Source organism: Natrialba sp. SSL1 (genome assembly GCF_001861355.1).
Taxonomy (GTDB): Archaea; Halobacteriota; Halobacteria; order Halobacteriales; family Natrialbaceae; genus Natrialba.
The window spans coordinates 1-110,819 of record NZ_MASN01000011.1 but is presented as its reverse complement, the minus strand read 5'-3'; the positions used below and the strand labels follow the sequence as shown (position 1 = coordinate 110,819).

Annotated in this window: 91 protein-coding genes, 2 tRNA genes and 11 pseudogenes; 49 read left to right on the top strand and 55 right to left on the bottom strand. The window is 58.3% G+C overall.

What is annotated here, in order from left to right; translation table 11 throughout:
* Window positions 1–75: 75 nt before the first annotated feature.
* Together BBD46_RS02985 and BBD46_RS02980 are read right to left on the bottom strand one after the other, a co-directional pair.
* Window positions 76–1,197 (bottom strand): NAD(P)/FAD-dependent oxidoreductase, encoded by a 1,122-nt coding sequence (locus BBD46_RS02985; protein ID WP_071400275.1) that lies wholly within the window; start codon window positions 1,195–1,197, stop codon window positions 76–78.
* Window positions 1,198–1,578: 381 nt separating this feature from the next.
* The gene (locus BBD46_RS02980; RefSeq protein WP_071400274.1) at window positions 1,579–2,397 is read right to left on the bottom strand and encodes a manganese catalase family protein; all 819 of its coding nucleotides are present in this window, start codon (window positions 2,395–2,397) and stop codon (window positions 1,579–1,581) included.
* Between the two features lie 400 nt (window positions 2,398–2,797).
* Between BBD46_RS02980 and BBD46_RS02975 the strand changes: the two genes are divergently transcribed.
* On the top strand, window positions 2,798–3,088 hold the full coding sequence (locus BBD46_RS02975; protein ID WP_139173477.1) for a hypothetical protein: 291 nt from the start codon (window positions 2,798–2,800) through the stop codon (window positions 3,086–3,088).
* A gap of 90 nt (window positions 3,089–3,178) precedes the next feature.
* Here the strand turns inward: BBD46_RS02975 and BBD46_RS02970 are convergent, their stop codons facing one another.
* Entirely contained in the window at window positions 3,179–4,570 is a 1,392-nt protein-coding gene (locus tag BBD46_RS02970; RefSeq protein ID WP_071400272.1) for an NAD(P)/FAD-dependent oxidoreductase, read from the bottom strand.
* Window positions 4,571–4,733: 163 nt separating this feature from the next.
* On the opposite strand from BBD46_RS02970, the gene BBD46_RS02965 reads away from it, so the two are divergent.
* Window positions 4,734–5,759: a D-2-hydroxyacid dehydrogenase gene (locus BBD46_RS02965; RefSeq protein WP_071400271.1), complete on the top strand. Its 1,026-nt coding sequence runs from the start codon at window positions 4,734–4,736 to the stop codon at window positions 5,757–5,759.
* Window positions 5,760–5,981: 222 nt separating this feature from the next.
* Complete coding sequence (locus tag BBD46_RS02960) at window positions 5,982–6,416, top strand: universal stress protein (protein ID WP_071400281.1); 435 nt, start codon at window positions 5,982–5,984, stop codon at window positions 6,414–6,416.
* A gap of 101 nt (window positions 6,417–6,517) precedes the next feature.
* On the opposite strand, the gene BBD46_RS02955 is transcribed toward BBD46_RS02960, so the two are convergent.
* Together BBD46_RS02955 and asd are read right to left on the bottom strand one after the other, a co-directional pair.
* Complete coding sequence (locus tag BBD46_RS02955; RefSeq protein WP_071400270.1) at window positions 6,518–6,982, bottom strand: DUF7344 domain-containing protein; 465 nt, start codon at window positions 6,980–6,982, stop codon at window positions 6,518–6,520.
* Window positions 6,983–7,084: 102 nt separating this feature from the next.
* Window positions 7,085–8,119, bottom strand: coding sequence for an aspartate-semialdehyde dehydrogenase (gene asd / locus BBD46_RS02950; protein ID WP_071400269.1), 1,035 nt, complete (start codon window positions 8,117–8,119; stop codon window positions 7,085–7,087).
* A 252-nt stretch (window positions 8,120–8,371) separates the two neighbouring features.
* Here asd and BBD46_RS02945 point away from each other — a divergent pair, with 252 nt between their 5' ends.
* Entirely contained in the window at window positions 8,372–8,647 is a 276-nt protein-coding gene (locus BBD46_RS02945) for a hypothetical protein (protein WP_071400268.1), read from the top strand.
* Between the two features lie 140 nt (window positions 8,648–8,787).
* Here BBD46_RS02945 and BBD46_RS02940 read toward each other — a convergent pair whose 3' ends face one another.
* The 3 genes from BBD46_RS02940 to BBD46_RS02930 all read right to left on the bottom strand — a co-directional run bounded on the left by BBD46_RS02940 (window position 8,788) and on the right by BBD46_RS02930 (window position 10,663).
* Window positions 8,788–8,979, bottom strand: a complete 192-nt coding sequence (locus tag BBD46_RS02940; protein ID WP_004267024.1) for a 30S ribosomal protein S17e — start codon at window positions 8,977–8,979, stop codon at window positions 8,788–8,790.
* A gap of 113 nt (window positions 8,980–9,092) precedes the next feature.
* A complete protein-coding gene (locus BBD46_RS02935) occupies window positions 9,093–9,815 on the bottom strand; it encodes a DUF447 domain-containing protein (RefSeq protein ID WP_071400267.1) in 723 nt (240 codons plus the stop codon).
* Window positions 9,812–10,663 (bottom strand): triphosphoribosyl-dephospho-CoA synthase, encoded by an 852-nt coding sequence (locus tag BBD46_RS02930; RefSeq protein ID WP_071400266.1) that lies wholly within the window; start codon window positions 10,661–10,663, stop codon window positions 9,812–9,814. Before BBD46_RS02930 ends, BBD46_RS02935 begins: the two co-directional genes overlap by 4 nt.
* Window positions 10,664–11,779: 1,116 nt before the next feature.
* On the opposite strand from BBD46_RS02930, the gene BBD46_RS02925 reads away from it, so the two are divergent.
* Window positions 11,780–12,751: an A/G-specific adenine glycosylase gene (locus BBD46_RS02925; RefSeq protein ID WP_071400265.1), complete on the top strand. Its 972-nt coding sequence runs from the start codon at window positions 11,780–11,782 to the stop codon at window positions 12,749–12,751.
* A gap of 142 nt (window positions 12,752–12,893) precedes the next feature.
* On the top strand, window positions 12,894–15,644 hold the full coding sequence (locus BBD46_RS02920) for a hypothetical protein (protein ID WP_071400264.1): 2,751 nt from the start codon (window positions 12,894–12,896) through the stop codon (window positions 15,642–15,644).
* Window positions 15,645–15,768: 124 nt separating this feature from the next.
* On the opposite strand, the gene BBD46_RS02915 is transcribed toward BBD46_RS02920, so the two are convergent.
* Window positions 15,769–16,359 carry a hypothetical protein gene (locus BBD46_RS02915; protein WP_084777661.1) on the bottom strand — a complete coding sequence of 197 codons (591 nt, stop codon included), beginning with the start codon at window positions 16,357–16,359 and terminating at the stop codon, window positions 15,769–15,771.
* Between the two features lie 380 nt (window positions 16,360–16,739).
* On the opposite strand from BBD46_RS02915, the gene BBD46_RS02910 reads away from it, so the two are divergent.
* The 5 genes from BBD46_RS02910 (at window position 16,740) to BBD46_RS02890 (ending at window position 24,797) form a co-directional block, all read left to right on the top strand.
* Window positions 16,740–17,423: a hypothetical protein gene (locus BBD46_RS02910; RefSeq protein WP_071400263.1), complete on the top strand. Its 684-nt coding sequence runs from the start codon at window positions 16,740–16,742 to the stop codon at window positions 17,421–17,423.
* Between the two features lie 178 nt (window positions 17,424–17,601).
* The gene (locus tag BBD46_RS02905) at window positions 17,602–18,687 is read left to right on the top strand and encodes a DNA-methyltransferase (RefSeq protein WP_071400262.1); all 1,086 of its coding nucleotides are present in this window, start codon (window positions 17,602–17,604) and stop codon (window positions 18,685–18,687) included.
* A 96-nt stretch (window positions 18,688–18,783) separates the two neighbouring features.
* Complete coding sequence (gene ggt, locus BBD46_RS02900; RefSeq protein ID WP_394326816.1) at window positions 18,784–20,469, top strand: gamma-glutamyltransferase; 1,686 nt, start codon at window positions 18,784–18,786, stop codon at window positions 20,467–20,469.
* Window positions 20,470–20,559: 90 nt separating this feature from the next.
* On the top strand, window positions 20,560–24,387 hold the full coding sequence (locus tag BBD46_RS02895; RefSeq protein WP_071400261.1) for a GAF domain-containing protein: 3,828 nt from the start codon (window positions 20,560–20,562) through the stop codon (window positions 24,385–24,387).
* A gap of 107 nt (window positions 24,388–24,494) precedes the next feature.
* Complete coding sequence (locus tag BBD46_RS02890) at window positions 24,495–24,797, top strand: HalOD1 output domain-containing protein (RefSeq protein WP_071400260.1); 303 nt, start codon at window positions 24,495–24,497, stop codon at window positions 24,795–24,797.
* Between the two features lie 209 nt (window positions 24,798–25,006).
* Here BBD46_RS02890 and BBD46_RS02885 read toward each other — a convergent pair whose 3' ends face one another.
* Complete coding sequence (locus BBD46_RS02885) at window positions 25,007–25,522, bottom strand: HalOD1 output domain-containing protein (protein WP_071400259.1); 516 nt, start codon at window positions 25,520–25,522, stop codon at window positions 25,007–25,009.
* A 365-nt stretch (window positions 25,523–25,887) separates the two neighbouring features.
* Window positions 25,888–26,041: transfer RNA gene (locus BBD46_RS22515), tRNA-Met, on the bottom strand.
* A gap of 102 nt (window positions 26,042–26,143) precedes the next feature.
* Here BBD46_RS22515 and BBD46_RS02880 point away from each other — a divergent pair.
* Window positions 26,144–27,442: a DUF7115 domain-containing protein gene (locus BBD46_RS02880; RefSeq protein WP_071400258.1), complete on the top strand. Its 1,299-nt coding sequence runs from the start codon at window positions 26,144–26,146 to the stop codon at window positions 27,440–27,442.
* Window positions 27,443–27,488: 46 nt separating this feature from the next.
* Here BBD46_RS02880 and BBD46_RS02875 read toward each other — a convergent pair whose 3' ends face one another.
* Both BBD46_RS02875 and BBD46_RS02870 read right to left on the bottom strand, forming a co-directional pair.
* On the bottom strand, window positions 27,489–28,790 hold the full coding sequence (locus tag BBD46_RS02875) for a DUF6498-containing protein (RefSeq protein WP_071400257.1): 1,302 nt from the start codon (window positions 28,788–28,790) through the stop codon (window positions 27,489–27,491).
* Between the two features lie 11 nt (window positions 28,791–28,801).
* Window positions 28,802–29,242 carry a DUF5830 family protein gene (locus BBD46_RS02870; RefSeq protein WP_253184491.1) on the bottom strand — a complete coding sequence of 147 codons (441 nt, stop codon included), beginning with the start codon at window positions 29,240–29,242 and terminating at the stop codon, window positions 28,802–28,804.
* Between the two features lie 327 nt (window positions 29,243–29,569).
* On the opposite strand from BBD46_RS02870, the gene BBD46_RS02865 reads away from it, so the two are divergent.
* On the top strand, window positions 29,570–30,289 hold the full coding sequence (locus BBD46_RS02865; RefSeq protein ID WP_071400255.1) for a TVP38/TMEM64 family protein: 720 nt from the start codon (window positions 29,570–29,572) through the stop codon (window positions 30,287–30,289).
* A gap of 132 nt (window positions 30,290–30,421) precedes the next feature.
* Here the strand turns inward: BBD46_RS02865 and BBD46_RS22510 are convergent, their stop codons facing one another.
* Window positions 30,422–30,571: an HVO_2523 family zinc finger protein gene (locus BBD46_RS22510; RefSeq protein ID WP_006651407.1), complete on the bottom strand. Its 150-nt coding sequence runs from the start codon at window positions 30,569–30,571 to the stop codon at window positions 30,422–30,424.
* 251 nt (window positions 30,572–30,822) lie between these two features.
* On the opposite strand from BBD46_RS22510, the gene BBD46_RS02860 reads away from it, so the two are divergent.
* Complete coding sequence (locus BBD46_RS02860; RefSeq protein WP_071400254.1) at window positions 30,823–31,731, top strand: formyltransferase family protein; 909 nt, start codon at window positions 30,823–30,825, stop codon at window positions 31,729–31,731.
* 265 nt (window positions 31,732–31,996) lie between these two features.
* On the opposite strand, the gene BBD46_RS02855 is transcribed toward BBD46_RS02860, so the two are convergent.
* Window positions 31,997–35,131: an adenosylcobalamin-dependent ribonucleoside-diphosphate reductase gene (locus tag BBD46_RS02855; RefSeq protein ID WP_071400253.1), complete on the bottom strand. Its 3,135-nt coding sequence runs from the start codon at window positions 35,129–35,131 to the stop codon at window positions 31,997–31,999.
* 446 nt (window positions 35,132–35,577) lie between these two features.
* Here BBD46_RS02855 and BBD46_RS22505 point away from each other — a divergent pair, with 446 nt between their 5' ends.
* The gene (locus BBD46_RS22505; protein WP_004267052.1) at window positions 35,578–35,745 is read left to right on the top strand and encodes a hypothetical protein; all 168 of its coding nucleotides are present in this window, start codon (window positions 35,578–35,580) and stop codon (window positions 35,743–35,745) included.
* A 150-nt stretch (window positions 35,746–35,895) separates the two neighbouring features.
* Here BBD46_RS22505 and trpG read toward each other — a convergent pair whose 3' ends face one another.
* Genes trpG through trpD form a run of 4 tightly spaced genes read right to left on the bottom strand, consistent with a single transcriptional unit; the run spans window position 35,896 to window position 40,070 of the window.
* Entirely contained in the window at window positions 35,896–36,549 is a 654-nt protein-coding gene (gene trpG / locus BBD46_RS02850) for an anthranilate synthase component II (protein WP_071400252.1), read from the bottom strand.
* Window positions 36,546–38,360 (bottom strand): anthranilate synthase component I, encoded by a 1,815-nt coding sequence (gene trpE, locus BBD46_RS02845; protein WP_071400251.1) that lies wholly within the window; start codon window positions 38,358–38,360, stop codon window positions 36,546–36,548. Before trpE ends, trpG begins: the two co-directional genes overlap by 4 nt.
* 10 nt (window positions 38,361–38,370) lie before the next feature.
* Entirely contained in the window at window positions 38,371–39,033 is a 663-nt protein-coding gene (locus BBD46_RS02840; protein ID WP_071400250.1) for a phosphoribosylanthranilate isomerase, read from the bottom strand.
* Window positions 39,030–40,070: an anthranilate phosphoribosyltransferase gene (trpD, locus tag BBD46_RS02835; RefSeq protein WP_071400249.1), complete on the bottom strand. Its 1,041-nt coding sequence runs from the start codon at window positions 40,068–40,070 to the stop codon at window positions 39,030–39,032. Before trpD ends, BBD46_RS02840 begins: the two co-directional genes overlap by 4 nt.
* Window positions 40,071–40,249: 179 nt before the next feature.
* On the opposite strand from trpD, the gene BBD46_RS02830 reads away from it, so the two are divergent.
* A tRNA-Val gene (locus tag BBD46_RS02830) sits at window positions 40,250–40,324 on the top strand.
* A gap of 612 nt (window positions 40,325–40,936) precedes the next feature.
* Complete coding sequence (locus BBD46_RS02825) at window positions 40,937–42,688, top strand: BCCT family transporter (protein WP_071400248.1); 1,752 nt, start codon at window positions 40,937–40,939, stop codon at window positions 42,686–42,688.
* Window positions 42,689–42,813: 125 nt separating this feature from the next.
* On the opposite strand, the gene BBD46_RS02820 is transcribed toward BBD46_RS02825, so the two are convergent.
* Entirely contained in the window at window positions 42,814–43,248 is a 435-nt protein-coding gene (locus BBD46_RS02820) for a universal stress protein (RefSeq protein WP_071400247.1), read from the bottom strand.
* Window positions 43,249–43,421: 173 nt separating this feature from the next.
* On the opposite strand from BBD46_RS02820, the gene BBD46_RS02815 reads away from it, so the two are divergent.
* Window positions 43,422–44,330 (top strand): AEC family transporter, encoded by a 909-nt coding sequence (locus tag BBD46_RS02815; protein ID WP_071400246.1) that lies wholly within the window; start codon window positions 43,422–43,424, stop codon window positions 44,328–44,330.
* A gap of 32 nt (window positions 44,331–44,362) precedes the next feature.
* Here the strand turns inward: BBD46_RS02815 and BBD46_RS02810 are convergent, their stop codons facing one another.
* The 3 genes from BBD46_RS02810 to BBD46_RS02800 form a co-directional block, all read right to left on the bottom strand.
* Complete coding sequence (locus BBD46_RS02810) at window positions 44,363–45,337, bottom strand: hypothetical protein (RefSeq protein ID WP_071400245.1); 975 nt, start codon at window positions 45,335–45,337, stop codon at window positions 44,363–44,365.
* A 167-nt stretch (window positions 45,338–45,504) separates the two neighbouring features.
* The gene (locus BBD46_RS02805; protein WP_071400244.1) at window positions 45,505–46,380 is read right to left on the bottom strand and encodes a CAP domain-containing protein; all 876 of its coding nucleotides are present in this window, start codon (window positions 46,378–46,380) and stop codon (window positions 45,505–45,507) included.
* 46 nt (window positions 46,381–46,426) lie between these two features.
* Window positions 46,427–46,798: a lycopene cyclase domain-containing protein gene (locus BBD46_RS02800; protein WP_071400243.1), complete on the bottom strand. Its 372-nt coding sequence runs from the start codon at window positions 46,796–46,798 to the stop codon at window positions 46,427–46,429.
* A 104-nt stretch (window positions 46,799–46,902) separates the two neighbouring features.
* Here BBD46_RS02800 and BBD46_RS02795 point away from each other — a divergent pair, with 104 nt between their 5' ends.
* From BBD46_RS02795 to BBD46_RS02780, 4 genes are all read left to right on the top strand, one after another.
* The gene (locus BBD46_RS02795; protein ID WP_071400242.1) at window positions 46,903–48,060 is read left to right on the top strand and encodes a CBS domain-containing protein; all 1,158 of its coding nucleotides are present in this window, start codon (window positions 46,903–46,905) and stop codon (window positions 48,058–48,060) included.
* Window positions 48,061–48,227: 167 nt separating this feature from the next.
* Window positions 48,228–49,436 carry a S8 family peptidase gene (locus BBD46_RS02790; RefSeq protein WP_071400241.1) on the top strand — a complete coding sequence of 403 codons (1,209 nt, stop codon included), beginning with the start codon at window positions 48,228–48,230 and terminating at the stop codon, window positions 49,434–49,436.
* Window positions 49,437–49,612: 176 nt separating this feature from the next.
* Window positions 49,613–50,545 (top strand): ABC transporter ATP-binding protein, encoded by a 933-nt coding sequence (locus BBD46_RS02785; RefSeq protein ID WP_071400240.1) that lies wholly within the window; start codon window positions 49,613–49,615, stop codon window positions 50,543–50,545.
* Window positions 50,542–51,405, top strand: coding sequence for an ABC transporter permease (locus BBD46_RS02780; protein ID WP_071400239.1), 864 nt, complete (start codon window positions 50,542–50,544; stop codon window positions 51,403–51,405). The genes BBD46_RS02785 and BBD46_RS02780 overlap by 4 nt, the downstream gene beginning before the upstream one ends.
* 26 nt (window positions 51,406–51,431) lie before the next feature.
* On the opposite strand, the gene BBD46_RS02775 is transcribed toward BBD46_RS02780, so the two are convergent.
* Entirely contained in the window at window positions 51,432–52,682 is a 1,251-nt protein-coding gene (locus tag BBD46_RS02775; RefSeq protein WP_071400238.1) for a DUF418 domain-containing protein, read from the bottom strand.
* 146 nt (window positions 52,683–52,828) lie between these two features.
* Window positions 52,829–53,686, bottom strand: coding sequence for an AAA family ATPase (locus BBD46_RS02770; protein WP_071400237.1), 858 nt, complete (start codon window positions 53,684–53,686; stop codon window positions 52,829–52,831).
* Window positions 53,687–53,802: 116 nt separating this feature from the next.
* Between BBD46_RS02770 and BBD46_RS02765 the strand changes: the two genes are divergently transcribed.
* Complete coding sequence (locus BBD46_RS02765; protein WP_071400236.1) at window positions 53,803–54,645, top strand: hypothetical protein; 843 nt, start codon at window positions 53,803–53,805, stop codon at window positions 54,643–54,645.
* Between the two features lie 26 nt (window positions 54,646–54,671).
* On the opposite strand, the gene BBD46_RS02760 is transcribed toward BBD46_RS02765, so the two are convergent.
* Window positions 54,672–55,373 (bottom strand): phosphatase PAP2 family protein, encoded by a 702-nt coding sequence (locus tag BBD46_RS02760; protein WP_071400235.1) that lies wholly within the window; start codon window positions 55,371–55,373, stop codon window positions 54,672–54,674.
* A gap of 161 nt (window positions 55,374–55,534) precedes the next feature.
* Complete coding sequence (locus BBD46_RS02755) at window positions 55,535–56,788, bottom strand: ArgE/DapE family deacylase (RefSeq protein WP_071400234.1); 1,254 nt, start codon at window positions 56,786–56,788, stop codon at window positions 55,535–55,537.
* Between the two features lie 309 nt (window positions 56,789–57,097).
* On the opposite strand from BBD46_RS02755, the gene BBD46_RS02750 reads away from it, so the two are divergent.
* The 6 genes from BBD46_RS02750 (at window position 57,098) to BBD46_RS02725 (ending at window position 63,420) form a co-directional block, all read left to right on the top strand.
* The gene (locus BBD46_RS02750) at window positions 57,098–58,240 is read left to right on the top strand and encodes an ABC transporter substrate-binding protein (protein ID WP_071400233.1); all 1,143 of its coding nucleotides are present in this window, start codon (window positions 57,098–57,100) and stop codon (window positions 58,238–58,240) included.
* Window positions 58,241–58,259: 19 nt separating this feature from the next.
* Window positions 58,260–59,363: an ABC transporter ATP-binding protein gene (locus tag BBD46_RS02745; protein WP_071400232.1), complete on the top strand. Its 1,104-nt coding sequence runs from the start codon at window positions 58,260–58,262 to the stop codon at window positions 59,361–59,363.
* Between the two features lie 3 nt (window positions 59,364–59,366).
* Window positions 59,367–60,308, top strand: coding sequence for an ABC transporter permease (locus BBD46_RS02740; protein WP_253184488.1), 942 nt, complete (start codon window positions 59,367–59,369; stop codon window positions 60,306–60,308).
* Window positions 60,305–61,123, top strand: a complete 819-nt coding sequence (locus BBD46_RS02735; protein WP_071400231.1) for an ABC transporter permease — start codon at window positions 60,305–60,307, stop codon at window positions 61,121–61,123. Before BBD46_RS02740 ends, BBD46_RS02735 begins: the two co-directional genes overlap by 4 nt.
* A 175-nt stretch (window positions 61,124–61,298) precedes the next feature.
* Window positions 61,299–62,435: a class II histone deacetylase gene (locus tag BBD46_RS02730; RefSeq protein ID WP_071400230.1), complete on the top strand. Its 1,137-nt coding sequence runs from the start codon at window positions 61,299–61,301 to the stop codon at window positions 62,433–62,435.
* Window positions 62,436–62,568: 133 nt separating this feature from the next.
* Complete coding sequence (locus tag BBD46_RS02725) at window positions 62,569–63,420, top strand: hypothetical protein (RefSeq protein ID WP_071400229.1); 852 nt, start codon at window positions 62,569–62,571, stop codon at window positions 63,418–63,420.
* A gap of 68 nt (window positions 63,421–63,488) precedes the next feature.
* Here BBD46_RS02725 and BBD46_RS02720 read toward each other — a convergent pair whose 3' ends face one another.
* On the bottom strand, window positions 63,489–63,995 hold the full coding sequence (locus tag BBD46_RS02720) for a DNA-binding protein (protein ID WP_084777663.1): 507 nt from the start codon (window positions 63,993–63,995) through the stop codon (window positions 63,489–63,491).
* Window positions 63,988–64,680, bottom strand: coding sequence for a nucleotidyltransferase domain-containing protein (locus BBD46_RS02715; RefSeq protein WP_071400227.1), 693 nt, complete (start codon window positions 64,678–64,680; stop codon window positions 63,988–63,990). The genes BBD46_RS02720 and BBD46_RS02715 overlap by 8 nt, the downstream gene beginning before the upstream one ends.
* A gap of 383 nt (window positions 64,681–65,063) precedes the next feature.
* On the opposite strand from BBD46_RS02715, the gene BBD46_RS02710 reads away from it, so the two are divergent.
* From BBD46_RS02710 to BBD46_RS02695, 4 genes are all read left to right on the top strand, one after another.
* On the top strand, window positions 65,064–66,668 hold the full coding sequence (locus BBD46_RS02710) for a MarR family transcriptional regulator (RefSeq protein WP_071400226.1): 1,605 nt from the start codon (window positions 65,064–65,066) through the stop codon (window positions 66,666–66,668).
* A gap of 238 nt (window positions 66,669–66,906) precedes the next feature.
* The gene (gene aglF, locus BBD46_RS02705) at window positions 66,907–67,680 is read left to right on the top strand and encodes a UTP--glucose-1-phosphate uridylyltransferase AglF (protein WP_071400225.1); all 774 of its coding nucleotides are present in this window, start codon (window positions 66,907–66,909) and stop codon (window positions 67,678–67,680) included.
* 108 nt (window positions 67,681–67,788) lie between these two features.
* The gene (locus tag BBD46_RS02700; RefSeq protein ID WP_071400224.1) at window positions 67,789–70,251 is read left to right on the top strand and encodes an MFS transporter; all 2,463 of its coding nucleotides are present in this window, start codon (window positions 67,789–67,791) and stop codon (window positions 70,249–70,251) included.
* A 230-nt stretch (window positions 70,252–70,481) separates the two neighbouring features.
* Complete coding sequence (locus tag BBD46_RS02695; RefSeq protein WP_071400223.1) at window positions 70,482–71,924, top strand: sugar transferase; 1,443 nt, start codon at window positions 70,482–70,484, stop codon at window positions 71,922–71,924.
* Here the strand turns inward: BBD46_RS02695 and BBD46_RS02690 are convergent.
* Entirely contained in the window at window positions 71,893–72,399 is a 507-nt protein-coding gene (locus tag BBD46_RS02690; protein ID WP_071400222.1) for a metal-dependent hydrolase, read from the bottom strand. The two genes, BBD46_RS02695 and BBD46_RS02690, sit on opposite strands and share 32 nt — an antisense overlap.
* Complete coding sequence (locus BBD46_RS02685) at window positions 72,392–72,898, bottom strand: DNA-binding protein (RefSeq protein WP_071400221.1); 507 nt, start codon at window positions 72,896–72,898, stop codon at window positions 72,392–72,394. Before BBD46_RS02685 ends, BBD46_RS02690 begins: the two co-directional genes overlap by 8 nt.
* Window positions 72,899–73,118: 220 nt before the next feature.
* On the opposite strand from BBD46_RS02685, the gene BBD46_RS02680 reads away from it, so the two are divergent.
* Both BBD46_RS02680 and BBD46_RS02675 read left to right on the top strand, forming a co-directional pair.
* A complete protein-coding gene (locus tag BBD46_RS02680; RefSeq protein ID WP_071400220.1) occupies window positions 73,119–74,321 on the top strand; it encodes a DUF4157 domain-containing protein in 1,203 nt (400 codons plus the stop codon).
* 2 nt (window positions 74,322–74,323) lie between these two features.
* A complete protein-coding gene (locus BBD46_RS02675; protein ID WP_071400219.1) occupies window positions 74,324–75,283 on the top strand; it encodes a hypothetical protein in 960 nt (319 codons plus the stop codon).
* Between the two features lie 106 nt (window positions 75,284–75,389).
* On the opposite strand, the pseudogene BBD46_RS21485 reads toward BBD46_RS02675, so the two are convergent.
* A pseudogene (locus BBD46_RS21485) lies at window positions 75,390–75,530 on the bottom strand (antitoxin VapB family protein); the annotation flags it as partial.
* Window positions 75,531–75,877: 347 nt separating this feature from the next.
* Between BBD46_RS21485 and BBD46_RS02670 the strand changes: the two are divergent.
* On the top strand, window positions 75,878–76,222 hold the full coding sequence (locus BBD46_RS02670; RefSeq protein ID WP_071400218.1) for a winged helix-turn-helix domain-containing protein: 345 nt from the start codon (window positions 75,878–75,880) through the stop codon (window positions 76,220–76,222).
* Between the two features lie 314 nt (window positions 76,223–76,536).
* Here BBD46_RS02670 and BBD46_RS23495 read toward each other — a convergent pair.
* The 6 genes and pseudogenes from BBD46_RS23495 to BBD46_RS02645 form a co-directional block, all read right to left on the bottom strand.
* Window positions 76,537–76,794: pseudogene (locus tag BBD46_RS23495) on the bottom strand (type II toxin-antitoxin system RelE family toxin); the annotation flags it as partial.
* The gene (locus tag BBD46_RS02665; protein ID WP_071400217.1) at window positions 76,787–77,068 is read right to left on the bottom strand and encodes a ribbon-helix-helix domain-containing protein; all 282 of its coding nucleotides are present in this window, start codon (window positions 77,066–77,068) and stop codon (window positions 76,787–76,789) included. The gene BBD46_RS02665 and the pseudogene BBD46_RS23495, both read right to left, overlap by 8 nt.
* Before the next feature lie 201 nt (window positions 77,069–77,269).
* Complete coding sequence (locus tag BBD46_RS02660; protein WP_071400216.1) at window positions 77,270–77,545, bottom strand: hypothetical protein; 276 nt, start codon at window positions 77,543–77,545, stop codon at window positions 77,270–77,272.
* Window positions 77,546–77,722: 177 nt separating this feature from the next.
* Window positions 77,723–78,145: a type VII toxin-antitoxin system HepT family RNase toxin gene (gene hepT, locus BBD46_RS02655; RefSeq protein ID WP_004213510.1), complete on the bottom strand. Its 423-nt coding sequence runs from the start codon at window positions 78,143–78,145 to the stop codon at window positions 77,723–77,725.
* On the bottom strand, window positions 78,145–78,588 hold the full coding sequence (gene mntA / locus BBD46_RS02650; protein ID WP_071400215.1) for a type VII toxin-antitoxin system MntA family adenylyltransferase antitoxin: 444 nt from the start codon (window positions 78,586–78,588) through the stop codon (window positions 78,145–78,147). Before mntA ends, hepT begins: the two co-directional genes overlap by 1 nt.
* A gap of 1,469 nt (window positions 78,589–80,057) precedes the next feature.
* Complete coding sequence (locus BBD46_RS02645) at window positions 80,058–80,813, bottom strand: hypothetical protein (RefSeq protein ID WP_071400214.1); 756 nt, start codon at window positions 80,811–80,813, stop codon at window positions 80,058–80,060.
* A 151-nt stretch (window positions 80,814–80,964) separates the two neighbouring features.
* Between BBD46_RS02645 and BBD46_RS02640 the strand changes: the two genes are divergently transcribed.
* The 3 genes from BBD46_RS02640 (at window position 80,965) to BBD46_RS02630 (ending at window position 86,040) form a co-directional block, all read left to right on the top strand.
* Window positions 80,965–81,252, top strand: coding sequence for a hypothetical protein (locus BBD46_RS02640; protein ID WP_071400213.1), 288 nt, complete (start codon window positions 80,965–80,967; stop codon window positions 81,250–81,252).
* A 340-nt stretch (window positions 81,253–81,592) separates the two neighbouring features.
* On the top strand, window positions 81,593–83,455 hold the full coding sequence (locus BBD46_RS02635) for a hypothetical protein (RefSeq protein ID WP_139173475.1): 1,863 nt from the start codon (window positions 81,593–81,595) through the stop codon (window positions 83,453–83,455).
* A 305-nt stretch (window positions 83,456–83,760) separates the two neighbouring features.
* Window positions 83,761–86,040: a hypothetical protein gene (locus BBD46_RS02630; protein WP_071400277.1), complete on the top strand. Its 2,280-nt coding sequence runs from the start codon at window positions 83,761–83,763 to the stop codon at window positions 86,038–86,040.
* 32 nt (window positions 86,041–86,072) lie between these two features.
* Here BBD46_RS02630 and BBD46_RS02625 read toward each other — a convergent pair whose 3' ends face one another.
* On the bottom strand, window positions 86,073–87,098 hold the full coding sequence (locus tag BBD46_RS02625; RefSeq protein ID WP_071400211.1) for a hypothetical protein: 1,026 nt from the start codon (window positions 87,096–87,098) through the stop codon (window positions 86,073–86,075).
* Window positions 87,099–87,354: 256 nt separating this feature from the next.
* Here BBD46_RS02625 and BBD46_RS02620 point away from each other — a divergent pair, with 256 nt between their 5' ends.
* Both BBD46_RS02620 and BBD46_RS22060 read left to right on the top strand, forming a co-directional pair.
* Window positions 87,355–87,969, top strand: coding sequence for a hypothetical protein (locus BBD46_RS02620; protein ID WP_071400210.1), 615 nt, complete (start codon window positions 87,355–87,357; stop codon window positions 87,967–87,969).
* Window positions 87,962–88,555, top strand: coding sequence for a hypothetical protein (locus BBD46_RS22060; RefSeq protein WP_139173473.1), 594 nt, complete (start codon window positions 87,962–87,964; stop codon window positions 88,553–88,555). The genes BBD46_RS02620 and BBD46_RS22060 overlap by 8 nt, the downstream gene beginning before the upstream one ends.
* Before the next feature lie 399 nt (window positions 88,556–88,954).
* Here the strand turns inward: BBD46_RS22060 and BBD46_RS02605 are convergent, their stop codons facing one another.
* The 6 genes from BBD46_RS02605 to BBD46_RS02580 form a co-directional block, all read right to left on the bottom strand.
* Entirely contained in the window at window positions 88,955–89,812 is an 858-nt protein-coding gene (locus tag BBD46_RS02605; protein WP_071400207.1) for a hypothetical protein, read from the bottom strand.
* A gap of 132 nt (window positions 89,813–89,944) precedes the next feature.
* A complete protein-coding gene (locus BBD46_RS23070; protein WP_171908141.1) occupies window positions 89,945–90,997 on the bottom strand; it encodes a hypothetical protein in 1,053 nt (350 codons plus the stop codon).
* Between the two features lie 64 nt (window positions 90,998–91,061).
* The gene (locus BBD46_RS22910) at window positions 91,062–91,781 is read right to left on the bottom strand and encodes a hypothetical protein (RefSeq protein WP_071400206.1); all 720 of its coding nucleotides are present in this window, start codon (window positions 91,779–91,781) and stop codon (window positions 91,062–91,064) included.
* A 60-nt stretch (window positions 91,782–91,841) separates the two neighbouring features.
* Window positions 91,842–92,078: a hypothetical protein gene (locus BBD46_RS02590; RefSeq protein ID WP_071400205.1), complete on the bottom strand. Its 237-nt coding sequence runs from the start codon at window positions 92,076–92,078 to the stop codon at window positions 91,842–91,844.
* Window positions 92,075–92,521: a hypothetical protein gene (locus tag BBD46_RS02585; RefSeq protein ID WP_071400204.1), complete on the bottom strand. Its 447-nt coding sequence runs from the start codon at window positions 92,519–92,521 to the stop codon at window positions 92,075–92,077. Before BBD46_RS02585 ends, BBD46_RS02590 begins: the two co-directional genes overlap by 4 nt.
* Complete coding sequence (locus BBD46_RS02580; protein ID WP_071400203.1) at window positions 92,518–92,955, bottom strand: hypothetical protein; 438 nt, start codon at window positions 92,953–92,955, stop codon at window positions 92,518–92,520. Before BBD46_RS02580 ends, BBD46_RS02585 begins: the two co-directional genes overlap by 4 nt.
* A 213-nt stretch (window positions 92,956–93,168) precedes the next feature.
* Here BBD46_RS02580 and BBD46_RS02575 point away from each other — a divergent pair, with 213 nt between their 5' ends.
* A complete protein-coding gene (locus BBD46_RS02575) occupies window positions 93,169–93,432 on the top strand; it encodes a hypothetical protein (protein ID WP_071400202.1) in 264 nt (87 codons plus the stop codon).
* Window positions 93,433–93,924: 492 nt separating this feature from the next.
* Entirely contained in the window at window positions 93,925–95,733 is a 1,809-nt protein-coding gene (locus tag BBD46_RS02570) for an ABC transporter ATP-binding protein (RefSeq protein WP_071400201.1), read from the top strand.
* A 225-nt stretch (window positions 95,734–95,958) separates the two neighbouring features.
* Here BBD46_RS02570 and BBD46_RS23065 read toward each other — a convergent pair.
* A pseudogene (locus BBD46_RS23065) lies at window positions 95,959–96,245 on the bottom strand (IS4 family transposase); the annotation flags it as partial.
* 187 nt (window positions 96,246–96,432) lie between these two features.
* On the opposite strand from BBD46_RS23065, the pseudogene BBD46_RS23490 reads away from it, so the two are divergent.
* Both BBD46_RS23490 and BBD46_RS22050 read left to right on the top strand, forming a co-directional pair.
* Window positions 96,433–96,613: pseudogene (locus tag BBD46_RS23490) on the top strand (IS630 family transposase); the annotation flags it as partial.
* A gap of 175 nt (window positions 96,614–96,788) precedes the next feature.
* Complete coding sequence (locus BBD46_RS22050; RefSeq protein ID WP_139173471.1) at window positions 96,789–97,391, top strand: hypothetical protein; 603 nt, start codon at window positions 96,789–96,791, stop codon at window positions 97,389–97,391.
* A 64-nt stretch (window positions 97,392–97,455) separates the two neighbouring features.
* Here BBD46_RS22050 and BBD46_RS21470 read toward each other — a convergent pair.
* The 9 genes and pseudogenes from BBD46_RS21470 to BBD46_RS21440 form a co-directional block, all read right to left on the bottom strand.
* Window positions 97,456–98,049: pseudogene (locus BBD46_RS21470) on the bottom strand (IS6 family transposase).
* Window positions 98,050–98,368: 319 nt separating this feature from the next.
* Window positions 98,369–99,592: a glycosyltransferase family 4 protein gene (locus BBD46_RS21465; RefSeq protein ID WP_084777659.1), complete on the bottom strand. Its 1,224-nt coding sequence runs from the start codon at window positions 99,590–99,592 to the stop codon at window positions 98,369–98,371.
* A gap of 871 nt (window positions 99,593–100,463) precedes the next feature.
* A pseudogene (locus BBD46_RS23485) lies at window positions 100,464–100,576 on the bottom strand (IS630 family transposase); the annotation flags it as partial.
* A 6-nt stretch (window positions 100,577–100,582) separates the two neighbouring features.
* Window positions 100,583–101,279 (bottom strand): annotated as a pseudogene (locus BBD46_RS02555) (hypothetical protein); the annotation flags it as partial.
* A gap of 38 nt (window positions 101,280–101,317) precedes the next feature.
* Window positions 101,318–101,845, bottom strand: a pseudogene (locus BBD46_RS23480) (transposase); the annotation flags it as partial.
* A 60-nt stretch (window positions 101,846–101,905) separates the two neighbouring features.
* Window positions 101,906–102,430, bottom strand: a complete 525-nt coding sequence (locus tag BBD46_RS22900; RefSeq protein WP_084777657.1) for a helix-turn-helix domain-containing protein — start codon at window positions 102,428–102,430, stop codon at window positions 101,906–101,908.
* A 233-nt stretch (window positions 102,431–102,663) separates the two neighbouring features.
* Entirely contained in the window at window positions 102,664–103,827 is a 1,164-nt protein-coding gene (locus tag BBD46_RS21450; protein WP_171908140.1) for an O-antigen ligase family protein, read from the bottom strand.
* 137 nt (window positions 103,828–103,964) lie between these two features.
* Window positions 103,965–105,020: a glycosyltransferase gene (locus tag BBD46_RS21445; protein WP_171908139.1), complete on the bottom strand. Its 1,056-nt coding sequence runs from the start codon at window positions 105,018–105,020 to the stop codon at window positions 103,965–103,967.
* A gap of 35 nt (window positions 105,021–105,055) precedes the next feature.
* On the bottom strand, window positions 105,056–106,342 hold the full coding sequence (locus BBD46_RS21440) for a nucleotide sugar dehydrogenase (protein ID WP_084777654.1): 1,287 nt from the start codon (window positions 106,340–106,342) through the stop codon (window positions 105,056–105,058).
* Between the two features lie 496 nt (window positions 106,343–106,838).
* On the opposite strand from BBD46_RS21440, the pseudogene BBD46_RS23055 reads away from it, so the two are divergent.
* From BBD46_RS23055 to BBD46_RS21435, 4 genes and pseudogenes are all read left to right on the top strand, one after another.
* Window positions 106,839–107,113: pseudogene (locus BBD46_RS23055) on the top strand (IS630 family transposase); the annotation flags it as partial.
* Between the two features lie 82 nt (window positions 107,114–107,195).
* Window positions 107,196–108,405: pseudogene (locus tag BBD46_RS02540) on the top strand (ISNCY family transposase).
* Between the two features lie 200 nt (window positions 108,406–108,605).
* Window positions 108,606–109,562: pseudogene (locus BBD46_RS02535) on the top strand (IS4 family transposase); the annotation flags it as partial.
* Between the two features lie 347 nt (window positions 109,563–109,909).
* Window positions 109,910–110,776, top strand: a complete 867-nt coding sequence (locus BBD46_RS21435) for a sulfatase-like hydrolase/transferase (RefSeq protein WP_084777653.1) — start codon at window positions 109,910–109,912, stop codon at window positions 110,774–110,776.
* Window positions 110,777–110,819: the final 43 nt, after the last annotated feature.

Here is a 110,819-nt window from a genome sequence, read left to right as displayed (position 1 = left end):
ACCATCTCAGCATTCACCCTGCTCTCTGGTATGAGAACTGTTCTATGACACCCTCGAATCAGCACAATACCTGTTTCAGTCGTAGGTATGGTACTCAACTGCTTGTTCGAGTAATTCGTCTGGAATTCCCGGGACATCGTCGTTGCGGACCGGCCCGAGTTCGTCGATAAGGGACGGATCCCGCGGAAACTTACGCCGATCCCAGTGGATCGAGATGCCTGCCCGTGCACCTTCTCCGAGTGCGATTGGAACTTGATTATGGCCTGGTGTGAGGTCACCGACTGCGTAGACGTTTTCGACGGTGGTCCGACCGTGATCGTCGACAATGACGGTCCCATCATCATTGAGCGCACAGCCGAGTTCTGTCGCGAGGCCGTTGTTGTAGCTCGAGCCGTACAATGCGAATCCGCCGGTGTATTCGCGAACAGTCTCATCCTCGAAGGTCAATGACTCGAGCCAGCCATCATCGCCGTTCTGGACGCTGGCGATTTCTTCGTGGACGATCTCAATGGGGTGGTTCGAAAGCATCGATTCGGTTTCGTCACTCCAGGTTGGCTCTATCCCCCGTGTGAGGAGATCAACATCTGACGTGAAATTGAGCATGATTGCAGCGACGTACGCGGCGCTCTCGGACGTCCCCATGACATAGACCGGCTCGTCAACGAACATGTAGGCATCACAGTGCAAACAGTAGTGGAGGCCACGCCCAGTACGTGGGAGGGGAGGGTCTGGCCTCTCGTCGGTGAATCCGGTTGCAAGCACGACGTACTCGGCGACGTAGTCGGTGTCAGTTCCACAGAGCGTGATCTCTGGGACGCCCTCGGTAGTCGTTGACTCATCGTGATTCTGTTCCCGATCCTGTTTCTGTTCCTGTCCCCGTTCTTGGTGCTGCTCTTCAGAGGAGTCACGAGTGCTCTGTCCTGCGCGCGAACAAGATGAAATGGTGTCCCGGTAGACCGTACACCCATAGGCTTCGAGCTGTTCTTTGCCAATCGACAGGAATTCGGCCCCACTCGTTTCCTCGGGGATACCGACGACGTTGTGGACATCCTGCATCATGGCAGTGCGTCCTCCTCCGCGGTCGACGAGCGCAGTCTTGTTTCCAAGCCGTGTACAGTACAGTGCCGCACTCAGGCCAGCAGGGCCGCCGCCAACGACAACGACGTCGAACGGTGCCGATGTTTTCTCACTCGTCATACCGCTGGTTCACCGAGGAGTGTCAAAAACCTCTCCGCGGACCTAATGGCGATTTCTCTCGCGTGATTGTGGATAGCCGCTTCGCTCACGGTGGTGATAGTTGTGTACTGTGTGAAATGTCACCCGGAACACTAACGTCCAGCCTCATCCCGTGGCGGCGTGCCGCGTCGGCTGGCTAACCCTCGTGCCGGGTGGTTCACGTGTTGCGTGCCCGGGTTCGCCGTGCTGTCATCGCTCCCGAATGGGTACGCTCGGCCGGGGACTAAAGGCACGCAGTTGTCCTAGGAGCGTGGCGTGTTTAACAGTTTCACTCCTGTTGGTAGGAACCCGGCCAGAGATTTCGATGACATTGTCATTTATCCAGAGATTGAGTGACGGAGTTTACTCCCGTTCAGGCGTGTTGTATGTGCTTGGGTCCGGCTCGGGTGGAATTCCCGGACCATCACCTGGTTGTTCGGCGAGGTAGCTAAATTCACCTTTGCCATCAGGCGCCTCACCCTGGGTCCAGGGGAGGTTCGGGTCGTCCTGTGGTTCGCGCATGGTCGACATAAATGCGTAGTTGACCTCCTGATTTTCCTCCTCCTGTGGAAAACTCGCAGGAACTGGCACCGGCTCGTCGAGCGACTCGAGTGCGGCGAGCCACTGATTCTGGTGCATCGTGTCGCGGGCGATCAGGTACGAGAGCATGTCCTTCATGCCGGGGTCGTCGGTGTATTCCCAGAGCCGCGTTGCGAGGGTGCGGCCGGTTCCCTCGGCCATCACGTTCGCATAGAGGTCGCCGGCGAGGTTGCCCGACGCGACGATGTAGCCGCCGCTGAAGGGGACACCGTTGCTGTCGACTGGCATCGCGGAGAGGCCGGACGAGAGGAACTGTCGTGGGTTCTGGCCGGTCATCGCGGCTGCAGCGGCGGCGGTTTCCTCGGTTTCGTCGCGCATCTCCTTTGGCGACCCGCGGAGGTTCTCCGTGACGGCTGCAGCGAGCAGTTCGATGTGTCCGAGTTCTTCGACGGCAGTTTCCATCAGTAGGGTTCGATAGGTCTCGTACTCTTCAGGGAGCGCCCAGGCCTGGAACATGTACTGCATCGCGACGCGCATCTCGCCTTCTTGCCCGCCGATTGCCTGCTGGAGGAGCTTTGCGAAGTGCGGATCGGGGTTTTCGACCGTGACTTCGTACTGTAACTCTGAATCGTGATAGAACATCGAGGCATACTGGCGGGAAACAGCATTATAAAACACTGTTCCGCCCGAACTGGACAGTGAGGACGGCTGGTTGCTGTTCGGTATCGATCATTCAGCCGGTGTGGGTGTTCCGCTGACTCGCCCTGGCACGAGTAACGCCAATCACTATAGCGGCGGTGCTGGTCCGGTGAAGGTAATACTGATGCCTCGAAATACAGCGCACTCGACATCGCGACGAACGGTTCTCAAGTGCGGCTTACTGTCGGGGGCGATAGTTGGAGCGACAGCCGCGACCGCCTCGTCTCGCTATGCGTCGACGGGTGAGCACCGAGCCGATAACGAGAGCGCCGGTGAGCAAACGACTGCGCCCAAGTGGGGTGTCATGCGATCGTACCAGCATACTCCGCATACGAGTGTGACCGTGATCGAATCGGGACTCGAGTGGCAGCCGTCGTTGTTGGCGTCGTCGTACCGAACGCACGTCCTCGCGTCCGACCATTCGCCATCGTTGCGGTCGTTGCTGTTCACTGCGGCGGACGGGCCGGCACTCGAGTCAGGGCTGTCGTTCGAACTCGGCTTGCAGAGTGGAGTCGAAGACGAGGTGGGAGAGGCGGGGCAGGCAGAACAGGAGGGCAACGGTTCGGGCCCATCGCGACCGTCCTCGGCCGCGCTTCCGGCCCCGTTTGTGTCGATCGAATTGCAGGGGTGGTGACACGCCACTGATCGGTCGGTGGTGACCCGGAAGAACAATCGCGTCTAGCCCGTTCGATGTCGGTTTCTGAGAAGAAACCGCCCGCGTGAGTCAGTACATGTAGTCGTCTTCGTTGAACTGGACGTACTTCCCGTTGCGGTAGGTGAACTTTCGCTTCTTGTACGCCGCGAGAATTTTCGTCGCGCCGATGCCGGCGGAGTACGTTCGGTTGAGCAGGGCGTTCCCGGAACTGTCGCCCTGCATGTCGGTGACGACATCGAAGGCCCAGTCCCAGTCGTCGGGTTCGTACTCTTTGACGATGTCTGCGAACGAGACGTTACGCAGGATTTCGTCACCGATGGCGCGCTTCCAGATTTCGTTGTAGTTCTCCAGTGAGTCGGTTGCGGCGAGTCGACCGGCGATCTTACCGGTGCGAACGGCGACGTGGTACCCTCCTTCGTGGAAAGCCGAGGTCGTTCCCATCGCACCGCCAGCGACGGCGATGTTCGCACCGACGGGTGAGTCGATCGGCCGCGTCGATGAGATCGGGTACGTCTCGGTTCCCTTCGACTTGCCGCGATCCTCGACGATCGGGATGTCCTCCTCGATGTCGTACTCGTCACCGTACTCGAGTTCCAGCAGTCGCGTGATGTACTCGGAGCCGGAGGGGAGCTGGTCGTCCTCGGGGTCGAGCAGCGCGTAGGATTCGGGGTTGTCGACGTCCTCGAGGCGCATGCCGATGGGCATCGTCAGGCCGACGCGGGCGACGGTGCCGTCGTTGGGGAAGACCCACGGGTAAGCAGTTTCGCCCGGCATGTAGCCCCACCAGAATTTGAGGGTGTCCTCGAACTCCTCGAACAGTTCGGGCGGGAACTCCCGGTATTCCTGGTAGGCGATGTGGTTTGCCTCCGGCGGCGAGAGTTGCTCCGAGATGCTGCGTCCAGGCGGAGTGAACTGGTCGAGTGCCTCGAGCGTGATCCGGCGCTGTGGACCGTCGGCGAGGATAACGTACTGGGCCTCGAGTTGATCGCCGTTCGAGAGCGTCAGGGTGTGGGTCGGCCCCTTCGAACTCTCGGATCGGAGGTCAGTCTCCAGATCCGAGACGCCGGTCCCGACGCGCAGGTCCGCGCCGGCGTCGGTCGCGCGCTCGTAGAGCCAGTCGTCCATCCGCGCGCGGTGGAATGTGTAGCCGAACTTCGAATAGCTGGCGTCCATCCCCGTCGTGGTGAGTTTGACGGCGCTATTCGGTCCGACGAACTCGGTGCCCTCGAGTTCACAGAGGACGACCTCGTCGGGAATCTCCTCGAACTCGAAGTCCATGATATCGATCCAGTAGTCGAGCATGCCGGCGGCGTCCGTCGAGTCCGGCCCGAGTTCCTCGCGGTCCTCGCGGGGGACTCCCTGCTCGAAGAGGACCGTCTCGGCTCCGTGTGCAGCGGCCCGTTCGGCCGCGGTGGCACCCGCGGGTCCGCCACCGACGACCGCGACCTCAACGCGTTCCATACTCCGTGTGGAGTCAGTGGCCCGTATTAAAGTACCTGTATTTCCTGCCTGGAAGGGAGTCCCCCGAAATACGCACCGACCGAGGTCGACCGGCCTGCGTGCTACCCCTACCTATCTCACCGTGAGACCAACGTTTTTGCCCGCACCGCGTGAGGCCACGTACATGCCATCGAATGACGCACACGACGAGTATGTCGACGCTGCTACAGAGCCGCCAGTGGCGGACCCAGACGTGCTCGTCCTCCGAAAGGGAACTCACGGAACGCCGGTCGAACAGTACGCCGACGCTATCCGTGATCGGCTCCCGGAGCACACGGTCGCTCTCGCGCGCACCCCCGCTGCGGAACGTGAGGCAATCCAGTCCGCCAGCTTCGTCACCGGCATGACGCTCGACGAGGAGCTACTCGAGTCCGCCGAGAAACTCGAGACGTTTGCCTGTGCGTACGCAGGAACGGGACACTTGCCGCTCGATGAACTCGAAGAGCGCGGTGTGACGGTGACGAACGCGTCGGGTGTCCACGGACCGAACATCGGCGAGCACGTGCTGGGGGCGATTCTCCGGTTTACCCGCCGGTTCCACGTGGGCAATCGGCGACAGCGCCGCCGGGAGTGGCGCCACTACAAGGCCTACGAACTGCAGGGATCGACGGTAACGGTCGTCGGGCTCGGTGCCATTGGACAGGCGGTCTGTGAGCGACTGGAGCCGTTCGGCGTCGAGACGATCGGCGTCCGATACTCGCCGGAGAAGGGCGGGCCGACGGACGAGGTTATCGGTTTCGGTGGCGAGGACTTCCAAGAGGCACTCGCCAAAACGGACTATCTCGTGCTGGCGTGTCCACTCACGGAGACGACGCGCGGGCTGATCGACCGCGAGGCGTTGACGACGCTCGATCCTGAGGCTGTACTGGTCAATATCGCGCGCGGTCCCGTCGTCGACACTGACGCGCTCGTCACCGCGCTGCGGGGCGGTCGCATCCGTGGCGCATCGCTCGACGTTACCGATCCCGAGCCGCTTCCGGAGGACCACCCGCTCTGGACGTTCGACAACGTCCAGATCACGCCGCACAATGCGGGTCACACGCCGGAGTACTACGACCGGCTGGCCGATATCGTCGCGGAAAACGTCGAGCGACTCGAGAATAGCGAGGACGAACCGGTGCCTGAACTCGTCAATCAGGTTCGTCCCTGAGCTGAGACTGGTACTCGAGTTGCTGCCTTCAGTTCGAAACCCGGCATCTGACTGCAGCGTCTGAGAGCCGGTGTGGGAGAAGTGTTCGTCTTCCCGTGAACTCGGTGGCTGCGTGCACTTTTTTGGCACTCTATCTCGAAGTCCAGGCATGGTATTCGAATCGGGAGCCGGACAGACGATGTGTGTGACGAGAAGTGTACAGTCGGTGCCGGAGGGATCACGATGACGCTCACGTTCGACGGGACAGTGATCGTTCCGGCGGCCGACCCCAAAGATGGCAAGCGAACGGCCGAAGCGCTCACCCCGCATCTCGATGCGGACAGCCGGGTTGTCCTGGTGAACGTCATCGAGAAGGGAGGCGGGACGATCGATAAGGCACCGATGGAGCAGCGAAAGGAGTACGCCAACGAAATCTTCGAAGAGGCGCGCAAACCGCTCGTCGACTCTCCCGCGGCGATCGAGTCCGAGACGCTGTTCGGGACGGATATCGTCGAAACGATCTTCGACGCAGCGGACGAGTACGATGCAGACGCTGTCGTCTTCACTGCTCGGGAAGGAAACCGGATTGCAGAACTGTTGACGGGCGATGTCGCCCGCCGACTAGTCAAAGAGGGGACCGTTCCGGCCGTTGCGTTGCCACAGTTGACGACGGAGTAAGTGACGACGGACTGAGGGTGGTTTCGGACCGTGGTTCGGCCAGGGAGACTAGTTTTAGCCAGGTCTTGACCAGATTTTGCTCTGGCGTCGATCCTGGCTGTTCAGACTGTCGCTTCGGGAACGAAATCCCCGTCACCGTCCGGCTCGCCGTCATCGTCAGCGTCTACTCTCTTGTCTCCCTCGTCTCGCAACTGAGCAGCGAGTTTCTCGCCTGTCTCACAAAGTGCCACGGTGTTCGTTTCCGGATCGAACTCGAGTGCACCGGCGTCAGCCAGTTTCGGGACGTGCGTGTGGCGAAGCGAGATGTGGATCCGCTTGCGGGTTCCGAGGAGGGCATCGCCGGTCGCAGCGAGAGCGCTGGTGTCCTGTCCATCGGCGGCAAGAACGACGTGATCGGCGACGTCCGAGAGCGGCACGGGGTCCGTTCCCTTGCGTCCGTCGAGAGAGCGGAGCACGGCGCGGCGACGCCAGTCGGAGAGGAGATCGAAGACGGCGTCAGTCGTTGCAGCGTCGTCAGCGCCGGCAGGCGTCGAGAGCGATTCAGGATCGGAGATCACTGGAAGCATATTCGATACTGCGGGCGCTACCTCCTTGTGTCGCGCGCCAAATCAATGAGGTAAACTGGAACTACTAATGGAGTAAAAATGCGGTGTTAGCGCTCGGTACCGCTACAGGTAGCCGTTCTCGAGTAACAGTTCACCGTTCAGCACACTCGCGCCCGCAGCGCCGCGGATCGTGTTGTGTGCGAGGCAGTTGTACTGGAGTCCGAACGGCGTTTCCTGCAGGCCGCCCGCTGCAATTGCCATGCCATCGCCGACGGTGCGGTCCATGCGCGGCTGTGGGCGATCCGGTTCGTCGAAGACGTGAATGAGTGGTTCCGGCGAGGAGCGCAGGTCGAGCGACGGGAACGCACGCATCGCCTCGGCGGCGTCGGCCGGCGTGAGCTCGTCCTCGGTTTCCACCCAGACGTTCTCGAGGTGGCCGTCGATCGTCGGGATGCGGTTACACGACGCCGAGACGGACATCCCGTTGTGCGAGAGCTCCGCGCCGTCGAACTCGCCGAGCAGCTTACGCGACTCTGTCTCGAGTTTGTCCTCCTCGCTGCCGATGTAGGGGATGGCGTTGTCGATGATCTCCATCGAGGAAACACCGTCGTAGCCCGCCCCGGAGACGGCCTGCAGGGTCGAGACGTGGACCTTCTCGAGGCCGTACTCCGCGATCGCGGCGAGCGTCGGAACGAACGTGATCGTCGAGCAGTTCGGGTTCTTGACCAGCGCGCCGTCCCAGCCGCGTTCGTCGCGCTGAACCTCGAGCAGGTCGAGGTGGTCGGCGTTGATCTCCGGGATGACAAGCGGCACGTCCTCGGCCATCCGGCTGTTCGAGGAGTTCGAGGAGACGACGTAGCCCGCCTCACAGAACGCCGGTTCGACCTCCGCGCCGATACTCGAGGGGAGCGACGAAAAGAGGAGGTCGACATCGTCGGGAACCTCGCCAGGCTCGGTCGCGGTGACGGTCATCTCCCCGATATCGGTGGGGATGGGGCTGTCGACGCGCCACTTTGCTGCCTGTCTGTATGTCTTTCCGGCACTCGAGTCGCTTGCAGTCAGGGCGGCGATATCGAAGTCAGGATGCGGCTCAAGAAGCTGAATCAGTCGTTGTCCAACGGCGCCAGTTGCGCCGAGTACGCCTACTCGTACTGCCATTTTGTGTCACTGAGTGTCGTGGCCGCAAAACCGTTTGGATTTTCACCGCACAGCCGGTAACGGCAGTATTTGTTGACGACTGTTCAATTCTCACGTGCTGACTGGTAGCATGGGCTGTGTGTCTGCAGCCACGAACTGTGGGGCTGTCGCGCGCCCATAGAAGAAATTAAGAAAACGGGGCTGCATTGAACGACCGATGAACCTTCGACAGACCCGATCCGTTGGGCGTGTCGCACAATCGGAGTGGTCACGATGACCGAGGCGACGAACACCTCGCGCGAGCCAGGGATCCAGAAGACGCCGTTTAGCATCGGTGCGACGGTCGTTGCGGCCATCTCTACGCTGATCGGCCTTGTGATGCTCTGGACGGGCTATCAGGCAGCCAGTGCAGAGGAACCGGCCGAACTCATGCTCATCGGCACCGAACTCGACCTCGTGACGGCCACCGCCGGAGGTATGTTCGTGCTGTTCATCGCGCTTGTCGCGTTCGTCGCCGCGTTCTACATGGAACCCGGCTTCGATCAGTAACGTCGCACGGCCCGACACGATCGCACGGCAGCGATTCTGTTCTTCGCAGCCTCTAGCAGTCCAACTGACAGCGACACCAGTTTTCCTCAGTTGAGCACTACCGCTCACCGAACTCGAATCGAACGCAAGAATGCGACGGATTACGCAGGAACCTGCGCGCCCTTCTTCCGCGTCACGTAGCCCGCAATGCGGTTGCGAACGCCCTTGGACTCGACGTTCGTGAGTTTGTCGACGCTGTCTTTGTTCTGTTCGAAGTCGGTCGTGAACGCGTCCGGGTACCGCTCCAGGAGGAGGTTCCCGGTCTTCTTGACGTAGGCCGGTTTGATTGCCATACAGGGAGGTTCCGTCCAGAGGCTCTTAATCCCTTTCTCTTGCGTTTCCTCCGTACTGTTTCGCTATCCACCGGGTGATCGGTCGATCCGCCACCCCGTACCCGCCCACCAGCTCACCACTCTGAATACTCTCGGATCGACTCGAGTGCCTGCCGATCTCGGGAGTCACCGGCGCGGTCGACGACGTCGGCGAAGAACGCGAGTCGCTCTCGGAGGTCGGCGTCGTCGTAGCCGGGGACGCCGAGTCGTGAGGCTGCGACGGTGGCTTCGATAACAGCGCCGAAGCCGCGGTTGATGGTGGGAACGGTTTCGCGCACAATGGCACTGTCGACGGGTTCGAGCGTCCAGGCTTCCCACTCGGTTCCGTTCTCGGTGCCCGAGTCGAACTGATCGACCTCGACGCGGACCCAGGCGGCGGCTGCGTCGAGGACTGGCTCCTCGTGTTCGTCGATGGTGAGTGCGGCGTCGGTGAATGCGACGGGGTCGTCGACGAACTGGACGTAGCCCTCGCCCTGGCGGTGGAAGTTGCGTCGGGTGCGGGTGTTACCCCAGGTTCGGGCGGTGATCGTGGGGGTCCTGGGAGCGTTGTGTCTCCTACTGCCCGCGTCGGCCTCCGTGGTCGGTTCCGTCTCGACCTCACCAGTTCCCTCACGCTCGTCCGCGAACAACCCAAGCGCCGCTGCATTCCACAATCCGTTCGGTCCCAGGGTGGTGACGACAGACTCGGTCACACCGGTAAGTTCGACTGGCCACTCTGTCGTCTCTGGGTTAGCATCCGCTTCGTTTTCCTGCTCACTCTCACTCGCACCGTCGCGACCATCGCGCTCACCGCTCATACTGAAACCAGTTCGGACTCGAGTGCGATGAACAGTGCGGCCGCGGTGATGTCCGCCGTGGTCCCCGGGTTGATCCCACGCTCGACGAGGTCGTCGGCGAACGCCTCGACGGCACCCCGATCAGTGCTGAGTGCGTCCTGTGCTGCCAACTCGTCCGCTCGGTCGGTGACCTCCCGTGCAACGCCTTCGCCGTGCTTGGTCGCGACCAGCGTGTCGGGCCGATCTGCGAGCAACGAGAGAAACACCGTTGCGGCGCGGTCGGGCAGCGGTCCGTCGACGTTCGCGAGTTGCTCCGCCGCAGCGAACGACCGCTCGAAGCCGGTCACCCACTCGCGAGCAACGTCGTCGCCGGGTACACTTTGCTCCATCACCTCGAGCAGCGTCAGCCCGCGCTTCTCGAGTGCCGGGATTGCGTCGCCCCCGCGGCGAACGTCGAGCGGGGCCATGTCTGCGGGTGGGTCGGCAACGTGGACATCGACGTGTTCGAACGCGCGGTAGAACGCGGCGGCGTCTGCGACAGTCGTCTCTTCGACAATCGATTCGGCGACGGGCTGAGAGAGTTCGGTCGCTGCAGCGCGGACGAGCGGCGTCAGCAAGAGGAGTGCGCCGAACTGGGTGTTGTCGCCGTCCTGGTCGGCCATACCGGCGACCGCTCGCTCGAAGGCAGGGCCGATGGCTGCGCCGTCGGCGGCCATCCTGAGACCACGCTGTGAGCCGACCGCGCCGGCGAGAAAGTGCTCGAACCGGAGGTCCTCGAGATCGCGGTGGCGGTCGACGTTGCCGGGTTTCGGCGTGCTGGCGACCTCGAGCAGCAGCGCCAGATGTGCGTTTTGTGCTGGCGTTCGCATGTGTTGTGCGAGTTGGTGCGGTGGTTTAGGCGTATGGGTTGGGCTGTGGGTGGTTCTGGGTGTGATTGGGCTTTGGTTGTGCTTGAGGTCCAAGATCTAGTTGGTGTCTAGGTGTCTGGTTGTGCTTGAAGCGCGGGTGTACAACAGAACGTACACGCAGTAGCTCTGTGATACCCCGCACCGATAGCGTTGGTCCTGTTCGCACTCACAGTAGTGCTGTGGAATACACCGCCGAGAAATTGCTGACAGGCGCGGTTTGGACCCAGCCGGAAGGCTCGTTTGCGATCCGTACGACCCTGCTGTGATCCGATCGGAGCACAGGTTCTCGAATCACGGTTGCCCGCGATCCGATACTTGGTCTTCTCGCACATCTCCATCGATGACAGAGATGTGTACTGGATCGGCTGAAGCCTCCGTCGAGGACTGCATCTCGTGTCCGTCTTACGTGACACTCGATTTCTCCCGACTCGAGACGACCGGTTTCACACTGGTTCGTCTCGATCGGCTGGTGTGTCCCCGCGACGCTGCCACAGTATGTTGTATGCTACCAACCAGCATAAGCGTTTGCCGGCGTTCCCCCGACTGTCCGGTTTGCTGATGTCTGCTGGTCAGTATAATCGAGATCGGACGTCGTCTCGTCTACGATTTGTCGTTCGGCTGCCGCAACTGCGAGGAAAACGCGGACTGGTCAGGAACATCCTGACCAGTCAGCATCGACGTGACGTTCGTCTGCTCTCCGCTCGGTTGTGATCACGGGTGGATCCTACTGGTGGTCCGTCCACGTCGGTGGTGACAGCCGACCTGAACTCGTGATCGGTCCCGCCGTTGAGTCGCGTCCGCGAGTCGCTGTGGCGCGGGTGTGCCCAGTATCGCTGTGCGAAGCGTCACTGCACCAGGAGTCAGTACTGGTTGGAAACGTTCGCCGGAAACTGTTCCTGTATCCGGTGCCGGCAACCTTGCCCTGGTGCACGTGAGCATTCACCACTATCTATCCTAAAGATTTGCCCTTGGCTATTTGGGTACCCGTCGTCTGTCTGACTGTGCACTGGTCTAACGTGTATTCGCTGCCGGGGAGAGACCACTAGCCCTAAACCCGCAAGCGGTCAACTCTGACCGATGACTGATACGGAGGCACCACAGTCCTCGAGCCTTCCCGACGACTGTGAGCCCGTTCGGGACGCGCTGATCACGTGGTACGAGGATGACCACCGCGACTTTCCCTGGCGTCGGACTGCGGATCCGTACGAAATCCTCGTCAGCGAGGTAATGAGCCAGCAGACCCAGCTCGGTCGCGTCGTCGAGGCCTGGGAGGAGTTCCTCGAGCGCTGGCCATCGACGGCCGATCTCGCGGCCGCCGACCGGGCCGACATCGTCGGCTTCTGGACGGGCCACAGCCTCGGGTACAACAACCGGGCGAAGTACCTCCACGAGGCCGCCGAACAGGTCGAATCCGAGTACGACGGTACGTTTCCCGAGACGCCCGACGAGCTACAGGAGCTGATGGGCGTCGGTCCCTACACCGCCAACGCCGTCGCCAGCTTCGCGTTCAACAACGGAGACGCCGTCGTCGACACGAACGTCAAGCGCGTCCTCTATCGCGCGTTCGACGTACCGGACGACGACGCGGCGTTCGAGGAGGCGGCGAACGACCTCATGACCGACGACCGCTCGCGGGTCTGGAACAACGCGATCATGGAATTGGGCGGCGTCGCCTGCGAGCAGACGCCCTCGTGCGACGAGGCTGGCTGTCCGTGGCGTGAGTGGTGTTCGGCCTACGCCAGCGGCGATTTCACCGCTCCGGACGTGCCAACCCAGCCCAGTTTCGAGGGGAGCCGTCGCCAGTTTCGTGGCCGAATCATCTCGACACTCAAAGAGTACGACGAACTCGAACTCGACACGCTCGGCCACCGGATCCGCGTCGACTACACGCCGGAGGGGGAGTACGGTCGGGAGTGGCTCAGCGGGCTCCTTTCGGACCTCGCAGACGACGAGTTAGTCGAGTTCGACGAAGGTGGAGGCGGAGACAGAGACGGAGACGGGGGCAGAGGTGGGGACAACGAAAACGCTGTTGCACGACTCCGGCGCTAACGCCGACCGGACTCGAGTGAATCCGCTTTTTCGACCGATACAACAGACGAGCGGCCAGTCCGTGTGACCTATCTACTATTGGTCCCGAACACAGTTTATATTTCCAATAGATTAAAGTGTAAAGATTAGAAACGGTTCGAGTATGCGAAGACGTGAACTACTTGCCGGTAGCGGTACCGTCGCAGCCATCGCCCTCTCCGGGTACACCGCTGCAGCGACGGACGGCGCTCTCGGCAGTCAGGCAGCCCTCCCGTCTGACATCGAGTCCGTTTTTGAACTGGTCCCCGCAGAATCGTCCCTCGAGACGACTGTTCAACACATCATCTACTCGCGTGTTGACGGCCAAGAACACCAGCCTGGCTACCCAGGAACCCACGGCATCGTCGACGAGTTCGACGAAATCGACACTGATGAGGTCGCAGAAACCGTTCTGGCCATCGGCGACGACATGCAACTGGCCGCGATCACCGGCACGTTCGAGCAGCCCGATATCGGTGACGACGACACTGACGGCTGGACCGTCGGCGAGGTCAATAGCGACCCGCTCGCAGCCGCCGATGGAAAACTGATCATCGCACTCGGTGACGACAGCGAGGACACTATCAACGCAGCCATTGCGGCGGCAAACGGTGACGAGCCGTCCATCCTTACCGATCCCGAGGTGACCGAGACGATGGTCGAACACCTCGATTCGAGGTCCTACGTCACACTCGTTCCAGACGTGTCTGCGGTTCCATCCCCCGAGTTCGACACCGAGTTAGTCGACGCGATCGGAATCGGACTCGAACAGCCACTCGGAACACGAAGCGACGACGACACACTCGACAACGGGTACGTGTTCCAGCTGTCCTCGAGTGCGGCCGATGTCGACGACGAGTGGGTCCACGAACAACTCCGGCGACTCGAGGAAGGCGAGATTCTCGAGACGTCGATCGACCGTTCGGGGACTATCATCCACGTGGACGCAGTCGTCGAGCAACCGCCAGAGCGGGACCGTGATGCCGCACCTGACGCGACCGTTCGGGTCCGCTCGAACGCCGACGAGGGTGTCGCGACGTTCGAACACACCGACGGCGAATCGATCGACGCCGACATGCTCGAGGTCTGGGAGAACGGCGATCTCGCCGACGACCAGCTCGCCGACGAGTACACGAGATTTTCGGCGGGAGATAGCTTCGAACTCGAGACGGGGCCGATCGCTGACGTCGGACTGCGCTGGTTCGACGAGGATGAAGGCGTCTATTACTACTACGGGACGACCACGGTCGGCAGAGAATCATTCGAGGCGAGCCACGACTACGATACCGACACCGTCGAGATTACGTACACCGGTGAGCGCGAGGTCGACCCCGAACTCCTCGAACTGGTTCACCGGACGGACGATGGTGTGAGCACCGAGCGATCGGCGGTCGACGACCGGCGCTCGCTGACGACCGGCGAGACGATTACGGTCGAAGACGTTACGCTCGGCGATCGGGTCTCGCTCGACCTGGCGGTGCCAGCCAATCCGAACAGGGCACAACGGTCGCTCGTCACTTACCGGGTGCGGCCGCCCCGGATGTACCTCTCCAGCCACGAAGAAACCGTCACTGTCAGGTACCACGATGATCAGACCCGCGACGCCGATGAGTTCCGCGTACTGACCGACGACGAGCCAGCAACGACGCAGTTTACCGACGTGACCGAGACCCTGTCGGAGGGCGACAACATCGAACTCGGCGAGGTAGGCCACGGCACGCACGTCGCCATCGAGTGGCTCGCACCCGACGAGCCCGCGGTTGTCGCGGAAGAGGTCGTTCGACCGAACGCTCGCGTCGATATTAGCTACGACGACAGCGAGGGGACGATCACGGCCGACCACGTCGAAGGCACTGCGGTTGACACCGACGATCTCGAGTTGCGGGCAGGCGACGACCCGATGGTCGTACAGCCGGTCGACGAGTACGACACGTTCGAACCCGGCGACAGCCTCACGGCCGAGGCCGAGCCGTTCGAGCGAGTCGAACTCGTCTGGGAGGGCCCGGAGGACACCGAATACAGTATCGGCCGCGCAACTGCTGGTCGAGACCTGCTCGACGCGGAGTACGACCACGACGCGCGCGAGGTCGAAATTGTCTACACTGGTAGCCAGCCTGCTGACCCGTCGTTCCTCTCGGTCAACTACAGACGCGACGGTTCTGCCGACGTGGGCGACGATCTGGAGGGTGATCTATTCGAGCAGGCACACGAGACGTTGACCGACGGCGACAGCATCGTTCTCGAGGAGGTCGCTGTCGAGGACCGGATTACCGTCATGGTGGTTCAGGAGGGCGACAACTACGTTTCACGCCGCTCTCTCTTCCATTTCACACCGGAGCCGAATCGGTCGTTCCGCTTCGACGAACGCGAAGACGGACTCGTTGCAGCCTACCGAGAGCGGACGAGCCGAGACGCCGAGTCCTTCGAACTCCTCGTCGACGGCGAGCCAGCCGAAATCCAGCCCGCGGATCACCACGAAACCCTGACTGTCGGTGACGAACTCGAGCTCGGTACGTTCGATGCCGGCACTGAGCTCACCGTCCAGTGGATCGTTCCGGACGAGCCGCGACCGGTCCGGAGCCACGTCGTCGCCCCGACTGTCGAGTTCGACATCGAATACGAGGCCGACGCCGAGGAGGTAACCGTCGAACACGCCGGCGGCGACGAAATCGACGCTGACGATCTGGGCGTGATCGTCGAACCGACACGGATGGACCCAGTTAGCTGGGACGAATACGAGACTGTCTCCGAGGGCGATACCACGACGATCGACGCGGTCGACGAATCCAGTTCACACGGCGACCAGGACCCGATTATGGTGGTGGTCGTGTACAAGGAGGACAAGCAGCTCACGTACGAGCGTATCGACGGCTGATTGCGACAACTGGACGCGGGAACTGGACGTGACACCTGACCGCGATGGCTGCTCAGTCTCGATCGTCACGGCCTCGTTCAACTGTCCTGTCTGTGATTCGCTGATCGAACACAGGGCCTTCTGCTTATATCTCCGATTCGAGTAACCGTTGTACTCTGTACTGATGTGCAAGGAAGGCACAGCAGACGAACGCAAGTGCTGCAACCTGTACCGCTTCGACCAGGACGACAATAGAGGCGATCTCGAGTTCGACCAGCGGCGAGCCGTTTGTCCAATCGGCGAACCAGGCGGTCGCGAGGAGCGTCGCAGCACCGATTGCGAGCAGAGCTGCGGAGATAACGGGACCGAACGAGGAGAGATTCGTCGAGTGTGGTTGAAACAGTCGTCGTTCGAAACAGAACTGAGCGGTGAGGAGACCGGTCAGGAAGACGGTAGCAACGATGAGGCCGGTCAGCCCGGTGACGTACTCGGCGATGAGTAACCAGACAACCCAGCCTGCGGCGAGCGTCAGTGCGGTGGTGCCACGCCGAAGGAAAACGGCCGAGCGGGCGTCGCTTACCGTTGAATCGACGATGCCGGCCCTGAGAAACGTCCCAGCGAGAAGAATTCCGAGTCCGAGCAGGGCTGCCGTCGTCGTCCCGGAACCGACGATGAGTCCGAACCAGAGTCCGACTGCGAGCGCTTCGACGACGGCGATCGTGAGCGCTGCGGTCATCCCGACGAGCCGTTGCCGGGTTGTGCGGCCGAGAACACCGGGGTGTCGAATCACGCTCACAGTACTCACACCCGCCGTCTATTGTCCCAGTGGGTTTCGTTATCCGATGATTACTGCATGCCGGGCGCGTCCGAGTAGGAGACCCCATACGATCGACAGTGACTCCCTGTGTCTCTCCTTCACACACTCAGGTAGTCGTGAACGCCCAAGCACCTGTATTAGCGCCGCGTGCGTCGATCGACGTTACGTCTGGCACCTCCAGTAGCACACTCATACTAGCAGCTCCCGCCCGGGTAGGTGGCTCTTACCCAGTTTCCCCGCGCACGGGCGCTGAAAAACGGTCCACAGAATTATGTACGGGGGTGTTGTCGTGGCGGATTATGCCCGAATCAGAACAACAGGACAGGACACTCTCCGAACTCGTCGTCAAGGAAGCCGTCGGAAAGGGACTCGACTCGTCGATGCGTGAGTCGATCCTCGAAGCCGTCGATGAGGCCGACGGCTCACACGAACAGCGCTCGATCGGACTCGCTGCCGGCGCGTTCGGCCTCGGTGCCGCCCTCGGATTTCTCGCCGGTCGGGAATCGCCGGCACTCGAGGAGACGCCGCTCTCGGACGTCGATGAGCCGGACGTGATCGAGGATGTGATGGAGTCGGAGACGGAGATGGAGGCGGAGTCGGCGGTCGAGGAAGCGACGGAGGCAGTTGAAGAGGTGACTGGCGACGAGGCCGCAGCGTCGGATGAGGGGGGGAGCGGATTCATGCGGCTCGTTCTGCTGGTCGGAGCAATTGTCGGCGTCGCGTATCTCCGGCGGCGCTTCTCGGGCGAAGAAGAGGAGTGGGAGCCGATCGAAGAGTTCGAGCCGGCGACCGACCTGGCGGAGAAAGCAGAGGAAGGACTCGAGGATGTTGCGGAGAGTGAGATGGGTGTTGAAGACGAAGGTGAAGACGAGGACGAGGGCGCGGATGCGGATGCGGACGAAGAGACTGCGTCGGACTCCGATGGGAGTGATGACGGCGATGAGGAGGCGGACGCTGAGGACGAGGACGAAGACGACGAATAACTGACCCTCCGATCTGCGTCACTCGCGCTCCCGTTCGGCAACTGACCCTCTCAGTCGTCGCCGTTCCCATTTCGCTCCCGGCGGTACCCTTCCAGCGGCCGGTCCTCGCAGTCGGCACACGGTTCCAGTCGCGCGCTGACGAAGGAGCTAAGGGGCCGACGCCGACAGTGTGAAGCCAATGGAGACGACCCACCGCGTGTTCGTCGGTGACTCTCGTGATCTCGCCGCAGTCGACGACGATACCGTCGAACTCGTCGTCACGTCCCCGCCGTATCCCATGATCGAAATGTGGGACGACCTCTTTACTGAACTCGACCCCGCGATCGGCGACGCACTCGAGTCCGGCGCGGGTCGCCGGGCGTTCGAGGCGATGCACGCCCAGCTCGATCGTGTCTGGGACGAGGTTGAGCGGGTGCTCGTCGACGGCGGTATCGCCTGTATCAACGTCGGCGACGCGACCCGGTCGGTCGACGGGAGCTTTCGTGTCTTCTCGAATCACGCGCGGGTACTCGAGGCGTTCGAGTCGCGCGGATTCGACCCGTTACCGGACGTGCTCTGGCGCAAGCCGACGAACAGCGCCGCGAAGTTCATGGGCAGCGGGACGCTGCCGCCGAACGCGTACGTGACCCTCGAACACGAGTACGTGCTGCTCTTTCGTAACGGCGGCGACAGCCGCTCCTTCGAGCCCGGCGCAGACCGGCGCTACGAGGCGGCGTACTTCTGGGAAGAGCGAAACAACTGGTTCTCGGATGTCTGGACGGACGTCCAAGGTGAGTTACAGCATCTCGAGTGCCCTGGCGGCGATGGCGGGAGCAACGATCAGGAATCGGATTTGCGCGACCGCTCCGCCGCCTATCCGTTCGAGATTCCCTACCGGCTCATCACGATGTACTCCACCTACGGCGATACGGTGCTCGACCCGTTCTGGGGGACTGGCACGACGACGTTAGCCGCGATGTGTGCCGGACGGAACTCGATCGGACAGGAACTCGAGTCGGGCTTTCGCGACGTTTTCGACGAGCGGGTCGAGCGGGTGCCGTCGCTCTCTCGATCAGTCGGACGGGCACGCCTCGAGCGACATCGCGAGTTCGTCGAGCAGCGCCGCGCAGACGGAAAGGATCCGTCCTACGATGCGGTCCACTACGACACGTCGGTCGTCACCAAGATGGAGCGGGAACTCCTGCTCAGAGAAGTGGTCGAAACGGACGCGGTCGAGGACGGCTATCGCGCCGCTCACGAACCGCTGTTCGAGAATACTGACTAGTTACCGGATCACGTTTACGACATACCACATTTCGTTCAACAGCTGACAATACCTTGTTTGACACGGACACCGGTACTTTTGGTGGTTCACGCCAGTATGTCAGGTGTGACCACTGTGAACGACTCAATCGATCTCGATCGCTTCGATTCGAAACGATCGACAGCATATGCGAAACGAGGGATGGTTGCGACCAGCCAGCCGCTTGCATCCCAGGCAGGTATCTCGATCCTGCAAGACGGCGGAAATGCGTTCGACGCGGCCGTCGCGACCGCGGCCGCGCTCAACGTCGTCGAGCCGACCTCGACGGGACTCGGCGGCGACGTCTTCGCACTCTATCGCACTGCAGACGGTGAGGTCGGCGCGATGCGCTCCTGTGGCGGTGCACCGGCCGAGACATCTATCGAGACCGTTCGCGAGTCACTTCGCGAATCCGACGATCCGGCACAGTACTATCCCGAATCGCGCGGCTACGCGGTCGACGGTGACTCTGACGAAGACGAACTCGAGATGCCCTTCCTCGGCCCGCACGCAGTCACGGTACCCGGCACGGCTCGTGGCTGGGAGGCAACCGTCCAGGAACTCGGCCGAAAGACGCTCGGTGACGTCCTCGAGCCGGCGATCCACTACGCGACGGAGGGGTATCCCGTTTCGCCGGTCATCGCTCACCACTGGTCGGGTGCCGAGGAGCTGTTCACGGACGAAAACGCCCGCGAAGCGTACCTCTTCGACGGCGAGAGCCCGGATCCAGGAGATGTCGTCACCCTGCCGAAACTCGGCGAGTCGATGCAACAGATCGCCGACGAGGGCGCGGATGCCTTCTACGAGGGTGACATCGCGGACGCCATCGTCGAGGAGATTCAGGACGCTGGCGGGGTGATGAGTCACGACGACCTCGCTTCGTTCGAACCCGAGTTCATCGATCCCGTCGAGACGACATACAACGGCGCGACGGTGTACGAACTCCCGCCGAACAATCAGGGACTCATCGCGCTCGAGGCGCTCAACATCGCGGAAGAGATCGGTGCAGGTGAACACGAGTACGACTCGCCGGAACGCATCCACGCCTTTACAGAGGCGATGAAACTGGCGTTCGTCGACGGCCACCACTACATTACGGACCCCGAGTACGAGACGGTCCCGCCGCTCGCATCCAAGTCCTACGCGCGCGAGCGGGCGAACGCGATCGGCGACGCTCCGATTCAGGACCCCGCAGTCGGCGTGCCAAACGCGAACGCCGAAGATGCAGACACGGTGCTGTTGACCGTCGCGGACGAGGAAGGAAACCTCGTCTCCTACATCAACTCCCGGTTCGCCGGCTTCGGCAGCGGCCTCGTCGCGGGCGAAACGGGCATTGCGCTCCAGAACCGCGGCGCGTCGTTCTCGCTCGACCCGGACCACCCGAACAGTCTGGAAGCCGGCAAACGGCCGTTCCACACGCTCGTTCCCGCCATCGCGAAACTCGACGAGGACGACTGGCTCGCCTTCGGCGTGATGGGCGGCTACATGCAGCCACAGGGCCACGTCCAGGTCCTCTCGAACCTGATCGACTACGATATGTCGCTGCAGGACGCTCTCGACGCACCGCGCTGGCGCTACCGCGAGGACGGGACACTGGGCGTCGAGGAACGACTCCCCGCACTGGCGAAACTCGCTCGAAAAGGCCACGATGTCGGCGTCCTCCCACCGGTGATGTTCGGTGGTGCACAGATTGTCCGCCAGAACGGTGACACGCTCTCCGGCGCAACGGAACCGCGCAAGGACGGGGCGGCGATCGGGTACTGACCACCGCTCTCGGACGATTCCTATCCTCTCGGATAAGGTCTGGAAATAATTCTACGCGAAGCTTTTATTCCTGCTGGACGCAGTGGCTGTATGAACGACTGGCTCGAGACTGTCTCTCAGCCCGAGCCCCCCGCGTCGTCGACCGCTCTTTCCGTTCCCTCCCCCGTTCGCGTTCTCGTCACTGGTTCAACTTCCGTCCGCGACACCGTCACCGAGACGCTCGCGGAGAGTGATGTCGTTTCCGTCGTGACGGTTTCTCCGGAGGCGGACGGAGATAGTCACAGTAACAGTAACACTAGGGCTACCAATACTAACACCAACACCAGCAACGCCAACACCAACACTAACACCAACACAAATCCGGACACAGCCACTCCACAGCCATCGCCACACTGCATCCTCACCGATGACCTCGACTCACTCCGCGGGGTCGATACCCACGTCCCACTCGAGTCCGAGTGTCCTGTTCTCTACGCGCCACCCGATGGGGCTGAGCAGGCGGCGGACGAATCCCGAAACATGGCGGTTTCGTTCGATGAGAGTAATGAGCGGGATGCAAGCGATACAAGCGATGCAGGGAAGGAGAACGAGAAGAGTACTGGGAGTAGCGACCCTCTCACCACGGACACTGACACTGGTGCACCGAGTACACCTACACAGACACCTCCATCAGACTCAGCATCACCGCCAGCGCCAGCAGCAACAGCGGAACCAGAACCAGAACCAGAACCAGAACTGAAACCCACCGAAATCGTCCCGCACGCAACACTCGAGTCCCGCCACCAACTCGAGCACCGATTACAACGGACGATCCAGTTCGCCACGCTGACCGAGACAGTCACCGCCCAGCGCGAGTGGTACCGGTCCTTGCTTGAACGCTCCGCTGACCTGCTGTTCGTCCTCGACGAGACGGGCGAGATCACCTACGTCAGTCCGTCAGCCGAGGACGACTCGAGTGCGGCGGCGCCACCGGGTGCGACCGCGGACGACCTGCAGACGCTCCGTGGCTCTCACTTCCTCGACCGGATTCACCCCGACGATACCGACAGTGTCCGTGCGGCAATTGCAGCCGTCAGATCGGCCGACATCGGTTCGACGGAAGCGGTCGAGTACCAGTGTCGAACCAGCGGGGAGACCGAAACCTGGGGCGTCTACGAGGCGACACTGACGAACCGACTCGGCGACGAACCGGTCGATGGTATCGTCGTCTCAGTCAGGGACGTCACGGAGTATCACCGCGTCGAACGGGAACTGGACGAATCGTTCCGCCGCGTGACGGATGCGTTCTTCGCGCTCGATGCGGACTGGCAGTTCTCCTACATCAACGAACAGGCCGCAGCCACGCTCGACGCCGACAAGGAGGACCTGCTCGGTGAATCGATCCTCGACGTCTTCCCGGAGATGACCGGTACGGACTTCCAGCAGGCAGCGATCGACGCGATGGAAGAGCAGGAACTCCGGTCGCTCGAACGCTACTACGGGCCATATGACCGCTGGATCGAAGCCCGAATCTATCCCTCCGCAACCGGTGTTTCGGTCTACTTCCGGGACATAACCGACCGCATCGAACGCGAACGCGAACTCGAGGTCCGCACCGAACGACTGCAGGCAATCGTCAACAATGCGCCGCTCATCCTCTTTACACTCGACCCCGACGGCACAGTGACGCTTGCCGAAGGGCAGGGTCTCGAACGACTCGATACGGTTCCCGAAGAAGTCGTCGGACGGTCCGTTCTCGACCTCTTCGACGACGACCCCAAGGTCCGCTCCGATTTCCGTGCCGCACTCGAGGGCTACCCGATTCACGTCCAGAACGAAGTCGACGGGCGAATACTCGACGCCTGGTGTCGGCCAGTAACAGTCGACAGAGACGGAGACAGAAACAGAGACAGAGACGGAGACAGAAACAGAGACAGAAACAGAAACGGGGACGGAGACGAAACCGAAAACAGCCACAGCCACAGCCACACCAGAGAGTCCGTCCCCGGCCCAGCCACCGACGAGCAATCCGACATCGAGCGCATCATCGGGACCGCCGTCGACGTCACCGAACGCGTCCAGTACCAGGAAACGCTCAACGGCCTCCACGACGCCACAAGCCACCTGCTCACCGTCGAATCGAAGCAGGCAGCCTGCGAGTATATCGTCGATGTCGCCGCTGAGGTCCTCGATCTCGACGCCTGTGTCTACCGGTTCGACGACCAGCAGAACGAACTCGTCCCTGCGGCGTACTCGACCGCACTCGAGTCCCTGGTTGGGCCACCGCCGCGGCTTCAGCCGGGTGAGTGTCTCGCCTGGGAGACGTTCGTCGCGGGATCGCCGTCGATTTTCGACGACGTGTCTCAGGAAGAGAAAGTGTACGACCCGGGGACGGACGCCCGCAGTGCGCTCTTCGTTCCGCTCGGCGAGCACGGCGTCCTCGTTGCCGTTTCGCCGGAACGAAACACGTACGACGACGAAACGGCGGAGTTGGCCCAGCTGTTCGCCCGGACGGCAGAGGCAGCGCTCGACCGGATCGGACGAACCCGCAGACTGCACGAACGCGAGCGCGAACTCAAGCAACAGAACGACCGGCTCGAGCGGCTGAACGCGGCGAACCGTGTCCGTCAGGAGATCGAACAGCTGTTGTTGATGGCTGACTCGCGCACCGAAATCGAACAGGGAATCTGTGCCCAACTCACCGACCTCGACGCTTGCTCGATGGCCTGGATCGGTGCACCGGACCCGGGCGGGAACGAACTCCGTGTGCGGACCCAGGCCGGTCGCGATCACGGCTACCTCGACACCGTCGCCGTCACGACCGTCGACGACTCGGCGGCCGAACCAGCGGGGAGAACTGCCCGAACGCGAACACCGACCGCCGTCGACAACGTTGCAGACGCCGTCCACGACGGCGACTGGCGCGCCGAAGCGCTCTCCCAGACGTTCCAGTCCGTGTACGCCGTTCCGCTCGTCTACGACGACTTCCTCTACGGCGTGCTCGCGCTCTACGGTGACGATCGAAACGCCTTCGACGACCGGCTCCGTGAGGTGCTCGTCGAACTCGGTGAGACCATCGCCTACTCGATCGACGCCGTCAAACGCAGACGAGCGGCCAGCGACGACGACCGAACCGAGGTCGAACTCGAGATCGAACGCGGCTCGATTCTTGGCGACCTTGCAACTCATCTCGGCGCAACGGTCGAACTGGAGGGCGCGACGGCTGGTGCGGACGAGACGGTTGTCTTCGTTTCTATAGACGGCCTGGAAGACGAAGAGAAAGGAGACGGCGAAAGTGAAAGCGAGAATGAAGATAGCGGTAAAGGTGATAATAAAGATGAAGCTGAAGCTGAAGCTGAAAGCGAGGGAGACAGCAACGACAACGACTCCGAGACGATGTCAGAACCGCTCCAGACGGCCAAACTGAACGAACTCCCGGGGATCGTGGATAGCTCGGTCATTGCGAGCTCCGATGGGCAAACGCTCCTCCAACTACGGATTGCCGGCTCCTTCCTCGGCTCTATCGTCGGTTCACAGGGTGGAACGCTCCGATCGGTCTCCGCCGCAGTAGGCGACCCGACCCGCGCCCGACTCGACGTCCCAGATGCTGTCGAAATCAGGGATATTCTCTCGGCACTCGATCGAAACGGCATCGAAGCTACGATGATCGCGCGTCGTGACCAGCCGGCAGAAACGCCACTGGCTCTCGATGCGGCCGGTCGGAGTGCGCTGTTGGGTCAGTTGACCGAGCGCCAGCGCGAGGTCGTCCAGACCGCCTACTACGGCGGCTTCTTCGACTGGCCACGCGAGACGACCGGCGAGGAAATCGCGGACTCGCTCGACATTTCGTCGCCAGCGTTTCATAAACACGTCCGGGCCTCGGAGGCGAAACTCTTCGATACACTGTTCGACGATGCGTTCTCGACAAGCGACGGTTAACTGTTTAACCGTCCTCGATCGGCGTAGTTACACAGTTAACGATCAGGCTCTTTGCAACCAATCGTGAAGGTAGGGATGCCTTCCACGGAAAGCGGGGGTCGACAGCAATGACTGAGATCGAAATGACTTCACAATCACCAGTTTCGAAAGGGGAGTATACTGTACAGTACGATCGACTCGATGACGAGCCGCTAAGCGTCACGATCGCAACCGCTGTTGCCACCGTTTGCAACGCAGACGCGACCGAACTCGAACCACTGCACTACGCGATCAACGCCGATGCACTCGAGCGGCTGTTCGAACCGCGTGCGAACGGCCTCAGAAACGAGGGGTCGGTGACGTTCGAGTACAACGACTGTCTCGTCACTGTCACGGCGGACGGAACGATCCGGGTCGAATCTGATACCTGACTCTGCCTCGGGAAGGGACCCCGATGGTTGCTTTTGACTGACGAGTCGAGTCGTTCCGTCGAGCGATTGTCTGCTGAGTATCCAGCGTCTCCACTCACAATACGGCTCCCTCTGGCGACTCACTAGCGTGTGAGTCGGGACTAGTCACTCCCAGCCTCTCGCTGCCGCCGTCGGTCTGGTGTGACCCAACTCACAGCGTCAGGGCGGTCTCAATCGCTTTGGACGTCCTCTGTTGAGCCTGTAGACCCCGATTCCGGCGGCTGGTGTGGGGTAATCTCGACGGCTCCAGTGCCGTCGACCTGAATCCGGTGTCCGCGGTACGTAAACACGATCTGCGAGAGTCCTGCGGTAGGCGTGTACGCTGTTTCGGTTCCCGTTTCAGAGTCTATTTCCGGACTGACACCATCCTTGTTCACTGTGTCTGTATCCGTCCCTGGCTCCGGTTCTGTACCAGCCCCTGTTTCTGTCTCAGTCCTCGTCTCAGTGCCTGTTTCTGCCTCAGTATCAGTCTCAGTATCAGTGCCAATTTCACTGTCAGTACCACCAACCCCTGGTTCACGCACGACTCCGATCGTCCTGGTTCGTGACTGTGTCCGAACCAGTGCATCGAGTGCATGCGGATCTATTACTTCATACAGCGGCGGCTCGAGTTCTGCTGGCTCGAGCCCCTCGATCGCTGCGATCTGCTGGATAATGTTTTGACTCGGGTCGATCCCCGTCCCCATGTCCCTCTCTGCCACATCACGACACATAAATCCGATGATGGTTTGCTGACGTTCGACTGTCGTGTGTCTGACGAATGATAGACCGTTCCCTGACACGTGAGCCATCTCCCGCTCCCCAACTCAGTTTCGAGTCCCAACAAATTCTGGACGAACAACCCTCCCTCACAGTCTCTCCGCTCTTCGAACCGTAATTACCGTCCAAAAGATGCCCGGGGAGGGCTCCGAACCCCCGGAAGAGCTGCGCTCTTCCGTGCCCTCGATCGTTCACTGCGCTCACTCTCGAGGACCTACGGGTTCGTCGCCCGTCGGGCACTGACTTACAGACTCGTCACTCACTACGTTCGTGACCTCGTGTAGAAAGTAAGTGCCCGGGGAGGGCTCCGAACCCTCGATCTCCGCATGTCCCAGGTCCGAGGCTCGGCAGAGTCCTCGTGGGGACACGGAGGCTTCCAAGGCGAAACCGCACCGAATCTCTGAACCCTATGAGTGCGGCGCTATGTCCAGCTAAGCCACCCGGGCTCACTCTTCGGTAGTCGCCTGCCTTTCTTTAAGCTTCTCATTCCCGTTCGTCGTGCAATCTGGACCCACGGATTTATCACACGTTATTACGAACTGCGACGCATGAACGTTCCCGGCATCGTTCAATCTACTCTCGATGGCGAGGAGATCGCCGCACGAGTCTCGCTCGGGGGCGAGGACGAACTCTTCGTCACGTCTTCGAGAACACTCCTCTATCGCTCCGAGGGTCTTTTGAGCGACGAATCAGTCGACGACTACCCACACGACGCCGACCGCCTCACCCTCTCGGAAGGCCGACGCAAAACCAAGTTCACACTCGAGTACCCACTCGAGGACGATAAACAGTTCACCGTGCCGGCGAAGGCGACGGACGACGTGTTACATCCGGTTATTGCGGGTGTGTTGAACGGCAACGGCATTACGAACGCCGGCGAGACGGTCGTCCAGACCTACCGCTTCAGCGAGTTGACGCTGATCATCACGAGTGACCGACTGGTCAAGCACATCGGCGGGGCAGTCTGGGACGAGGATTACGAGGAGTACGCCTTCGAGGACGTGACGAACCTCGCCTTCGAGGATGGGAGCGTTGCGACGCAGATCGTCCTCTCGGTCGATGGGCGACCACAGCGGATCAAAGCGCCAAACGACGAGGCGAACGATCTCCGGGAACGCCTCCAGCGTGCGCTGTTCGAGTACCACGACGTAAGTTCGCTTGCCGAGCTCAATGACGTGGTTGGCGTCGAGGAGGACGACGAACCCGAAGAGTCCGGTTCGTCGATGGATTTCGGTGACGGTGTCGATCCACTCGATGCGAACCCGCCGGAGTTGACGGACCGGGAGGATGGTGGGCGTGCTCGGGAGCAGGTACAAGGACAGGCACAGGCACAGACGCAGTCCCAGCCACAGGACCAGCCGACGGCCGACTCCGAGGCACAGACGCCACAGGCAGGTCAGACGACTTCTTCGGACCCGCTCGCCCAGCAGGACCAGGAGGCGCAAACGAAAACGCAGGCGCAGCCACAGACACAGTCCAACGCGTCGAGCGAACCCGCCAGTGTCGAAGAGTGGGGTCAACAGGGCCAAGAGCCGGCGACCGGTGGCGGTTCAGCCGACTCGCCACAGTCCACACCGTCCGACAGCGATGTCGCTGCTGACACTCCCGAGGAGGCCACACGCGAGGCCGGCATCGTAGACACCGATCCGATCTTCGAAGAGCCAGCCGACTCGAGTACGACCGAGGGCGACGCCGCTCCCGATACTGACCCCACCTCCGAACCCGCACCGGAGGTGCTCGATCGACTCGATGCACTCGAGACGGCCGTCGAGGAACAGAACGAGCTGATCGAGCGACAACGGGAGACGATCGAGCAGTTGATTACTGAGCTTCGGCAGGGCCGATAATCGCGCCGCGGTTTTGGTTCCGATCAACGCGCATCTGTTATTTTCCTCACGCAGTCTTCGCTTCTGTTTGGCGCTGTCGATGATGGTTGTCGATCAGCTCCCTGGCACCCCGTGCCTCTGCCACTGGGAGCGCCCGTAACACGACATCCACGTCGTCATCGTCGGCCCCGAACGAAGCGCTCTCGGTACTCGAGAACACCGTTCGAAAGCGCCCGTCCCGCGCTCCGGTCGGCGGCTCCTCGAGTGTGAGACAGACCGAACTCAGGCCAAGCGCTCTGGGCAGCACGCCGCGGTAGCACGTGCAGTCCTCGATAGTGCGGTACGGAACGAACCGGACAACCGTCTCGTGTCGCGTGTTGTAGATCGCAATCCCGGTCGGATAGAGGCGGTACTCGAGTCCCCAGTATCGTCGGCGGAGAACGGCGACGCCGAACGCAGTGAGACCGATTGTTGCAACGAGGAGTACACCGCCGAGAGCGAGCACGCCGGTGTAGGGCTGGCCGATCACCTCGAGGATGAGGAGTCCGTAGAGGCCGACTGTGAGAGCCACGGCGAGCGCCGAACCGGCGACGATGACTGGGGTCCAGACGGAAGTAAGGGCGCGTACCGAAGGCTCGCCGGTCCAGTTGGGCGGTGCGGTCGGTGTGAACGATTCGGTTCGTGATCTGGCGGCTTCGGAAGGTGGTTGGATGCGAAGTCCACGTCTGGCCAGCACGTCACCTGCGGTCTTGAACAGGATCAACACCGTCGCGAGCACCATCGGATTCCCGTCGAAGACAGTGTGGCCGCTCGCAAAGAGGAGCACGAGGAAGAACAGCCAGAGGTGTCCGATCGGTCGGACGAACTGAATCGCGGGCGTGACGCGTTCGTATTCGCACTTGCCGATAAATTCAGTTCTAAATGCGAGCAACTGTGAGCCGAGCATCGCTCCCACCGTGAGCACCATGGTTCCGGCTGCGATCTCACCTGCACCGCTTCTCGAGAGCGTCATCTCACCGAATACGGACCAGAGCGGCGACCCGCTCGTCACGACGAGGTACGCAACTCCGTAGACGACGACCGAGAGGATGGCAAGCCAGGCCGTTCCGAGACGAATCGTTGGGCCGGCGGGCCAACAGACGACATCGTCCGGCAGTCGTCCCGTCCGATCACCGCTGGCTAGCATGATTTTCGGCGCGTTCAGCAACAGGAACACGCCGAACTCGAGCCAGTAGAGAAGGACGACGACCAGCGGATCCCACCCGAGGAGGACGATACCGACCAGCGGGAGTGCGTTCCAGAGCCAGTGCGGTATTGAGTCTACAGAGACAGATACAGATCGCGTCGAATTGAGGCCTGGCCCGTTCATCTTCGTCTCTTTCAGTCCGTATCCCGTCCCGTGACCTTCCGAATGCACGAGGAGCCAAAGGGGCCGAGTTCGCCCGCATCGAGTGTGATGAAGTGGCCGGTCGAGAGCCCACAGCCACAGCGCTGGCAGTCGAACTCACCCTCTCGCTGGACGACATCCTGCTCGAAGCGGACGTACTGGCGGCTCTTCGGCCGGACGATACCGTCCTCGCGGTCGATGATCCCGCGGAGGTCCGCCTCGTCGAGGATCGTCCGCGTGACGGTCGGATCGCTCGTCACCGTCTCGATGCGGTCGACGACGTCGGCGAGTGAAAGCGAGTCGTGCTCGAGTCGTTCGAGCAACGCGAGGCCGAGTTCGACGCGGTCGTCGTCGTGCGTATAGCGTGCGGGTGTACTCTCTTCGCCAGTAGCCTCCGTCTCGGTGTCCGGCCGCTCTCGTTCGTCAGCCTCCACCGGGGCCGCCGCCGTCGTTTGGTGCCCATCTTCGCTACATCGGTCCTCCCAATCTGTGAGTCGCTCACCGTCTGCAGGCTCTCGATCGGTTTCAGGCGGAGAATCAGCGTCGCCGCTCGTCTCAGCCGTTGGCTCACCGTCGGAATCGGCCCCGTCGCGCACCATCGATGAGTGCTCACAGAGCAGCGCGAATAAACGTTGTGACGTTTCGGCCGGCGGAGCCGTCCTGAGCGACTGGTGGCGAGTGGTTGATGACATGTTGGTTCCGCTGACTCAGCGCACCACTAGAGCACAAAAGCTTCAACATCCGCTCCAAAATCTCGACCGATGTCGGTTCCCTCGGTGTCTACTCGAGTACTCGCTGGCGTACTGTTCGTCAGCGCAGCGATCACCGCGGGGCTGCTCGTCTCGCCGACTGCGACTGTGGCGGCGATGGAGTCAGTAACGACGAATCCGACGCTCTTCGGGGTCGCAGTCGTCGGGCTGTATCTCGTTCGGCCGCTGTTTGCCTGGCCGACGACGCCGCTGGCCGTGGTGGTCGGCTACGGCTTCGGTGTGACCGTGGGTGTTCCGGTCGCCCTCGCCGGTGTGGCGGTTACGGTGACGCCGGTGTTTTTCGTTGCTCGCGGAACGATCGGTTCAGTATCCGCCAACGCAGCGGCGACGAACACCTGGTTCGACTCTGCTCTCGGGCGAACGCACGCCGTCGTCGATCGATACTTCACCACCGCGGGTCCGGTTCGTGGCGTCGCCGCGTCGCGGCTGGCACCGATCCCCTCGGATCTCTCGACCTGCGCTGCGGCCGCAAGCGGCGTCAGCTACCGTCACTTCTTGATTGGCACCGTTCTTGGTGAACTGCCCTGGACGATCGCGGCCGTCATCGTCGGTGCCTCCGCGGGAACCGTCACCGCTGGCGGGTTCGGCGAACTGGGGCTCGCGCTGACACTCGCGTGCTGTCTGGCAGCGCTGGTCCTGCTCGCTGGACCTGCATATCGCGTGTTCCGGGCCCAACCTGAACCCGAGGACCGCTCTGCACTCGAGGGCTGATCGGTTTGCTCACCGCTCGGTCGAATCAGGGTCGAATCGGAGCAGAGCGCGAGCAATTGCAGGACCAGGTACTCGAGTTGGCCTCCACAGCAACCGTCCGTTCGCGAGGCAAGCCAGTGGTCTGCGTGACAGTTACACCCAGAACGTATCCGCACAGTCGAACACGACGCCGTGTTGCGGGCAGACGTACTTGCAGTGGCGCTTGTACATCGGCGTCTCACACTGCGGGCAGGGACGACCGTTCTGTCGAGGTTGGCGGTTTGCGTCGTTCGAATCAGTCATTGCAGGTTGTGAGTAGGCACAGTGGTTGGATCGAACGGCTGATCGCTACTCGCCGCCAGCCGTCGGTTCTCGTTCGTCCCCTTCTCTGTACTCGAGAGACACGCCATTCAATTCGACCGACGGGTTCCAGTCGCATGAACGCAGCGGAGACCCGATCCCGGGTTCCATTCACCTACTTAACAGTTCGTATCACTCGCAGCTACGTAACCACGAACCAGCGTTGAAACCCCCGATTCGTGTACGTACTGGCGATGGACTGCGAGCGCGTTTGTCTGCTCCTCGACGATGAGTGGTGTCCTGCGTATCAGCTGGCGGCCGTGCAAGAACTCGCCGCTCACACCGGGATCGAAATCCCGCTCGTCGTTATCAACGACGAAACGTTCCGGCTCCGAGAGCAGTCTCCGGCATACCTTGCCCGTCGGCTCCGCAGTTGGGGAACGTGGGCACCAGTCTGTGGGGCGACTGCCGTCTCGCGAGCGATACGTGGCCCACCGGCGTACGACGAACGCCACCACTACACGACGGTCGACGCGCTCGCCGACGCAGCCGTCGTCCGCTGTTCCCCGATCTGGCAGGACGACCGCTGGCAAACCCTTCCCGACCCAGTTGTCGACACCATCGCAGCCGAAAGCGATGTCGCGATCCGATTCGGCTTCGGGCTTCTGACCGGTCGTATTCTGGGGGCACTCGAGTATGGCGTGCTCTCGTTTCACCTGGGAGACATTCGCGAGTATCGAGGGCGAATCGGGGCACTCTGGGAGTATCTCGAAGACGAACCGGCGGCGGGCGTGACGTTACAACAGCTCACACCGCGGGTCGACGGTGGGCGGATCGTCGCTGTTGATGACGTTCCGATCGCGCGCCGAGATACGTACGGTGCCGTCAAGCGACGACAGCGGTCGATACTGGGGCCGTTGCTGGTCGAGGGTGTACAGAACCTGAACGACCCCGATTTCGAGCCGAAGGTGCCGGAGACGCTGGGTCCGTACCGGTCGTCGCCGACGGTGCGTGAACTCGGTCGCTTTTTGCGAAAGAACGGGACGAACGCGGTTCGACGAGCAGTTTCGAGGGATTCGGATCCCGGGAGCAAGAGCGAGAGTGAGAGCGAACGCCAGAACAAAAGCGAGACGCGACGCTACCGGGTGAACGAGTTTTTGTGAGTAAGGGGTCGAGCCGCGAGGTCGATGCGCCGACCAAGCTGAGAGAGGGTTGATCGGCGGGATGCAATGAGAGCGGACCGAGGACGGAGAGTGTAGGAGTGGGAGTGAGTGTAGGAGTGGGAGTGAGAGTGAATGTGGGGGCGAGAGGGAGAGAAAGAACGAGTCAGAGGTGGGGAAGAACGAGTCGGAGAGAGAAATGCAAGAGTAAGCGAGCGTCGCTCGTCGCCGAGACGTCAGACTGTCGGGTTACTGTTACTGCTCCCCGTCAGCACTCGCTCCAGCCACAGGACTCGCAGGTCTTGCAGCCTTCGGAGAAGTACAGCGAGAGCGCGCCACAGGACGGACACTCCGGCGACTCGCCGGCGTCGATCAGGTCCTGCGTTGCGTCTTCGGTGTCGCGGTCGGCGACACCGGCTCCGCCGTCGGTCTCTGGCTCGCTGAACTCGGCTTCGGTGTCGGCTTCAGCCGCATCCTCGAGCGTCTGCTGGGTCGGGTACGGCTTGTCGATCTCGTTCTCCAGGTATCGGCGCATTGCGGTGCCGATCGCGTCCGGAATCGACTGGATCTGTTCGCCCTTGTCCCAGGCGATCTTCGGCGAGCGGGTGCCACAGAGTTCGTCGACGATTTCCTCTGGGTCGACACCCGAGCGCAGCGAGGTCGAGATGACTTTCGCGAGCGCCTCGGTGAAGGAGTTCGTAAAGCCACCCGAGTGACCGATGTTCGCGAACAGTTCGAACGGCTGGCCGGTTTCCGGGTCCTCGTTGATCGTCACGTAGACTTTGCCGTAGCCGGTGTCGATGCGCTGGCTGACTCCCTGGAGCGCGTCGGGTCGTTCGCGCTTTTCGGTGAAGTCGACGTGGATCGGTTCGGTGTCGGGATCGCGGAACTGGTCTGGCTCGGAAGCGAGCGCGTCGATGTCGTCGTCGAGTACCGCCTGCACGTCCTCGCTCTCGAGGAAGGCCTCGAGTCCGCCGAAGATGTCGTCGATCTGGTCGACGAGCGCTTCCGCGGCTTCGGTTTCGTCGGCGAAGTCGGCGTTGTCCGCGCGCGTGGTGAGCACCTGCTTCGAGCGGGTGCCGTCGCGGTAGTAGGTAACGCCCTTGCCGCCGTTCTCGTAGACCCACTCGAAGACGTCCTTGGCGTCCTCGAGCGAGGAGTCGTTCGGCGCGTTGACGGTCTTCGAGATGGCGGAGTCGACACCCTTCTGGCAGGCACACTGGACTGCAGCGTGCTGTTTTGCCGAAAGGTCCGAGGTGATGACGAACAGTTCACCGATCGCGTCCGGCACCGTCGAGAGCCCTTCGACGCCCTCGAACTGGTTGGTCGCCATCTGCTCCTGGGCCTCTTCTTTGACGGCGTCGACATCGATGTCGTTCGCCTCGAGGGTTCGGAGGAAGTAGTCGTCGAACTCGACGAGCATCTCGTCGCCCTGGACGTCGTCGGTGACGTTCTTGTAGTAGGCGACGTTGTAGATCGGCTCACAGCCACCCGTCGTATTGCCGACCATACTCGTCGTTCCCGTCGGAGCGATGGTCGTGACGTTGTGGTTCCGAATTGGGAAGCCATCCTCCCAGTCGTTGGCGTCCTCGCCGGTCTGGTGTTCGAACCACTCGCGGTACTCGGTTGGGTTCGCGTACTTGGAGTCGTCCCAGTCGTTGAACGAGCCGCGCTCGGTCGCGAGTTCGTGGCTCGTCGCCTTCGCGCCGTGGTTGATGTGGGTCATCAGCTGGCGGGCGACTTCGTTACCCTCCTCGCTGCCGTAGCGGATGCCAAGCTGGATGTAGAGCTGGGCGAGCCCCATGATACCCAGGCCGATCTTGCGCATGTCGCGGACGGTCTGCTCGATATCCTCGACCGGGAAGTCGGACATCGTCACGACGTTCTCGAGGAATCGAGTTCCGTACTCGATGCGCTCGTCGAACTCGTCGTAGTCGATGGCCTCCGCGAGGAAGGCGTCGACGGCCTCGGCCTGCGAATCGTACTCGTCCGCGTGTGCCTCGGACCAGACGCGCCAGTCGGGAGCGTCCGTATCCGCGAGCGTCGAGAGGTTGATGTGGCCGAGGTTGCAGGCTTCGTTCTCCTCGAGTGGCTGTTCGCCACAGGGGTTCGTCGCTAGGATGCGGTGGTCTTCGTGTGCCTCGGTGTCGAAGGAGTGTTCCTTGTTGACCCGCTCGAGATAGATCACGCCGGGCTCGCCGTTCTCGTGCGCGCCCTCGACGATTCGCTCCCAGATGAGTTCCGCGGGGATCGACAGCGGCTCGCCGACCTCGATGTGCTCGCCGAGGTCGTAGCGGCTGTACATCTCCTTGGTCTCCTCGGTCGCGATGTGTGGTTCCTCGGTCCGCGGATTGGTGAAGGTGTACTCCTCGCCGTTCTGCAGCGCTTCCATGAACCCGTCGGTGACGCCGACGGAGATGTTGAAGTTAGAGAGATGACCCTCGACAGCGTTGCGAAGATGCTTCGGAACGCGTCCGTCCTCGTCGATGAGATCGCGGGCCTCCTCGAGTGCCTCGCTGAAGGACGTGTAGGTGTAGTCGTCGGGGTCGTTGAGACGGAGACAGTGGGCCAGGGAGACGTCCTTGTTCTTCGCGTGGATGAACTCGATAACGTCGGGGTGAGAGACGCGCATGATGCCCATCTGGGCACCGCGACGGGTGCCACCCTGGGCGATGGTCTCACAGAGCTGGTCGTACGTGCGCATGAAGGTGATCGGTCCGGAGGCGATGCCGCCCGTGGAGCCGACCGCGTCGCCGTAGGGACGCAGTTGCCAGAACCCGTAGCCGACGCCGCCGCCGGACTGGAAGACCTCTGCGGCCTTCTTGGCCGTCTCGTGGATATCAGAGAGGTCGTCGTCCGGAGACATGACGAAACAGGCCGAGAGCTGCTGGAGTTCGTCGCCGGCGTTCATCAGGGTCGGCGAGTTCGGCATGAACGACAGGTTTTCCATGCCCTCGGTGAACGTGTCGGCGACGTCTTCGACGTGTTCGCGAACCTCGGCCGGCAGCTCCGGAACGATGGTTTCGTAGGCGAACTTATTGACATTGTGTTCCGTCAGGGCCGTCTCCACGTCGTCCTCTGCGGTCGTTCCCTCACCGAAGACTTCCGCGGCAAGTTCATCCCGGCGCGGATGATCCGGCTTGAGCTGGTCCGGCGTGACCGTAATCTCGAGATCGTGCTTTTCGGCCTCATAGACGGCTTCGGCCAGCGCGATGTTCTTGCCAACGCGGTCGAAGAGGTCCTCCTGCTCTTCGATGAGGTCGCCGTTGGCGTCCTTGCGCAGATAGCGGGCTGGCAGGATGTTGTGATAGGCGTTGTCCGTCATCCGCTGCTCGAGTGTCTCGCCCTCGGTGCGCTTGATCGGGAGGGTGAGGTCGGCCGCGGAGATGTCGTGTTCGCTCACGCGCGCGTCACCTCGCAGGTGTTACGTCGCGCTGTGTCGATTCGTGCGTCTTGCGGAGTCCTGGCTCTCATCATTCGTGACGAAGGTCTGGTATTCATGCATTCCCTATAAAATGTGGTGTTGTTATCCTACCTGTGTTGGAGTAGCACAAATTTAGTTGGAGTGATGCCTCTCTCCTGTCTGTCGTGAGAGGGCCGTGGAGAGCCCTCGTTGGTCGTGTTCACAACTACGTAGTCGAGTGCCTTAACGATTGTTAGAGCATCCTGAAAGTGAAGCCGAGAGCGCTCATATACCAGGATTCTGGTATCAGAGAGCGCCGTAGAATCGGTGTTTCATACCCTGAAACCACCCGTCCTGACGGCGAGTTACCGACAGTGAACACTCTTTGATTCTATGTTGTCACAACATCCGGAAAGATTACGGCACTGGGGTACGGGGATTCGACTATGCTCGAACCACTAACGGGGTCGACGGTGCTCCTGGTCCTGGCGGGACTCGCCGCCGTCGCAGTCGCCATCGTCGCGATTCGTATCGCAATCAAACTCGCCATCCGCCTCGGACTCATCGCCGCGGTCGTCCTCGCCGGCCTCTACACGGTCGGCTACCTCGGTTGACGACGCGATCCGCCGCGTTCTGTTTTGTTCCGTCGACGGTGCTACCCGCAACTGTCGCCAGTTTGCAGTCGCTACGGCCCACAACATCTGGTTTCTGACCGTCTTCCACTCGCCTCCTGCTCACCGACGAGTGGACTCTCCAGCCGACACCTACAGCTGCGCAAGAAAGTTCTCGATCACGTCGTGCCCCGCAGCCGTCAGCACGCTCTCGGGGTGAAACTGGACGCACTCGAGTGGGTACTCCTGATGACGAATCCCCATAACGAGTTCGTGACTATCATCGCCACCGTCGCTATGAACCGCCGTCGCAGTAACCTCGAAGCAGTCGGGAACCGCAGTCGCGACCAGTGAGTGATAACGCCCGGCCTGGAAGCCCTGTTCGAGTCCGGCAAAGACGCCCGTCCCGTCGTGGTCGACGCTCGAGGCCTTCCCGTGAATCGGGTCTGGTGCTCGGCCGACGCTGCCGCCGTACTCGTAGACGGCGGCTTCGAGACCGAGACAGACGCCGAGCGTGGGAACCTCCGGACTGAGTTCACGAAGAACGGCCATCGAGACACCCACATCGCGGTCGTTCTTTGGGTGGCCGGGACCGGGGCTGATGATGATGGCGTCCGGGTCGACGGTGCGCACCTCCGCGAGTGTGGCGGTGTTTTTCAGCACCTCGGTTTCGGTGCCGTCCTGCTGGCTGACGTACTCGACGAGATTGTAGGTGAAGGAGTCGTAGTTGTCGATGAAGAGGATGCGCTGGTGCTGGTCGTCTCCGTGCTGTGTCCCTGCATCTCGAGTACCGAGTTGCTCGCTCATCGTCTCACCTCCTGCGGTTCGGCGTCGGCTTGTGAACCGTCCGACTCGGACTCCGTCTGTGTGCTAACTTCAGCAGGCTCTCCCTCGATGGACTCGAGTGCCGCAAGCACGCCGCCCATCTTCTTCTCGGTTTCTTCGAACTCGGCTTCGGGGTCGCTGTCGGCGACCAGTCCGGCACCGGCCTGGACGCGGATTCGGTCCTGTGCGGTTTCGTCCCTGTCCCCGTTCCTGCCCCCGTTCCCGTTCTCGTCCTCGTGCTCGACCGTCGCCGTTCGGATCACGATCGCGAAATCGGCGTCGCCGGTCCAGGAGTAGTAGCCGACACCGCCGCCGTACAGGCCGCGGGATTCGGTCTCGAGGTCGTCGATGATCTCCATCGCACGGATCTTCGGCGCACCGGAGAGCGTCCCGGCGGGGAACGACGCCCGCGTCGCGTCGAACGCGTCGGAGTCGGCGGCCAGGTCGCCGGTGACCGTCGACTCGATGTGCTGGACGTGGCTGTACTTCAGCACGTTCATGAACTCGTCGACGCGGACGGAGCCGGCGTCTGCGACCCGTCGGACGTCGTTTCGCGCAAGGTCGACCAGCATGGTGTGCTCGGCGCGCTCCTTCTCGTCTGCGAGCATCTCGCCTGCGAGTCGGCGGTCCTCGACGGGGCTCGTCCCGCGAGCGCAGGTGCCCGCGATGGGGTTCGACATGATCTCCGTGCCCCGAACCGAGATCAGCGTCTCGGGACTCGCGCCGACGACAGTTAGGTCGTCGTGTTCGAGGAGGTACATATACGGCGAGGGATTCACGTCTCGCATCGCCTCGTAGAAGCCCAGTGTATCGATCTCGCCGGTGAGTTCCCGTGTCCGGGAGATGACACCCTGATAGATGTCGCCGTCGAGAACGTGCTCTTTCGCGCGTTCGACGCTTTCCTCGTAGGTCGCCTGCGAGCCGGCAACCTCGTTCTCGCGAACGAAGCCGCCCGTTTCTGGCTGCTCGGCGTCGCGGAGCGTCGACGCGACGGCCGCGGCCTCTTCGCAGAGTTCGTCGTAGATCGCACCCGGATCGTCGCTGGACTCGAGTACCGGCGTGAAGACGAGCGAGACGGTGCCGTCGTGTTCGTCGAACGCGAGCGTCTTCGTGGTCAGGACGAACTGGGCGTCGGGGAACCGCGAGTCAGGCCGCTCGCAGCCGACTTCCTCGAGCCAGAGGTCGTAGACCGCGTCGTAGGCGAGAAAGCCGACGAGGCCGCCGTCGAGGTGCTGACGGTCGCGGTTGTCGTCTGGGACGTTCTCGAGTCGGACATCCGGCATGACGTGTCGGAGGCTGTCGACGGTGTCCCCGTCTCCAGCGTTCTCTCCCTTGTTCCCAGTGGCGGACTCGAGTACCGCCTGCGGCGCTCGGTCGCTGAGCGCTTCGACGTGTGTTCCGTCAGGGTCGACCGTGACGACGGCATCGGGATCGTAGCCGACGTACGAAAAGCGCGCGTGGCGGTCGGTGCCGTCGGATCGGGGACGGAACGCGCCGTCTGGATCGCTCGAGGGCGTTTTGTCGGCACTCTCGAGTAAGAAGGCGTACGGCGAGCGCGTGCAGTCACTGCCGCTTGAGCGGCCGGTCAGGGCCGCGTAGGCGGTCAGCGGTGTCGTCTCGACGTCGAGCGTTGCGACGGTTCGGACGACGACAGGGCGCTCGTCGGCACCGTCGCTCCCGCCGTTGGCACCCGTCGCTCCCTCCTCGCCGGCTGCGAGGGCACAGAACTGCGCGCGGTCGATGTCGAACTGGACGGGCTGGCTGTCGTCGTGCGTCTGCGTCAGATCAGTCATGTGTGGTGTGTTATGATTGGAGTCGGGCCGGCGCTTCCTCGTCGGCACGACTCACTTGCTCGACGAACGACCGGACGGCGTCGGTGTCCTTCACGCCGCCAGTCGCCTCGACACCGCTTGCAACGTCGACCGCAAACGGTTCGACAGTCTGTACCGCCTCTGCAACGTTCGCGGGGGTCAACCCACCCGCGAGAATTACGGGCGTCTCGAGTGCCGCCACGAGATTTCGGGTCCGCTCCCAGTCGTGGGTCTCGCCCGTGCCACCGCCGCCGTCCTCGTCGGTGCTGTCGACGAGGAGTGCGTCAGCGGCGGCCGCGGCGTCTTCGGCCTCGGTGACCGCCTGACTATCGACCGCGTAGATGAGTTCCGTGTTGGTTCGTTCGCGGACGGACTCGAGTGCGGGCGGTTCGAGACTGCCGTGGATCTGGAGCGCGTCGGGCTCGACCCTTGCGGTCAGTTCGGCGGCCTCGGTGGGCGTCTCGGGCATCGTGACGAGAACTGACGTGACGAACGGCGGAACGCTCGCAACGAGATCGCACGCCTGCTGAACTGCGACTTCACGAGGCGAGTCGACCGGAACGTCGCAGATGATGCCGACGGCGGCAGCGCCCGCGTCGACGGCGGTCTGCAGGTCGTCTTCGGTCGTCAGCCCGCAGATTTTGACCCGTGTCATTGGGCACTCGGCTCCGCCTCGGCCGCTGTCTCGGCGTCAACTGCGCCGCCGCATAGGTGTTCGAGCTTCGTCGCCGCCGCGCCAGATTCGATCGCCTCGCGCGCGATAGTTGCACCCTCTGCCAGGGAGTCGGCTTCGCCCGCGACGTAGATCGCCGCGCCGGCGTTGGCGAGGATCACGTCGCGCTTGGCCCCCGTTACGTCGCCTGCGACGATCCCGCGGAGATCGGTCGCGTTCTCCTCCGGAGTTCCGCCCGCGATGTCGTCGATTGCGTGTTCGGAGAGTCCGAGATCCGCGGGTTGGACGGTGAACTCTTCGACCTGATCGCCTTCGACCTCGGCAACGGTCGTCTCGCCGTGAATCGCGATTTCGTCGGTGCCAGCGCCGTGGACGACCAGCGCACGTTCGACATCCATCCGTGCGAGTGCGCTTGCGAGGATCGGCACGAGTTCGGGATCGTAGACGCCGATCACTTGTGCGTCCGCACCTGCGGGGTTCGTCAACGGCCCGAGCACGTTGAAGATCGTCCGCATGCCGAGTTCCTTGCGCGGGCCGATGACGGCCTTCATCGCCGGATGAAATACCGGAGCGAGCATGAAGCCAATCCCGTCGTCCTCGATTGCCTCTTCGACGGCCGGTGGCTCGGCTTCCACGTCGACGCCGGCGACCTCGAGGACGTCCGCGCTGCCGGAGGAAGAGGAGACGGAGTAGTTGCCGTGCTTTGCGATCGGCACGCCTGCACCGGCGGCGACGATGGCACTCGTCGTGGAGACGTTGATCGTATTGTAGTCGTCGCCACCGGTGCCGCAGGTGTCGACCAGCGGCTCGCGATCGGGCGTAATCGTTCGCGCGGCCTCGCGCATCCCCTGTGCGAAGCCGGCGATTTCGGCTTCCGTCTCACCTTTCGCACGCAACGCGGTCAGCAGTGCGCCGATCTGTGCCTCCGTCGCGTCCTCGAAGACGGCCGTCGACGCCGCTCGAGCCTCCGCTTGTGTTAGGTCCTGTCCCTCGGTCACTCGTTCGACGTACTCCTGCATAGTGGACACCAATGTACGTAGTTGTCTTACGATGTCCAAATCCGTACATCATATTAAGCCTGTCGGAGCGTGGGGTCGACTCGCGTACGGCGTCTGATTCGAAACCTTCAATTAGGGTGGCCGGCAACCAACGAGTGCAGACAAGGTGGCGTCGCGCCACGATGCACGCAAAACCGGACGGGTTGGTGGTCTAGTCTGGTTATGACACCTCCTTGACATGGAGGAGGCCGGCAGTTCAAATCTGCCCCAACCCACTAATTTTGCTGCGAGCAAATCCGCGAGCAGCAAACTCGTTACGGTGGCCAGTTTGAACCAGACGAGTCGCAGCCCGGGAAGCGAACGAAGTGAGCGACCCGGAACGTCTCGGCGAGGTTCAAATCTGCTCCAACCGCTGTTCCCGGACAAATTCCCGACTAACACGTGGTGCGGTAGCCCCACGAGGTCCCAACCGACGACATCCTGGGCATTGCGTGCACGTTACTAATACCATCCTCAAACCTTCGAATCTGCCGTCTCTTCCGTCACTACGCAACGTCCGCAGCAGTGGCTACTCGACGTGGTCGATGGACTCGAGTACGGGTCTGGGTACAGCTCCGAGTTTCGTCCCTGCGCTCTGGATCTGTATCTGTATCTGTATCTGGATCGCGTGATCGAGCACGTGGAGCGAGCGCTCGCCTGTAGGGGGGGAGAACACGGTTAGGCAAGCAGTGACCTCATAACGGCGGCGATTGTGGAGGGGATGTATGTGTCTCCCGGGTCAGATGAGCGTGAGCCGTGAACTGACTGTGGTTGTGTTCGTGGCCGTGGTCGTGCTCGTGGCTGTCGCTGGTGTCGCTGGTGTGACTGAGAACACACTCGTGTAATCTATGTCTGATGATGAGTCCGGTGACGACGAGTGGGTGACGGACGGATTGTTCGAGGCGGATCCTGATATCGAACCTGGTGAGACGAACGTACAGATCGCCGGCGTAGACGTCCAGCCACAGGTCGTCATCACCTCGGCGGTGGTCATCCTCGCGTTCGTGTTCGGGACGTTACTCGCACCGGATCGGGCCGAAATGGTGTTCAACCAGGTTTCAGACGGCGTGAACGCGATGTTCGACTGGGTCTACGTGCTCGCGATTAACGTGTTCATCCTCGTCGTCCTCTACTTCGCGCTGAGCAAGTACGGGAAGATCAGAATCGGCGGTGTCGACGCTGACAAGGAGTTTAGCGACCTGTCGTGGTTCGCAATGCTGTTCAGCGCAGGGATGGGGATCGGCCTCGTGTTCTGGAGCGTCGGCGAGCCGCTCTTTCACTTTGCCGACCCGCTGTTCGGTACCGAGCCGGAGTCCGCTGCCAGCGCAGAGTCGGCAATCGCACTTACGTACTTCCACTGGGGGATTCACCCGTGGGCGGTCTACGCGCTCGTCGGCCTGGGGCTTGCGTTCTTTACGTTCAATCGAGGATTGCCGCTGACGTTCCGCTCGGCGTTCTGGCCGCTCCTCGGTGAGCGTATTTACGGCTGGTGGGGCCACGTTATCGACATCCTGACCGTGTTCGCAACGCTGTTCGGTATCGCGACGTCACTCGGACTCGGTGCATTGCAGATCAACGCAGGGCTGTCGTTCCTCGGCGGTGATGTTTTTGGGATTGCCGTTCCCGAAGGGGCAGGGCCACAGGTCGTCATTATCGGGATCATTACCGCCTTCGCGCTGGTTTCGGTCGGCCTCGGGCTGCAGGCAGGGATCCGCCGATTGAGTAACCTGAACGTCATTCTCATGACGTTCCTGATGGTGACCGTGTTGCTCGCCGGACCAACGCTGTTCGTGCTGGGGCTGTTCCCCCAGACGCTCGGGAACTATCTGGCGAGCCTTCCCGAACTGTCGCTGTGGACTGGCTCCTTCGGCGGGGCACCCTTCGAGGGCTGGCAAGGGGATTGGACCATCTTCTACTGGGGCTGGTGGATCGCCTGGTCGCCGTTCGTCGGCATGTTCATCGCTCGAATTTCGCGAGGCCGGACCGTCCGTGAGTTCATTCTGGCGGTCCTGTTTCTCCCGTCGCTCTTTTCGTTCGTCTGGATGACCATCTTCGGCGGTACCTCGCTTCACTTCGAACTGTTTACCGACCAGACGATTGTCGAGACGGTTCTCGACGTCGGCGAGGAAGTTGCTATGTTCGAACTCTACACGCTGTTGCCCCTGACAGCCATCCTCTCTGCCGTGACCGTCTTGCTGGTGACCACCTTCTTCGTCACGTCCTCGGACTCCGGCTCGCTGGTGCTCGCTCACATCACCTCCGGCGGGCTCCACCAGGCCCCGCGAATCCAGCGTATCGGCTGGGCGCTCACCGAGGGCGTCATCGCGGCTGTCCTCCTCATCGGCGGCGGCCTCACTGCACTCCAGACCGCGTCCATCACCGCCGGCTTGCCGTTTGCGCTCGTCCTGCTGGTACTCTGTTATAGCCTCTGGAAGGGGCTCGGCGAGGAGTACGAGACACTCGAGTCCGAGGAGTTCGCGGAGGCGGTCGACGAGTTGGTCGAGAAACGGGACGTGGTGGTCGAACGGGCGGGAACGGGGGTGGTGACGGAAATACAGGATGAGACGGATGAGGAGCCGGCTGTGGACGAACGAGAGTAATACGAGAGTGTAGTATGCTGCGGCGTTGTGATGTGATGGGGTGGCGTGATCTGCTGGAGTGCTGGAATACAATGGAGCGCTGTGACCTGCGTACGGGATCGAGAGCGAGTCCGCCGTGAATCTGCTCACCCGCGATGACGAATCGTCGTCACAGGCATGTCTGCCGTCCGGACGACCTTCTCGGTCGTCGTTCCGGTGATGTAGTCGCCGAGTTCGGTTCGCCCTCTCGTCGCCATGACGATGCCGTCGATCTCCTTCTCGTCGGCATACTCTGTGATCTCCTGTGCGACACTCCCAGTCCGGACTGAACCGACAGCGGAGAGTCCCTCTTCTGCCGCTTCGTCGACGACCTCCGTGACGACCCGTTCGCCGTAGTCGCGGTACTCCTCGAGTTCGCCCGGGTCGTGGCCGGCGCTGGTGAAGATGTAGTGGGCTTTCGTCTCGATCACGTAGAGTGCGTGTACGGTCGCGTCGAACGCGCTCGCCATGCCGATTCCGTGGTACATCGCTCGCCTCGCCTGCTCGCTCCCGTCGGTCGGAATGAGTATCGAGTCGTACACGCTTTCTCAGTTATCCTACGACGGCCAGCCGCAAATAATCGGGGCCGACAGCGGACGTCTGTGGCTCAGCCGTAGCCCATCACGAGCTGGCTGACGCTGTCACACCGTCACAATGTGTCGCAGTATCGACCGGAACCGAACGGTAAAAACACCCGAACCGACTGAGGCGACGTATGGAGGTCCTCGGTCGGCTGCTGGCGCTGCTCGTGGTGTTGCTCCTCGGTGCGGGGCTCCGGACGAGCGGCGTCCTCGACGAGCGTCGAACCGGCCGGCTCAACGCCGCCGCCTACTACGTTGCTCTCCCCGCGCTCATCTTCGTCTCGACGTACGACCAGGCGATCGGCTCGCTGCTCTCGGTCGAACTCGCCGTCGGCGTAACTGTCGTCTTGTTCTCGACGGCGGGGCTCGCCTGGCTCGTCCACCGACATCGATCCTCGCCCGCGCGTCGGAGCGTCGCCATCGTCCAGTCGTACCACTCGAACCTCGGCTATCTCGGCCTGCCGCTCGTCGCGGCGACCTTTGGCGGGGATGTAACGGCCATTGCAAGCGTCGTGCTCGGCTTCGTCACACTGATGCAACTCCCGCTCACGATCGTCCTCCTCTCGACGATCAACGGTGCCAGCGCCGATCTCGGTGCCGAACTGCGCGGCCTCGCGACCAATCCCGTTTTGCTCTCGCTGCTCATCGGCCTCGGCGTCGGATCGCTCGGCGTTACGGTACCCCCGGGAGCGGCAACCGGACTCGACGTACTCGGCGCGCTGGCGCTCCCGCTCGCGCTGCTGTGTGTCGGCGCATCGCTCCAACTCGAGTCCCCCACTATCAACCTCGGTGCAACTGGCACTGTCGTCGCGCTCAAAATCTGCTGTATGCCGGTGCTCGCCTGGGTCGTCTTCTCGGCGCTCGCCGTCGACGCTGCGACGCTCACCGCGACCGTCGTGATGCTCGGCACGCCGACCGCCGTCTCGACGTTCGTCTTCGCGAACTCGCTCGGCGGCGACGAGGAGTTCGCCTCGCTGAACGTGTTCGTCACGACGCTCGTCTCCGTCGCCACGCTGTTCGTGCTGATTACGCTCGTCGGCTGAGCCATCGGTCCGAGCGGGAGTCTGACCGGTAGCTACCGCGAAAAGAACCGCTTCAGCCGAGCGAGGAATCCGCCCGATCCCGAGTCGTTGGCAGCTTCGCCCGTACTCGTTTCTGCGCTCGCACCTGTACTCGAGTCCCCTCTGTTCTCACTCCCTGCCCCCATCGCGCTGTCGACTGTTTCGGTTCCGGTTCCAGTCCCGGCCGAAGACTCTGTCGCACCGATCGCGCCAGCGAGCGGCCCGGCGTCGTCGGGGAGCGAGTCGGCAGGTGTCGTCGCTTGGCTGTCCGTACTCGAGTTCCCATCCACAGTACCACCTGTCTCCAGGTCGTCCAGCGAGAGGTCGACATCGTCGATCTCGGGCGTCGATTCGCGGCCGGTGCCGGCTTCGGCGGCGCGGACGTCTGCACCGGTAACGTCGCCGCTGTCGATCCGTGCGGCGAGTTCGCTGGCCGCGTCATCGACGTTCTGTCCTGGCTCGGTGTCCGTGGTGTTGCTGGCGCTGCCGGTGGGCGCGTTCCCCGTTTCGTCGTCAGCCGCTGCGTTGTCGGCCTCCGCGTCCGCTGATTCGTCTGGAGTCGTGTCCCGCGAGTTGGTGTCAGATGGTGTGGGGGTACTCGAGTCGGGAGCCGACTCGTGGTCGTTCGACGTGTCGATTTGTTCGCCAGGACGCTCAGCGGTGAGCTCGTCGCTGGTGTCGGTGTACTCGCTCGTGCTCTCGGACGATGACTCGTCTGGGGCCTCGGAGGACGAGCCCTCACTGTTGTCAGGGGTGTCGGAATCAGATCCACCGCTCATGTCGATCCCGGAGTTCGTCGTCTCGCCGAGGGAGTCGAGGATATCGTCGACGCTCTCGTTGGAGACGACGCGCCGGGGACCGCCGCTCGGCTGAAAGGGGTCGTCGGCGCTGGTGTCGTTGTCGGAACTATCGCCGGTATCGGCGTCGGGGTCACCAGCGGCCGACTCGTCCTCGCCAGCCGAGTCGGGCTGCACTCGGTCGTCGCTCATTGCCCGACTCTGCTAATGCCGGGACCATAACCGTTCCCCTGCTGGTTGCACTGGTCTCTCGTCAGTCACGCAGCGTGAATCGAGGGGACAGGCGTGCGGGGCAGAACGGACGACGTACGATTCCGCTTGGAAGTACGATTCCGCTTGGAAGCTCGTGTCGCGTCCGCCTACCACTCGAGGCAGAAATTGTGCGACGCGTACACCGCACCATCCTCCGCGATGTAGATGCCCACACCGCCGCGGTCCCAGCCGAAATCGCTGTGCTCCTCGAGAATCGCCTCGCGGTGCTCGGTCGAGTTCATCCACTGGTTGACCAGGCCGGTCGCGAGCCCCTCCGCCGTCTGGTACTCGACCACCTCGTCCTGGCCGCTCGACTCGACGGGCCGATCGACCCACGTCATCGCGATGTTCTCGCCGTAGGCCCGACAGTAGTTGTCCACCTCGCTAAACCGATCGTACGGCCCCTCACCGTCGGGGTTCGTGTGCGAAAAGTACTCTCGTTCGTTCATGTCCACGCTGTGGGCGCGCGACACCGAGGCGACCGTGCCGTCCCACTCGAGTGGCCCGATGCCGTGGTCGGCTCGGCGTTCGTTGACTTCGGCGTGGACGAAGTCCTCGACGGTGTCGGAGGTGATGGTCTCGACATCGGTGTCGTAGCTCGACTGGCCGGGGCCGTCGGGGTCGGTGACGGCGGGGTTGCGCTCACCTGCTGGTGGCGGTTCCGAGCTGGGTGCGGGCCGGTCGTTGAGTGGCAGATCGCCGAGAGAGTCGATGGAGTCGAGGTCGTCGATGACGACGGGTGCGAGGATGGCCCCGCCGGTGAGGAGCGCGGTGATGAGGAGGGCGGTGACGAAGAGCCGGGCGAGGGTTCCGAGGATGGAACCGCCGTTCGATTCGTCGGAGTGGGGCGGGGCGTTCGGCGAGGTTGCGGACGGTGTGTCGGTGTGGGGCGTGCCAGTTGACGAGGTCGTGGCGGGTGTCTCGGCCGAGGACGAATCACTCGCTGGCTCCCACTCGTTCGGTTGCTCGTCCCGTCGATCCATTCATCTCGACTATCGGAAGCGAATAATAAGACAGCCCTGATCGGTCTCACCCGGTGATACCTGCGCTCGTTTCGTCTGTCTCCGTCGTGTTTGTTGCCTGTCCGTCGGCTGTAGCGCCACCATCACCGAAAATCGTCTCGTGAAAGCCGATCACCAGCCCGGGCACGACCGCCATGAACAGGTGCTCCTCGAGTGGGATGCCGGCGACATCGATCCCCGTTCGGAGCTTGATGTCGAAGACGCCGACGGCGAGGGTGTAGCGATCCCAGAGATACGCGATCGGGAACAGCGCAAGGATCGTTACCGCGGCTTTCCGGAGCGCATTGGCTCGGTAGAGCAAGGCGGCGGCGATGGCACCCCAGAACAGTTCGGTCGCGAGGTAGGTGTAGCGGCCGAGGACGCCAATATCTGGCACCATACTCGCCCGACATCGCGATAGGACAAAACGGTTGCTCGTGTCCCCACCCGGCCAAAACGTGCGGTATGTTCAAAACCCTTGACGCAGTACACCCATTCGCAAGGATGAATATCGCTGATATCGCCACCCAGGACTACATCGAGGTTGATGTCGGAACGCGAATGGGGAAAGTCCGTTCGACGTTCGAAGACGGCAACCCCAAGGGAATTATCGTCACGAACGACGGGGACTACGAGGGCGTCATCAGCGAGCGGGAGGTCCTCCAATCTCACGTCGAGGACGACGCCAAGGTCGCGGCACTGACGAAGCCAAGCCGGAACTCGCCGGCACCAAAAGTCGACCGCCAGGAGGACGTCCGCGAAACCGCACGTGTACTCATCGAGAGCAACTCCAAGGTCGCACCGGTGTTCGAGAACGACGAGCTCTGGGGCGTCATTACCGACGACGCGATTCTCGAGGCAGTACTCGAGAACCTCGACACGCTGACCGTCGAGGACATCTACACCTCCGACCCGGTGACCTTAGAGGAGGACGACGGCATCGGCAAGGCGATCAACCACCTCCGTGAGAACGGCATCTCCCGGATTCCGGTGTTGAACGACAGCGGCTACCTCACCGGTGTGGTGACGACCCACGACATCGCGGACTTCGTCATCCGGAAGAACCACACGATGACGACGGGCGACCGGGTTGGCGATTCGCAGCGCCTGCTCGACGTGCCGATTTACGACATCATGAACAGTCCGGTCGAGACGACCACGCTCGATGCCACCGCAAAGGAGGCCGTCGAGACGATGCTCGGACAGGACTTTGCGGGACTAATGGTCACGCCGGACGACGACGACCGGGTCGTCATCGGCGTCATCACCAAGACGGACGTCCTGCGCGCGCTCACGTTCACCGAGGAAGAGCGGATGGACGTTCAGATCACCAACATCTCCCTGCTCGACACGATTACTCGAGAAGGGATCGTCGAGAGCATCCAGGACGTCTCGGACAAGTACGCAGATATGCAGGTGGTCCACGCTCACGTCCGCTTCAAGGAGCACAAGGAGAAGCTCCGAGGGACGCCGCTCGTCCACTGCCAGATCCGGCTCCGAACGAACAAGGGCCAGGTCGCCGGCACGGGCGAGGGCTACGGCGCGGAGAACGCCTTCCGCGTCGCACTCGACAAACTCGAGCGCAACGTCCTCGAGGTCAAGGGCGTGACGAGCGACGAGGAGTACCGTGGGCAGTTGCTTCGGAAGCTGAACGAACTCTGAGGGCTGTGACGTCGCTTTTTCGGACTTTTTTCGCGTGCTGATGGTGAGTCGTGCAGAGTCGTGGCGCCCCGTCACCTATCGGGAACAAGTATAACTGTCCCTCACTTTCTCATTACCTGAACTCTCTGGATAGCTATAACCATAGCTGATGGCAAGTGTGGTGTGTTATGGCAGACAACACCACACGTCGAACGGTACTGGCTGGAACGGCAGCAGGGCTCGGACTGCTCACGGTCGGAACGGTAGCAGCGGACGAAGAACAGGTGCAGTACGTCGTCGCTGGTGGGAATCCACAGCAACTCGAGCGTGAGGGGTTCACGGTCGTCCACGAAATCACGAACGCGAACGTCTACCTCGTCCTTGGTTCCGAAGATGCAGATCCGACGAGCGTCAACGGTGTCAACGGCGCCTTCGAGGACTTCACGTACGAACTCGACGTTGCCGACGAGCCAACCGAGGCCCCAGCGGGTGAACTCGAGGACGAGCAGTGGGACAAAGATCTGATCAACGCGTCCGACGCACACGAGCACGCGACAGGAGACGGGACGCGGATCGGTATCATCGACACCGGTGTCTACGACGGCCACCCCGATCTGGGGAACGTCGACACCGACGCTAGTCGAACGTTCACCGATTGGGAGGAGTCGGCGCACACGGGCGACGTGCAGTACCACGGCACTCACGTGGCCGGCATTGCGGCTGCGACCGGGGCTGAAGGCGTGACCGGTGTCGCACCGGACGCAGAGATTGTCTCACTTCGCGTGTTTCCATCGGAAGGGCCTCTCCTCGCCAGTGTGGGTGACACCCTCCTCGCGCTTGACCACGCCGCAGCACAGGGCCTCGATGTCGTGAACATGAGCATCGGCAGCCCGCCACAGCCATCCGAGGAGAACCAGGAGGGGTATCGTATCGCTCGCCAGCGTGTCGTTCGAAGCGTCGCCCAGCGGGGCACGTCCGTCGTCGTGAGCGCGGGCAATGACAGTCAGAACCTCCAGCAGGGCGGCTGGATCAGTCTCTGGGGAAGTATCCCCCGTGCGTCGTCCATCAGCGCGACCACGGAAGCCGACGAACTCGCAGACTTTTCGAACTACGGCGCGAACGAAATCTCGGTTGGTGCGCCTGGAGAGGGGATCCTCTCTACGTTCGACCCGAACAACGAGGCGCTTCCCGGTGCCGAGTACGCGAGCGCGTCTGGGACCTCCATGTCCGCCCCACAGGTCGCCGGACTCGTCGGCCTCGTCCGCGAACTCGACCCGAACGCTAACGCAAATCAGGTCGAAAACGCGATCGAACGCGGTGCGACGGGCAACGGCCGCGGCGATCCTGAGACGGGTGCCGGCCGAATCGATGCACTCGAGACGGTCTCCGGTCTCTGATCTCGAGCGACTTCCGAACTCGTACTGGATCTCTTTCGAACTCGTATCGTGTTTTAATCACCAATTCTATCGTCGCCGACGCTAGCGCTCTCACGCCTTTCAGCCAGACAGAAACGGGCTGCTGGAATTGACAGCTAAACACAAAGTCTATTAGCGATGGCTGTGGCCTCTGCTGTATGGCCGCCATCGAACTGCGCGGCGTCACGAAACGCTACGAGCGACGCGGACTTCTTCGTAGCAATTCCGTGACCGCCCTCCACGACGTCGATCTGGCCGTCGAAGACGGTGAGATATTCGGCTTTCTCGGCCCCAATGGGGCCGGCAAGTCGACCGCGATCGACATCATGCTCGACTACGTCCAGCCGACCAGCGGTGCCGTCCGCGTGCTCGGTCACGACGTCCAGACCAACAGCGTCAACATCCGGGAACGGACCGGCGTCCTCCCCGACGGCTACGACGCCGTCGGCGAGCGCACCGGCCGCGAACACGTCGAACTCGCCATCGAAGCCAAAGGCACCACCGACAACCCCGAAGATCTCTTGGAGCGCGTCGACATGCTCGGCCCCGACAGCTACCCCGTCGAGCAGTACTCGAAGGGGATGGCCCAGCGACTCATGCTCGCGATGGCCCTCGTCGGCGAACCCGACCTGCTCGTCCTCGACGAACCCTCGACCGGCCTCGACCCCAACGGCGCACGCACCATGCGCCGCATCGTCCGCGAGGAGAACGACCGCGGCGCGACCGTCTTCTTCTCGAGTCACATCCTGGAGCAGGTCGAGGCCGTCTGCGACCGCGTCGGCATCCTCGACGGCGGCGAACTCGTCACCGTCGACAGCATCGACCGCCTGCGCGAAACCATCGGCGGGACTGCGCGGGTGACACTCGAGTGCTCGCAGGTGCCGAACGGAACACCCGACCGCATTGCTGCAATTGATGGCGTCGCCTCGGTGGAGACGAACGGGACGAAGATTCAGGTGGCTTGCGAGAATCGTGCGAAAGCACCGGTCATCGCAGCGTGTCACGATTCGTCGGCGACGGTGACGAACGTCTCGACGACGGATCCGTCGCTGGAGGATCTCTTCGCGACGGTGACCGGAGGTGGCGCATGAGTCAGCCAGGGAGTCTGCCGGGGTTTGCCGAGCGACTGTTGCTCTTCGCTCGTGAGGATATCCAGGATTCGGTTCGCGAGCGTCAAGCGCACGTCTTGATCGCCATCTTCGCGCTCGTCGGTGGTGGACTCGCCTACGCTGGCGGGCAGACGGCTCAGCGCTGGGCGAACCGAGAAGGAGAGTTCGTCGTCGAACTGATGCCGCAACTACTCGGTCCCCTTCTGTTCCTCGTGCCGCTGGTCGCGCTCGGCGTGGTCGCGCCGACGCTCGTCGAGAAGCGGTCGACGGGGGCGTTGACGGTGTTGCTCAGCCTGCCGTTCTCGCGATGGGTGGTCGTCCTGGGGACGCTCATCGGCCGAACGGCCGTCATTACGACGGCGGCGCTCACCACGTTCGCGGTCGCAATTCCGATCGCTGCCCTGTTCGGAGTCTCGATCGATCCTACCCGGGTGGCCGCGGGTGTCTTCGCGGTTGTCGTCCTCACGGTGACGTTTACTGCCATCGCAGTGTCGATCTCGACCGTGTCCCAAACGACGACGCGAGCGTCGTTTACCGCGATCTTCGTGTACTTCGTCTTCATGTCCCAGCTCTGGTCGATCGTCCCGATCTACGTCCTCTCGGGCTTCCAGATGCCGGAGACGACGCCCGCCTGGGGTGATGTGCTCAGCGCGTTGAACCCGATGGCTGCGTTCAGTAACCTGCTTGCGGCGATACCGGAACTGGCCGATATCGGCATCCACACAACTGCAGAGAATCCGGCGGTCTACGAACAGCCGGCCGTCGCACTCCTCATCCTGCTCGGGTGGATCGTGCTGCCGATCGTCGCGAGCTATCTTCGATTCCGGACGACTGACCTCTGATCGGCCAGGTCCGACCGGTTTCTGCACTACCCATCGCTTCGCTCCGCTGTGTCCGACCCAGCACGGGACTCCCGAAGCGGCGGTTTCGACTTGTACGTCAGCGCCCGCCAGAGCCACTCTATCGGCCCATACCGGAAGTACCGCAGCCACAGCACCGACAGCGGTACCTGTACCGCCCAGATGGCGACGACAATGGCGAGCAGTTCGACCCGCGTAACCGTGCCGAACAGACCGAGACCGTGCCCGTAGAAGATGGACGTGGCGAGCACCGTCTGCAGGATGTAGTTACTGAACGCGGTGCGACCGACGGCGGCGAACGATCGGGTCGCGAGGCCGTCGGGTCGCCACTGACAGTACCACATCACGAGCGCGAGGTAGGCAGCGGCGAGCGGGAGGCTGCCCCAGTAGTTGAACTGTCGCCAGAGGAGCGCACCCTCGACGCCCCAGTCGTGAGCGTGGATGTACGCGACGCCGGCCAAGACCACGGCGAGGCCGCTGACAGCGCCGACGGCCGCCAGCCGGGCGTAGAATCGTGCGGAGCGCTCGTTCGTCATCACGCCCCACTTGAACAGCGCCATCCCGAGGAGCATCACGCCGCCGACGCGCCAGGCGGTGTAGCCGACAAAGTCAGTCGTCTGGCGTCGGAACGACGTCGACGCACGGTGATCGAACTGTTCGATCCAGCCGCTTCTGTACGTCTCGATCTCAGCACGGAGGACCGACTCGGCTGGCCGCCACGTGTCCGCGACCACACTGGGGTCTGCCGTTAGCGCCGCCAGTATCTCGAGAAGCGACGGTACGGCGATGAGTCCGATACCGATGGCCGAGAGCGTTCGTGCGGGCAGATCACGGAGGACGAGGACGCCGAACGCGCAGGCCCCGTACGCGACGAGAATATCGCCGTACCACAGCAAGTAGGCGTGGGCGAGTCCGAACAGCACGAGCCAGCCGAAGCGACGCGCCGACAGCACGGTCGCAGCGTGCTCCGTCGATTTTGACCGCACACTCTGCGTGAACAGGATGATTCCGGCGCCAAACAACAGCGTGAACAGCGTGATGAACTTCTGTTGGGCGAAAACGTGCGTGCCGAACCAGGCCCAGTAGTTCCCACCCGTGAAATCGCCATGCACCGTTGGGTTCGACAGAGCTGCCTCCGGCATCGAAAACAGCCAGATGTTGACGAGCAAAATCCCGAGTAAGGCAACTCCGCGCAGCGCATCGAGGGCGACGATCCGTTCCGAGGGCGGCGTCGGTCCGTCCTCGGCGCGTTCACTCATCGGTCACTTCTTCTCGTCTCACAACAAAAGCGGTGCGTCTTCGCGTCGCGTGGTTCGCTCGTGGGACCGTTGGTTCCGTACTGCCCTGCCCCCGTCCCACTGTCTGTTCTGGTCTCGATCCCATCACTGCACAGACCACGACACCACTACCGCGACATCGACTCCGCCCCACCGTCGACGCCCGAATCCGTAATCTGGAACTGCGAACTCTCACCCACCGGCTTCGAGCGGTGCTTCTCGAGTGTCGCCCGGCGCTTGCCACCACGGAACCGGTCCAGTCGGAGCACGACGCCGGTCCAGTGCTCGAGGGTGTTGCCACCGAGGGCGCGCGTCCGGTCCGATTCCGGGTCCGAAAACACCTGATTCGTGAGGACGACCGCGAGGTCGTGCTTGCGCGCAAGCGAGAGCAGGTGTGTCACCTGCCGGGTGACGCTTCGCAGCGCCTCGCCGTCGCTCCCCTCACCAGTCCGCTCGAGGCGGTAGAAGCCGGTCGCACTGTCGAGGACGATCAGATCTGCACGTTCGGCGAACTCCTCGGCGTCGCGGACGGCCTCTGCCTGCTCTTCGAAGTCGAGTGCGTCCTCGATGACGATTCGCGAGGCGACGGTTTCGACATCCGGCGTGGACTCTGGGTCGCTCGAGTCTGGGTCGGACTCGAGTGTCTCGCGCTCAGATTCGGGTCCCGAGCCGTTCCCGTTCCCGGCCCCAGCCCCGCCGTCTCTCGCAACGGGGGGATCACTGTCGGTAGCAGTGGTAGTGTCGGCCCCAGCGTTGCCGACGCGTGCGCGGAGCAGCTGATCGAATCGGTCGACGGAGACCCCCTCGGTGTCGATATAGACGACGGTGCCGCCGTTAGCGGCCGTTTCGACGGCAGCCGAGAGCGCGAGATTCGTCTTGCCCGCGGCTGGCGGACCGTACAGTTGTGTCACGGTCCCGCGTTCGAAACCCCCACCGAGTAGCTCGTCGACCGGCCCACAACCGATCGGAAGTGCCGCGTCGTTCACGGCCGTAGTTGGGCCTGTTCGGGCAAAAAGGCCCCGAAAGCCGACCGTCGCGGGGTGCGTGGCTGGCCGACGGAGCCGTCGAACACGTTTATTCGCCCCCGCGGCGAAGACAGCGTGTGATCGTCGTCGCGACAGCGGATTTCGAAGTGTACCACGGCGTGGTCAACGAGCTCCGGGACCGTGGCACGGAGTTCACGACCGTCGAGCCGGACGCCGAGCTCCCGGAGCGGACGGCCGTCGTTATCACGGGCGCAGGCTCCGCCGACGAGTTCGAGGGCCGCCAGACCATCGTCGCCGATCCCGAGGATCCTCGGCGTGCGGTCGACCAGGCGCTGACTGCGGTGCGAGGCGCTGGCGGTCGAACCATCGTCGGCGTCGACCCAGGCCGGAAACCGGGTATCGCCGTCCTCGCCGGCCAGATGGTCGTCGCTGCGTTTCAGGTCCCGCTCACCGACGCCGTCGATGTCATCCAGCGCGAGGTGAGCGACGCGCCCGACCCGGTCGTCCGGATCGGTGACGGCGCACGCCTCCAGGGTTCGAAACTCGTCAACGAACTCGAGGGGGTCCAGGTCGAACTCGTCGACGAAACAGGGACGACGCCGTACCTCGGCACCGGCGGCCGCGGCATGGAGGACGTGCTGGCTGCGGTGAACATCGCCCGACTCGAGGGCGAGGTGGTCGACGCACGGGACATCGAGCCGACAGCAGGAGAACTGCAGGTAATCAAGGATCGGTCGCGCGAACAGAGTCGGACGAATCGGGCGATCGACGAGGTGCTCGCACGCCGGGTTGCGGCGGGTGAGCTAACGATCGAGGAGGCGCTGGCCGAGCACCGGAGAGATGGTTCTGCTGCAGATCGTACAGATGGGGACATCGGTGCGGATGGCGTGTCCGGAACCGACGAGAGTGGTTCTTCGTCAGTTTCGGAGGACGGTACTCGAGAAGACGAGTACGAGTAGACGAGTAGCAGGCCACTTCGTGTTCGTCACTCCGTAATCGAGGTCCAGAGCTCTTGTACACGTGGCTGGGTCGTTGCCCACCACGCCCCAGCGCCGCCGACACAGCCCGCGAAGGCGAGCCAGCCGTCCGTCTCGCCGCCGGTGATGAGGAGCGCGATTGTGCCGAGACCGATTGCACCGGCGAACATGGGCGCAGGCTGTTCGTTGGTGAGCCGTGCGGCGAGGTAGAGATAGCCAAGTCCGAACGCGACCGAAGCCAACACGTCGACGAGGAAGTGGACGCCGAGTGCGAGCCGCGAGAAGGCGACGAGCCCGACGATGCTGGCAGCAGCCACTGTTCGTCGCCGGGCCGTCGACTGCAGGCTCCAGATTGCGAGCGCTCCCCAGAGGACCGTCGCGGCCATCGTGTGACCACTCGGGAAGCCGTTGCTCTCGCGTGGGACCGCCTGAAGCGACTCCGGCGGTCGGGGGGAGCCAAACGCCGTTTTGAGCACCAGCGTCAGCGCGAGGCCACCGAGGACGACTGCCAGGACGAACGCGGTTCGATCCGGGAGCAGTCTGTCGGTGTCGCTGCTTGCAGCCTGGGAGGCCCCCGAAATCGCGAACAGACCGAGTACACCAACGACGACGAACTCGTCGCCGAGCAGTGCCGTCACCTCGAAGATCGGGACGGTCCACTCCGGGAGGGTGTTTCGGAGGAGTTCGGTGACGCCAAGGTTCCGACTCATGGGTGGCGGATGGGTACTCGAACTGCCTGCATCTCGTCTCGCTGGTAGCGCTGGACCATCGTCGTGCGAGTCGATACGAGCGCCGCGACGTTAATTCTTCGAACTGTTGGTCTGATTCGTGGCTGATTCGTGGCTGATTCGTGGCTGGTTGCGTCGTATTGTTAGGCGTGTTCTCCCCCGAAGAGAGCCGCAAGCGTGTCGACAAGGACATCCTTGCTCTGTTCGACAGCATCCCAGTGAACGCACTCGTTCGGGAAGTGTGCATTGTCAATTGAGGCGGGCCCAAAGAGAACAGTCGGTATCCCTGCGGCCTGATAGTGTCTTGAATCCGCTCCGTACGTTGCGCCTTTCGGTGTGGTATCTGCGAGCCCGTTCTGTTCCATCCCCGCTTGCAAGTGTTGGACGATGGGCTCATCGTGGGAAACAGACGCCGGTTCGAACTGGACTGAAAACCGTTCGAGCGATGGCGGATGTGCTTCAAGCCAGTCGTCACCGTCAACCACAGTGTCGATCCGATCACGTACGATCGATTCCACCTCCGAAACCGTTTCACCGGGTGCAACACCGACTCGGATCTCAGCGGTGAGCGTCGCCGGAACCGAAGAGGCCCACGACCCGGCCTGGACGGTTCCAACTGAGATCGGCCACGGTGTCTCAAACTGCTCGTAGAGCGGGTGTGTAACGGCGAGTGACCGTTCTGTCTCCAGTTCTCGGAGCGCCGTTCGAATTCGCTCGAAGTGCGGCAGTACTGATTCCCCACGCCACCGTGTCGCCGCATGGGCAGATTTCCCCTCGAGTTCCAGGCGAAGCATCACCGAGCCCTCGACTGCTGTGACCAGTTCTAGCTCTGTTGGTTCAGCGACGATTGCTGCATCTCGCTCGAACGGATACGGGTTCGATAGTGCGGCCATTGCTGCACCGATCCCACCCTCCTCTTCGCCAACGACACTTTCGACGACGAGACGCCCATTCAGTTCCTCTTCGGCCGTGTTCCGCTCAACAAGTTCCTTTGCAGCGAAGAGACAGGCACTCAGGCCAGATTTCATGTCTGCAGCGCCACGCGCAATCAGCTTCTGGCCATCCCACGTTGGTGTGAACGGGTCAGTGTCCCACTGGTCTTTCTCGGCGGGGACGACATCTACGTGGCCGTTGAGAACGATTGTTTGGCCTTCATCAGGATTCCCCAATTCAACGACGCCGGCCACAGATGGCCGTTCTGCGGTCTCTATTGTAGCCGGGTCTGATGGAAACGATGGATGGCTCGCAAGGAGGTCCGGATCTGCTGTCCACTCGTGGGTCTCAAATCCAAATGCATCTAGCTGGCTACGAATCCACTGCTGGGCTGGTAGTTCGTTGCCGGACTCTGTACGGAACGATAGGAGTTCTTCGGTGAAAGATTTGAAATTACTCTCCATACTTTGTCTACTATTCTATGAGTGAGTGGTTATCAGTTCTGTTATAATCTCCCCGTCACTACCCATTTCGATCTCTCTCGGTGGAATCTCTCACTAATCTTGTCTCTCTTGCCTGCCAGTAACAGCAGCCACACTGTCTGCCTGTAGTGTTCTTCCGATCGAATGGACTGGTGGCGTCAAATAAGGTGGTGTTTAGTTATGTGAATAATTGTTGGATTCCATTCCATTATGGGTGGTCTGTTGAGATTAAACTTGATTATTATTGCCACCCTCCGGTGGGTTTATGAACCTTGGGTTAGATCCAAAAGTATGGCATATGATGGCAATCACGCAAGCCGACGGTCTGTCCTTGGGGCTGCCGGTGGTGTGGGTGCAGCAGCCCTCGCTGGGTGTCTTGGAGGCGGGGACGATATCGAACACGTTCGCCCAATCGAGATCGAGTCGTTCCCCGTCGAAGAGTACGAGTCCGAAGTAAACGTCTGGAACTGGTATACGGACTGGGTTGATTGGCACACCGATGAGTTTCAGGAGAGCTACGAGGGAATCGATCGGGTCTATTCACAGGCGTACTCCGGGCCCAGCGAGTGGTACTCTCGGCTAGAGGCTGGTAACGACGAGATTGACAACATCTGTGCGACAAACGAGTGGGTCGTCCGAGCCATGGACAACGACTACTTGGAGCCACTCCCTGTCGAGCAGATGGAAGCCTGGGACGTCCTCGATCCGCTCGCAAGAGAAGACGCAGAGGAATACTACAGCAGAGATGGAGAGGTGTACGCGATTCCTGAGTCGATCGTTATGCAGCCGTCGCTGACGTACAATACCGAGTATTTCAACAGCCCGCCGGATTCGTGGGGTGTGCTATGGGACGAGGACCTCGCCGGAATGATGTTCATGGAGGACTGGCCGGAGGTGTCCTGTCGTATTGCAGCACTGTACACTGGCCAGGATCCAAACGACCCGGACGACTTCGAGGAGATCGAAGAGGTGCTCATGCAACAGCGTGACCTCAACGTCACGTACTGGAACGAGTTCTCGTCTGCGATGGAGATGTTCATCGACGAAGAGGTCGTCGTCGGCCCGCTGCGTGATGGTCGGACGTGGATGGCACAGTTCCTCAACGACGCACCGATCGACTACGCGGTCCCAGAGGAGGGAATGATGTACACGTACGACAACTTCGTCATTCCAACCGGTGCGCCAAACCCTCGTGCAAGCGCTGCATGGATCGAACACGGCGGCCAGATCTCCTCTCGTGTCCAGTTGTTCGCAGAGATGGGGTACGTGCCACCGATCGAGAACCTCGAGGACGAACTTACGCAGGTCGTCTCCGAAGAGGAAGCAGCGTTTGCTGACTGGCTCGACCCTGACGAACTGATCTTTGTTGAACCGCTCGACGAAGAGACGCTCGACCGGTACGACGAAATCTGGACGACTGTCGTCGCTGGCTAACTACTACGCTTTTGCACTCATGTCCGTTTTACAAGTCGAAAACGTTCGGAAAGAATACGATGATGTATTGGCTGTCGAGGATGCTTCGTTTGCGGTCGAAGACGGGGAGTTCGTCTCCATTCTGGGTCCGAGCGGCTCAGGGAAGTCGACGATGTTACGAATGGTTGCCGGATTCGAATCCCCGACGAGTGGAGACATTCGGATCAACGGTGAGAACGTCGTTGGCGTGCCGTCGTTCGAACGAGACACCAACATGGTGTTCCAGAATCTGGCGTTGTTCCCCCACCTGACAGTTGCAGAAAACATCGCGTTCGGTCTCAAACGCCGCGGTGTTGGCCGCGAAGAGCGAGAAAAGCGAATCGAAGATATCCTCGAAGTCGTCGAACTCAGCGGCTACGGTGACAGAGACATCGATCAGATGAGTGGTGGCGAGCAACAACGAATTGCCCTTGCACGGGCGATCGTCAACGAACCCTCTATTATCCTGCTCGATGAGCCGCTTGCCTCGCTCGACCGAAAGCTTCGCCAGCACATGAAGTTCGAACTGCAGCGGATCCAGGAGGAGACCGGCATCACCTTCCTCTATGTCACGCACGATCAGGAGGTTGCGATGTCGATCTCCGATCGGATGGTGATCCTGAACGAGGGCAGTATCGAGCAGAAGGGCTCGGTTCAGGACATCTACGACCGGCCTGAGACACGGTTCGTTGCCCAGTTCATGGGCGATCTCAACGCCGTCACGGGAACAGCCGTCGATCAGAGTGAGAATACGATCGAGGTTGAAATCGACGAGACGGCCGTCACAGTCCCGTACGACGACACGAGTGCCGTTTCTGACGGCGATACGATCGATATTGGTGTCAGGCCATCACATGCTGATCTCGTTCCTCCCAGCAACGGCGGTATCATGTCTGGAACAGTGACGAACCATATCTACGCCGGAGACGAGATGGTGTATACTGTCGATATCGGCCAGGAAGTGTTCCAGGTTGAAACGGAGACAGACAGCTTCGAAATCGGAGATACTGTTGCACTCACCTGGGATGCCGAACAGACGTTCTTGTTCAACGGTGGACAGAACGTCTCTGTTCGAGATGAGCACGCCGTCCAACTCGAGGGATAGATCGTGTCGACAACGACTCCCGACTCAGAATCGACTGCCAGCGGTGTCCGGCAGCGAAGCCGGCAGTACCTCAGCCGGATTCTCGATGCGTTCCGAGACCGTCCACGTGCACGCCTTCTCGTTCTGGTTGGCCTTCCAGCGGTTGTGCTGCTGTTGTTCTTCATCCTGCCGCTGCTGTACATGGTCTGGCTATCGTTCCACGACGGTATGCCACCCGCATCGCTGACACTCGAGAACTACCTGAACGTCGTGACGACGGATCTCTACTTGCGGGTCGTCTGGCGAACGACGGTGCTAACGGTCCAGACGACGGCACTCGTCGTTGTCCTCGGGTACACGCTTGCCTATAGTATGGCCCGCTTCTCGAAGCGGACGACACTACTGTTGTTGCTGGTCATCCTCCCCTTCTGGACGAATTACATCGTCCGGATGTACGCACTGATCAACATCTTCAGCCGGGATGGCCTGCTCGACTGGATGCAGCTCGTCACCGGGCTTGCACAGGAACCAAGCGGGATCATGTACACCCACACAGCGGTGTTGCTCGGCCTGACGTACGTCTGGCTTCCGCTCGCGACGCTGCCGTTCTACGCGTCGCTGACCAACATGGACGATAACCTGATCGAGGCAGCGAAGGATCTCGGTGCGGGACCGATAGAGACGTTCTTCACGGTGACGCTCCCCATGACGAAAAACGGCGTTATCGGCGGGATCATTCTCGTCGCAATCCCCACGTTCGGTGCGTTCGTCACCCCGACGTTGCTCGGGGGGACTGACCAACTGATGATCGGAATGGTGATCGAGAACCAGTTCACCGAAGCGTTCAACTGGCCGTTCGGCTCGGCGCTGAGCGTTATCGTCTCCGCGTTCGTCGTGTTGATGCTACTCATCGCCGTGAAATTCGGTGCTGGCGACGTCGTCACCCGACGGAGTGATACCCAATGATTCCGAATACAATCGAGCGGTTCGTTGACCGACGTGGTCGTACAATCGGCCTCGGTCTCATGTGGGTGGTCATTGCGTTGCTCTGGATCCCGATCGGCATTGTCACGCTGATGTCGTTCGCGGCCGACCGCGCGCTTGCGTTCCCACCGGACGAACTCACGCTTCACTGGTACCGCGAGTTCCTACAAAACGACGCCGCGATCGATGCGGTCTTTACGTCGTTGCAGGTGAGCGTCATCGCGACGCTGATCACCGTCGTCCTCGCGACCATCCTCTCGTACGCGATTGCGAAGTACGAGTTCCCCGGGAAGGGGATGATCCAGCTGGTCGTAACACTTCCCATCATCGTCCCGCTGGTCGTCGTCGGTGTGGCGATGGTGTTGTTCTTCGGCGTCATCAACGTCGGCACCGGCTTCTGGAGCGTCGTTATCGCACACGTCGTGCGGACGATTCCGTTCGCCGCACTGATCATCATTCCGACGATGCTCCGGTTCGACGAGACCCTCGAGGAAGCCGCGAAGGACCTCGGGGCGGACGAACTCGACGTGTTCGTCAACGTTCGACTTCCCAATATCCTGCCCGGCATCGTGGCAGGCGGGTTGCTTGCGTTTACGATCTCGTTCAACGAGTTCGTCTACACCTACTTCGTTCGGGATACACGAACGGAGACGCTGCCAATCTACCTGTGGAACCAGATCCGGTTCGAAGCGTCCCCGGAAGTGAACGTGATCAGTGTCGTCTTCCTGCTCGTTGCGATCGGAATGATTCTGCTGGCACTGGCGATTACGAACGTTCAGCGCATTACGATGCGCTGAGCACCGACGTTTTCCGTTTCCGTTTTGTACCCCTTCCTCAGCAGAGATTCTGTGGCATGTGAACCACCACTCACTACACACCCAGATCTTTGAATAGCAGTCAACGACCCAACCAGATCTGGGACTGACCGGTATTATCATAGTGGTTGCTATTCTCACTCGTACTATACTCTCTATGAGCAACGATACGTCGCTGTCAGTCTACTGGCACCCGCGAACGTTCGATCACGCCCCACCGGATGGTGCCTTCAAACTCCCGTCGATGCCGTTTCTCGCGTCCGACGAACCGCATCCGGACCAGCCTGAACGGGCCAAGAACATCAGGAAGATCATCGCCTCCACGTTTGGGGATGGAGTGTTCACGACCGCGGACCCTGCACCGGAGAACGCGATCGAGCGCGTCCACGATCCGGAGTATGTCTCCTGGCTCAAGGCGTTCGCCGATGACGGCGGCGGGTATATCGACGGCACCACCACCGCCATGAATGATGCCACGTTCGAAGCAGCACAGCATGCCGCCGGTGCAGCCCTCGCCGCAACGGACGACGCGCTTGCTGAGGACTCCCAGTCGGTCCCGTACGCGCTCGCCAGACCCAGCGGCCACCACGCCCAGAGCGACCGCGCCGACGGCTTTTGTTTCCTGAACCACGCTGCGATCGCAGCCCAGCACGCACTCGATACTGACTCGGGCGTCGACCGGGTCGCAATCGTCGACTGGGACGTCCACCACGGCAACGGGACGCAGGAAATCTTCGAGGACCGCGACGACGTGCTCTTTCTGAGCGTTCACAACGACCACGGGGCCTGGGATCCGACGTACCATCCACAGACCGGCGGCCTCGAGGAGGTCGGCGTCGGCGACGGCGAGGGGTACACGGTCAACGCACCGGTTCCGCCAGGGACCGGCGACGAGGGCTACGAGCGCGTGTTCGACCGCCTCGTCGACCCCATCGTGACCGACTACGACCCGGACCTGCTTATCTACAGTGCCGGGCAAGACCCCGGCCCATCCGATCCCCTCGGCCGAAACCTCGTCTCGCGTGATGGCTTCCGGATGCTCGGCTCGCGCGCCGCGAAACTCGCCTCGACGGTGACTGACGGCCAGTATCTCATTCTCCAGGAGGGCGGCTACCAGATCAGCCACCTGGCGTTTGCGACGCTGGGGGTACTCGAGGGCGCGACCGGCGAGACACACGACCTGCCCGAGTACGGTGAGGGTGATCCCTACGCGTGGCTCGACGAGAACACGGAGCCGCTCGTCGATGCACTCGAGAAGATCCGTGAGGCACACGGGGAGTACTGGCCAGTCTGAGACGCGGCGGCTTGACGACGATTCTGCGAACGTGACAGGCTTCCCTGCCGTTTATCGTTCCGGCAGCAGTAACGTCGGGTGATTCTGGACTGTCCATTCGGCGGTCGTCTGTGCTGTCCGGGTGGATACAGCAATGAAGGTATCGCGTGACATGGCTCCCGCACTGACTCACTTTCTCGCCGGCGCGACGCTCGTCCTCTTCGCAGCGGGACCACTTGCGCTTCGTGGCTATCTCACGCGCCGCCACCTCTGGCTGGTCGTCCTCGGCGGGCTCTGGGGGCTGTTCCCGGACGTTCACTACGTGACTCCCGTGTTCCAGTCCGAACTGACGGCCATGCACGACTCGCGCTGGGCGGACCTCTTTGCGTTCCACTACACGCTCGACCAGCCGCCGTTCGACACGCGCGAGCTCCTGAGCATCGCCGCCTCGGTCGTGACCTTCGTCTGTGCTGTTGCCGTATTCACCGCTGCAACCGCTGTCGGCGACCGTGATAGCCGCGGGCGACCGCCGCGGTACGGCCTGCTGGCGCGAACGCTCGTCTTCGGCTACGCCGCCGGGATTGCGGGCCTCCTCGGCGCGCTCGTCGTTGGTGGGACCCTCGTCTGGACGGGGCGACTCGAGTTGGTCGCCGAACTGGTGGGCCGTGAGAGTACGGCCGCGGGCTGGCTGGTGCTCATCGGTGGGTGTGTGGTGGCGAGTGCCGGGTTCGCGAGCGGCGTCTCGGTGCTCAACAGGCGCTGGTACGTGCTGCGGCCGGGGCCGTCGCTGGTGCTTGGCGTCTGGTATGGGCTCGGTGTCTGGCTCGTGGTTGTCGCGTTCGCGGTCCCGATCTGGATGCGTGTTGTACTGGACCTCTCCCGGCCGGTGCCGTATCTGCACGTGTTCGGGCTGGTCGTCCTGGGTGGCTTCGGCGCGGTGGTCGGGTTTGCCTTTCCGCTCGTCTGGCGATTCATTGGGCCACCGGTTGCGGGTCTGCGGTCCTAAAAGTGGATGTCGGAGCAGTGATCGATCAGAAACGGGTGAAGCTACTGTTTAATGTCTCCTCAATATAGTCACTGATCACAGTTACAGACGCCGCCCTCACGAATCTGGTCGGTAACGTGTTGATGAATTGTACGGGCTAATCGATGCATCGTTTCGGCTTGCCGTTTCGTTGGATGGCGGCCGCCGTAGTAGCTGTCCGTCCGGTTATTCCCATACAGGTTTTTGAGCTCATGTGTCAGCTCCCGTGTAAAGAGGCCGAACCGCGCCGCTTGATCATAACACCGATCGTGTGAATCGGTCTGGAAGTCGCGCAGTTCATCGCTGCCTTCCACGATGGCAAACGCCTCCAATGACCGTTCGATGATGCCGAAGCACAGTTCGACGACAGCGGTATAGTACTCGCCACTTTCTATTTCCTTGACAACAGCGAGGAGACGACAGCCTTTGGTGAGTTGTGTTTTCCAGTCAGCGTCCGTGTCGATTTCCGGTTCCCGCGTCGGAATGCCGTAACCTTCCTCGTTGAACGCATCAATGGCTGCGTTGAGTGCCTCCCTAACAACGTTCGGGTCACTCATCGCCATCACCGTGCAGAATCATATTCCGGACAGTTATGAACTCGTCAGTTCGGTGGACAGCGATACCGTCACGAAGGACTTCTCGAAGTTCGCTCGCATAGTTCGGAATGGCTTGCAGACCCTCGACATCGATCTCGAACGCGTAGCGGTTCGCATCGAACGAATCCGATTCGAGCGATTGTCTGACACGGTTCGCCCGTCGCTGGTTGCCCATCCTGTTCTCACGCACTAACACCCAGAGGTCGATGTCGCTGCGGCGATCTGCCTCCCCGCGGGCGACGCTTCCGTAGAGGACGACGGCTAGAACATCATCGAGTTCGTCCAACAACTCCTCCGTTGCCGCCTTCACCGGAGCGTGGAACTCTGACTGTGGAATAGTAAGATAGGGTTCGTCTGGCTGCGTCAACCGGTCGCGGTTGATCTGTACGAGCCGCCGGGTCCCATCACGTTCCTCGACGACGAGGTTGTTGTCAGAGAGGATGTCGACCGTTTTTGTAATCGTTGGCCGCGTGTAATCGACTGTCTCTGCGATGTCCGTTATGGAGAACGATTCGTCGTGATGCCTTGATAAAAAGAGAAGGATATCGTCAGTGGCCTCGCTTCTGAATAATCCACCGCTTTGCGGTGGTATATCGACTTCTATCCGTGTCCTGTCAGTTGATGTACTGTTCGGGTACGTTTTCATTGTAAAGGAATGCTTTCTACGACGACTTAGGTTTTATTGTAATACAGGCGTATCAGCCATTTGAAAACCTTGTCGCTAAATCGTCACCAATATTGGCATTTATATTATTGTACGAGGTGAGAGGCCGCTGGTTGCTGCCCGACTGTCACGTTGCCAGTTTATTCGACACTCGTTCGGACCGTCTTGCACTGACGCTGTGAACAAAGCATCATACTACCCACAGCAGCTTGACTGTCAGAATACGCTGTATATGTCTTTTATTTGAGAAAGTTATAACGGGTCGGTCGATGTCAGATGCGTTAACTGACATCGGTCCACTGGTGAGAATGAGCAACTCGACATCATCACCGAGAGCTACCCGGGCGCACAGCAGTCACAATCGGATGCCCCGTGCCATCCTCCACAAGAAGGTCCTCGACGTTGCCGCCTCCCGACCGGACGCCTCGCTGGAGGAACTCGCCGACGAGGTCAGCGGTGCAACCGTTTCGATCGTCGAGCAGGTACTCGAGGAGTACGGTGATCCGGGCGAGACGACAGCCGAGAGTACTGCGAGCACGAGCAGTGGCGCTACCGGGAACGAAGAGGGTGACGAGGACAGGTCGGCGTCACAGGGAGCGACAGAGGCAGACGGAGAGGATGGGGACGAGCGTGAGGGTGAGGATGAGGAAGTGGGTGTGAGCAACGAGGGAGATGTAGCCGCGGGCACAGAGGAGGAAGCGAGCGCAGACGAAGACGAGAACCAGCACATTGCAGATCCACCCACCGACCGAGATTCTAACGACGATGCGGGGGAGACGCCTGTTTCTATGAATGACGCACCAACAGCCGACGCATCAACGACCTCGGACACAGCCGACGATTCGACGATGACCACCGACAACTCGACGGACTCGACACCCGACGCACCGACCGATCCGACAGCACTGACGCCACGCCAGCGCGAGACGCTCCAGGAGATCGCCGCCCGGCCCGACGCAACGCAGGCCGCACTCGCCGAGACGCTCGGCGTCACCAGCGCGACGATCAGCCAGCGGGTGAACTCGATCGACGGCTTCGAGTGGTCGCGCCGACGCGAGTTCGTCTCGAACCTGTTCGACGACGAGAACGGTGCAGTCGAGACGGCTCGCGATCGGGAGGGTGCTGGCGAGTCCGACTCCAGCGCTGCAGATGATGTGGATGGCGAGGGGGTACTCGAGTCCGAGCAGAAATCGGCGGTGACTGGGAACGGGAACGAAAACGGGAACGGAAACGGGAACAGGAATGGAGCCGAGACAGAAAGCGAGACCGAGAGTGGGACGGAGCCTGTGGACAGCGACGCTGCTGGCTCTGGGTCGGCGGCTGTCGGGTCGACTGGCGATGGGACCGGACAGCGAGTAGTTACGTCTACATCCGAGTCTGAGCCTGAGCCAGAGCCTGAGTCTGATGCTGGGGCTGGGGATGGGGATGGGGATGAGAGCGAACACAGCGAGAAAGAATCCACCGGAAACACGTCCGAATCGCGTCGGTTCGACCGCCAGGAGACACAGACACGGGCTGACGAACCGGAGGAGACGACCGACTCCGTTGCAGGTTCCGAGTCGGAGGAGGAAGTGAGACTGGAACCCGGCATAGATTCCACAGAGTCGGGCACAGACGCGGGTGCAGGCACCGTCGACACCACCAGCACCAACACAGAAACTACCGTCACTAGCACTGCCAACCCAGAGACCAACGCCACCACCACTACCAACCCAGAGACCAACGCCACTATCGACACCCACACCCTCGCCACTGACATCGCCGCACTCGCCGAGCAACTCGAGTCACTCGAGTCCACCGTCCGTTCTGCGTCGTCCGACCGCCAGGGCTGTCTCGCTGATCCCGAGTTCGCACACAAAGTTCTCCGCGCTTGCTTCGACGCCGATCACATCACCGAGGAAGACGAGGTGCGACTGCTGGGAGAGATTGCCGGTGAGGGTGGGAACTCGAGTTCGGGGTCCGCGGAGTAGCGATCGTAGTCAGTCTAGTACTAGTCTGGAGACGCTAGTACTAGGACTCTCGTTTCAGTACCGTCACCGTCGAGTCGAGGGTGGTGTCGCACTTTCAGAGGGGAAATCCGTCGCCAAGTGTGACTGTTCACTGGTCGTCCTAGTGTCGGCTGCACATCCGAGTGCACGCGGCAATTTGGCGGGCATCCAGCATGGACAGGTGGTGGCTATTTATCCCGGTTCGAAGTGGGCAGTGTCTATGCAAGCGGTCGTTCTCGCAGCCGGAAAGGGGACTCGCCTCCAGCCGCTCACCGACGACAAGCCGAAGGCGCTCGTCGAAGTCGACGGGCGGCCGATCATCGAGGACGTCTTCGACAACCTCATCGCGATCGGTGCGACGGAGTTGCTCGTCGTCGTCGGCCACCTGAAAGAGCAGTTGATCAACCGCTACAACGACGAGTACCGCGGCGTGCCGATCACCTACGCCCACCAGCGCGAGCAGTTGGGTCTCGCCCACGCCATCCTCCAGGTCGAGTCGCTCGTCGAGGACGAGTTCATGCTGATGCTCGGCGATAACGTCTTCCGGTCGAACCTCGGCGACGTGGTGACCCGCCAGCAAGAAGATCGCGCAGATGCGGCGTTCCTGGTCGAGCAGGTGCCCTACGAGGAAGCCTCGCGCTACGGCGTGCTCGATACGAACGAGTACGGCGAAATCGTCGAGGTCGTCGAAAAGCCCGACGACCCGCCGTCGAATCTCGTGATGACCGGGTTCTACACGTTCACGCCCGCGATCTTTCATGCGTGTCGGCTCGTTCAGCCGAGCGACCGCGGCGAGTACGAACTCTCGGACGCGATCGATCTGTTGATCCAGTCCGGGCGAACGATCGACGCGATCCGGATGGAGGGCTGGCGCGTCGACGTCGGCTATCCCGAGGACCGAGATCAGGCGACGGCGTTCCTGCAGGGGGAAGCGGTCCCACCAGCGGAGGTCCCCGGGTCGTCGGTTGGTGCGCCGGAACTCGAGACTGACTGAGCCGACCGAGGACTGTTTTCACTGCCACTCGTTGAACGGGTACGGGTACGGGTACAGGTACGTGTTTTCTCACAGTCTTTATCCGCTCCCACGCAAACGTAGTGGCTAATGGCCGACGCCGACGACCCGGCTCCCCACGCAGTTGCCGACGCAGCAGCGTCGTTCGTCGAGGAGTACGACGACGGAGCAGCGACACTCGAGACCGTCCTCGCTGTCGACGACGATCACGAGACGTGGGCGTTTGCGGATCTGCCGCTGGACTCCGGGACGTTCGGCGAACTCGTTTCCCGCGGGATCGTCGTCAAGGACGACGACGAGTACCGCGTCTCGAGCCGTGAGGGCGTACAAGCGGGACTGAGCGGCGAGGAACTCGCTGATGAGGACGAGTCCACATCGGTCTCGCGTGATCTCAGCGAGATCGTGACCGTCGACTGGCGGGCGGCCGGCGCACTCGCGGGCGCACTCGTCTTCCTGTTCGTGATGCGGCTGGTGAACTACGGCTCGGTGTTTCGCGACGAGTACGTCGTCTCGCCGGGGAACGATCCGTACTACTACCGCTACTGGATGAACGAGTTCCTCGCTGAGTCGGATGGCGTGACCGACTGGGGCGTGGTGACGTCGATGCCCGACGGCGCAGGCGGGATACGGCCGCTCACCCACGCCTCGAACTGGTTTTTCGCGGAACTGCTCGGCGGCGATCAGTGGGCGGCTGATATGGTCGCTGCCTGGCTGCCTGTGGTTTCGACGCTGGCGCTGGGTGTCGTCATCTACTGGCTGGCTGTCGTCGTGGCGGACGACGTTCGGGTCGGCGTCGCGTCCGTCGTGTTGCTTGCGCTGACGCCCGTCCACGCGGTCTACTCGGGCGTGGGCTTTCTCGAGCACCGGCTCTACCAGTACTTCTGGCTCGGCGTGACGCTGCTGGGGCTCGCGTGGCTGGCGATGGACCTCCGACGGCGGCGGACGGCCGCACCGACGACACGCGAAGCGGTGCTCGGCCACTGTCGGTCGCCGTGGGCCTGGCTCGCCGCCGTCACGTTCGGCGTGGCGCTCGCACTCTCGGCACACGCCTGGGGTGGTTCGATTCTGATGTACATCCCGGCAGCCGGCTACGTCGGCACGAAGGCTGCACTCGACGCTCGCGAGGACGTGTCGCCGGTGCTCGCGAACGGACCGCTGATCGGCGGGCTCGTCGTGAGTGCTCTTCTCGCCGCGTTCTTACACCTCCGCTGGGGCTGGCACGAGTCGTTCATCGCCGTCGTTCCGGCGCTCGTCGTGGCCGGTGCACTCGGCGTCGTTGTGGTTGGTGAGGGATGGCGACGAGTCGACCACGCGGTTCCGGTTAGCGTGTTCGTCGGGCTCCAGGTGCTGCTCACCGGTGTGGCTCTCGCAGCGTTCCGATCGCTCTGGTCCGCTGAGTGGGCTCGATTACGGGAGCGAGCCGACGACGTCTTCTCCCGCGAACACCACGGTGCGACAGAGCTCCGGTCGCTGTTCGCGACGGAGAATTCGATCATCCTCGAACCGCTCGCTCAGCTCGGCGCGACGTTCTACCTCGCAATTATCGTCCTCGGGTGGGCGATCTGGGTCGTCAGTCGCCGATACGAGCCGGCGTGGCTGTTGCTGTCCGTCTACACGCTGTTCTGGCTCGCCCTGGCCGTGTTCCAGGTTCGATTCGCCGCACAGCTCGCCATCCCGATGGCCGTTCTGGGCGGTCTCGCTCTCGTCTACCTCCTCGCGTGGGTCGACCTCGCTCGGCTGCCGCGTCCGTTCAGAGAAGGCGATGTGGCGGATCGTGGCGGCTCACCCAGCGCCCGGCAGACTGCAGCCGACGGCGGCGATCAGGAGCCGAGCATTATCGTTTCCCGCGATTGGCGAAAGCTCGCGACGCTCGCCTGGATCGCCCTGCTCGTCTGTGGCATGAGTCTGTTCTTCGTCCCATCGCTGAGCGCCCAGACTGCCCACGGAGACGCCGAAGTTGCGGCGACGGTCGCGATCGAGGAGCACGCACTCGAAACCGACCGTGAGTATCCCGACAACTTCGTTCTGAGCCTGTGGGGCGATAACCGGATGCACAACTACTTCGTGAACGGAGAGGCTCGTAACTACGGGTACGCTGCGAACAACTTCGACGAGTTCCGGACCGCAAGTGATCCGGACGACTGGTACGATCAGTTCGAGGACCGAGTTGGCTACGTCGTCATGCCGGGGACATCCGAGATGCCGGCTGAGACGGCACAGACACAACTCCACGAGAACCACGGCGCTGGCGGGAACGAGACCGACGGACTGGCACACTACCAGGCCATCTACCTCGATGAGGAGGCCTCCGCCTTCGCCGTCGTCCCCGGCGCGACGATTACCGGCTCTGGCGAGGCCGGCGAGGAGCTATCACTCGAGACGGAGGTCAGCGTCTCGGACGAGACGTTCACGTACGAACGGACGGTGACGGTCGACGAAGACGACTCGTTTGCCGTGACGGTGCCGTACCCCGGCGAGTACACCATCGGCGACAGTGACCTCGAGGTCTCGATGGACGACGTGGAAAACGGCGAGTCAGTCTCGATGTCGTAGTGTCTGGATGTGCGGTCTGGTCTGTTGCTGTCTTTCCTCGGAGTTGAGTTGCTCGATAGCCTTTAGTGGGTTACCTATCAGGTGTGTGTCTTTGGCTGGGATAGTACGAAATACCGGAATCACTGTTATAACAGACGTCTCCTCCGTAGTGAGTCTCTATCTTTCCGGCACATATGTTCACAAGATATCATGAAATCTATTATACGATCCGTGGGTGTGGGATGGAGTGAATGTTGACTGGCTGGCAGTACCGCCTGGCGAGTGTCGCTGGTGTCGTTGCCCTCACGACAATCGCACTTGCGGTTGCGAACCATCCGACGATGCAGTTGCTCTTCACGACCCACATACCGGTGTTCAACCGGCTTGAGGTAATAGTGCTCTCTGGTGGGGCGTTCTCCTGGGCGTTACTACTGACAGTACTCGCAGTTATTGGCTGTCTGCTCCCACTGTACAAGCCCAGGCCCCGCCGTGTGCTAGATACGATTTTTCTCACCCAGAAACGCGTACTCGTTGCCGGCTTTGCACTCGCATCACTGGGCTACTTCAACTGGTCGTACCGACTCCCGCGAGCGACACTCGTCATGACAATCGGACTGCTCACGGCTGTGCTCCCGCTCTGGTTCGTCTGGATCCGTCGCCGTCCGACTCGCGATCCCGACCGACTGTTACTCGTCGGTGACGACCTCGAGCAGATGAACGGGATTTCGGCGTCGATTTCGATGCCGATCCTCGGTTATCTCTGTCCGTCAGTGCTTTCGCTCCACCGTGATGGGGAACCCGCTGCGGACGGCGGACTCGCCCTTCAGCAGAGTGGGGAGACCGCGTCAGCCGATGCTCCATTTAATCACCTCGGTGGTCTCGAACGTATCGGCGGACTCTCACGCCTCGAAACGGTGTTGCTAGAGTACGATATCGATACTGTCGTCCTGGCGTTCCGGCACGCCGACCGTGCCGAGTTCTTTGGTGCGCTTGATGCCTGTCACGACCACGGCGTGGACGTCCGTGTTCATCGCAAGTATGCCGACCGCGTGCTGGCGACGGATGGGACCATTGGCCAACTCGTCGAGGTCGAAATCGAGCCGTGGGACCCGATGGATCACCTCTTCAAGCGCGTTTTTGACGTGGTCTTCGCACTTGCCGGACTGTTTCTGGCTATCCCGTTGATCGCGGCGATCTCGCTCGCGATCAAACTCGATAGTCCGGGACCAGTACTGTACAGTCAAGATCGTACGGCTGGTTTCGGAGAGACGTTTCCCGTCTATAAGTTCCGAACCATGGTTCCCGAAGGAGAGTCTGCCGTGCCCTCATCTGATACAGAGAACGACCGGATTACGCGCGTCGGGCGTTTCTTACGGAAAACGCATCTCGACGAATTACCACAGTTGTGGTCGATTCTGCGCGGCGATATGAGCGTCGTCGGACCGCGTGCCGCCTGGACCGAAGAGGAGGTCTTGTTAGAGGAAGATGCTCCCGCCTGGCGCAAGCGCTGGTTCGTCAAGCCGGGGCTGACCGGGTTGGCGCAGGTCAACGGTGCAAAGAGTACCGATCCTCAGACGAAACTGCGATACGATCTCGAGTACATCCGCCGCCAGTCGTTCTGGTTGGATCTGAAGCTCGTGATCCGCCAGTGCTGGGGCGTGGTCAGGGATCTGTGGGTGACTGTGTGGCGGTGAGTCGGTAGTCGACGAGGAAGACTGTTATTGCGAGGAGTCCGGTGACGAGGAGGACGCCCTGGTCCGCAGAGACGTACAGATTTGGCGTCGGATGACGGTACCACGTGAACGGGTAGAGCCAGGCACCGGCTTCGGCGTCCGCGTAGGCTTTGAGGCCGTCCGTGAGGAGGTGTGAGAGTGCGCCTGCGAGGAGGACGCCGAAGGCGCGTCTGTGGGCTTCCGTGAGGACCAGCGCGCCGATACCGGAGAGGAGGATGACTCCTCCAAGCGTGTGGAGTGCGTCGATCCCGAAGGGGACGCCCAGAGTCGTCTCGATGGTGGCGTCATCGACGAACATGCCGATCCGGTTGAGGTCCGGGAGGAGGGCCCCGATCATCCCGATCGCAACCCAGCGTTTCGTGAGCCACTCGAGTCGCCAGCTCGCGACGGTGAACAGCGCGTACGCGATGAGGACGTGTGAGAGGAGTTCAGTCATCCTGTGTTTCCTCTTTGTTTGGTCGTGGTTCGAAGCCGAACTTGGTGAGGGTGAGTTTCCAATAGCGGAAGAAGTAGGCAATTGCGAGGAGGACGCCGACGATTGAGGTGAGGAGTTTGTACTGCTCGGCTGTGTCGTCCTCGTTGACGACAACCAGTTCGTCGGCCGCCATCGTGCGGTCGGACTCGAGTACACCGTAGACCTGGACCAGTCCGCCGGGGTCGACCCGGTCGGTGGCGTCGTGGTGGGTGATCTCGAGTTCGGCCGCGACCTCGTCAGCCGAGTCGGTGACGTGAATCGTCATCGTGTCCTCGGAGATGGACTGTACCTCGCCGAAGACGAGCTGGTGGTCGCCGGTGAACTCGCCGTAGTCCTCCTGGAGCTGGTCACCGGAGGGGTGGGGCCAGTTCTCGTCGTAGGTGGCTCCGTAGTGGATGCCGAGGCCCAGTAGAGTGAGGAGTAAGACGAGGGTGATACCGAGTCGAACTGCGAAGCGCATTCGTCTTCGTACTCTCGGATCCGTTACTTGGAGGTTGTGTTCGAGCCTGCACGAGTACCGCCGTCTCGACTTCGATGACCGTCTCGACGGAGATTGGCTGACTATTTCAGTGGTAGAACGGTAACTATTAAGATATACTACTACAAATTCTAACAAAATGAGTCGCTGGACTGGTACCCACTGCCGGGAATCCACGACCGTCAACGTGGTGAGTCGGTAGATGGGACGAAAGCGGACACGCAAACGAGCATCGAAGTCGACCGACGCCGACGAGTCGACAGAATCACAGACGAAACGTCGCTCCTCGAGTTCGACTCGATCGAAGAAGGGTGGGCCACTGACCGGAACCGCGGCAGTCGATCAGGGCATCGGCAACGATATCAACGCCTTGACCGGCCAGCCTGAAGGATTCAACGCGATGGCCGGGTCGAACACGCCCGACTTCGAGCCGCTACCCACTGGTGCCGACGCACAGATTCAGCGTGCACTCGAGGGGACCGATACCACGCAGGAGGAGGTTCCCGACACAGTCCTTGACGTGCTCGGTCAGGGAGGGACGCCGTTGGACAGTCCGATTCAGCGTGCACTCGAGGAGCGCATGGACGCCGATTTCTCGAACGTCCGTGTTCATACTGGTGCGAAAGCCGCCGAAGCGGCTGAGGCGATCGACGCGAAGGCGTTCACCTGCGGGAACGATATTGTATTCAATTCGGGCGAGTACGATACCGAGAGTCCGGAGGGACAGCATCTGTTGGCCCACGAGCTGGCGCACGTCAAACAGCAGAATGGCGGTGCGACAATCAGCATGATGCCCCAGGAGGGTGCAGATTTGGAGATCGATCCCGATCCGCAGTTAGAACGGAAAGCCGACGAGGCGGCGAAGCAGGCACTCTCCGGTAAGGGCCCGCTGGTGGTCAATCGGATGGGGACGGACGTACACGTGCAGCGGACTCCTGCTGAGGTCAGCGTCGAGAACAACTACAAGGGAATCAGTGACCTCGTCGACGAGGTCAGCGAGCTTCGCGAGCAGGTCAGTGAAAACAGTCAGACCATCGAACAGACCCAGTCCTCGCTGACCTCCCTCGAGGACGAGGTCCACTCCGGTCTGGGAGAGAAAACCGCTGGCCTCGCCGCCGGTGGCATCGGAGCCGGAGCCATCGCGCTCGGCCGAGCGGGTATGGAACCTGCCCTTCAGGAGGGGCTTTCCGAGACTGCGATGAATCCGGAACTGGCCGCCCCCGCGATGGCCGCGAGCCTGATGGCCGTCGGTGTCGGTACCGCCAGTACTGGTGCGAAAAGCCTCTGGGACCGAGCCAAAGAGCGGTTCTCCGGGGACGAAATAGACGAGGAAGAGCAATACGACGCGGAGAGTAAAGGCGATCAGTCGATCACTAGCTCGATTCGAGAAAAAGTCATCAAATAACGATGGATGCAACATTTGAGGGGGAGTTTGAGGAAGGACTGGCAGTTACCTTAGTTGACAACTATGGGTACGATCACCTCATCGTGATGGAGGAAGATGGGGAAATATTGGGTCATGAAGCAGACGATTATCCCGACGATCCCAAAGACCGTACCTTCGAAGAAGACGAAAGCTTCTCTCAGGCCCGCCGCTTCGCCCGCTGGCACGTCTACCGCGAGACGGGCTACGACACGGTCCCGAATCCGGACAACCCCGACCGCATCGCGGCTGCCCTGATGGCTGTCCTTGACCTTGAGGATGAGCAGTTCGACGAGTACTTCGGAATGCTGTACGAGCAGATGGCCAGTCACGAGCGATCGGACGTGATGCCGGTGCTCGACATCCCGAACGATGTCTACAACGAGGAGTTCATCGTCTACAAGCAAAATATCTACCTGGCGGAGGATCTCGACGCCATTCAGGAGCAACTGCAGCGCCCAGCGGTTGATGTCCTCGGAGAAGACACCATTCAGGAACTCGTCGACGCGCAAGGCCAGGGACTCGTCGCCAAAGCTCGGTCACTCATCGGTGGCGGTACCGACCAGACCGACGACGAGTTCGACCCCGACGTTTCGTTCACTGATCTGACGATCGCGGACGTCTCCGGGCTCGACACGATGTACAGCGAGCCCGACGGCTACAAAACTATCGAGGGCGAGGACCCAATCGATCGCGAGCCTGACGCTCGGATCGAAACCCTTCCGATGGGCTTTACCCGGGAGCAGTTCCGTCGCCACGTCGGCCACACTCTCGTCTGCCAAATCCGCGATTGCTTCGTCAGCATGGGGCTGGAGCCGCCGGCTCAGTACCGCGTACTCGGGCACGGGAAGTTCAAGTACTCCGCAAAGTACCGGGACTTCGACTTCTACCCGGACTACTGGGACCATGACGCCCGCATCTCGGGTTACGTTTCGCCCGTATAGGACGGAGTGTCACTGTATCGAGTCGTCGAATTACATTGCTGGAATGCGAAACGTGTGATCGATGTCACCCGCAGCAAGGGCCAGCCACTCACGCAGCCGATTCAGCGTCATTGGAGACATCGCGGAGATTGTGGAGCGACCGTCCGCCGATGAGTCGGTCTACGGCGTCACTGAACGACCCGTCATCACGCTTGGTCGCTTTGATGCGTTCGTAGACATCGTTCTCGAGACGGCTCTGGTGTGACATCCCCGACAACGTTGACGCTCTATGAGAATTACGGTTGGGGTGCGGTAGCTATCGAAATGGCTGGTCTGATCGTCTCGGTTGCTGTGTTGATCTCTGTCATTCGTCAGGTTCCAGACGCGTCACACTCTCAGCATCGGCCTCCCACTTTTCCCGCGGGGGCGCAGGCTCACCCACCTCAGTTTTGGAAATTACGATTTTGGAAATCGTAATTTCTGTCTACACCCCAAGAACTGTCTCACACGATGTGACTGAGTATGGTGTTCCGAGAACCGATGTGCTTACATCAGTTATGTAGTGACACTGATGATAAGAGTATAGTTATGACTCAAAATATCTTAGTGACAAGTATGCCGATTGATATCGAGACATTCAACGAACACTCTGACACTGAACTCAAAGGAGAGACGAACGCAGAGCGGATCATCACGTATCTGGCCCGAAACGATGACAAGGCGTGCACACCCTCCGAAATAGCTGCTGGAACAGGAGTGAAGAAGGGCTCAGTCAGTACTGTCCTGAGTCGTCTGGAGGATGCAAACCTGGTTCGGCATAAGGGGGAATACTGGGCGATTGGGGATATGGACCGCGTCCGTGATGCGTATGACTTCCACAAGACCGTTCAACGACTAAACGAGCAATATGGGTCCGAAGATCCCGAAGAATGGAAGGAGCACGCGGTTGAGGGCAAATAGATGGCTACAACCGAGGCGATGTCGTCATCGGCTACGACACGTTCAGCGCAAGTTTCCATAGTCGCCATTTGTGGAGAACTACGACCGGATGAAACGATTGATGGGGACGTACGTTCCATACAGTGCCTAGATATCGGAGAATCGTGACGAGTGGATCGAAGCGAGTGAGAACGGAACCGAATGACGCAACTCAGTTGACTGATTTATCCATATAGGGTTGCGAACTGGACGGGAGCCTTCTCCAACGACCGTCTGTCCCACTCTACGGGATCGTCAATTCTGGTTCCAGTGATCTCGTTTCCAGAGGCATCATGGGGGAGGTGTCGATCATACACATTCCGCCGGTGACCGACTGCCTCGACGATGAGAATATCGTCGTCGCGATCCCAGGAGATGATCGCTCGGTAGTTACCGGCACGAAGTTTATAATATGGGTAGCCGGAAAGACGCTCGAGTCGATGTTCGGTCCAGTCAGTCGCCTTATCAGCTTTGTTCAGTACACGATCGGCGACTTGCGGGTCTCAGTTCTCGAGATGGCCAATCGCTTGTTCAGTGTACTCGACGTCAGTCATTTACGCCGAGGCGATCACGAACATCATCAGCAGATTGCGTTTCACCCTGCTTTCGCTGCTCGCGGCTCTTTACAAGTTCCTCGAGCGTTTCATCGGAAAGTCTTGCTGGTGGATCAATCCAGTCGCGGAGTGCGTCGCGGACCGCCTCCGACCGCGAGGTGTACCCCCGACGCTCGTACTCCTCGTCGATCTTCTTGAGGAGCCTGTTTGGAACCCGGACATCGATCTTGGTGGTCCCGTTGCCGTTACCGTCACCACTGGTGTCAGTGCTCATTACTGTGTGAGACGTCTGTCTCACAAATAACTGTTTTTCCTACTGTGAAGGTGCGGATATGCGCTCGCACGTATGCACCACTGCTGTCTGGGTGACCGAACTCGCCGTCGTAGACTGCCTTGAGCGCTGTCCTCGCCGCGCCGTGTCTCGAGGCACCCAGTTCCTGCTCCGCATCGAGAAGGCTGGTACCGATACAGATCGTTATCCGTCGAGTCCGTCGTCGATGTCGCTCTCGTCCGTTTCGACGCCCGACCGGAACCGATCACGACGCATCGCTTCTTTCTCGTCTTCCGAAAGGGGTACTGACGAGTCTCGGAACGAATTGATCACGTCACTGCGTGATTCGTACGCCTCGTCGATGAGACGAGTCACCAGTTCCTGTTGCGTGACGTTCCGTCCCGTCTGGAGTCGGATCTCCGCCTGGAGTTCCTCGAGCCGCGATTTCGCGTCCTCGTGGATCTTTACTTCCGTGGTCATACGCTATCGTTTCATCTGTAACTGGATACCCGTTTCTACGCAATTTTCGCTGGCCGATACTGTTTCATCGCTTTGTACAACGGTCTCGAGTGCTGTTCTTGTTATTTATAGGGAATCAACATCACTCACAACGCGGCGTTTCCACCCTGCCAACCGTGGGGCGGGGAATCCGCCTCGCTACCTAGTTTGAAACCACGTTGCAACCTCCTGCTGAAACCGGTCGAACCACTCGAGATCCTCCTGCAACACATCGTACACGAGGTCGTGGTCGATATCCCCGTACCGATGGGCGAGGTGATTTCGAAAACCGACAGCTTCCGCGAGCTTCGACCCAGTTTCGGCCGCAATAATATCGGCCTCAACGAGCGCTTCGATTTCCTCACGTGAGGTTTCGGCGGTCCCGAGGTTCTCGGAAGCCCGGATATGACTCGCCAGATCGATACAGGATTGGATCGCGTTCATCAATGACCGTTCGACAGCACGCTGAAGAACGACATCTTCGAGATACTCCGTTCTGGAACCATCGCTCATCTCCTTGCATTCGTTCGTGTACTGATTGATCAACGCAAGCCGGTCTCCAACTACTTCTTCGTCGACCATTAGACATCTCCCGCAGCGAGTCGGTCGATGAACTCGCGTCGCTGTCGCGTGCGCTGTTCGTGGGAGTCCTCGACGCGCTGTGTAAGGCGTCGTTCGTCTGCCGCTTTCGTTTCCTCGTCGCCGTACACCAGCCACCCATCTCGAAGCGCGTTCAGCGCGACGGTATCGGGTACCGCCTGTCTATCACTGACATCGACGAACATCTCGGCGTACGACTGGAGCTCGCTATCGATTTGATTGCGCCGCCGAAATCGTTCGTGCCGAGTACAGTCGTCTGGAAACCGAACGCAAACGTCGAGGTCCGACGCCGGTGACGCTGTTCCGCTTACGTGCGATCCGAACAGCACAGCATACTGTACGTCGGCATCAGCGAACACCGATCGAAAGCCCTCGAGATCGACGCCAGTGAGGCTGCCATCTGACTCCGGAGCGTCGCCTCGCATACGTTGGGGTACGTGTTGGACCGCCTTATACTGTCTGCCAAGAGAGTACTGTGTCGTCCATTCGTGATGTCAATGGTGAGTACGTCTCGTCAGTCACTTGCTGCCAGGTCAAGCCAGAGTTGGATCGACGGATACGCTTTTCGCGTGACAAAGGTGGAGTTGGCTACTACAGCAGAAACTCGGGACTGTAACTCACAATTGTGTCTTTCTTGGCCAATCTGAACTACAGATACATACTAGAATCCAGTAGTATGTGATAATCACTTCTTAGTGTGGCTAAAATCCATCTATTCTATAGTAAAACCCCGGACGGGGCCGGGGCATACTACTCAGCACCGATTGGATATAATAATAACAACCGATCTGAGTAACGTACAAACGGTCACGTGGAATCCAGCACGGAGGCATCCAGGCCAACAAGGAGTAAGAAATTGCCACCCAGAAGACAGAGACCCCAACTACAGGTAGAAACTATCTAATTCGTTCTAGAACTTGCCTGTCCTGATGGTGGGCGGTACTCGAGTACACGTTTGATTACCCGAGTCCAATCCCGGGACTGGAAGACTGAATTTGGGAACTGCTGGTAACAGATTCACACTCCATCTCCGACCAGCGGTAGATTCCCTGACCCAACTCGAGTCCCATCCGTGCCAGGTCGATACTGATTCCCATCGAAACTCCAGATGGTTCCCATGGGGGCCAGCCAACACTGAGTTGGCTTTTGAACCTGACCTCAACCGAAAGTGGGCCACTATTAGACCCATCATTCTGAGAACTATTATGAAGACAACTTCTGATAGCAACAGTATTATGATGGGTATTCGGGCAGCTACGAAACCATTGGACAGCAGGCTTCGTCTCGAGTAGGACCGAAAAGTATCCACTTGGGATGATAGCCTTCCCACCGGCCAGGGTAGTTTCCCTTGAGTCCCAGCAGGCAGTGACTCCTCAGGAAAGTAAGATAAGGTCCCCGTTTGGCTAGTCCCAACTACAAAGAGAGTGTTATTATTATATCCAATCGGTTTTGAGTAGTATGACCCAGGCCACGTCTTGCGATTTAGTGTAGTCTGGGATGGGGCCTCTACACCCTAGCTCATGGTAGGATGAATAGTAGTATAGGAGTAGTATACGACACTTGCGCTACTCTCCCATACCATATACTACACTTTTGATGATCGATCTAGACTGAGCTGGTTTAGCTATGATGATCACTTTCTCCACCAAATACTCGCTATCGTATTCTCCTCTTCGGCGGTAGTACACTGTCGAAATAACAGCGCCCTGTGTTTCACATCAAATATCTGTCTGTATTTATACTCTCTATACGTATGGCAAAGTACAGATACCTTGTAGATTCATTGCTGGTTTAGTCGGGCGCTCATAACTTGTGCTCGACCCCTGGTTACAGAAGGTACAGGCGAAGGCCAACAGAAGAATCTCTCAAGTCAAGTCGCAGAAGACGTCAACACTCACAGAGTCGCGAGATCGTAGCCAAAGCGCAGGTGCTCAAGACAGCTGACCACTGCCATTGCGATGCCTAGCGAGAGGATACCCCAGAGTGATACCATTACAATGGGGTCTGGGGTGAAGCCACCGAATACTGGTGTCGCCGCAAAGAGCAAGGACAGAGCGGATCCCGCTGCTGTCAGAGTGTAGCCGATGTTCCACCAATCCTGGTTCAACCACTGCCTTGTCGAAATTGAAATGCTCGGGAGTGGGAAGATACTGAGTGGGGCTTCGTTTCTGGTTGCCTCCGTTGGCTTGATTTGGAACTCAACGTCGTCTTTGAATGGTGGGGCGACGTCTTTGTGCTTTGGCAGCCCATAGAGGTGTGTGCCCTCTCCTTCCTTCTCTACGACGCCGTGCTCTGCTAGATCGTTTGCAGGGTTCCGGAATGCGTCTTCCTTGAATTTCTCCTGTGCGTTTGCCAGATTCTCCAGCGAGAACATTCGTCTGTCCTCTTTTACCTGTAGATACTGCAAGATACAAAATACGGTAAGCGGTTTCAGGCCCTCGTATCTGTAAGCTGTGATCCCGCCTTTGGCCGTCCGTAGAGTTGGAAAGATCGTTGAGAGGTCGTAGTTTTCGGTGACCCATTTTGGGAGCACCGCCTCAGTAAGTTCCCAAGGGCGATTGAGGTTTGTCTCACCGGTATAGGCAGACTCCGTTTGACTTTCTTCTTTTTCTGTTCGTTTCACCCGTATATATTCTGATTCCTCCCTCATATATTTGTTGAGTCATTAACAATAACCAATGGTTCGAGATGTGGTAAGGCCCCCCTCTCCCAACTACTTTTTGAGGTGATCTGCCCCGGACGACCACCCGCCCGCAGAACGCAGACGCATCGAATCCAGATCACACAGTAATCGACCAACAATGAGCCAGAATACCCACACCAACGACGGAGAAATCGCGGTTGGCAACTCTCGTCCAGTGGTGTACCAGCAAGCGCTAGAACAGTACCTTGACGAAGAACTCGAGGAAACTCCGGATTCGCGGATCGAATTCGCACACTTCTACGACGACTTCAGCAATTGGTACCAGAAGCACAGCGACGACCAGCCACCAGCTACACCCTGGTTTGGGCGAGCGGTGCAAGCGTCCGGACTGGAGACCGAACAAACCCCAGACGGGAAACACCTCCTCGGCTGGGCGTTCAGCTAGAGCATAGACGCCGCTAACCACTAGACACAGCCGCATCGCTTCCAATTTTTGTATGGACCAATCGCCCCGCTCAATGTCGGACGATAGTGTGACGCCGATGGTTGCCCGCCATGGGGCCGTTCACTGTTGTCTGCCTGGTATCGATGACCCGTCGTTTCGGCTGGAGTATTCGCTTTCGCCACAGCTGTGCGAGGCGATTACCGCTGCGACACACGTGGTTCCAGAACTCAATTCGGTCGAGATACTTCTGATCACAACGCCGACAACGACGACGGTAGCGGTTCATGGGAGCAACAGTTTTGCACACAACACCGGTCGTGGTGTTGCAGGCTCCGATTCCATGGAACGGGCTGTTGGGGGCGATGTCTTCGCGCAGGCGCTTGAAGAGACACTCCCTGGCTGGGTTGGCGTCGAACAGGGAACGCTCGTGCTGGATCTCATCGGGAGTGCTGCGATGCCGACGAGTCGACTGGTTGTAACCGACGATCCACCATCATCGTCGGCGCTTGAGTCGTTCCTTCAAGATGTCTTCGCCAACATCCACGATCGTGGTGTGCCAGCAATGTCACAGTTGCTGCTACAGCCACAGTCGTCCTCGTCGCAGTTTTCGGCGACAATTCGTGTGGCCGAACTGGGGGCACCGAACCGGCCAGTTGGTCGCCACGGGCTTGCAGCCTCCATTCAGGAGCCTCCAGCATGCTCACTTGCTCGTGTCGGTCCTTCATCGATCACGTCGAGTCGGCGTCTGGCCGATCACTACTGGACAACTGGTGTCGACGGAAGCGATCAGACCGAGACTCCAGGCCTGACCACCACCGACGATGGTGAACACGACACCCGACTCCAGGCCTCCCAGACGGCCCTGGAAGCGCTTCGACTCCGAGACAGCACTCACGAGTACGCAGCGCTTTTGGATGGCCAACCAGCGTGTGGGCCATACGAAGCGTTGCCCGTCGAACCGACGCTGGAGCTGTCGGCTGACACACTCACAGGGCTGCTCGATGGTGTCCCTTCCTACGACGGCTCTCACTGGCCGGCGGGACTGACGCAGTTTCCACCGCGGCTTATTCGCGAGACCGTCCACCGGGAGGCTGCGGGCACTACCCACGACGATGTGCTTGCTGGCCCCCATCCGGCGATGACCCAACTCGGTATCCAACCCGATGTGTCTCTCACGGAGTTCACGTCGGGGTGGCTAAAAGAGCACAACAGCCACGCGGACCAACTCGAAGAGCGGTCGCTTGGAGCGCCCCACTTCCGGGGCAACCCTTTCGATGAGGATGGGCCGGTCGTCGTAGTTGACCCGAACGACGAGACGTCGACAACGGCCGTCGAGACTGCAGGAGAACTCATCATGGTGGCGAACGCGGCAGTGCGAGCTGACTCGTACCTGCTTGTCGTCACACCCACAGAGGAAGCCGCTCAGTGGGCCCGCAGGGTACTTGCAGTGCCGTACGCTGCTCGCCGAGGGCCACACACTGTCGAGTTGTACACCGTCCCTGACGTCGTTGGTACGGACTCTGGTGGGCTGCTCATCACCGAACGTGGATCTGGAGAGCCGTATTGGAGCGTCTCCGGTGGAACGCAGCAAGCACTGTCTGCCGGGGATCGGTGTCTTGGGTCTGGCCCAGTGAGCGAGCCACTCTCGTCGTATTCGTACGACACACCACAGCTACTCCAACGCGGTGACTCACACATCGTCTTGCATCAGGAGGGGTATCCCCTCGAGACGGTCTCATCGCTTGCTGCCTGCCGAGACGATTACTGGCTTGTTCGTCGACCAGTGCTGCCGGTCCAGCCGTTGTTCTGTGCTGGCGTTACGGTCACATACCGACGCGATAGTGACCTCATCGAACCGATCCGTTCCCAGAGCTGGGACGACGAACAGGCACTGTCGCCACTGGAGCACCATCTCAAGTGTGCTCTCAAGCGGTTCATCGAGACCTACACGGTCCCCATCTCGAGAGGGGCCGACGGCGAAGCCTCGGCATTTCTTGAGGCGTTTGTTCAGTGGTATGCCAGTGTCTCAACGCAGCCAATTCCGTTTCTGGGGATGCTCACACGCTTGCTCCCGAGTGAGGTTGCCGTACGGACGGATGCACGAGGTCGACCGGCTGTTCTGGAGAACCGACGCTGGTGGCTTCAGACCGAAGCCATTGCACACGGCTGTGCGTCGCCCCAAAGCACCGATTCGAACAGCTAACAGACAACAATGAACGACAGACGTAAAACACCAAACACGACTTGCTCACGCTACGATAGCGAGCGGTTGGCATCCACGAAGGGGATGTTTCTCCGTGGATCGACGACAGAGCCACCACTCATGAGTGGGTGGTCTCACGGTAGTCACACCGCCGTCTCGATTCTGCGAACTCACTGGCGTGAGTCCTGTAGTATTGATTGCAAAACACACCCCCGAAGCAGCGTCTCAACACGATGGATTCAGTAGCACGTTATATCGACCAGAACGACGGATTCCGGTACTGTCGGCTTGGTGCGGTTCGACTAGTGTTCCCGGGCCATGCCAATCCGAAGCAGCGACTTGAAGAGATCCAGGAACTCAACGATGTCGCAGAAGACGTCCTCGAGGAGCATGGAATCGATCTGCTTGAGTTGTTGACGTGGCCAGGAAAAGTACAGCAGGAGTATTTCCTTATCGGCCACAGCAACACATTCACCCACAATCAGGCCATCGAGACTCCGGACGAAGACGACGACGGTGACTCAGCGGCGGAGGAGTCTACATCGAGCAAGGTCAGTGTGGATCTTGCAGAGTACACCGATGATGGTGCTCCCGATGCGGAGTCCGACAGTGATGAAATGGAGCCGGATACTGATTCCGATCAACCAGTTTCAACCAGCGGCGACAACGGTGACACCCGAGCACAGCGAATCAAAAACATCGTCAACGACCACTTCGATGGGCGAATTGGCGCGCAGATCTGTACGCTCAATCTCGCACCGCTCGGCGAGATGCCGGTGCCGACAAGTCGGCTCTTGATCCCGCCAAACCTGACGCTTGACCCCGTCGAAACGTCGCGAAAAGCACTGACTGCTAACCTCGTCCGAGACCTCAACGAAGACCGGATCGCCTATCTCCACCAGTCGCTGGTAACGAAGGCGGGCTCATCGGACTCACACGACTACCTCGTTACGTCACGGCTCGCTCCGTTTGGGACTGGTCACGGAATCGTCACTGAATCTGACCTCCAAACACACCTCGCTGCACAAGACCAATATCGTATCTCGAGCTACGCCCCCGGGCCAGCTAGTGACAACTGGGGACTCCCGATCGGACCACACCGGCGATACGCCAACCAACAAACGAGCCATCCTTCGAAGCTCGAACAGTTCGATGAGATGAGCCTCCGCCAAGGCTCTATCGAAGACCTTGCAGCCGGCTATCCCGAGTATCGGGCACTACTTTCCGGACGAGTATACAGCGACGATCGCTACAGCGAACTTTTTGGCGTCTACGGTCGTCTTCCGGTCTCGAAAGCCAACTTGCTGCACTTTTTAGCTATCTCGCCGTCTTATTTCGACGCAGACTCCTTTGACGGGCTTGCCACTACTGACGCCCCTGAATACCACACTACGAGCCTCGATGCTGAGATCCCTGGAACACGGCAGTCCTATGGCGTTGAAGAAGCCGGTGATACGACCACAGTGGTGGATAGTTCCGACGAAGAATCGCTGCCACACAAGGAACTCGTCAATAGCCGAGTTCGTTTTCTGGTCCGACACGGCCATACAATTATCGCTGTCGACCAGGACGTTCTCGATGCTGACATCGACATCTCAGGTGAGGACCCAACCGAAACGCAGTATCTCGAGGGGGAATCGCGTCCAGATATCGTGAGTGAGAACGAAGGTGTCATCCACTTCCACGAGGTTGAAGTCGAGAACAAAACGAAGCCATCTGCACTCATCACGAACCTTGCACGGGCTGTTCACCACGATCATCCTGTGCATATCATTACCGAAACACGGCGTGACGCAGAGAGCAAGCTGTGGTCACTGACTGATGAAGCCAAAAAGGGGCCCGTCAGTATGCCGTTCAAACGCACTGACGAAAAGGGGACGATCCTCTACAACCTTGACAAAGCAGCACATCAGGACAAAGAAGTTTGGTATCTTCTGCCTCGTGACCAGACTGAAGCTATTTGGCGGTTAACGCCTGATGATCGCCTGCAGTTGGTTGGTGAGGGTGGAACTATCCTCGCCGAAGGCGATGCTGAAGCACCTGCCGGCTCATTCGTCTTCCACACGCCTCGGGTCCGGCAAGATGGCAACGAGTGGGTCCTCGAAACGAGTGGCGGTGAAATCTTGCGACGGCGACAGAGCAAACGCGCGGCTGCAAGCGGCTATCCCTATATCCGGCTCCCATGCGTCGCACCTCGGTTCGAGTTCCTCGAGAACACGACCGTCGAATTTGAGTCGGAAAATGGATTCACCATCTTCGACAAGCCCCCGAAGTGGGAGCGGCCCCACGAAAACGACTCGGTTCGCTATGAGGAAGCAACAAAGACCTTCGTTGAGCTTGTCACAGTCGAAAAACAGGACGCTGAGATCCCGATTCCGAAGCTACGGCGGCGATTTAAGTCGTGGTACCGGACACAGACCGATCTCAAGGAGCCAAACGAGACCTGGTTTGGTCGAGCGCTCCGGGCCTACTTCGATGTCGATGACTCAGACGACCACAACAAGACGCTAGTTGGTCGGACGTTCCGGTTCTCGGAGGGGCTTCTATCACCAGATCTCTCGTTCGTCGACGACGAATCTGAGTGAGAGGGTACCCCCTCGTGGAAGTAAAGCCTTCATCACGGCACTGGAACTGCTGTCCATTCTTTTGCAGCACCACAGCCGGTAGCAACCAAACTTACCGATAGCCAGAAGCCAGCAAACAGCACCAATGCAAGTCCAGCGATTGGTGCATATATCGCCCCGAGAATACCACTCACCAAAACGAAGACAAAGAGAAGTCCTGCATCAAATGCCCCTTCGAAGTACTCGTTCTTTCCAGACACAGTGACCCCATCTCGGAGCGCTTCACCGTTCGCCCGAATCTGTAGGATTGGTAGAACTGTCTGTCCAACAACGTCGATGGGGTTGTCTGGTCCTTCGGACGGTGCGTCATCGTGCAAGTAGCCTGTGTCCGAGTCATCGTCTTTACTGGTTCCCGTACTATGCTGACCGTGTAGTGACTCGACCGCTTCACTGATTGCGTGTGATGTCCCGACAGTTTGGAGTGGGTTGGCTTCTGCCCGTGCTTGTTTCTTCTTGTTCCTGGCACCATCGTTCAGCCCACCAGTCTCGGATAGCGCTTGTTCTACATTTGAACTCTTACTCTCTGACGCTGCGTTGGCCACTGTCGACGATGAATCTGCCTTCGAGACCGTTTTTTGTTTAACAGTCTGTTGGCGGGTTGTGACCGAAACAGGAAGCCCCGTCGCAGAGACTGGATCTCTCCCAGCGTATGGGTTGACCAACCAGACGACGTTCTCATTTCCATCTTTGGTCTTCCCGATTACAGTCCTTTCGTTGAGGCGGTAGATCGGTTTCTGCAATTGGGTGTCGTCAATAGATGTTCCATATAGTTTCCCTATTTTCGATCGTATCGTCGCTAATTTCACGCCTGTCTCTGGTGTGTGAGACTCTGAAATATGCAGCACATACAGGATCCGGACCACGAGTGATGGCTCTCCCAAGTTCTGATAGTAAAATTCGTCGTGTTTCTCGTCCCTGGCGAACGTTGAGTAACTATTGGCCAATATCTGTTGGAGATAGTCTGGGAGTTCCCACCCATGGTTCGGAGGATTGTCTGGTGTAGATTGGCCTTCAGACATAGTTTGGAAAAAGACATCCACACTTGAAGTAATTCCGGCCGATGCGGGATCTGGCTTTACCGACGATTGGTCCTTGTATATTAGTCTTTTGCAGTGTCTGGTAGGGATATACTCAACGTGTTTGATTTCAAAGTGGCAGTGTCCCCCCTACGTCCTTCGATTTTCATACACTAGGAGGATTTCTTACATGACTTTCATCCAATCACCAGACAACGCGCTACTGGGCTGATCAAGGGGGCTGTATCACTTGCTGGGCATGACCCACTCAACAGATAGCAAAGCGAAGACGCACAAAGAACTGCTCGAGCAGGCGGCGGCTCAAATCGCCGGCTCTGAGACAAGTGTCACAGAGAGACATTTTGAGCAATCAATGGCAAAGATTGAACTGCGAACGGACGACCGTCACTTTCTGATTGATGGCACAGACCAGCCTACCGCGGTTGTAATCAACCACCTGCGGACAGATGAAGCGCAGTCTGCTGATGATCACGTCATTACGGTCCCGACGCAAACTAATGCCGAAGAATTGTACGATCAACTCACCGGCGAAGGCATCCTATACAGCGTGCGTATCACAATTCGCTATGGCGAAGACCGAACCAAGCACACTGCAGTGGACCTGAAAGGAACATCTCGCTCTACCAGCCATCAGCGAATGATTAAGCGCTTTGTCGAGAGTGAACTTGAGGAAGCACCCGGAAGGAAGCTCGGGGTATCGGTTTTTGCCGAGCGATTTCTAGTATGGTGGCAGAATTCAACCGACATGATGGAACCGAATAGCACTTGGACCGGTCGGGCGCTCGCTGGTTGCTTTGATGTTGAAACCACGACCGAAGGGCGCTACCTCAAGGGGTGGAAATTCAATGAGTAGTCCATCACAACCAGACACAGCTGAAGGGACTGATGAGAACGGTGTCGAACAGCTCATGCAGCGACTCACGGATATAGAGCAGTGGCGAAACGGAATGAGTTTGTGGAAAGATAACACAAACAGCCGCCTTGAGGACCTCGAGCGTGAACACGACATTGAGTCGCTTCGTGACCGGGTAGACGAACTCGAGACGCTCGCCGAGCAGGCAATGGTGGTCGCGAGCGCAGGACACGATCCAGACGCTGAACCAAAGGTTGAACGAGCAAAGCGACTTACGCGAAATGAACTGGTCCGTCGATCCGCTGTTGGCGGTCCGGCTCGAGGTCGCCAACTCATGGTCAGCGATGTCCAAAAGATGGCGCAACCGGACATGGTCCTGGCCTACCAGTCGGTCAAAGATGCGTGGATCGAACTAACCTCCGAATGGGCTTGCTTCCAGGAAACGACAAAAAACGGGGACAAAGCCATCACCGTGAAATCACGGGACATTCCAAAGCCCCTGGCACGAGCTGTTGAGGTCGATTTAGACCGGGACGATTTGTATAAGAAGCTTATTAGTGCCAAAGGTGACGGAGGGGGGAACTGATGCTGTCCTTTGGCCGTGGTCTTCCCCCACCACCGTAATTCACAGAAAATTTCATCCATGTTATCGTTATGTAAGTGTATTATTAGATATGTGTGCGTTTGTAGAGGCGTCGCGGAGCGTCGCGGTTTCGATTTCTTACTCTTCCTTTGGCGGTAATAAGCTAATTAGCGGAACGTGGATGTCTCCAGTGACAGCTGTTGTCTTCAGGATATCCGCTACCAGCTGTCCGTCATTGTGACCACCGACGACCACTCGAGTGCTACACCTACCGGTACCCAACCCTCGTACACCCGCGTTCGTCCTGTGAGTTTAGCTTCTCAGAGACTCATGACCCCTCTCTCGAGGTCACGTCTTCCCCACTGTCCCCGGTTGTCCGAGGACACCAGCTGTCACCGGCTGTTACGTTTCACCTGGAATCTCGACATCAGTAGGAAGCACTACCCGCCGCTCAGTATACTCGAGTCCGTTCTTGCGCTCTGTTCGTTTGCGAACAGCCACCCGATGCTTCGAGAGATCCAGCAGAGCATCGATCACCCTCGAGACCAACTTCTTCGCGTAGCTCTCACTGATTCCCTGTTCTTGCCGACGGATCCAGTGTTTGAGATCGCTTGCTTTGATGTACTCGGCGATGTCTTTGCAGCCGGCTTCCCAGGGATTGTCACCGACACTGTCGTCACTCCGGGCCTGCCACAACCTCGCCGCTAACCGCGTTGGGAGCGCGTTCGCTGCTGATCGACGCATCTCTTCGTCCATTCGTGCTAATTGCTGAATCGGCAAGAGGTCGCCGTAGGCAAGCGAGACGTCGCCGCGATCAAGCGGGTCTGCACTCTCGGGCAGTCGGAAGTAGGTCTTGCCGTCGTCTTTGGTCAGCCGCTCGAGTCGTCCATTGGGAACGTCGACGGCGTGTTCGTCGACTGTCTCTTCACGGAGATGGGCTCCCTTCTCGAGTTCGCGTGACTGCAGTTCCGTCACGCGCTCCTTGTTCGCGGTCGCTTTGTTCAGCGCTGCTGCAGTCGCTTTCTCGAGGCGATTGCACTCCTGATCGACCGTCTTGAGTTGTGTGGCGTGATCAAGTGTGGCTTCCAGTTCGATGATGCGGTCTTCCTTGGCAGCCAGCCGCGCTTCGAGGTCACTGATGTGGTCGTCTTTGGACTCGAGTTGAGACTCGAGGTCGGCAATACGCTGTTCGAGAGCTTCGAGGCGTTCGTCGAGGTGGTCTGGAAGCTGTGCAGTCGTCGTGGGAGTGGGTGAAGACATCGTTGGTGGGACGGGAATCAATGATCGAATCGGTACGTAGCGGTCGCTGCTGTGACACTGCGCTGGAGAAGCGCACGTTCGGTCGAAAGCGACGACGGTTACCGGGTGTGGACGTGTGAGCCGACTAGGGGCTCAGTGGCCGGCAGCCGGGTGTGTGTCCTCGTCTTCGTCGTCGATGGGCTCGTACTGTGAGCCATAGCCGACGGGCTTGAAGCCGGGGACGTAGCTGAATCGCTTGCCGGGTTCCGGTCGGAGCATTACGGGGAGTGTCCCCCGGTTTTCGCGGACGCGATACTCAGCTCCCCACTTATCGAGATCCGGGTCGGGCTTCGCGATCCGTGGAGCGGGTAGTTCTGCACGCTCGAGGTCGTCAAGGTCGAGGACACGAATCTCGAGTTGGCGGGCCAGGGTTTCAGCCCGGTCGGTCAACTCGGTAGTGTGACAGAGTACCGGCATTGCACGGCAGGCAAAGGCGACCGTACTCAGACGGAAGATATCTCCAGGGGTGATGGTCTTGGTCGACCAATCCTTACACTGGGCAACGATCCAGTCATCTGGCTGGTGTTGTTTCTCTTCGCGGACGGCGACGACGTCGATTTCGAGGCTGAAGAGTGTCTGCCGGGCCATATTCTTATAGCCCCAGCGTCGGAGTGCGCGCTGTAGTTGGTACTCAAGCCACCGACCATCGCCCTGATCACGGCCATGGACGTGGTCGAAGGAGGCGTTGGTTCTGATACGCGAGGCTCCGAACTTGCCGATGTAGCTGTCATCAGGATCGAGGTCCGGCAGAACCTCTCGGAGGGAGAGTGTTGCCTTGATCGCGCTTTCGATTTTGTCTTTTGGGGACTCACCGTAGCGATAGTCCGCAGCGCGTTCAGCCTTCGCGTAGTCGAGACAGTTGCTCAGGCGAGATTCGATACGGCGAATGCCGTCTTCGTAGTCATCGTACGGATCGGGGCTGTCCGGAGCCGTGCATTCAGCCCCAGGCTCGGCTGCAGGAAGCAACGACGTTGCCTCATGGAGTGCTTGCTGGAGGAAATAACACTGCCGGCGGACAGCTGCCAGGAGTTCCTCATCGTCGCGGTACTCTTGACACAGCGTGTGGCGAATCGCCTCGACAGTCTCACGAAGCGGGGCCAACTGCTCGTAGTATTCGTTCGGGATCGGAGTGTCGTCGCTTGTCATTGCGTGCGGGATGGGGTTGTTGGGTGGTCGTCGCTTGCTCTGAGTGTGAGCGCGTCTTGGTGGTTCATCGTGACCTCGAGTCCGACCGTGAGGTGTGGTCTGTGAGCGGACTCGCTGTGAAGTGTTCTCGACCCAGTGGGGTCTCTGACAGCGACTGCAGCGTCGGCTGGCCCCGCTTTTGGAGATGGTGGGTGAGCACCTCGGGTTTGATGTCGTACCATCGGTCGTCGTCTTGTTCGCGGTAGCGAAGTTCATCGTCGACGGCCACGAGGATGCCCTGTTCGTTCTCGGTGTTGGCATCGAAGACAAGCGCCGGCGGGTCAGGCTGGGACCAGGTTCCACGAAGCTTCTCGAGTAGTACCTCAAGAAGAAGTGGATCACTCGGATTGCGGTGGCGTGTTTCGGTTGGCGTGCGGATTGCGACGTCGTCGACCTCAGTTCGGCTGCATGGTCGCCAGCCTGTGCCGTCCCACTCAAGGAGGCGACGGCTCCAGCTATCGCCGCCGTGGGTAGGCTCAAGAATTTCCCGTCGTGGCGGCCGTCCAGTGGGTGTCCACTGGAGGATTATTGAGTCGTCACCGGGTGTAGCGGGTGCATCGCAGTGTTTTCGGACGGCGAGCAGAGCCGGATCCATCTCCGAGCGTGTTTGTCGCAGTGTCTGTATCAGGTTCGCCTGCAGCGTGACCTCGAGTTCATCGGTCTCCTTGAGCTCCTCGAGGAGGTGATCGATCTGGCTGTCAATATCCTCAAGCGCCGTAAGATACTCCTGAAGGTCGTCGTTCATTGGATGTCCTCCGTCCAGTTGGGCTGTTTGGTGTGTGCTCGCTGTGTTGGGCGTAGCATCTCAGTCATCCTGTTCCTCCAGTGATGTCGTTGAATCGGCACTCACGTTCGACACGAGGTCATCGTAGAAGTCCTCGGCATTTTCGTCCTCGTCGGGCGTTAGATGTTCAACACCAGGTTGGGAGCAGATTGCTCTCAGTAGTGCTTCGTTCTCGAGCTCGGCCTCTTCGTCATCTTCGTCGATGCTTGGTCCAGGCGGTGCTCGCGTTGGTGATGGGTACAGTCGGTGGTCCGTCATCGGTTCGCACCTCGCTGGGCCAAGTCTGTGCGGTCGTACGGCGTCTCCGAGATGAGCTGTGTGGTTGGATAGCCCGCTGTTCGGAGATGGCTCTCGAGGTCCGCTTTCGAGATAGTGTTCCAGCTGTCCTGTTGTGGACTCCGGTACCGGAGGTCGCCGTTGACGGCAGCGACGACTTCGCTCGTCGGTGAGAACGTCAGCACCGTTGGGTCGTTCTGGTCCCAGGTGTTGCGGCTGTCGTCGATGAGTTCCTCGAGTGTTGGTGGGCTGTCTGTGGGATCAGTGATTGGGCTGGCGGTGACTGGTTCGGAGCCACACTCTCGCCAGTAGCTGCCGTTCCACTCGCTTTCGATACGCAGCCAGCCGTCGTCATGAGGTTCGAAGGTAACCTGTCGTGGGAGGCCTCCGATCGGGGTCCACCGGATCGTAATGGAGTCGATCATCGGTAGTCCCCCGTGAGTTTGCAATAGGCGCGTTCGAGGTCACCCGGCGTGACTGGTTGTTCGAGGGTGATCGTGACCGTAGCGGGATGGTCGTGGATGAGTTGGTGTAGGTAGTGTGCATACGTCTTGAGGAGTTGGATGGCGTCCTCGGTTAGGTGGTAGCTGCTCGCGGCCGGCTGTTCGGTGAGAAAGTTGGCAGCTGTGAGACTCCGGAGGTCGGCGTGGAGTTGGCTGTACTCGAGGTCGGGATGCCAGCGTTCCAGTCGCGGTTTTAGTTTTGTTGCGGTGATGGGGTCGGCCGTTCGTTCGAGGCATGCGATCGCGATGAGGAGGTCGCGGCTGGTGGCCTTGAGTGTGGTCCATCTGGGTGCATTCTTGGGTGATTCGTCTGGTCGACCGGGACCTTGAAGGTCTCTTGTATCGTTTGCGTACATGCTTCCGTGGGGCGATTTGCGGAGGCACTTCGCGGATCCGGTGTTGCACCACCGATCCGCTACTTCTGAACTCATACAAGCTCAGATGTGCTTCCCAATGGGAATATTAGACTATTCGTACTTATATCTTCCCAATGGGAATTTTGTTACGGAGAGTGACCAGAAGTAACCGGTAGGGTTATGAGACGTAGCTATAGTACCTCGAAACAGCATATGCGAGAACCGGCTGAGTGGATGAACCCTTCAACTGATGACGCGATTCTTGAGTCTCTTCGCGATAACGGCAATCAACAGCCGGTTCACGTAGCCAACAAGATTGGTCGGCACAGAAAATATGTTGGTGAACGGTTGCGAGAATTGGCGAAATACGGCTTAGTAGAGAATCTGGGACAGGGTCTCTATCGGATAACCGATACTGGCGAAGGCTATCTTGAGGGCGAATTCGACGCAAGTGAACTGGAGTGCAACGAGGCGTAAAAGGCATGCTTGAGGGCTCACAAACAGGTGTTTAAGTTCTTAGTTACGTTTCGATAGCGTTTTAGGATTCTTTCGGGAAGCAGGTTCGTCGGGTAGACTGTACTATCCATGAATGCTCCCATCTTGGGAGACCACCTCTTGTGGACAGATCTAGTATTCCAAATCGTTCGCTTTCACGCACTTGCCGCTGGATTCGCCCCGTATTGACCGCGATTTGTTCTGGGCGTGTGTGGTGTACTCGACACCTCGACGAGTGGATATCCATAGTACCGCTGAACTGCTTGAGAGCATCAACGAGAAGCCTGGCTGCTACAAAACCAGTGGTAGTAGGATCACATGTATCGAAGAATCAGACGACTAGTACTATTCCGTCGATTTCAACCAAATTGTGTTGAGGAAAATAGTCCAGAAAGTGCCACCGGACTACTTATCAATCTGCTTGTCAGCCGGAGACCAACGGATATAACACCTGCTGCATGTATCGAACATACAATGACTGACGGGGAGACGATAAGTCGACGTGAGCAATTGCGCGCACTCGTTCGTGTTGCGCAATATCGCCCCAAGCTCGTAGTTGCAATTATCTTTGGTGGTGTCTTTGCTGCGTTGCTAGAAGGTGTCGGATTAGGTTTTATCATGCCCATCGTGGAGATCGTTCAGTCTCCTGGTGATCCTGCTGCGGAAGCCGATGGAGTCATGGAGTTGTTCGTGATGGCCTACGACTTCCTCGGAATTCCATTCACGCTCGGTCTCGTGGTAACCGGTGTGAGTGTCGTGTTGGCTGTCCGGTGGACGGTGACGTTCTTCGTCCGCTGGATGCGAGAGGCCTTGGTGATCGACTATACGCGCGAGATTCAGAAGCAGGCGTTCGACAACGCACTCGACGCACGGATTGAATATTTCGACCGGGAAGGATCCGACGATATCCTGAACGCGATCGTGACGCAGGCGGAGTACGCTGGTCGAACGGTCAAGTACGTCGTAGACTTGATTGAACAATCACTTCTAGCTCTGATGTATCTACTTGTTGCGCTCGTTCTCGCACCATTTCTAACGTTGTTTGCACTCGTATTCCTCGGCGGGTTTTCGGTGCTATTCCGTCGCGTCCTTGAGCCGGGTTACGAACTCGGAGATCAAGTTGCGGAGGCAAACGAGCGTCTACAGGAAGCCGCACAGGCCGGAACACAAGGGATTCGCGACACTAAGCTCTTTGACTTGAAATCGGAATTGTACAATGACTTCCTCAGTTCGGTAAACAACTTCGCCCAGTCAAGTATCAAGCTCCGGCGGAATGAACAGGGGATTAACAGTTTCTACAACCTGTTAACTGCGGTGTCGGTCTTTGTGTTGATTTACCTCGCAATCACCTTTGCGGACATGTCACTCAGCGCGCTCGGTATCTTCCTTTTTGCGATGTTCCGTCTTGGGCCGAAGGCAAGCCAGGTGAACAAGTTGGCTTACAGGGTAGAGAATAATCTACCACATCTCGTTCGCACGCAGCAGTTCATTGAGGAACTCGAAGCAAGCCGAGAACCCAGCACTGCGAACGAACCGGTGCCAACGGAAATCGAACATATCAATATTGACAATATTCACTTCTCGTACCAGGGACAAGACGAAGAGGCCCTCTCAGGCGTTTCACTCGAGTTCGAGAAAGGCGAATTCATCGGCTTCGTCGGCCAGTCGGGTGCCGGGAAATCGACGGTTGTCTCACTGCTGGCGCGGATGTACGAACCGGACTCGGGAGAGATACGGGCGAACAGTCGATCGATCCACGAGATGGACGTTGACGAATGGCGGTCGAAGATCGCGGTCGTGCGTCAGAACCCTTTCATTTTCAACGACACGCTACGGTACAACCTGACAATCGGTAATCGGGACGTAAGCGATGCGGAGATCGATCGGGTCTGTGAAATGGCGAAGTTGGACGAATTCCTTAAGGAACTACCCGACGGTTACGAGACGCAACTCGGTGACAACGGAGTTCGGTTGTCCGGTGGACAAAAACAGCGAGTGGCACTGGGGCGGGCACTGTTGAAGAACGCGGAAGTACTGGTGCTTGACGAGGCAACAAGCGACCTTGACTCGAATCTAGAACAGCAGGTGCAAGAGTCTATCGAGAGTATGGATCAAGAGTACGCAATGGTTGGGATTGCACACCGGCTGTCCACAGTGAAAAATGCCGACCAAATCTACACTGTAGAGTCCGGCGAGATTATTGAAACTGGCACACATGAAGAGCTAATCGACAATAATGGACAGTACGCCGAGTTATATTCTATTCAGTCAAGCGGTAGATGATGATATTGACTTTCTAAACCTAGCCGATCATTCCGCAACAATGAATATAAAGTACCAGGTCTGCACCACCTCGGCAGATTTCGGCCATCTAACGCTTGATTCCAGGATCTCGATTATAATAGTATCGTTGGTATTCGATCAACCACTGGATTCCCGCATGGAGGTTTCAGCACTCGTTCGCTGAGTAAGGTTTGATCTCTATATCATGGTTGTCACAGAACACCACTCTGATAGGTTCGGCGGTGTATACCCAAGCGACCGAGGGAACTCTTCGAGGACTAGTTGGATGAGCGATCGAAGATCTTTGCCCAGCACTTCCGCGGAAACAGCTCTTGAAACACTCCTAGCAAGGCACCACTAACCACCAGCGTCAGCAGAGCCGCTATTACGGGTTGCTCTACGATTAGTGAATCGTACGTCTTGAACTTTTCTAGTCCGTACAGCGATCTCAACTCCTGGAACAGCAACTCCACATTTCACCGCAACCCATACAACGCAGTTACCTGCTTGGGGTGAACTCACTGGCTCAAGTAAATTGCTGAGGTTCGTGACGTGCTTGGCCTATAATAACAAGTACAAATAGTCACACACTAATCGCACAGTCGTCGTGCGATCAGGTACGCATTGACTTACAGTGGCTACTATAGATTGGGGCGAGCTGCCGGACTACAGTACGATCTACAAGTCGTTCAACCACAAAAACAGTCTGAGGACGACAGCGACAGAGGTGGGCAGTTGACGACAATATTCGGACTGGCGGTAGTAGCACGGTTGGGTTCTTCAACACCCCGCACCCGCACAGCGATGGGACAATTCCCAGCGACTCTACACAATGAGTGAACCGACAATCATTCAGTCGCTGGTATGTCTATTTTCGCCATATAGTGAAGTTTTTAACCCAAGTTCTATGTTGTCACCTCATGGGTTACAGCCAGGTTTGTTATGCCGCTAGGTCCATTTGGTACACAGTTTTTCGGTCTCATATACGTACAGCAACTAAATTACGATACGGGACAAAATATAGTTCTCCTCTCTATCCCTTTAAGGTAATAAATGTGGATCCAAAATCGATAACAAAAAGACCTAAAATAAAACCAAAAGTAAACAGATTAGTTAGAACAGGTGTTGTGGGTGGTGATTGGGACCAAGAGACAATTCCCTTAGAAAACACAGGTTATTTTTATGAATCGATGATGCGTCGGTACAAAGAGGGTGTGAAGTGGGAAAATACAAAATACTATGAGGATTCGGTAGAAAGAATTAAACAAGGGGAAAGCAGAAGGGATGTTAATTCAGTGCTTGAGTTTAAAAATAGCTTAGAAAATCTTGATGACATATTTGATGACATAAAAATCAATGGATATAAATCACAATTAGAATTGGATTCGATAAGAGATAATATGTCCCCCTTCTTCTCAGAAAAAGAACTAAAGTACCCTCCAGAATTTAGAGAAGTTACTGTTGACATATCCAGAGAAGGTGAATTACTCTGGAATGACGGACAACACCGTTTATATATAGCAAAAATTTTAGATTTGGACCAAATACCTATCAGAATAAGAGTACGCCATGAGAAATGGCAACATGTCCGAGATCAGGCATTCAAAAAGAACTCACTTCCTAATCAAGTTCCAAAAAACCACCCTGATATAATATAACTAAGTTTCACCATAATGTTGTATTTATTGAGGGGGGCTATTGTTTTACTCTCACAGACACTGTCTAGTTTAGCACCTTCGCTAGCGTCTGTCTGTTGAGTGACTGGTGCGGTCGTTGTGTATTATAGTAGTGTACGAACTGTTCAAGCCATTCTCTGACGCTCGCCCGACTGCCCACCAAGAATTGTGAAAGCGGTCAACTCTCATCTTCAATGTGCAAAACCTCTTTTCGATTAGGTTTCGCTCAACGTAATCGAGCTGACCGCTCAATCCTAATCGGGAGGGGTCAGTCAGATATCCATAGCCGTCAGCGAGAAACACGGTATTGGATAGATCGTGTTTCTCGGTCAATCGGTGCAGAAACGCAGCAGCTGGATCGGTGCCGCGACGTCCGAACACTGCAACGTCGAGAATGAGTTTTGAGTCTAGGTCTATTGCAGCGTATACCCAAGACCAGCCGCCGTTAATCTTGATAACGGTTTCATCAATTGCGACCCGCGACGGCGAAGCCGTTGGCGGGTCTGGTACGCTGTCAGCCAGCCGATGTACCCAATGCCAGATCGCTTGTGTCTCTCGAAGCGAACACCCAGTCGCATGGAACCGGACGGCGACGCTCCCAAACTTCATCAAATTCCGCCGCGTATGACTCGCTAAGCAGGTCTGCGAGCTGCGTGACCAAACCAACTCTACGACCTGCTCGCTTCTCAAACCATGCTAACTAGACGGTGCCCTCTCACAGAAAATAACACATATTCAGACTCAAGTATATAATATACTGCATAGACGATAGTGTGGTGTGATATGAGTACCAAGTTCGAGATTAGCAGGCACACTTATAAGCACCAACTTTGAGAACCATAAAACTCATTAAATTTGATTGCGTAGTACATGCTGAGCAAGCCTGCAAGCGGCATAGCCAAACTAGTTCTACAACCTGATCTCTTCCTAAACCTCGCTAACCACACAGTACTGTCATATTATAATTCATTTTCAACAATATTTATATACTCATTTATATTGTTTGTGATGTCGAAGTTCTCTTCTACAAGTTCCCGACCATTCTTTCCTAGGTCATCACATCGTTTGGGAGACTCCCAAGCTTCAATGCAACATTTTGATAAGTCTCTGGCACTTCCTGGTTCAATTAGCCAACCAGTTTCATTATGCTTTACCGCCTCTGGTATTCCAGATAGATTACTCCCGATTACAGGTGTCGCAGATGCAAATGATTCGAGGATAACATTAGGTATACCATCAATATCGCCATTCTCTGCGACAACACTCGGTGCAACAAAGGCTTGTGCATTGCTAAGATATTTTTTAACTTGATCATGCTCAATTCTTCCAACAAAATACACTTTTTCTAACCCTTGATCATCTGCTAACCTTTCTACATTTTCTCTTAGAGGTCCATCTCCAAACAAAATTGTCGGTATCTCATAACCTTTTTCTTCCCTTACTCTTGCCAACGATCTCACCAAATCCCCGAACCCCTTCTTTTCAACAAATCTGCCCCCAGCTACAAAATATGTCTGTTCTGACCTTTCTCTAGTGTTTTTGTATCCTTCTGGTTGAACACCATGATAATTAAGGTAGATTGGGGTGTTATCATCAGCTCTTTCGTTCAGTTTATCAACATTATATTTCGTACATGATATAACATATTCGGACTCGTGTATTTTCCCCTTTAAAAACTTTGGGTTAGTATTATCGCTATGAAGGTCCCAAGCGTGGCCTGTGAAACTATATGAAATATCATCAATGATTTTTGATATCATATACGCAACAGTAGTGGGTACAGTAGCCCAATGTGCATGAATATGACTGATCTCTGAGTCATGTATTAAGGCAGAGTAATGAAGTACTTTTGGGAATATTACAATTATTTTAACTGCTTCAATTGGGGTTCGCCGTAGTTGCCAGAGGACCTGAATTAAGACAATTATTGGGGATAGTCGAAATAAAATAACACTTTTCATGATTGACTTAATTATTGGTGTTGACAATAAACTACTATATATACAGTTATCCAACCATTCCGCATCGTCTATATTGATCTCTGATTCGACCTCCTTTGGCGTTTTAAGAGAATAAATATGAAGGTCGTATCCCTCTTCAGATAGCTGAGAAACTTCTCTCTGAATAAATGTTTCTGAGAACGAAGGGAATTGGGAAACGAGGTATGCGAGTTTTTTTGACATTGGGTTCCCTCAGCTTATGACTCTTATAGACCTATAACTTATATTTGCCGTATGTGTTTTCTCAGTGCTGTATAGGGTAGTGGTGGGAAGTACGATATTGGGTGGCCTCGTGAAGAGAGCACGAAACAGCCGAGGGGGAAGGAATTCGACGCGCTGGTACCACCCCTATTGATACACTTGACTCGTAGAACAGTCCGGCCATGTTTACATCAACTGGTTTTACGCTGCTTGCACCAGTACCGCTTGATAGAGACTGTTACGTCTTCGAAGCCGTCCTCAGTGATGAGGATGTCGAACCGGAGAGAGCGGGCGTCGTGCTTGTAGTAGTCGGCCTTTCCACAGTGGGGACAGGGACGCGGCTTGGCCAGACGCGTCCCTTTGTGGCTCCGTACCCGTCGTGAAGAAGCTGTCTTTACGGCAAACCGATCCTTGACCTCACTCTCTATCATGCCACGAAAATATATTCAACCACGTCAGAAGATTATCCCACACCCACTACGGTATTCATGACAAGATCTACCCTACCAAGAAAGGGGCGAGAAGGCCTTACATGAGACGTATGTGTTTAGCTCGAGCTGATTTCGCCACCGTCTCATAGGAAGCGCACAAGGCGGGTTATATGAACTAGCAGCAGAGGTTCGTGATGATCTTCGGGGATGGGTTCCGTCGTGGATCGCATCCTGTTGCCCCGCTGTCTGTACTGGAAGGTAGGATCTGTGAACGGAGGGGGTCTCAACAAGGGCGAGTTGCTCTCCCGATTTTGCAACTTGAACAACGAATCGAAGAGGTTGAGCAAGAGCACTTCGACGAGTCGGTGGACGTATAGTGCCTAGCGTAACTTCTGATGGTATCCACCAAGGTAATCGTCAATCTACGAGGCTGCAAAACTCAATCGAGTCGTGAGTTCTCGAAGATTTTGGTGAGGAGAGCGCGGTATTTTGCCACGCTCTCCATAATCAACGGTGACGCTTCCCATTTGAGGTTCTCTCAGAAATTCGGTACGGTTCCACCGTCGGTACAGATGTATTCGTCAACAACCCATCCTTCTTCGTTGTCGCCGTCTCGTTTGTTGTACGGCTCATCAGACTCCCCGACGAACGCGTCGGTAATGGATTAGCTAAGTTCTGGGAATAGCCCTCCTCCATCTGTCGACAGCTGGTGCCTGTAGTGGTACTACCTCGGACAGTTGTTCCCAATACCTTTCTCGATCGTTAGCGACGCGTTCGTCGAGCATCTCCTCGGCGTTCTCTGCCCGTGATGGGCACTTCGTCCGGGGAATTGCGTAGGAGAGACCGAGTTCATCAAGGAAGGTGGTGAGGTAGACCGGATGAAACTCTACGTCGAATTCATTGTTGATGAGATACTGTATTTCCTGTTTCTTCCACGGTTGGCCCTCACGGAGGGGTTTCAGGAGACGTTTTCGTTGGCCTGCGCCGAGCTTCGGGTGCCTGCCGTCCCCGAAGTCCAGCATCAACAGTCCGAGACCACCTTTGTTCCACTGACGAGCCCAGTCTGTTCCTGTTGCGGAGGACCTGCCGATGTCTTCGAAAGCGTCCTCCAAGGTCATGCCCTTGTCGAACCGCTTGATAAAAATCATCCTCTCGGTGAGCTTGTCGTCAGTAGACTCCGTAAGGAGCCAATCGAGATCACCCTCACTGAGTAACGGATGGCCTCCAGATATATCCAGACATAGACTCCAGCTTCATAACTCCCCTTAGTGTAGCTTCAAGTCTGAATATGTAGATCCTCTTCAATCTCAATTGGGTAGAGCTGGCGTAGCTTGATCCGGGCGTCGTCAGTAGTAAATTGCCAGTCGATAGGACGATTGGTCGTGTTTCGACGCCTTTGCCACGCAGCGACCTCCGCTCGGAGGGTCGCTGTGTGATAGATCCGGCGATCAAGACACTGTTGTTTGAGGACACCTATCTCGATTTCGTCCATATTCAGCCAGCTTCCTCTCTTGGGAGTGCAGTGAAACTCGAACCGATCAAGATACGCCTGAGCATAATCTGGTGGAAAGAACTGGTAGAAGGCAGCAGGCTTGTGGGTGTTGAGTTGATCCATCACAACCCGGATGCAGTCCGCATCCGGGTAGTGAATATCTGCGAGCTCGACCATTCGGTCGATCCATTCTGTTGTCCGCCTCTTCTCGGTAATTTCGACGTTTACCCAGCCAGTCAACGGTTCTGTCGAGAGGTGTATTCGCTGTTTCCCGTTGCGTTTGTAGCGGTGATCGGAACGGGCGACCGCTCCCGGCCCGACCGGGAGCGGGTCGCGTTCGTGTCCTCGTAGAGCCTTGCTAGATTCGTCAAATCAGATGACTGGACGCTTCTCGTCGTACGGTTCGTGGTAGAGGTTGAGAACATCTTCCATGCAGTAGACGAAGTCAGCGTCCTGTTCTGGAGGTATCTCCCAGTAGCTGGAGAGATGCGGTTTCAGGGCGTTTTTTAGCCGCTGTCGGACGGCCTCATGAGAGATCGACTCGAAGTCGATCTCGTCGAGGGTAACGAGTTCGTCGGCAAGGAGGTGGAGTGTCCATCGAGAGTGTCCTTCTGGCGGTTCGCTGCAGGCGAGTTTGATGAGGTGGGCTTCGGCGTTTCCGTCAAGCTTGCGTTCGTACTCACGGTCGGGTTTGCGGCGATGAATCGCCGCAATCCCTCGTTCAGTGTAGTCTTTGCGTGTGTTGTGGACGGTTTGGGGATGACAGCCGACGTGCTCACTGATTGTCGCATCAGTGAGCCCGTCGTCAGCTTTCAGTAGGATACGTGCGCGTGTGTTGTCTTGGGCTCTCCGTTCCCCGGTAGAGGTGAACCATTCGAGCGTCCTTGCGGTCTTCATCGCTGAACTCAACAATGTATTTCTTCCCTCCCATTCAGTAAGAGACGCGCTCAGAGAAGATACGTTAGACGTTCACTGTTGAAGCTACACTTAGCCACTATATTTGCGCCCGAGGCCGCATCCACGTATGAGTGCAGGTACTTGCGACTCGTCGTCACTATCACCAACTACGAACACGAGAGCAATTCGGGAAGTACGATCATCACACTATAAGAACGATTCTATGACACCCTCTATTTATTTTTTTGAGCGTTTGCCTGAACAGTGGCCGTAAGGAAGCCTAGATATGTCCAGAATAGAATCTGGGTGAAGGGTGATGCGAATGCAGACATCGTTAGGTTTGCCAATAATATTGATAAAGTTATTACTATGACAATATCCGAATAAACATTCTGCTGGTTGAAGTGTATACGCAAACTCCATAGTATAATTGACAAATACATCAATACTATCACAATTGGACCAATGAATCCCGCTTGAATTAATATCGAGAGGTAATAATTATCAGTGGGTGTGCCAGTGACATCACGGAAAACTAGAGTGGGTGAATGCGTCTGGTATGCATCAATAGCTGCATTCCAATTTTCGAATCTCGCTACTAACGTGCTTACCTCACTTATATCTCCCCTGAGTAATAAATACATCTCAGAAAAACGACCTCCAGAAATATACTCGCTGGATAGAAACACGATACCAAGGATTGGAATAGCAACTATTGTTGTGAACTTGAACAATGACTGTAGTCTCCCAAATAAAAATATAAAATATACTATTAATGGAATTAAAAAAGCAATTAAGGCGGTTCTTGAACCAGAAAGAACCACTCCTAAAAGAGATACAAGAGTTAGATATAGGAAGGGACATTTCCGACCTTGTATATAAAGAGAAGAGAATATAAGCCCAAAGAAAGACATTAAGATACCATACCTATTTGGATTTCGAAAAAAACCTATTGACCGCGTGTTGTAGTCTGTACGATCTGTATGAGCTTCAAGCAGAGTATGATGTGGGAGACTCGATATCATTTCATAATGTTCTATATATTGTAATAGTCCATATCCTGTTTGAGAAACTGCAGCAATACCGAGGGAGAGAATAATATGTTCATGCTCTAACCCTTCATAGACATACAGATAAACTACTATTGGCAGAAAGAGAAACCACTGGAAGTATCGTATACTTGGTGTTACTCTAGAAAATCCATATCCGTGAAAAACAACTCCAATAAAGGGGAGTGAAATGACTATTAATAAATACAACATCAACATCAACAAGAGGGAATCATCCTTTGGCAAGAAAATGTTCTTATTATTCTTTAAGATTGATAAAATTAATATTAACACAAATAAAAAGAACAAAACATCAAATAGACTAACAAAATCATTTTGTCCAGTCATATCAATCGAAAGCCAATCTCTTAATGTTAGTGTTCCCGTGATTATTATTATAAAGGATGTGCTGGGTCTGTAGATACAAAGAAAGACCCAAATCAGAATGGATGCAGGGAATATAATATATAGCGTTATCAAATCAATCATGACTCCAATAATAGTTGCTCATACTCATCAACTTTACTTTCTATCGAAAAATCCATGCCACGATCCTGAAGATGATTTTTATCAATTGGTGAAAATAAACTTTCTTGGATCGCTTTCGCTAATGCCTCACTGTCACCAACTGGTACTAGTTTACCATACTTTCCCTTCTGGAGTATTTCATTAGGTCCTCCTGGACAGTTTGTAGAAACAATAGCAGTCTCACAAACCAAAGCCTCAACTAACACATTACCAAAGCCTTCCCATTTAGACGACAACACAAAAACATCAGATCTACTTATGTACTTGTATGGGTTGTCTACAAACCCAGGGAAAGAAACTTGTTCCTCAATTCCAAGTTGATTAGTTAGTTGTTCGAGCTCATCTCGTTTCTCGCCCTCACCTAAAATCACTAGTTCCACATCTAATGATTGCTGTAAATAATAAAACGATTCTATTAATGTTGAGAAGTCTTTTTCCTCCGCTAATCTCCCAGCAGATGAAATAACAAATTCACTGTTAAAATCTGGAACTCCAGCAGATTCCTCTTTCATTTCCAGTATATTTTTCACATTAACTGGATTGTGTATGATACTAATTTTATCATCGTTGATGGAGTAATTACTAGAAAGGTCCTCATTGCCCATATTTGACATCACTATTATCTCATCTGAGTAGGGGTAAAATATCCGCATCAGTTTGTGTATTACCTGTTCTTTTTTGCTATCTAATGTGTTTTTTGACGGGATGTCAGATTGACGAATCAACAATTGGGAAGGCGTTCTGGAAATAATTTTCGACCAAATAGCAACAAGGTTTGCGTGATTTAGAGTAGCTAAGAGTGCGTCAGGTGATTCATCTCTTAGATAAATAACAAGTTTTGGAAGGGAATAAAGTGTGCGACTACATCCAAAATCAATTATGTTAATGCAATCAGGTATGTTCTGCATATAGGGGCCGGTTGCATTTACCAAGACTAGATCTACATCATGACCCCTGTTACTCAGTTCCTTTGCTATATTCAGTATTATTTTTTCTGCACCTCCTCCAGACATATTAGCTGTGAATAGTGAGATATGGGCCATATTAACTAGATTTTATAGACACTTGATTTTTCAGGAGACTCCTCAATAACGTTTCGGGTGTCAAAAACAAGTGATGCACATTCGACAACCATCTTATAATCAACTACTGTATGGTCGGTCACAATTATAACGCAATCCTGCTTACGTAATAAATCCTCTGTGAACTGTCTAGATTCATATTCCCATTTAGATGTCTTAATTTCAGGAACATGAGGATCATGGTACTGGACGTTCGCATCTTTTGATTGAAGTAATTCGATAATGTCAAGAGCAGGAGATTCGCGTGTATCAGATACATCTGGCTTATAAGCTGCTCCAAGAACAAGAACGTTTGCTTCAAGAACAGGTATTCCCCTTTCATTAAGTAAGGAGGAGACTCTAGACACAACGTGCTCGGGCATTTTCCGGTTGATCCGGTCTGCTAGATCAATAAACCGTGTTTCGAGTCCTTTTTGTTTGGCCTTCCAAGAAAGATGCTTTGGGTCAACAGGAATACAATGGCCTCCAAGGCCCGGCCCAGGATAAAAAGGCATATAGCCAAACGGTTTTGTTGATGCTGCGTCAATAACGTTCCAGATATCAACGCCTATTCGATTGGCTGCAAGTGATAGTTCATTTATGAGACCGATATTAACGCCACGGAAAGTATTTTCTAATAATTTCACAAACTCTGCTTCAGTACTATCGTTGACTCTAATAATTTCGTCAAATACGGGTTCATATAGAGCAATAGCGTGATCCGCACAGGATTCAGTAACACCACCAACAACTTTTGGAATGTCTCTCATTGTGTATTGTTCGTTTGCTGGATCTAACCTTTCCGGGGAGAAAGCCACATAAATGTCTTCACCTACCGTCCAGTCATTCTTAGAGAGGTGTTCTGCAACAACTTCTTCTGTTGCACCAGGATAAACAGTACTTTCAAGAATAACAACAGAGTCTTTTTCTAATACTGAAGCTAACCGTTTGCTTGCATCAACTACGAACGAGACATCTGGTTGACCTGACTTCCGCAGTGGTGTCGGTACACAGATTGATACTCCATTCACCTCAGCAAGTTCGTTATAGTTGGTTGTTGGAAAAAGCCCTTTCTTCAATCCATTACAAATTTCTTCATCTGTTACATCTTGAATATATGATTCACCATTGCGTAATGCCTTTATTCGTTCTTTATCCACATCAACTCCCGTAACTTCATACCCACTTTTAACCAATGAAAGAGCAAGCGGCAGGCCGACATATCCGAGTCCTACAACACCGATCTTCCTGAAATCTGATTCCTGTCTATGCATATTTGATCCTAATCATCCATCTACTTTAGACATGCGCCATCATTCCTACTAGTTGTTTTCTTTTGATTGCCACTCAATGACTGGTGTTTTGTCAGGAAAATCAATGAGACATATGCAATTTATATATGGGAACTTTGCGGTTGGCTCTTTCATTTTCATCACCAATAGCTTACGAAACGAATTCTTCAAGTCCAGCGCATTTTATTCTGAGTGATTAACTCTGTGCTTCTTCGCCTCATTTCTGCAGATACGGGTTCAGAAGATACAAGCTAGCTATCCACGGTTCGGAAGGATCTAACACCCACCTAAGCGTGGACCAACTAGTTGATCGTTGACGCATACTCGTTTCGGAACTCAATCAAACCAAGGACGTACTATACTCATAAACAGAGCTACTGATAGATTCCTAGCGGTGAGATCTGACTAGATTGCTGATCGAAAGGTCCTCGACCGTGGCGAAATACTGATTGTCGAGTGTGAGCTTGAATCGTCGTCAGTACTCTTCAGTGGGTTCTCGCACACATGTGAGTATACGCGCAAACGGGCATCCTAGCTTGGTATCAATTTTGTGTTCTTACCGGTTGGATCACCAAATCTCAACTCAATTGAATCGGTCTGAAAGAGTCTGAAGTGGAAACCTCGCCGTTGATCGTCGAGAGCGTGGCAGAATACCGCGCTCTCGTTAGTACTGCCTTCGATAAATTGACTGACCGTGTGGGTTTCGCTGGAAAATGGACTAAGCAATTCCTTGACTTTCAAAAGTTATCTTGAGTATTAGTTTCAGGAGTTCGGAACGACAGATTGTGTGCATGAGACGCGGGACTAACTCGGGTTGACCGATGAGTACGAAAGGATGTCACAGAAGACATTCGAGTTCGAGCCGGCTATCAGACGGCTCGAACGCCAGGCCGCCGAATCGATCCATGAAGACACGGACCTCCTGACGGTGGTCCGTGCATTTGACTTCAACGAGGTCTCAGTCTACAAAGCTAACGAACCCGAGTGGACCGCTCGCTACGACTATGAACCGATGGTGCGAGCGTTCTACTGCAAGAAACTCGCTGGCTTGACGACCAAGGAACTTCATGAGTACCTCGCCGAAGCCGAGCGTGCCCGCACGCTCGGCTTCGATCCCGACCACTTCGCTCCAGACAAGGCTGCACCGGGTCGGACCACGCTTGGTCGTGCGTGGCGCACCCGGTTTTCCGACCAACTCAAGACGTTCGTCCAAACGTCTGCTGAGCGTATCCTTGGGGTTGCCCACGAGATGGGCAACCCACTCGGGATGCGTGCGCTCGAACCTGAGGACAAGAGTGACCTCTCTAACCGCTCGGAACAGCGCTACGTCACAGGAAAAGCAAAGGACGTCACAGAGGCCCTCTGTCAGATCGTGTTTCCGGCAATTGACCTTGATCGACCGGCCGACGGAACGCGGTATGACGATACCGCGTTCCTCGATCTCCAGAGCTACCTCGGGTTGACTGGGACTGCTGCCAACCAAGGGAGCCGCATCTTTGACGAGGAAACAACTCGTGAGAACGGTGGTCCTGACAGCGACACGCACCTCCACTACATCAAGCAACTCGAGGCGATCTCCATCGCCTCGATGGTCAACGGGGCGATTGGGACGATGATGTGGGCTGCTGAGCGGTACTACTCGATCGATCGCCACGTTGATGTGGCGATCGATATCACCTATATCGCCTACTACGGTGATCGTGACGAGTTCCAGATGAGTACAGGTGCGCCACCAAGCAAATCCTACTCGTGGTGTTACAAAATGGCGACCGTGTCGATCGTCGGGGACGTGATGCGGCGGTACGCCCGTAGGTGGGGTATAGAGAACAGCTATCAGTCGATCAAGGATTTTCTCGCGTGGACGACCTCTCGGAACACTGCCGTGCGAGTGTTCTATTTCGGGTTTGCGGTGATCCTCTACGATATGTGGCTGCTCGTTGACCTGCTGGTGCAGGTCAGCCTCGACATTGACCAGCGGTTGAAGCCACGCGTGCCTGCGCGGACGTTTACTGAATATTGTCCGCAAGGAGGTACCCGTGACATAGGCGTTCCGCGGCGGCGGAACGCCGACTCATGAGAGATATCTCCGCTCAGCTACTCTATTTTCTGATAGAGTCTGATAGGAATGAATGCTGGATATCTTCGAGTGGTGAGTTGAACCGGCATCACCAATTTTCTTCTCAGTTGCCGCTGTAGTTAACCGATGCACAGCGCTCGCTGATGCACATTCCGAACACCTGACTATGCTCGCGCAACGAATCTCATCCATCGAGAGCGGAAACTCGACGTCGTCGCCCTGTTTACACGCTTTCACTCGACTTCGCTGCCGGACCTGACCGAACCATTCAGGTGTTTCTCGAACGCTAAGTCGAGATGGCTGACTGTGACGAACTCTCGTATGCAAAGTTTCACGGGTGGTTCAAACCGGGGTTTGTCGCACTCCGTCGAGAGATTCTCGATGACGACCATGCCGGGGCGAAACTCCATCTCACCGAATCGCTCTCGACTGGACTTCCAACGCGATTCCAGACAACCGACGCGAGCACCCATGAACGGAGCCAGCTACCCACCGAAGAGTGGGTAGCTGGCACCCTCATCCTGTTTGACCTCGGATACTACGATTTCTGGCTGATCGACGGCATTGACTCCAATGATGGGTGTTTGTTTCTCGCGTCAAAGAAAACACGAACTTCGAAATCGTCGAAGAACTCCGTACGTGGTGCGGGAACAGCTTTCCGCTAGAAGGCCAACCGCTGCAGGCCGTTCTCGACGATCTGCAGCGACAGGAAATCGACGTACAGATCACGCTCTCGTTCGACCGTAAACGAGGGTTGGGCGCCAGCACGACCCGAACCTTCCGATTGGTCGGGGTTCGCAACGACGACAGCGACGAGTCCCATCTGTACCTGATGAATCTGGACAGTGACAACTACCGCGCGCCCGATAGAGCTGTGCGATATCGGGTGCGCTGGGAGATCGAACTGCTGTTCAAAGAATTCAAATCACGGTTCGGCTTGGATGTGATCAACACCACTGATGCCTACATCATCGAGGCGCTGCTCATCATGGCAGCACTCTTGTTACTGATGTGCCGGGTTACCGTCGACGAACTCCAGAAACTGGACGCAAAAAAGCGAGACTGCGCCGACGATGTTCACACACTGTCGAACGGCACGCGCATCTGATCCAGCTGTACCTGTTGAATATCAATGCAAGCGAGGATCGATGCAAAGACGATACAGACGGGTGATAAGTAAGGTGATAGTCACCCTTATCCGGCACTAACCGCCGACAGCTGCTACTCGAAAGATTAGGTTATAAGATGAAATTTGACTCCACGAGCAGTTTGGTTTGAGATCTGATCAGGAGCATGGGGAAGAAACCGAAACCAGGGGTTCTGTGACCCCGTGCCCAATTGGGTCACGCTGTGAGCAAGTAGGGAGTGAATAAGACCGACTCTTCACCATATATAATCAAAATTAATTATGTAAGCAAACCTCATTTTCTAAATAAGAAGTTTTTTGTATTCTCGTAGGAATTCCGGGTACGATGACTGAAAACCCGAACATTTTACTTATAATTCTTGACTCTGCGCGTGCAAAAAACATGAGTTTGTACGGATATAAACGAGAAACCACCCCGTTTCTTGAAGAATTCTCGGAGAAGGCAACAGTCTATACGCAAGCAAGAGCACCCAGTATACACAGTATCGCAAGTCACGTCAGTATATTCACTGGCAGGCACGTAGAAGAACATGACGCAATTCATCATACCGCGGAAATTGATACTGATAAAACAATATGGCGTGAATTGCAGTCATCTTCTGAGTATTCGACAGGACTTTTTACTAATAACAGGATCATTTCATCTGCTTCAAACCTTAGCGATTGTTTTGACTATATTTCCCAACCAAATTACCCAATAAGCGAGCGACTAAAAGAATTTACTCCGCTCTTCGAAGATGCCTATTACCCGGGAGCAGAAAATGGCATATCTGGAATCGGTGGTCATACAAGGAGAAGTCTTCGTGATGATAAGAAATTAAAATCATTGGTAAATTGTGGGGGTGAGCAAATTTTGTCCAGTACTGCAAGAATTGAAAGTTTTATTGATAATCCTGATTCTAAATATAGGGAGATCCATGGAGGTGAATTCACCCAAAATTTTCTTGAGTGGAAGACAAGACAAGAAGGCCCGTGGGCCGCTTGTATAAACCTGATGGATACTCATTCCCCGTACAAACCCCAAAACCAATTTAATCAATGGGGTGAGGACAAAACTTGGACCGTCCAAAATGAGAATAAACCCAAAATATCTGAATTACTCGATGGAACCGGATGGGATCGAATCAAGGCCTTAGAGTCGTTGTATGATGGGGCACTCTTACAGGCAGATTCAATTCTTGTATGTGTTTAGCCCGGGCTGATTTCGGTACTCTCTCGTAGGAAGCGTTCAACAG

Excerpts from the sequence above, each read along its gene's own strand:
- BBD46_RS02985 (WP_071400275.1), bottom strand. The coding sequence starts at position 1,197 with ATGACGAGTGAGAAAACATCGGCACCGTTCGACGTCGTTGTCGTTGGC.
- BBD46_RS02980 (WP_071400274.1), bottom strand. The coding sequence starts at position 2,397 with ATGTTCTATCACGATTCAGAGTTACAGTACGAAGTCACGGTCGAAAAC.
- BBD46_RS02970 (WP_071400272.1), bottom strand. The coding sequence starts at position 4,570 with ATGGAACGCGTTGAGGTCGCGGTCGTCGGTGGCGGACCCGCGGGTGCC.
- BBD46_RS02965 (WP_071400271.1), top strand. The coding sequence starts at position 4,734 with ATGCCATCGAATGACGCACACGACGAGTATGTCGACGCTGCTACAGAG.
- BBD46_RS02960 (WP_071400281.1), top strand. The coding sequence starts at position 5,982 with ATGACGCTCACGTTCGACGGGACAGTGATCGTTCCGGCGGCCGACCCC.
- BBD46_RS02955 (WP_071400270.1), bottom strand. The coding sequence starts at position 6,982 with ATGCTTCCAGTGATCTCCGATCCTGAATCGCTCTCGACGCCTGCCGGC.
- asd (WP_071400269.1), bottom strand. The coding sequence starts at position 8,119 with ATGGCAGTACGAGTAGGCGTACTCGGCGCAACTGGCGCCGTTGGACAA.
- BBD46_RS02945 (WP_071400268.1), top strand. The coding sequence starts at position 8,372 with ATGACCGAGGCGACGAACACCTCGCGCGAGCCAGGGATCCAGAAGACG.
- BBD46_RS02940 (WP_004267024.1), bottom strand. The coding sequence starts at position 8,979 with ATGGCAATCAAACCGGCCTACGTCAAGAAGACCGGGAACCTCCTCCTG.
- BBD46_RS02935 (WP_071400267.1), bottom strand. The coding sequence starts at position 9,815 with ATGAGCGGTGAGCGCGATGGTCGCGACGGTGCGAGTGAGAGTGAGCAG.
- BBD46_RS02930 (WP_071400266.1), bottom strand. The coding sequence starts at position 10,663 with ATGCGAACGCCAGCACAAAACGCACATCTGGCGCTGCTGCTCGAGGTC.
- BBD46_RS02925 (WP_071400265.1), top strand. The coding sequence starts at position 11,780 with ATGACTGATACGGAGGCACCACAGTCCTCGAGCCTTCCCGACGACTGT.
- BBD46_RS02920 (WP_071400264.1), top strand. The coding sequence starts at position 12,894 with ATGCGAAGACGTGAACTACTTGCCGGTAGCGGTACCGTCGCAGCCATC.
- BBD46_RS02915 (WP_084777661.1), bottom strand. The coding sequence starts at position 16,359 with ATGACCGCAGCGCTCACGATCGCCGTCGTCGAAGCGCTCGCAGTCGGA.
- BBD46_RS02910 (WP_071400263.1), top strand. The coding sequence starts at position 16,740 with ATGCCCGAATCAGAACAACAGGACAGGACACTCTCCGAACTCGTCGTC.
- BBD46_RS02905 (WP_071400262.1), top strand. The coding sequence starts at position 17,602 with ATGGAGACGACCCACCGCGTGTTCGTCGGTGACTCTCGTGATCTCGCC.
- ggt (WP_394326816.1), top strand. The coding sequence starts at position 18,784 with ATGTCAGGTGTGACCACTGTGAACGACTCAATCGATCTCGATCGCTTC.
- BBD46_RS02895 (WP_071400261.1), top strand. The coding sequence starts at position 20,560 with ATGAACGACTGGCTCGAGACTGTCTCTCAGCCCGAGCCCCCCGCGTCG.
- BBD46_RS02890 (WP_071400260.1), top strand. The coding sequence starts at position 24,495 with ATGACTGAGATCGAAATGACTTCACAATCACCAGTTTCGAAAGGGGAG.
- BBD46_RS02885 (WP_071400259.1), bottom strand. The coding sequence starts at position 25,522 with ATGGGGACGGGGATCGACCCGAGTCAAAACATTATCCAGCAGATCGCA.
- BBD46_RS02880 (WP_071400258.1), top strand. The coding sequence starts at position 26,144 with ATGAACGTTCCCGGCATCGTTCAATCTACTCTCGATGGCGAGGAGATC.
- BBD46_RS02875 (WP_071400257.1), bottom strand. The coding sequence starts at position 28,790 with ATGAACGGGCCAGGCCTCAATTCGACGCGATCTGTATCTGTCTCTGTA.
- BBD46_RS02865 (WP_071400255.1), top strand. The coding sequence starts at position 29,570 with ATGTCGGTTCCCTCGGTGTCTACTCGAGTACTCGCTGGCGTACTGTTC.
- BBD46_RS22510 (WP_006651407.1), bottom strand. The coding sequence starts at position 30,571 with ATGACTGATTCGAACGACGCAAACCGCCAACCTCGACAGAACGGTCGT.
- BBD46_RS02860 (WP_071400254.1), top strand. The coding sequence starts at position 30,823 with ATGGACTGCGAGCGCGTTTGTCTGCTCCTCGACGATGAGTGGTGTCCT.
- BBD46_RS22505 (WP_004267052.1), top strand. The coding sequence starts at position 35,578 with ATGCTCGAACCACTAACGGGGTCGACGGTGCTCCTGGTCCTGGCGGGA.
- trpG (WP_071400252.1), bottom strand. The coding sequence starts at position 36,549 with ATGAGCGAGCAACTCGGTACTCGAGATGCAGGGACACAGCACGGAGAC.
- trpE (WP_071400251.1), bottom strand. The coding sequence starts at position 38,360 with ATGACTGATCTGACGCAGACGCACGACGACAGCCAGCCCGTCCAGTTC.
- BBD46_RS02840 (WP_071400250.1), bottom strand. The coding sequence starts at position 39,033 with ATGACACGGGTCAAAATCTGCGGGCTGACGACCGAAGACGACCTGCAG.
- trpD (WP_071400249.1), bottom strand. The coding sequence starts at position 40,070 with ATGCAGGAGTACGTCGAACGAGTGACCGAGGGACAGGACCTAACACAA.
- BBD46_RS02825 (WP_071400248.1), top strand. The coding sequence starts at position 40,937 with ATGTCTGATGATGAGTCCGGTGACGACGAGTGGGTGACGGACGGATTG.
- BBD46_RS02815 (WP_071400246.1), top strand. The coding sequence starts at position 43,422 with ATGGAGGTCCTCGGTCGGCTGCTGGCGCTGCTCGTGGTGTTGCTCCTC.
- BBD46_RS02810 (WP_071400245.1), bottom strand. The coding sequence starts at position 45,337 with ATGAGCGACGACCGAGTGCAGCCCGACTCGGCTGGCGAGGACGAGTCG.
- BBD46_RS02805 (WP_071400244.1), bottom strand. The coding sequence starts at position 46,380 with ATGGATCGACGGGACGAGCAACCGAACGAGTGGGAGCCAGCGAGTGAT.
- BBD46_RS02800 (WP_071400243.1), bottom strand. The coding sequence starts at position 46,798 with ATGGTGCCAGATATTGGCGTCCTCGGCCGCTACACCTACCTCGCGACC.
- BBD46_RS02795 (WP_071400242.1), top strand. The coding sequence starts at position 46,903 with ATGAATATCGCTGATATCGCCACCCAGGACTACATCGAGGTTGATGTC.
- BBD46_RS02790 (WP_071400241.1), top strand. The coding sequence starts at position 48,228 with ATGGCAGACAACACCACACGTCGAACGGTACTGGCTGGAACGGCAGCA.
- BBD46_RS02785 (WP_071400240.1), top strand. The coding sequence starts at position 49,613 with ATGGCCGCCATCGAACTGCGCGGCGTCACGAAACGCTACGAGCGACGC.
- BBD46_RS02780 (WP_071400239.1), top strand. The coding sequence starts at position 50,542 with ATGAGTCAGCCAGGGAGTCTGCCGGGGTTTGCCGAGCGACTGTTGCTC.
- BBD46_RS02775 (WP_071400238.1), bottom strand. The coding sequence starts at position 52,682 with ATGAGTGAACGCGCCGAGGACGGACCGACGCCGCCCTCGGAACGGATC.
- BBD46_RS02760 (WP_071400235.1), bottom strand. The coding sequence starts at position 55,373 with ATGAGTCGGAACCTTGGCGTCACCGAACTCCTCCGAAACACCCTCCCG.
- BBD46_RS02755 (WP_071400234.1), bottom strand. The coding sequence starts at position 56,788 with ATGGAGAGTAATTTCAAATCTTTCACCGAAGAACTCCTATCGTTCCGT.
- BBD46_RS02750 (WP_071400233.1), top strand. The coding sequence starts at position 57,098 with ATGGCATATGATGGCAATCACGCAAGCCGACGGTCTGTCCTTGGGGCT.
- BBD46_RS02745 (WP_071400232.1), top strand. The coding sequence starts at position 58,260 with ATGTCCGTTTTACAAGTCGAAAACGTTCGGAAAGAATACGATGATGTA.
- BBD46_RS02735 (WP_071400231.1), top strand. The coding sequence starts at position 60,305 with ATGATTCCGAATACAATCGAGCGGTTCGTTGACCGACGTGGTCGTACA.
- BBD46_RS02730 (WP_071400230.1), top strand. The coding sequence starts at position 61,299 with ATGAGCAACGATACGTCGCTGTCAGTCTACTGGCACCCGCGAACGTTC.
- BBD46_RS02725 (WP_071400229.1), top strand. The coding sequence starts at position 62,569 with ATGAAGGTATCGCGTGACATGGCTCCCGCACTGACTCACTTTCTCGCC.
- BBD46_RS02720 (WP_084777663.1), bottom strand. The coding sequence starts at position 63,995 with ATGAGTGACCCGAACGTTGTTAGGGAGGCACTCAACGCAGCCATTGAT.
- BBD46_RS02715 (WP_071400227.1), bottom strand. The coding sequence starts at position 64,680 with ATGAAAACGTACCCGAACAGTACATCAACTGACAGGACACGGATAGAA.
- BBD46_RS02710 (WP_071400226.1), top strand. The coding sequence starts at position 65,064 with ATGCCCCGTGCCATCCTCCACAAGAAGGTCCTCGACGTTGCCGCCTCC.
- aglF (WP_071400225.1), top strand. The coding sequence starts at position 66,907 with ATGCAAGCGGTCGTTCTCGCAGCCGGAAAGGGGACTCGCCTCCAGCCG.
- BBD46_RS02700 (WP_071400224.1), top strand. The coding sequence starts at position 67,789 with ATGGCCGACGCCGACGACCCGGCTCCCCACGCAGTTGCCGACGCAGCA.
- BBD46_RS02695 (WP_071400223.1), top strand. The coding sequence starts at position 70,482 with ATGTTGACTGGCTGGCAGTACCGCCTGGCGAGTGTCGCTGGTGTCGTT.
- BBD46_RS02690 (WP_071400222.1), bottom strand. The coding sequence starts at position 72,399 with ATGACTGAACTCCTCTCACACGTCCTCATCGCGTACGCGCTGTTCACC.
- BBD46_RS02685 (WP_071400221.1), bottom strand. The coding sequence starts at position 72,898 with ATGCGCTTCGCAGTTCGACTCGGTATCACCCTCGTCTTACTCCTCACT.
- BBD46_RS02680 (WP_071400220.1), top strand. The coding sequence starts at position 73,119 with ATGGGACGAAAGCGGACACGCAAACGAGCATCGAAGTCGACCGACGCC.
- BBD46_RS02675 (WP_071400219.1), top strand. The coding sequence starts at position 74,324 with ATGGATGCAACATTTGAGGGGGAGTTTGAGGAAGGACTGGCAGTTACC.
- BBD46_RS02670 (WP_071400218.1), top strand. The coding sequence starts at position 75,878 with ATGCCGATTGATATCGAGACATTCAACGAACACTCTGACACTGAACTC.
- BBD46_RS02665 (WP_071400217.1), bottom strand. The coding sequence starts at position 77,068 with ATGAGCACTGACACCAGTGGTGACGGTAACGGCAACGGGACCACCAAG.
- BBD46_RS02660 (WP_071400216.1), bottom strand. The coding sequence starts at position 77,545 with ATGACCACGGAAGTAAAGATCCACGAGGACGCGAAATCGCGGCTCGAG.
- hepT (WP_004213510.1), bottom strand. The coding sequence starts at position 78,145 with ATGGTCGACGAAGAAGTAGTTGGAGACCGGCTTGCGTTGATCAATCAG.
- mntA (WP_071400215.1), bottom strand. The coding sequence starts at position 78,588 with ATGCGAGGCGACGCTCCGGAGTCAGATGGCAGCCTCACTGGCGTCGAT.
- BBD46_RS02645 (WP_071400214.1), bottom strand. The coding sequence starts at position 80,813 with ATGAGGGAGGAATCAGAATATATACGGGTGAAACGAACAGAAAAAGAA.
- BBD46_RS02640 (WP_071400213.1), top strand. The coding sequence starts at position 80,965 with ATGAGCCAGAATACCCACACCAACGACGGAGAAATCGCGGTTGGCAAC.
- BBD46_RS02635 (WP_139173475.1), top strand. The coding sequence starts at position 81,593 with ATGGAACGGGCTGTTGGGGGCGATGTCTTCGCGCAGGCGCTTGAAGAG.
- BBD46_RS02625 (WP_071400211.1), bottom strand. The coding sequence starts at position 87,098 with ATGTCTGAAGGCCAATCTACACCAGACAATCCTCCGAACCATGGGTGG.
- BBD46_RS02620 (WP_071400210.1), top strand. The coding sequence starts at position 87,355 with ATGACCCACTCAACAGATAGCAAAGCGAAGACGCACAAAGAACTGCTC.
- BBD46_RS22060 (WP_139173473.1), top strand. The coding sequence starts at position 87,962 with ATGAGTAGTCCATCACAACCAGACACAGCTGAAGGGACTGATGAGAAC.
- BBD46_RS02605 (WP_071400207.1), bottom strand. The coding sequence starts at position 89,812 with ATGTCTTCACCCACTCCCACGACGACTGCACAGCTTCCAGACCACCTC.
- BBD46_RS23070 (WP_171908141.1), bottom strand. The coding sequence starts at position 90,997 with ATGACAAGCGACGACACTCCGATCCCGAACGAATACTACGAGCAGTTG.
- BBD46_RS22910 (WP_071400206.1), bottom strand. The coding sequence starts at position 91,781 with ATGAACGACGACCTTCAGGAGTATCTTACGGCGCTTGAGGATATTGAC.
- BBD46_RS02590 (WP_071400205.1), bottom strand. The coding sequence starts at position 92,078 with ATGACGGACCACCGACTGTACCCATCACCAACGCGAGCACCGCCTGGA.
- BBD46_RS02585 (WP_071400204.1), bottom strand. The coding sequence starts at position 92,521 with ATGATCGACTCCATTACGATCCGGTGGACCCCGATCGGAGGCCTCCCA.
- BBD46_RS02580 (WP_071400203.1), bottom strand. The coding sequence starts at position 92,955 with ATGTACGCAAACGATACAAGAGACCTTCAAGGTCCCGGTCGACCAGAC.
- BBD46_RS02575 (WP_071400202.1), top strand. The coding sequence starts at position 93,169 with ATGCGAGAACCGGCTGAGTGGATGAACCCTTCAACTGATGACGCGATT.
- BBD46_RS02570 (WP_071400201.1), top strand. The coding sequence starts at position 93,925 with ATGACTGACGGGGAGACGATAAGTCGACGTGAGCAATTGCGCGCACTC.
- BBD46_RS21465 (WP_084777659.1), bottom strand. The coding sequence starts at position 99,592 with ATGTCAAAAAAACTCGCATACCTCGTTTCCCAATTCCCTTCGTTCTCA.
- BBD46_RS22900 (WP_084777657.1), bottom strand. The coding sequence starts at position 102,430 with ATGAAGACCGCAAGGACGCTCGAATGGTTCACCTCTACCGGGGAACGG.
- BBD46_RS21450 (WP_171908140.1), bottom strand. The coding sequence starts at position 103,827 with ATGACTGGACAAAATGATTTTGTTAGTCTATTTGATGTTTTGTTCTTT.
- BBD46_RS21445 (WP_171908139.1), bottom strand. The coding sequence starts at position 105,020 with ATGTCTGGAGGAGGTGCAGAAAAAATAATACTGAATATAGCAAAGGAA.
- BBD46_RS21440 (WP_084777654.1), bottom strand. The coding sequence starts at position 106,342 with ATGCATAGACAGGAATCAGATTTCAGGAAGATCGGTGTTGTAGGACTC.
- BBD46_RS21435 (WP_084777653.1), top strand. The coding sequence starts at position 109,910 with ATGACTGAAAACCCGAACATTTTACTTATAATTCTTGACTCTGCGCGT.